The sequence below is a fragment of the Kitasatospora sp. NPDC101235 genome (assembly GCF_044767505.1).
Taxonomy (GTDB): Bacteria; Actinomycetota; Actinomycetes; order Streptomycetales; family Streptomycetaceae; genus Kitasatospora.
Genome location: NZ_JBIWNZ010000021.1, coordinates 1 through 112859 on the forward strand (window position 1 = coordinate 1; position 112859 = coordinate 112859).

Annotated in this window: 100 protein-coding genes and 3 pseudogenes (1 of these 103 running past the window's edge); 72 read left to right on the forward strand and 31 right to left on the reverse strand. The window is 72.7% G+C overall.

Features of this window, described 5'->3' with window-relative positions; all coding sequences use genetic code 11:
• Window positions 1–144: 144 nt before the first annotated feature.
• Entirely contained in the window at window positions 145–858 is a 714-nt protein-coding gene (locus tag ACIRRH_RS29255) for a TetR/AcrR family transcriptional regulator (RefSeq protein ID WP_403073367.1), read from the reverse strand.
• A gap of 121 nt (window positions 859–979) precedes the next feature.
• Between ACIRRH_RS29255 and ACIRRH_RS29260 the strand changes: the two genes are divergently transcribed.
• Window positions 980–1681 (forward strand): NAD(P)-dependent oxidoreductase, encoded by a 702-nt coding sequence (locus ACIRRH_RS29260; protein WP_403073369.1) that lies wholly within the window; start codon window positions 980–982, stop codon window positions 1679–1681.
• 234 nt (window positions 1682–1915) lie between these two features.
• Here ACIRRH_RS29260 and ACIRRH_RS29265 read toward each other — a convergent pair whose 3' ends face one another.
• The gene (locus ACIRRH_RS29265) at window positions 1916–3514 is read right to left on the reverse strand and encodes a serine protease (RefSeq protein ID WP_403073370.1); all 1599 of its coding nucleotides are present in this window, start codon (window positions 3512–3514) and stop codon (window positions 1916–1918) included.
• A gap of 147 nt (window positions 3515–3661) precedes the next feature.
• On the opposite strand from ACIRRH_RS29265, the gene ACIRRH_RS29270 reads away from it, so the two are divergent.
• The 4 genes from ACIRRH_RS29270 to ACIRRH_RS29285 all read left to right on the forward strand — a co-directional run bounded on the left by ACIRRH_RS29270 (window position 3662) and on the right by ACIRRH_RS29285 (window position 8564).
• Entirely contained in the window at window positions 3662–4444 is a 783-nt protein-coding gene (locus tag ACIRRH_RS29270) for an RNA polymerase sigma factor (protein ID WP_403073372.1), read from the forward strand.
• On the forward strand, window positions 4441–5535 hold the full coding sequence (locus tag ACIRRH_RS29275; RefSeq protein WP_403073374.1) for a CU044_5270 family protein: 1095 nt from the start codon (window positions 4441–4443) through the stop codon (window positions 5533–5535). The genes ACIRRH_RS29270 and ACIRRH_RS29275 overlap by 4 nt, the downstream gene beginning before the upstream one ends.
• A gap of 255 nt (window positions 5536–5790) precedes the next feature.
• Entirely contained in the window at window positions 5791–7224 is a 1434-nt protein-coding gene (locus ACIRRH_RS29280) for an MFS transporter (RefSeq protein ID WP_403073376.1), read from the forward strand.
• Window positions 7225–7400: 176 nt separating this feature from the next.
• Window positions 7401–8564 carry a permease gene (locus ACIRRH_RS29285; RefSeq protein WP_403073377.1) on the forward strand — a complete coding sequence of 388 codons (1164 nt, stop codon included), beginning with the start codon at window positions 7401–7403 and terminating at the stop codon, window positions 8562–8564.
• A gap of 49 nt (window positions 8565–8613) precedes the next feature.
• Here the strand turns inward: ACIRRH_RS29285 and ACIRRH_RS29290 are convergent, their stop codons facing one another.
• Together ACIRRH_RS29290 and ACIRRH_RS29295 are read right to left on the reverse strand one after the other, a co-directional pair.
• Window positions 8614–8826: a DUF397 domain-containing protein gene (locus ACIRRH_RS29290; protein WP_403073379.1), complete on the reverse strand. Its 213-nt coding sequence runs from the start codon at window positions 8824–8826 to the stop codon at window positions 8614–8616.
• Between the two features lie 28 nt (window positions 8827–8854).
• On the reverse strand, window positions 8855–9712 hold the full coding sequence (locus tag ACIRRH_RS29295; RefSeq protein WP_403073380.1) for a helix-turn-helix domain-containing protein: 858 nt from the start codon (window positions 9710–9712) through the stop codon (window positions 8855–8857).
• Window positions 9713–9950: 238 nt separating this feature from the next.
• On the opposite strand from ACIRRH_RS29295, the gene ACIRRH_RS29300 reads away from it, so the two are divergent.
• The 4 genes from ACIRRH_RS29300 to ACIRRH_RS29315 all read left to right on the forward strand — a co-directional run bounded on the left by ACIRRH_RS29300 (window position 9951) and on the right by ACIRRH_RS29315 (window position 11498).
• Window positions 9951–10385, forward strand: coding sequence for an ATP-binding protein (locus ACIRRH_RS29300; RefSeq protein ID WP_403073382.1), 435 nt, complete (start codon window positions 9951–9953; stop codon window positions 10383–10385).
• Complete coding sequence (locus ACIRRH_RS29305) at window positions 10382–10663, forward strand: hypothetical protein (RefSeq protein ID WP_403073383.1); 282 nt, start codon at window positions 10382–10384, stop codon at window positions 10661–10663. The genes ACIRRH_RS29300 and ACIRRH_RS29305 overlap by 4 nt, the downstream gene beginning before the upstream one ends.
• Window positions 10660–10857 (forward strand): hypothetical protein, encoded by a 198-nt coding sequence (locus ACIRRH_RS29310; protein ID WP_403073385.1) that lies wholly within the window; start codon window positions 10660–10662, stop codon window positions 10855–10857. Before ACIRRH_RS29305 ends, ACIRRH_RS29310 begins: the two co-directional genes overlap by 4 nt.
• A 275-nt stretch (window positions 10858–11132) precedes the next feature.
• Window positions 11133–11498: a hypothetical protein gene (locus ACIRRH_RS29315; RefSeq protein ID WP_403073386.1), complete on the forward strand. Its 366-nt coding sequence runs from the start codon at window positions 11133–11135 to the stop codon at window positions 11496–11498.
• Window positions 11499–11598: 100 nt separating this feature from the next.
• Here ACIRRH_RS29315 and ACIRRH_RS29320 read toward each other — a convergent pair whose 3' ends face one another.
• From ACIRRH_RS29320 to ACIRRH_RS29330, 3 genes are all read right to left on the reverse strand, one after another.
• Complete coding sequence (locus tag ACIRRH_RS29320) at window positions 11599–12369, reverse strand: hypothetical protein (RefSeq protein ID WP_403073388.1); 771 nt, start codon at window positions 12367–12369, stop codon at window positions 11599–11601.
• Window positions 12370–12574: 205 nt separating this feature from the next.
• A complete protein-coding gene (locus tag ACIRRH_RS29325) occupies window positions 12575–13492 on the reverse strand; it encodes a hypothetical protein (RefSeq protein WP_403073389.1) in 918 nt (305 codons plus the stop codon).
• A 44-nt stretch (window positions 13493–13536) separates the two neighbouring features.
• Window positions 13537–13914, reverse strand: a complete 378-nt coding sequence (locus ACIRRH_RS29330; RefSeq protein WP_403073390.1) for a metal-sensitive transcriptional regulator — start codon at window positions 13912–13914, stop codon at window positions 13537–13539.
• Window positions 13915–14081: 167 nt separating this feature from the next.
• Here ACIRRH_RS29330 and ACIRRH_RS29335 point away from each other — a divergent pair, with 167 nt between their 5' ends.
• Window positions 14082–16325, forward strand: coding sequence for a heavy metal translocating P-type ATPase (locus tag ACIRRH_RS29335; protein WP_403073392.1), 2244 nt, complete (start codon window positions 14082–14084; stop codon window positions 16323–16325).
• Window positions 16326–16449: 124 nt separating this feature from the next.
• Here ACIRRH_RS29335 and ACIRRH_RS29340 read toward each other — a convergent pair whose 3' ends face one another.
• Window positions 16450–18222, reverse strand: a complete 1773-nt coding sequence (locus tag ACIRRH_RS29340) for a serine/threonine protein kinase (protein WP_403073394.1) — start codon at window positions 18220–18222, stop codon at window positions 16450–16452.
• A gap of 226 nt (window positions 18223–18448) precedes the next feature.
• Between ACIRRH_RS29340 and ACIRRH_RS29345 the strand changes: the two genes are divergently transcribed.
• The 9 genes from ACIRRH_RS29345 to ACIRRH_RS29385 all read left to right on the forward strand — a co-directional run bounded on the left by ACIRRH_RS29345 (window position 18449) and on the right by ACIRRH_RS29385 (window position 30899).
• Entirely contained in the window at window positions 18449–22615 is a 4167-nt protein-coding gene (locus tag ACIRRH_RS29345) for a hypothetical protein (protein ID WP_403073396.1), read from the forward strand.
• 99 nt (window positions 22616–22714) lie between these two features.
• Window positions 22715–23137 carry a hypothetical protein gene (locus tag ACIRRH_RS29350; protein WP_403073397.1) on the forward strand — a complete coding sequence of 141 codons (423 nt, stop codon included), beginning with the start codon at window positions 22715–22717 and terminating at the stop codon, window positions 23135–23137.
• Entirely contained in the window at window positions 23134–23988 is an 855-nt protein-coding gene (locus tag ACIRRH_RS29355; RefSeq protein WP_403073399.1) for a nucleotide exchange factor GrpE, read from the forward strand. The genes ACIRRH_RS29350 and ACIRRH_RS29355 overlap by 4 nt, the downstream gene beginning before the upstream one ends.
• A gap of 31 nt (window positions 23989–24019) precedes the next feature.
• The gene (locus ACIRRH_RS29360; RefSeq protein WP_403073401.1) at window positions 24020–26587 is read left to right on the forward strand and encodes an Hsp70 family protein; all 2568 of its coding nucleotides are present in this window, start codon (window positions 24020–24022) and stop codon (window positions 26585–26587) included.
• On the forward strand, window positions 26584–26907 hold the full coding sequence (locus tag ACIRRH_RS29365) for a hypothetical protein (RefSeq protein ID WP_403073402.1): 324 nt from the start codon (window positions 26584–26586) through the stop codon (window positions 26905–26907). Before ACIRRH_RS29360 ends, ACIRRH_RS29365 begins: the two co-directional genes overlap by 4 nt.
• A 99-nt stretch (window positions 26908–27006) precedes the next feature.
• Window positions 27007–27246, forward strand: a complete 240-nt coding sequence (locus ACIRRH_RS29370) for a chaplin (protein WP_403073404.1) — start codon at window positions 27007–27009, stop codon at window positions 27244–27246.
• Window positions 27247–27388: 142 nt separating this feature from the next.
• Window positions 27389–29020 (forward strand): AMP-binding protein, encoded by a 1632-nt coding sequence (locus ACIRRH_RS29375; RefSeq protein WP_403073406.1) that lies wholly within the window; start codon window positions 27389–27391, stop codon window positions 29018–29020.
• 64 nt (window positions 29021–29084) lie between these two features.
• Entirely contained in the window at window positions 29085–29528 is a 444-nt protein-coding gene (locus ACIRRH_RS29380; RefSeq protein WP_403073407.1) for an SRPBCC family protein, read from the forward strand.
• 102 nt (window positions 29529–29630) lie between these two features.
• Window positions 29631–30899, forward strand: a complete 1269-nt coding sequence (locus ACIRRH_RS29385; protein WP_403073408.1) for an APC family permease — start codon at window positions 29631–29633, stop codon at window positions 30897–30899.
• Between the two features lie 66 nt (window positions 30900–30965).
• On the opposite strand, the gene ACIRRH_RS29390 is transcribed toward ACIRRH_RS29385, so the two are convergent.
• The gene (locus ACIRRH_RS29390; RefSeq protein ID WP_403073410.1) at window positions 30966–31448 is read right to left on the reverse strand and encodes a YccF domain-containing protein; all 483 of its coding nucleotides are present in this window, start codon (window positions 31446–31448) and stop codon (window positions 30966–30968) included.
• 33 nt (window positions 31449–31481) lie between these two features.
• On the opposite strand from ACIRRH_RS29390, the gene ACIRRH_RS29395 reads away from it, so the two are divergent.
• The 5 genes from ACIRRH_RS29395 to ACIRRH_RS29415 all read left to right on the forward strand — a co-directional run bounded on the left by ACIRRH_RS29395 (window position 31482) and on the right by ACIRRH_RS29415 (window position 37849).
• Window positions 31482–31979, forward strand: a complete 498-nt coding sequence (locus ACIRRH_RS29395) for an adenosine-specific kinase (protein ID WP_403073412.1) — start codon at window positions 31482–31484, stop codon at window positions 31977–31979.
• Window positions 31980–32283: 304 nt separating this feature from the next.
• Window positions 32284–33084, forward strand: a complete 801-nt coding sequence (locus ACIRRH_RS29400) for an ABC transporter ATP-binding protein (RefSeq protein WP_403073413.1) — start codon at window positions 32284–32286, stop codon at window positions 33082–33084.
• Window positions 33084–35597, forward strand: a complete 2514-nt coding sequence (locus ACIRRH_RS29405; RefSeq protein ID WP_403073415.1) for an ABC transporter permease — start codon at window positions 33084–33086, stop codon at window positions 35595–35597. The genes ACIRRH_RS29400 and ACIRRH_RS29405 overlap by 1 nt, the downstream gene beginning before the upstream one ends.
• 336 nt (window positions 35598–35933) lie before the next feature.
• The gene (locus ACIRRH_RS29410; protein WP_403073417.1) at window positions 35934–37241 is read left to right on the forward strand and encodes a sensor histidine kinase; all 1308 of its coding nucleotides are present in this window, start codon (window positions 35934–35936) and stop codon (window positions 37239–37241) included.
• Window positions 37205–37849, forward strand: coding sequence for a response regulator (locus ACIRRH_RS29415; RefSeq protein WP_403073418.1), 645 nt, complete (start codon window positions 37205–37207; stop codon window positions 37847–37849). The genes ACIRRH_RS29410 and ACIRRH_RS29415 overlap by 37 nt, the downstream gene beginning before the upstream one ends.
• Window positions 37850–38178: 329 nt before the next feature.
• Here the strand turns inward: ACIRRH_RS29415 and ACIRRH_RS29420 are convergent, their stop codons facing one another.
• Window positions 38179–38580: a YccF domain-containing protein gene (locus ACIRRH_RS29420; RefSeq protein WP_403073420.1), complete on the reverse strand. Its 402-nt coding sequence runs from the start codon at window positions 38578–38580 to the stop codon at window positions 38179–38181.
• A gap of 249 nt (window positions 38581–38829) precedes the next feature.
• Here ACIRRH_RS29420 and ACIRRH_RS29425 point away from each other — a divergent pair, with 249 nt between their 5' ends.
• Window positions 38830–39870, forward strand: a complete 1041-nt coding sequence (locus ACIRRH_RS29425; RefSeq protein ID WP_403073422.1) for a VanZ family protein — start codon at window positions 38830–38832, stop codon at window positions 39868–39870.
• A gap of 12 nt (window positions 39871–39882) precedes the next feature.
• On the opposite strand, the gene ACIRRH_RS29430 is transcribed toward ACIRRH_RS29425, so the two are convergent.
• Window positions 39883–40554, reverse strand: a complete 672-nt coding sequence (locus tag ACIRRH_RS29430) for a YncE family protein (protein ID WP_403073424.1) — start codon at window positions 40552–40554, stop codon at window positions 39883–39885.
• Between ACIRRH_RS29430 and ACIRRH_RS29435 the strand changes: the two genes are divergently transcribed.
• From ACIRRH_RS29435 to ACIRRH_RS29450, 4 genes are all read left to right on the forward strand, one after another.
• A complete protein-coding gene (locus ACIRRH_RS29435; RefSeq protein ID WP_403073425.1) occupies window positions 40489–41016 on the forward strand; it encodes a LysR substrate-binding domain-containing protein in 528 nt (175 codons plus the stop codon). The two genes, ACIRRH_RS29430 and ACIRRH_RS29435, sit on opposite strands and share 66 nt — an antisense overlap.
• A gap of 128 nt (window positions 41017–41144) precedes the next feature.
• A complete protein-coding gene (locus ACIRRH_RS29440) occupies window positions 41145–41651 on the forward strand; it encodes a hypothetical protein (protein WP_403073427.1) in 507 nt (168 codons plus the stop codon).
• A 147-nt stretch (window positions 41652–41798) separates the two neighbouring features.
• The gene (locus ACIRRH_RS29445) at window positions 41799–43430 is read left to right on the forward strand and encodes a multicopper oxidase family protein (protein ID WP_403073429.1); all 1632 of its coding nucleotides are present in this window, start codon (window positions 41799–41801) and stop codon (window positions 43428–43430) included.
• Between the two features lie 464 nt (window positions 43431–43894).
• Window positions 43895–45706, forward strand: coding sequence for an amino acid transporter (locus ACIRRH_RS29450; RefSeq protein ID WP_403073615.1), 1812 nt, complete (start codon window positions 43895–43897; stop codon window positions 45704–45706).
• 121 nt (window positions 45707–45827) lie between these two features.
• On the opposite strand, the gene ACIRRH_RS29455 is transcribed toward ACIRRH_RS29450, so the two are convergent.
• The gene (locus tag ACIRRH_RS29455; RefSeq protein WP_403073431.1) at window positions 45828–46475 is read right to left on the reverse strand and encodes a transglycosylase family protein; all 648 of its coding nucleotides are present in this window, start codon (window positions 46473–46475) and stop codon (window positions 45828–45830) included.
• A gap of 227 nt (window positions 46476–46702) precedes the next feature.
• On the opposite strand from ACIRRH_RS29455, the gene ACIRRH_RS29460 reads away from it, so the two are divergent.
• Window positions 46703–47557: an S-methyl-5'-thioadenosine phosphorylase gene (locus tag ACIRRH_RS29460; protein ID WP_403073432.1), complete on the forward strand. Its 855-nt coding sequence runs from the start codon at window positions 46703–46705 to the stop codon at window positions 47555–47557.
• 56 nt (window positions 47558–47613) lie between these two features.
• Here ACIRRH_RS29460 and ACIRRH_RS29465 read toward each other — a convergent pair whose 3' ends face one another.
• Complete coding sequence (locus ACIRRH_RS29465) at window positions 47614–48270, reverse strand: ArsR/SmtB family transcription factor (protein ID WP_403073434.1); 657 nt, start codon at window positions 48268–48270, stop codon at window positions 47614–47616.
• 187 nt (window positions 48271–48457) lie between these two features.
• Between ACIRRH_RS29465 and ACIRRH_RS29470 the strand changes: the two genes are divergently transcribed.
• Both ACIRRH_RS29470 and ACIRRH_RS29475 read left to right on the forward strand, forming a co-directional pair.
• Entirely contained in the window at window positions 48458–49759 is a 1302-nt protein-coding gene (locus ACIRRH_RS29470) for an MFS transporter (protein ID WP_403073436.1), read from the forward strand.
• Between the two features lie 117 nt (window positions 49760–49876).
• Window positions 49877–51478: a purple acid phosphatase family protein gene (locus tag ACIRRH_RS29475; protein WP_403073438.1), complete on the forward strand. Its 1602-nt coding sequence runs from the start codon at window positions 49877–49879 to the stop codon at window positions 51476–51478.
• 41 nt (window positions 51479–51519) lie between these two features.
• Here the strand turns inward: ACIRRH_RS29475 and ACIRRH_RS29480 are convergent, their stop codons facing one another.
• The gene (locus ACIRRH_RS29480; RefSeq protein ID WP_403073440.1) at window positions 51520–51651 is read right to left on the reverse strand and encodes a hypothetical protein; all 132 of its coding nucleotides are present in this window, start codon (window positions 51649–51651) and stop codon (window positions 51520–51522) included.
• A gap of 119 nt (window positions 51652–51770) precedes the next feature.
• Between ACIRRH_RS29480 and ACIRRH_RS29485 the strand changes: the two genes are divergently transcribed.
• From ACIRRH_RS29485 to ACIRRH_RS29505, 5 genes are all read left to right on the forward strand, one after another.
• On the forward strand, window positions 51771–52871 hold the full coding sequence (locus tag ACIRRH_RS29485; protein ID WP_403073442.1) for a tetratricopeptide repeat protein: 1101 nt from the start codon (window positions 51771–51773) through the stop codon (window positions 52869–52871).
• Window positions 52872–52939: 68 nt separating this feature from the next.
• On the forward strand, window positions 52940–53857 hold the full coding sequence (locus tag ACIRRH_RS29490) for a phosphorothioated DNA-binding restriction endonuclease (RefSeq protein ID WP_403073444.1): 918 nt from the start codon (window positions 52940–52942) through the stop codon (window positions 53855–53857).
• Between the two features lie 104 nt (window positions 53858–53961).
• Window positions 53962–55704, forward strand: a complete 1743-nt coding sequence (locus ACIRRH_RS29495) for a GMC oxidoreductase (protein WP_403073446.1) — start codon at window positions 53962–53964, stop codon at window positions 55702–55704.
• Between the two features lie 69 nt (window positions 55705–55773).
• Entirely contained in the window at window positions 55774–56322 is a 549-nt protein-coding gene (locus tag ACIRRH_RS29500) for a gluconate 2-dehydrogenase subunit 3 family protein (protein ID WP_403073448.1), read from the forward strand.
• A gap of 31 nt (window positions 56323–56353) precedes the next feature.
• Window positions 56354–57286: a ferritin-like protein gene (locus ACIRRH_RS29505; RefSeq protein WP_403073450.1), complete on the forward strand. Its 933-nt coding sequence runs from the start codon at window positions 56354–56356 to the stop codon at window positions 57284–57286.
• Between the two features lie 72 nt (window positions 57287–57358).
• On the opposite strand, the gene ACIRRH_RS29510 is transcribed toward ACIRRH_RS29505, so the two are convergent.
• Window positions 57359–57961, reverse strand: a complete 603-nt coding sequence (locus tag ACIRRH_RS29510) for a TetR/AcrR family transcriptional regulator (protein WP_403073452.1) — start codon at window positions 57959–57961, stop codon at window positions 57359–57361.
• A 57-nt stretch (window positions 57962–58018) separates the two neighbouring features.
• Between ACIRRH_RS29510 and ACIRRH_RS29515 the strand changes: the two genes are divergently transcribed.
• A complete protein-coding gene (locus ACIRRH_RS29515) occupies window positions 58019–58921 on the forward strand; it encodes an alpha/beta fold hydrolase (RefSeq protein ID WP_403073454.1) in 903 nt (300 codons plus the stop codon).
• Here ACIRRH_RS29515 and ACIRRH_RS29520 read toward each other — a convergent pair.
• Together ACIRRH_RS29520 and ACIRRH_RS29525 are read right to left on the reverse strand one after the other, a co-directional pair.
• Window positions 58839–59603 carry a sirohydrochlorin chelatase gene (locus ACIRRH_RS29520; RefSeq protein ID WP_403073456.1) on the reverse strand — a complete coding sequence of 255 codons (765 nt, stop codon included), beginning with the start codon at window positions 59601–59603 and terminating at the stop codon, window positions 58839–58841. The genes ACIRRH_RS29515 and ACIRRH_RS29520 overlap by 83 nt on opposite strands.
• Before the next feature lie 11 nt (window positions 59604–59614).
• Window positions 59615–60736 (reverse strand): annotated as a pseudogene (locus tag ACIRRH_RS29525) (uroporphyrinogen-III synthase).
• Between the two features lie 192 nt (window positions 60737–60928).
• Here ACIRRH_RS29525 and ACIRRH_RS29530 point away from each other — a divergent pair.
• The 5 genes and pseudogenes from ACIRRH_RS29530 to ACIRRH_RS29550 form a co-directional block, all read left to right on the forward strand.
• Window positions 60929–61102, forward strand: a pseudogene (locus tag ACIRRH_RS29530) (hypothetical protein); the annotation flags it as partial.
• A pseudogene (locus ACIRRH_RS29535) lies at window positions 61096–61955 on the forward strand (MFS transporter); the annotation flags it as partial. The pseudogenes ACIRRH_RS29530 and ACIRRH_RS29535, both read left to right, overlap by 7 nt.
• Window positions 61956–62061: 106 nt before the next feature.
• Window positions 62062–62508 (forward strand): hypothetical protein, encoded by a 447-nt coding sequence (locus ACIRRH_RS29540; protein WP_403073458.1) that lies wholly within the window; start codon window positions 62062–62064, stop codon window positions 62506–62508.
• Window positions 62508–62918, forward strand: a complete 411-nt coding sequence (locus ACIRRH_RS29545) for a cupredoxin domain-containing protein (protein ID WP_403073460.1) — start codon at window positions 62508–62510, stop codon at window positions 62916–62918. The genes ACIRRH_RS29540 and ACIRRH_RS29545 overlap by 1 nt, the downstream gene beginning before the upstream one ends.
• Window positions 62919–63085: 167 nt before the next feature.
• Window positions 63086–63715, forward strand: coding sequence for a hypothetical protein (locus ACIRRH_RS29550; protein ID WP_403073462.1), 630 nt, complete (start codon window positions 63086–63088; stop codon window positions 63713–63715).
• Window positions 63716–63734: 19 nt separating this feature from the next.
• Here ACIRRH_RS29550 and ACIRRH_RS29555 read toward each other — a convergent pair whose 3' ends face one another.
• Window positions 63735–64196 (reverse strand): hypothetical protein, encoded by a 462-nt coding sequence (locus ACIRRH_RS29555; RefSeq protein WP_403073464.1) that lies wholly within the window; start codon window positions 64194–64196, stop codon window positions 63735–63737.
• A gap of 440 nt (window positions 64197–64636) precedes the next feature.
• Between ACIRRH_RS29555 and ACIRRH_RS29560 the strand changes: the two genes are divergently transcribed.
• Window positions 64637–65770, forward strand: coding sequence for an alpha/beta hydrolase (locus tag ACIRRH_RS29560; RefSeq protein WP_403073466.1), 1134 nt, complete (start codon window positions 64637–64639; stop codon window positions 65768–65770).
• A gap of 75 nt (window positions 65771–65845) precedes the next feature.
• Here ACIRRH_RS29560 and ACIRRH_RS29565 read toward each other — a convergent pair whose 3' ends face one another.
• Complete coding sequence (locus ACIRRH_RS29565) at window positions 65846–66334, reverse strand: universal stress protein (RefSeq protein ID WP_403073468.1); 489 nt, start codon at window positions 66332–66334, stop codon at window positions 65846–65848.
• A 386-nt stretch (window positions 66335–66720) separates the two neighbouring features.
• On the opposite strand from ACIRRH_RS29565, the gene ACIRRH_RS29570 reads away from it, so the two are divergent.
• Complete coding sequence (locus ACIRRH_RS29570) at window positions 66721–66888, forward strand: hypothetical protein (RefSeq protein WP_403073470.1); 168 nt, start codon at window positions 66721–66723, stop codon at window positions 66886–66888.
• Window positions 66889–66904: 16 nt separating this feature from the next.
• Window positions 66905–68269, forward strand: a complete 1365-nt coding sequence (gene lysA, locus ACIRRH_RS29575; RefSeq protein WP_403073472.1) for a diaminopimelate decarboxylase — start codon at window positions 66905–66907, stop codon at window positions 68267–68269.
• 52 nt (window positions 68270–68321) lie between these two features.
• Here the strand turns inward: lysA and ACIRRH_RS29580 are convergent, their stop codons facing one another.
• A complete protein-coding gene (locus tag ACIRRH_RS29580) occupies window positions 68322–68957 on the reverse strand; it encodes a MerR family transcriptional regulator (protein WP_403073474.1) in 636 nt (211 codons plus the stop codon).
• 272 nt (window positions 68958–69229) lie between these two features.
• Here ACIRRH_RS29580 and ACIRRH_RS29585 point away from each other — a divergent pair, with 272 nt between their 5' ends.
• Window positions 69230–70609 (forward strand): DUF3533 domain-containing protein, encoded by a 1380-nt coding sequence (locus tag ACIRRH_RS29585; RefSeq protein ID WP_403073476.1) that lies wholly within the window; start codon window positions 69230–69232, stop codon window positions 70607–70609.
• A gap of 108 nt (window positions 70610–70717) precedes the next feature.
• A complete protein-coding gene (locus tag ACIRRH_RS29590) occupies window positions 70718–71170 on the forward strand; it encodes a MarR family winged helix-turn-helix transcriptional regulator (RefSeq protein WP_403073478.1) in 453 nt (150 codons plus the stop codon).
• On the opposite strand, the gene ACIRRH_RS29595 is transcribed toward ACIRRH_RS29590, so the two are convergent.
• Window positions 71103–71474: a DUF397 domain-containing protein gene (locus ACIRRH_RS29595; protein WP_403073480.1), complete on the reverse strand. Its 372-nt coding sequence runs from the start codon at window positions 71472–71474 to the stop codon at window positions 71103–71105. The genes ACIRRH_RS29590 and ACIRRH_RS29595 overlap by 68 nt on opposite strands.
• A gap of 157 nt (window positions 71475–71631) precedes the next feature.
• On the opposite strand from ACIRRH_RS29595, the gene ACIRRH_RS29600 reads away from it, so the two are divergent.
• Both ACIRRH_RS29600 and ACIRRH_RS29605 read left to right on the forward strand, forming a co-directional pair.
• On the forward strand, window positions 71632–72366 hold the full coding sequence (locus tag ACIRRH_RS29600) for a hypothetical protein (RefSeq protein ID WP_403073482.1): 735 nt from the start codon (window positions 71632–71634) through the stop codon (window positions 72364–72366).
• Between the two features lie 39 nt (window positions 72367–72405).
• Window positions 72406–73644: a radical SAM protein gene (locus tag ACIRRH_RS29605; RefSeq protein WP_403073484.1), complete on the forward strand. Its 1239-nt coding sequence runs from the start codon at window positions 72406–72408 to the stop codon at window positions 73642–73644.
• Window positions 73645–73798: 154 nt separating this feature from the next.
• Here the strand turns inward: ACIRRH_RS29605 and ACIRRH_RS29610 are convergent, their stop codons facing one another.
• Window positions 73799–74374, reverse strand: coding sequence for a hypothetical protein (locus ACIRRH_RS29610; protein WP_403073486.1), 576 nt, complete (start codon window positions 74372–74374; stop codon window positions 73799–73801).
• Between the two features lie 535 nt (window positions 74375–74909).
• Between ACIRRH_RS29610 and ACIRRH_RS29615 the strand changes: the two genes are divergently transcribed.
• The 5 genes from ACIRRH_RS29615 to ACIRRH_RS29635 all read left to right on the forward strand — a co-directional run bounded on the left by ACIRRH_RS29615 (window position 74910) and on the right by ACIRRH_RS29635 (window position 80995).
• Complete coding sequence (locus tag ACIRRH_RS29615; RefSeq protein WP_403073488.1) at window positions 74910–76256, forward strand: ABC transporter substrate-binding protein; 1347 nt, start codon at window positions 74910–74912, stop codon at window positions 76254–76256.
• Window positions 76253–77173, forward strand: coding sequence for a carbohydrate ABC transporter permease (locus ACIRRH_RS29620; RefSeq protein WP_403073490.1), 921 nt, complete (start codon window positions 76253–76255; stop codon window positions 77171–77173). The genes ACIRRH_RS29615 and ACIRRH_RS29620 overlap by 4 nt, the downstream gene beginning before the upstream one ends.
• A gap of 92 nt (window positions 77174–77265) precedes the next feature.
• The gene (locus tag ACIRRH_RS29625; protein ID WP_403073617.1) at window positions 77266–78078 is read left to right on the forward strand and encodes a carbohydrate ABC transporter permease; all 813 of its coding nucleotides are present in this window, start codon (window positions 77266–77268) and stop codon (window positions 78076–78078) included.
• A gap of 2 nt (window positions 78079–78080) precedes the next feature.
• Window positions 78081–79844, forward strand: a complete 1764-nt coding sequence (locus ACIRRH_RS29630; RefSeq protein ID WP_403073492.1) for a glycoside hydrolase family 36 protein — start codon at window positions 78081–78083, stop codon at window positions 79842–79844.
• Window positions 79845–79909: 65 nt separating this feature from the next.
• Complete coding sequence (locus ACIRRH_RS29635) at window positions 79910–80995, forward strand: LacI family DNA-binding transcriptional regulator (RefSeq protein ID WP_403073494.1); 1086 nt, start codon at window positions 79910–79912, stop codon at window positions 80993–80995.
• On the opposite strand, the gene ACIRRH_RS29640 is transcribed toward ACIRRH_RS29635, so the two are convergent.
• Window positions 80992–81819: a DeoR/GlpR family DNA-binding transcription regulator gene (locus ACIRRH_RS29640; RefSeq protein ID WP_403073496.1), complete on the reverse strand. Its 828-nt coding sequence runs from the start codon at window positions 81817–81819 to the stop codon at window positions 80992–80994. The two genes, ACIRRH_RS29635 and ACIRRH_RS29640, sit on opposite strands and share 4 nt — an antisense overlap.
• A 105-nt stretch (window positions 81820–81924) precedes the next feature.
• Here ACIRRH_RS29640 and galT point away from each other — a divergent pair, with 105 nt between their 5' ends.
• Entirely contained in the window at window positions 81925–83031 is a 1107-nt protein-coding gene (gene galT, locus ACIRRH_RS29645) for a galactose-1-phosphate uridylyltransferase (protein WP_403073498.1), read from the forward strand.
• Window positions 83028–84155, forward strand: coding sequence for a galactokinase (gene galK, locus ACIRRH_RS29650; RefSeq protein ID WP_403073500.1), 1128 nt, complete (start codon window positions 83028–83030; stop codon window positions 84153–84155). Before galT ends, galK begins: the two co-directional genes overlap by 4 nt.
• A gap of 1 nt (window position 84156) precedes the next feature.
• Here galK and ACIRRH_RS29655 read toward each other — a convergent pair whose 3' ends face one another.
• Window positions 84157–84819 carry an NADPH-dependent F420 reductase gene (locus tag ACIRRH_RS29655; protein WP_403073502.1) on the reverse strand — a complete coding sequence of 221 codons (663 nt, stop codon included), beginning with the start codon at window positions 84817–84819 and terminating at the stop codon, window positions 84157–84159.
• Window positions 84820–84973: 154 nt separating this feature from the next.
• Here ACIRRH_RS29655 and ACIRRH_RS29660 point away from each other — a divergent pair, with 154 nt between their 5' ends.
• Together ACIRRH_RS29660 and ACIRRH_RS29665 are read left to right on the forward strand one after the other, a co-directional pair.
• Window positions 84974–85744 carry an SDR family NAD(P)-dependent oxidoreductase gene (locus ACIRRH_RS29660; protein ID WP_403073504.1) on the forward strand — a complete coding sequence of 257 codons (771 nt, stop codon included), beginning with the start codon at window positions 84974–84976 and terminating at the stop codon, window positions 85742–85744.
• A 73-nt stretch (window positions 85745–85817) separates the two neighbouring features.
• A complete protein-coding gene (locus ACIRRH_RS29665) occupies window positions 85818–86654 on the forward strand; it encodes a helix-turn-helix domain-containing protein (RefSeq protein WP_403073506.1) in 837 nt (278 codons plus the stop codon).
• On the opposite strand, the gene ACIRRH_RS29670 is transcribed toward ACIRRH_RS29665, so the two are convergent.
• The 3 genes from ACIRRH_RS29670 to ACIRRH_RS29680 form a co-directional block, all read right to left on the reverse strand.
• Window positions 86582–88657 carry a tetratricopeptide repeat protein gene (locus ACIRRH_RS29670; protein ID WP_403073508.1) on the reverse strand — a complete coding sequence of 692 codons (2076 nt, stop codon included), beginning with the start codon at window positions 88655–88657 and terminating at the stop codon, window positions 86582–86584. The two genes, ACIRRH_RS29665 and ACIRRH_RS29670, sit on opposite strands and share 73 nt — an antisense overlap.
• Window positions 88658–88780: 123 nt before the next feature.
• Entirely contained in the window at window positions 88781–89401 is a 621-nt protein-coding gene (locus tag ACIRRH_RS29675; RefSeq protein WP_403073510.1) for an L-threonylcarbamoyladenylate synthase, read from the reverse strand.
• A 122-nt stretch (window positions 89402–89523) separates the two neighbouring features.
• Window positions 89524–90159 (reverse strand): tetratricopeptide repeat protein, encoded by a 636-nt coding sequence (locus tag ACIRRH_RS29680; protein WP_403073511.1) that lies wholly within the window; start codon window positions 90157–90159, stop codon window positions 89524–89526.
• Window positions 90160–90328: 169 nt separating this feature from the next.
• Here ACIRRH_RS29680 and ACIRRH_RS29685 point away from each other — a divergent pair, with 169 nt between their 5' ends.
• The 7 genes from ACIRRH_RS29685 (at window position 90329) to ACIRRH_RS29715 (ending at window position 99468) form a co-directional block, all read left to right on the forward strand.
• A complete protein-coding gene (locus ACIRRH_RS29685) occupies window positions 90329–90754 on the forward strand; it encodes an XRE family transcriptional regulator (RefSeq protein ID WP_403073513.1) in 426 nt (141 codons plus the stop codon).
• A gap of 70 nt (window positions 90755–90824) precedes the next feature.
• Window positions 90825–91334, forward strand: a complete 510-nt coding sequence (locus ACIRRH_RS29690; RefSeq protein WP_403073515.1) for a ParH-like protein — start codon at window positions 90825–90827, stop codon at window positions 91332–91334.
• A gap of 25 nt (window positions 91335–91359) precedes the next feature.
• Window positions 91360–92556 carry an MAB_1171c family putative transporter gene (locus ACIRRH_RS29695; RefSeq protein ID WP_403073619.1) on the forward strand — a complete coding sequence of 399 codons (1197 nt, stop codon included), beginning with the start codon at window positions 91360–91362 and terminating at the stop codon, window positions 92554–92556.
• Between the two features lie 270 nt (window positions 92557–92826).
• The gene (locus tag ACIRRH_RS29700; protein ID WP_403073517.1) at window positions 92827–96213 is read left to right on the forward strand and encodes a type 2 lanthipeptide synthetase LanM family protein; all 3387 of its coding nucleotides are present in this window, start codon (window positions 92827–92829) and stop codon (window positions 96211–96213) included.
• Window positions 96210–98492 carry a peptidase domain-containing ABC transporter gene (locus tag ACIRRH_RS29705; RefSeq protein ID WP_403073519.1) on the forward strand — a complete coding sequence of 761 codons (2283 nt, stop codon included), beginning with the start codon at window positions 96210–96212 and terminating at the stop codon, window positions 98490–98492. The genes ACIRRH_RS29700 and ACIRRH_RS29705 overlap by 4 nt, the downstream gene beginning before the upstream one ends.
• Window positions 98493–98586: 94 nt before the next feature.
• Complete coding sequence (locus ACIRRH_RS29710; RefSeq protein ID WP_403073521.1) at window positions 98587–98787, forward strand: hypothetical protein; 201 nt, start codon at window positions 98587–98589, stop codon at window positions 98785–98787.
• Between the two features lie 177 nt (window positions 98788–98964).
• The gene (locus tag ACIRRH_RS29715) at window positions 98965–99468 is read left to right on the forward strand and encodes a cytochrome P450 (RefSeq protein WP_403073523.1); all 504 of its coding nucleotides are present in this window, start codon (window positions 98965–98967) and stop codon (window positions 99466–99468) included.
• Between the two features lie 51 nt (window positions 99469–99519).
• On the opposite strand, the gene ACIRRH_RS29720 is transcribed toward ACIRRH_RS29715, so the two are convergent.
• The gene (locus ACIRRH_RS29720) at window positions 99520–100680 is read right to left on the reverse strand and encodes a PP2C family protein-serine/threonine phosphatase (protein ID WP_403073525.1); all 1161 of its coding nucleotides are present in this window, start codon (window positions 100678–100680) and stop codon (window positions 99520–99522) included.
• Between the two features lie 266 nt (window positions 100681–100946).
• Between ACIRRH_RS29720 and ACIRRH_RS29725 the strand changes: the two genes are divergently transcribed.
• Window positions 100947–101576: a hypothetical protein gene (locus tag ACIRRH_RS29725; protein ID WP_403073527.1), complete on the forward strand. Its 630-nt coding sequence runs from the start codon at window positions 100947–100949 to the stop codon at window positions 101574–101576.
• A gap of 55 nt (window positions 101577–101631) precedes the next feature.
• Here the strand turns inward: ACIRRH_RS29725 and ACIRRH_RS29730 are convergent, their stop codons facing one another.
• Window positions 101632–102540, reverse strand: a complete 909-nt coding sequence (locus tag ACIRRH_RS29730; RefSeq protein WP_403073529.1) for a cyclase family protein — start codon at window positions 102538–102540, stop codon at window positions 101632–101634.
• A gap of 171 nt (window positions 102541–102711) precedes the next feature.
• Between ACIRRH_RS29730 and ACIRRH_RS29735 the strand changes: the two genes are divergently transcribed.
• From ACIRRH_RS29735 to ACIRRH_RS29750, 4 genes are all read left to right on the forward strand, one after another.
• Window positions 102712–105558, forward strand: a complete 2847-nt coding sequence (locus tag ACIRRH_RS29735) for a SpoIIE family protein phosphatase (RefSeq protein ID WP_403073531.1) — start codon at window positions 102712–102714, stop codon at window positions 105556–105558.
• Window positions 105559–105637: 79 nt separating this feature from the next.
• A complete protein-coding gene (locus ACIRRH_RS29740) occupies window positions 105638–107200 on the forward strand; it encodes a sugar ABC transporter ATP-binding protein (RefSeq protein WP_403073533.1) in 1563 nt (520 codons plus the stop codon).
• Entirely contained in the window at window positions 107197–108261 is a 1065-nt protein-coding gene (locus tag ACIRRH_RS29745; protein ID WP_403073535.1) for an ABC transporter permease, read from the forward strand. Before ACIRRH_RS29740 ends, ACIRRH_RS29745 begins: the two co-directional genes overlap by 4 nt.
• A gap of 41 nt (window positions 108262–108302) precedes the next feature.
• Window positions 108303–109406, forward strand: a complete 1104-nt coding sequence (locus tag ACIRRH_RS29750) for a substrate-binding domain-containing protein (protein WP_403073537.1) — start codon at window positions 108303–108305, stop codon at window positions 109404–109406.
• Between the two features lie 81 nt (window positions 109407–109487).
• Here ACIRRH_RS29750 and ACIRRH_RS29755 read toward each other — a convergent pair whose 3' ends face one another.
• Complete coding sequence (locus tag ACIRRH_RS29755) at window positions 109488–110612, reverse strand: PP2C family protein-serine/threonine phosphatase (protein WP_403073539.1); 1125 nt, start codon at window positions 110610–110612, stop codon at window positions 109488–109490.
• A 185-nt stretch (window positions 110613–110797) separates the two neighbouring features.
• Window positions 110798–111211: a Fur family transcriptional regulator gene (locus ACIRRH_RS29760; RefSeq protein ID WP_224276918.1), complete on the reverse strand. Its 414-nt coding sequence runs from the start codon at window positions 111209–111211 to the stop codon at window positions 110798–110800.
• 290 nt (window positions 111212–111501) lie between these two features.
• Between ACIRRH_RS29760 and katG the strand changes: the two genes are divergently transcribed.
• Window positions 111502–112859, forward strand: the 5' portion of a protein-coding gene (katG, locus tag ACIRRH_RS29765; RefSeq protein ID WP_403073541.1) for a catalase/peroxidase HPI. 859 nt of this gene lie beyond the right edge of the window; the window shows 1358 of its 2217 coding nt (coding positions 1–1358); it begins with the start codon at window positions 111502–111504; its stop codon lies beyond the right edge, outside the window.

Genomic DNA, 112859 nt, shown 5'->3' on the forward strand with positions numbered 1-112859 from the left:
GAAAGCTACCTCGCCGGCCTCCACCTCCGCGGCGCGATGATCTGGATCAAGGACCTCACCCGGACCCATTGATCACAACCAAATACACGACCTAGGGCCTCTCTTGTGGATCATGCCGGGCCGACCTGATCCATAAGAGAGGCCCTAGCCGGCGTTGAGGCCCAAGGAGCGGACGAGCTGGGCCAGTTCGCTGCGGAAGAGCTTGTCCGGGGCCGGCGTCTGGGCGCGCAGGTGGCCGTAGATCTCCAGTGCGACCAGCCCGTGCAGGTGTCCCCAGATCCGCAGGGCCAGGGCCACGCCCGCCGGGGGAAGGCCGGGGAAGGCCGGGCGGACCTTGCCCAGCAGGCCGGGATCGAAGTCCGCCCAGCTGAAGTCGCCGCCCTCGTGCGGTGGTTCGGCGTTCTCCCAGGCTGTGGCCGCGAGGGCGGCGATGCCGACGCAGACCCGCCGGGCGGCGTCCGGCGCGGCACCGCCTTCGGGGGCCCGGTAGCCGGGTACCGGGTCGCCGTAGATCAGTCGGAAACCCTCGGGGTTGGCCAGCGCCCAGTCGCGGAAGGCGTGCGCCCAGGCCTGGACCCGGGCCGCCGGATCACCCTGTGGCGAGGCGGCCCAAGCGGCGTCAAGGGCGTTCGCGAGTGCGGTGTAGACGTCCGCGATGAGCGCGGTGACCAGGTCGTCGCGGGTGGCGAAGTAGCCGTAGATGGCGTTGGCGGTCATGCCCATCTCGCGGGCGATCGCCCGCAGGGTGATCGCGTCGGGGCCGCCCGAGCCCATCAACTCCAGGGCCGTGCTCTTGATTTCGGCGGTCGTCTCGGTCCGCAGTCGCTCACGTCGTCCGGTGCTTCGGGTGCCTGCCACGGGCTCACTCTACAGCGTCACTGTGCTGATTGCCGTGCAAAAACTTCACGCCGTATAGTTTTGGAACGGCGTGAAGGCGTGGGCCTTCATGGCGCCATCCGGCATGAACAAGGGGAGAACCATGCACATCGGCATCATCGGAGCCACCGGCATCATCGGCAGCCGGGTTGTCACCGAGGCCCTCGGCCGCGGGCACCGCGTCACGGCGTTCAGCCGCGATGCCTCCGCGATCGACGACCGGCGAGAGAACCTCGGCTGGGCGAGCGTCGACGTCCTCGACGCGGCGAGCATCGCCGCAGTTCTGCCTGGTCTGGACGTGCTCATCAGCGGGTTCCAGCCCGGCAACGCGGCGAACGACATCGCCGACGCCGTCCGGCGCGCGATCGCCGACCCGACCGTGTACGCCACCGCCGCCCGGGCCCTGCTCAAGGCCCTGGAGTGCCACCCCCGTACCCGACTCATCGTCATCGGCGGCGCCGGCAGCCTGGAGATCGAACCGGGGGTCGTCCGCACCGACCACGACGACCTGGTGTACGAGGCCCTCGACGCCCTCGGCCTGCCCCGGGAGTACATCGCCGCCGTCCGCGGCCACCGCGACGCGCTGAACGTCCTGCGCACCTCGAACCGGCTCTGGACCTACTTCAGCCCCGCCGAGCAGATCGCCCCCGGCGAGCGCACCGGCCGCTTCCGCATCGGCGGCGACCAGCCCGTCCTCGACGCCGACGGCCTCAGCCGGATCTCGGCCGAGGACGCCGCGGTCGCCCTCGTCGACGAGGCCGAGCTGCCCCGGTTCGTCCAGCGCAGGTTCACCATCGGCTACTGACCGACGGGCACGGCCGGTCGGGCCCACGGGCGGCACGTGCCGACCTCGTGCCCCCGGGCGTCGGAGAGCTGCCGGACGAGTCGGAGGCCGGTGACCGCAACGGGTGGCCGGACCGGGGAAGTGGTCCGGCCACCCGTGAACCATGCGCGATCCGCGCCGTGCGAGGCCGGCTCGGCCGGGCGGTTCCCGGCGGTTCCCGGCGGTTCCCGGAGGGGCCTCAGGCGGCCGACGGGGTCACTGGGTCTGGTAGGCGTCGGTGATGGTCTGGTCGAGGGTGTTGCCGTCGGCGTCGGTCAGCTCGGCGCGCAGGGAGACGCCGGTGCCGGCGGGCGGGTTCTGGACCGTCACGGCGCCCGCTTCGAGCGGGAGGCGGGTCCACGAGGCGCCGCCGTCGGTGGAGGCCGAGACGGTCAGCGAGCGGGTGCGCCCGTCCGCGGCGGCCCCCTGGACGGTGACGGGGATCCGGAGCGCACCGCCGGCCGCCGCGGTGCCGGCCGGGCTGAGCTCGGGGGAGAACCGCACGACGCTCACCGGGAGCGCGGTCGCCTTGGTCGTGGTGGCCGAGGCGAAGGTCCAGGACGCGTTCACGTGGGTGGTGGCGCCGGTCGCGGCCTTGCGGGTCAGCGTGCTGGCCAGGCGGTACGAGGCCTTGCCCGGGGGCACGGTGAACTCGCCGCGTCCGGGTGCGTCGGACGCGGCGCCGACCAGCACGCCGTCGCGGTACAGCGAGGTGTACGCGGTGTCGAACGACGGGCTCCACGGCGCGTGGCCGTCGCCGTCGGCGAGCAGCGCGACGTTCGCGGTGATCCGGTCGCCGTCGCGTGAGACGGCGGGACGGCCGGTGAGCGCGGGGCCGAAGACCGGACCGTCGAAGGTGTGGGTGGTGGTGGCCCCGGCCCGTACGGCGATGCGGTCGGCGGTGTAGTAGTTCGGCGCGGTGCCGTCGGCGCGGGGGGCGGTGAAGGCGATGTCCCAGGTGCCGCGCTCGGGTGCGACGAGGAAGGTGGCGGTGCCGGGCGTCGGCATGGACTGGGAGACGCCGAGGGACGTTCCGTCGGCCGGCAGGAGGCTGAAGTGCGTGGTCCCCGTGCTGCCCGGCCCGACGGCGCTACGGATGTTCAGGGTGGCCAGCTCCTGCGCGGAGTAGTGCCGGGTGAGCCCGGTCAGCGCACGGGTGCCGGTGAAGGTCCGGCCGAGCGCGTAGTTGACGGTGTCGGTCTTCCAGTTGACGTCGATCCACTGCTTCAGCGCCCCGGCTTCGGTCTCGGGCCCCAGGTGGGCCACGCGCAGGTTCGGCGACCCGTTGAAGACGTTGCCGCTCCTGGTGACACCCTTGTGCGTGACCTCGACGAACGTCGAACCGTACGCGAAGCTCGCGGAGCCGTCCGGGGGGCGGACGTCGACGGGGACGGTGGTCCGCGCGTCGACGGTGACGGTGGTGTCCCGGTCGAGGTCGAGGCGCGGCTGGACGATCCAGTCCGTCCCGATCGTGCCGCTCGTCCCCTGGGTCGAGCTCAGGGTGCTGTCCAGCAGGTACCGGCCCTTCGGCAGCCGCACGGTGGTGACACCGGAGGCGTCCTGCTGTTCGAGGAACTCCTCACCGCCGCCCTCGAAGACCCCGACGACATGGGTGCGGTACTTCCCGGCCGGTTGGCCGGCGCGGTCCAGGTGCTTGATGGTGAGGGTGTACGTCTGCGGCTCCGCGGCGAAGGCCGCGCTGCCGAAGGCGGGGGTGGAGGTGCCGACCAGGGCGACGGCGACGGCCAGGGCCCGGAGGGCGTTGCGGCGGAGAACGGAACGCGGGGCGGAGCGGGGTGCGGAAGTAGTGGTCATGCTCTGTACTGCTCGGACCGGCACCGGAGTTCCTGTGAGCCGGACCACATCCGGGGTGGGGTGGCCCCCGGGGCGCGGCCGGCGCCTGTGGCGCAGGTCACCGGAACCGGGGCGGCGGACCGGGCAGGGCAGAGTGTGGAAGCACTCATGAGAACGCGTCTTCGCCGCGGCGACCCCGACGTCCTGGGCGAGCTGTACGACGAGCACGCCCAGGTGTTGTACCGCTACGCCCTCCGCGTGACGGGCGACTGGGCGGAGGCCGAGGACGTCGTCTCGACGACCTTCCTGGAGGCGTGGCGGGGCCGGGAGAAACTGCACCCCGACGGTGACGGGCTGCGCCCGTGGCTGCTGGGGATCGCGACGAACGTCATGCGCCGCAACGCCAGGGCCCGCCGGCGCCGTGACATCGCGCTCGCCCGGCTCCCGGAACGCGGCTCGGTCCCGGACTTCGCCGACGACCTGGTCGCGCACCTCGCGGACGTCGAGCACCTGCGTGCCGCGCACCGTGCGCTCGCTCGGCTCCGGCGCCGCGACCGGGAGGTCTTCACCCTCGTCGTGTGGGCCGGGCTGGACTACGCGAGCGCGGCCGAGGCGCTCGGCACGCCGGTCGGCACCGTCCGCTCGCGGCTGTCCCGGGCCCGGGCCCGACTGCGCGAACTCACCGAGGCGGAAGCCAGGGCCGAAGCCAAGGTTGAAGCCAAGGCCAGGGCCAGGGCCGGGGCCCGCGTCACCTCGGCGCGGCACCGGCACACCGGAACCGGAAAGCCCCCCGCGGCGGAGGGCCGGACCCCTTCGACCGTCACCGTCCTGCCCGTACCGGGCCGCATCCCCGCGCTCCGGCCGTCGATCCCGTCGATCCCGTCGATCCCGTCGATCCAGCCGATCCCGTCGATCCAGCCGATCCCGTCGATCCAGGAGAGCCCCAGATGAACGCCACCCCACGGCGTGGTACGCAGCGCCCGTCCGAGGAGTCCGAGCGCCGCGAACTCGCCGAGCTGCTGCCCCCGCCGACGGTGCCCGGCCTGGACGCGGATCGTCAACTGCGGCTGAGAGAGGAGCTGTTGCGCAGAACCGCCACGGCCGCCGAACCTCAGGCCCGCCCCGCCCCGCGGGCCCCGTACCGGCGTCCGGCCCGGTTCCGGATCGCGGTGCCGGCGCTCGCCTGCGCCCTCGCGGTCGTCGGCGTCGTGACGGTGGACCTCGGAGGTCCGGCCGGGCACGACCGCGCGGCGGTGGCCGGAGGTGGCGTCGCCGGCACCTCCCACGCGGTACAGCTGCTCGACCGCATCGCGCTCGCCGCCGCCGGAGCGGAGCAGTCGACGGTCCGCGCCGACCAGTTCGTCTACGTCGAGAGCAGGGTCGCCTACGCGGCTCAGAGTGCGGCAGGCGGTCCCGTGACCATGGCTCCCGTACACACCCGGCAGGTCTGGCTGTCCGCCGACGGCAGTGGCCCCGGTCTGCTGCGCGAGGAGGGCGGGCCCGACACCCGGCTCGGCGAGAACGGACCGGTCCTCCAGCTCGACCGGCCGGGGGAGACCGCCGGGCCCGACACCCCCCGCGGGAACGGTCCGTCGATCAGTGCACCGACCCACGCGTACGTCGCCTCGCTGCCCACCGACCCGGACGCCCTGCTGAAGCTGATCAGGGAACAGACCCGCGGCGAGGGCCAGGACCCGGACCAGCGGGCGTTCACGGCGATCGGCGACCTGCTGGCCGAGACCTGGGCGCCGCCGCAGGTCAGCGCCGCGCTCTGCCGGGCCGCCGAGCGGATCCCGGGGGTCACGGTGGTCGCTTCGGCCGTCGACGCCGCCGGACGCGAAGGCGTCGCCGTGGCCCGTACGGCGCACGGGCAGCAGACGCAGTGGGTCTTCGACCGGACCACGTACGCGTTCCTCGGCGAGCGCACGGTCCTCGCCGAGGCGGGCGACGCGGGGCCGGCCGGGACGGTGGTCGGCACCTCGGCGGTTCTCGCCAAGGCCGCGGTCGACCGCGTCGGCGAACTCCCGCGGACGGCAGGGTGACGCGGGCGGCCGAGGGCCGGCCGGTGGAGTGACGGCCGGCGGTCTCGGCGGATACCCCCCACCCTCGTCTCCCTCGATCCCAGTGCCAGGCGACTGTTGACTAAACCTTACCCCCCTAGGGTATGTTCTGCTCGTCCTCATGGGGTCGTCGACCCTGCACTCCTTCCGTTTCTGTGGCGGAAGTTGACGGCCGCTGCCCATCGCCGTGGGCCCCCTCGCCCGCGGCCGATACCCCTCACGGGTAGGGAGTAAGAAATGGCAACCGACAGCACCGGGCCGAACCCCCGGAGGTGGCGCGCACTCGCGCTGATCGCCGCCGCGCAGTTCGTGGTGATCATGGACACCTCCATCATCGGGGTCGCCCTGCCCAAGATGAAGGACGCCCTCGGCTTCGGCCAGGAGGACCTGTCCTGGGTGTTCAACGCGTACGTGGTGGCCTTCGGCGGTCTGCTCCTGCTCGGCGGACGGCTTTCCGACCTGCTCGGGGCCCGTCGCCTGTTCAGCGCCGGCTGGGCGATCCTCGGCGCCGGCTCGCTGCTCGCCGGCCTCGCCGGGAACGTCCCGACCGAGCTGGCCGGCCGCGGCGTCCAGGGCCTCGGCGCCGCGCTGATCGCCCCCTCGGCGCTCACCCTGCTGATGATGCTCTTCGGCGGCAATCCGAAGGAGCTCACCAAGGCCTTCGCCCTGTACGGCGCGGCGGCCCCGGCCGGCGGCACCGCGGGCGTCTTCCTCGGCGGCCTGATCACCCAGTACATCAGCTGGCCCTGGGTGTTCTACATCAACATCCCGGTGGCCGTGGTCGCGCTGCTCGCCACCCCCGCACTGATGCCCTCCTCGCCCCGGCGCAGCGGCGGCATCGACATCATCGGCGCGCTCACCGTCACCGGCGGTCTGGCCGCCGCGGTGTACGCCATCGTCCGCGCCCCGGAGGCGGGTTGGGCCTCGGCGCCGACCCTGCTGACGCTGGCCGGCGCGGCCGTGCTGCTGATCGCCTTCCTGGTCATCCAGGGCAGGCGCCGCGAGCCGCTGATGCGGTTGAGCATCTTCAAGGTGCCGAACCTCGGCGCCGCCAACCTCGCCCAGTTCCTGCTGGCCGCGGCCTGGGTGCCGATGTGGTTCTTCCTGAACCTCTACCTCCAGCAGGTGCTCCACCTCGGCGCCTTCGCCAGCGGCGCGGCCCTGCTGCCCATGACCGTCGCCATCATGGGCATCATGATCACCCTGGCGCCCCGGCTGATCGCCCGCTTCGGCCCCAAGGCGCTGGTCGTCACCGGCATGGCGGCTCTCGGCGCCGGTCTGTTCGGGCTCTCGCTGGCCCGCCCGGACGGCACCTTCTGGACCGACGTGCTGCCCGCCTCGCTGCTCGCCGCGATCGGCATGGCGCTCGCCTTCATCCCCTCCCTCGGCACCGCGATCTCCAGCGCGCCCCCGGAGGACGGCGGCCTCGCCTCCGGCATCGTCAACACCGGCTACCAGGTCGGCTCGGCGCTCGGCCTGGCCGCGATGACCGCGCTGGCCGGTGCCCGGACCCCGGACACCACCGTCGAGGGACTGACCTCGGGCTTCTCCGCGGCCTTCGTCGGCTCCGCGGCGATCGCCGCGGCCGGCGCCCTGCTGGCGGTGGCCACCCTGCGCACCCCGCGCCCCGAGGGCGCGGCCGACGCGTCGAAGTCCGCGACGGCGGCGTGAGGCCGTTCACCGTCCCACCGACGGGCGGGCCCCGCCCCGCCCGTCCCTCCGGGGGCGTGCTCGTCGTACGGGCGGCGCAGCGCCGGGTGTCGGCGCGCCACGGTTCCTGAATACCCCGTACAGGTATATGGTGACCGGCGCCCACCGGGGGACTCGCTCTGCGGAAGGCGGACCACATGCACGCGATCCTGCACGCGCTGTCCATCGCCGGATCGATGACCTGGGAGATCACCTGGGCCCTCATCCTCGGCTTCCTGCTCTCCGCCGTCGTGCAGGCCGTCGTCCACAAGGCCACCGTCGTCCGGTTGCTCGGCGACGACCGCCCCCGGACCCTCGCCGTCGCCGCCGGCCTCGGGATGGCCTCGTCCTCCTGCTCGTACGCGGCCGTCGCCCTGGCCCGCTCGCTGTTCCGCAAGGGCGCGAACTTCACCTCGGCGATGGCCTTCGAGATCGCCTCGACCAACCTGGTGATCGAACTCGGCATCATCCTGGCCCTGCTACTGGGCTGGCAGTTCACCGCGGCGGAGTTCATCGGCGGACCGGTGATGATCCTGCTGCTCGCGCTGTTGTTCCGGCTGTTCCTGCGCGAACGGCTGATCCGGGAGGCCCGCGAACAGGCGTCGTACGGGCGGGCGGGCTCGATGGAGGGCCACGCGGCGATGGACATGTCGGTGACGGGGTCGGGTTCCTTTGTCCGACGGCTGCTCTCCGGGCGGGGCTTCACCTCGGTCTCGCACGTGTTCGTGATGGAGTGGGCCGCCATCCTCAAGGACCTGGTGATCGGCCTGCTCATCGCCGGCGCCATCGCCGCCTGGGTCCCTGATTCGTTCTGGCAGGCCTTCTTCTTCGCCGACCACCCGCTCGCCGGAAAGATCTGGGGCCCGCTGGTCGGCCCGCTGGTGGCGATCGCGTCCTTCGTCTGCTCGATCGGCAACGTGCCGCTGGCCGTGGTCCTGTGGAACGGCGGAATCAGCTTCGGCGGCGTGGTCGCGTTCGTCTTCGCCGACCTGCTGATCCTGCCGATCCTGAACATCTACCGGAAGTACTACGGCCGCCGGATGGCCCTCTTCCTGCTCGGCACCTTCTACCCGGCGATGGTGCTGGCGGGCTATGCGGTGGAGTTGCTGTTCGGAGGGCTCGGCCTGATCCCGGACCGGCGGGAGGCGGAGATCCCGATGTCGGGCGTGGAGTGGAACTACACCACCTGGCTCAACATCGCCTTCCTGCTGCTGGCGCTGGGACTGCTCATCCGCTTCTTCCGCACCGGCGGCGCCGCGATGCTACGGATGATGGGTGGCGCCCCGGCCGCGGGCGGGCCCGCGGTCCACGACCACCACTGATGAGACTTGCGCGAGAAGTCGGCCTGGCCGACTTCTCGCGCAATGCTGTTCAGGTGCTGGAGAGTTCGCCGGTCTTGATGGCAGTAATGAACGCCGTCCAGGCGTCAGTGGGGAAGGCCAGAGCCGGGCCCTGGGGATCCTTCGAGTCCCGAACGGCCACGCCCCCACTGCTGACGACGAGCCCGGTCTCTACGCAGTCGTTCGCCTGTGCGCTGTAGCTGCTCTTGTGCCAGCCACGAGCGGAGATCTCCGGCGTGGTCATCTGCTCACCCTCTTGTCTGATCTCGAACTCACGATTCCGTTGCGATGGCGGTGATCATATCGATCGACTGGGCTGGGTTCAGGGCCGATGAGCGCAGGTAGTCGAAGACGAGTCCATAGCCGTCGAGTTCTGCTTCTTGCTCCAGGTAGTGGCTGCTGGTCAGAGTCTCAAGAAACACTGTCCCTGGAGCCGGTGAATCCGTGAATCCGAACATCACGAACGCGCCGCATGCTCCGGCGAGGGCGCCGACGCTGAGCGGGACAACCTGCAATGTGACGTTTGGGCGCTGCGCAGCCTCGACCAGGTAGTTCAGCTGTGCCCGCCGTACGTCGAGCCCGCCTACCGGGCATCGGAGGGCAGGCTCCCAGATGATTGCCCAGAAGCGTGCGGGATCTGATTTGGCCAGGACGGCCTTGCGTTCCATCCGCACCTTGACCAGTTGGTCGATGCGCTCAGGGCGGACGGCAGCGGGGTTCGCCGCGAGCAGGGCTCGGGCATAGTCCTCGGTCTGCAAGAGGCCAGGCAGAACCAAAGGTTGCCACGTTTGGATGTACCTGGCGTCGCCTTCCAGGTAGAGGAAGTCCGCGTACTCGACTGGAATCGTGTCACCGTAGTCGTGCCACCAGCCGCGCTTCTTGCTCTCACGGGCGAGAGTTTCGAGAGCGTCTCTGTCGGACGGTTCGGTGACGCCGTAGAGATCCAGCAGGATCCCGAGATCCAAGCGCCGGATCCCCACTGAGCCGGTCTCTATCCGGCTGATCTTCGCGCGGGAGCACTTGAGGGATCCGGCTGCATCCTCCGTGGATTTGTTCGCGATCTCCCGGAGCCGTCGAAGCTCCGAGCCCAGCCGACGGCCGCGCACGGTCGGCCTTGGTCCGTCGTTCATGCTCGATCCTCTCTTGCCCTATCCAGCATGCATTGTGACGGAGTGTCGGGGCCAGGCGCGCCGAATTGCAAATTGCAGACTTCACGTTGCGGACCGCATCGGCGCGGTGCACACTTACGGAGTGTGGTGCACCGCACCACGCAGCGTGATCCTGGCGGATCGTCGCTCGGGCATTCCCATGCCTCTCGCCGCCCTTCGGATCGCGATCTTTCCCATCACCCCCGGAGGAGGCCCCGCCATGCCCGAAATGCTGGAGAAGCCGCCTGCCCCTGCGAGTGAGTGCTCGTGGTGGCTGCCCAGGAACCGCAAGTCCGCCGGCTACGCCCGGCGACTGCTCCGAGCCTTCCTCGACGAACAGCCCGATGGCGAACGGTTCCTCGACGCCGCCGAGTTGGTGCTCAGCGAGCTCGTCGCCAACGCGGTCCTCCACGCCAAGACCCCGCCGGGACGGTTGATCTACATCCGGTTCGACCTGTACCCCGACTCGCTCCGCATCGAGGTCCACGACACCGACGCCAACCGGCCGTCGCTGCCGCACCCCGCCGCCGAGCACGACGAGACCGGGCGCGGGCTCTGGCTCGTCTCCCAGCTGGCGTCCGGCTGGGGCTGCTGCCCGCGTGCGGGTGGCATCGGCAAGGTGATGTGGGTGCTGATCACCGGAGGCGCACAGTGAGCGTCGAACTCCCCTTCCCCGTCACCGTCGAGATCAAGGGCATCACGAACGTCGCCACCTTCGCCAAGCTCTCCGACGCCCTCGACGCCATCCGCACCAGCCTGGCCCGGCTCCCGCTGGACGACGACCAGGCCGGCTACCTCGCCGACCACTTCAGCGAGGCCTCCGCCGGGCGGATCGCCCACCAGCTGGTCGAGTTCGGCGAGGTGCGCGCGATCGCCTTCGTCGGCATCGAGTCCGCCCACCCGATCCACCTCTGCGCGGCGGCGCCCGAGTGATCCGTCGGCTCACCTGGGCCCGCATCGAGATGTGGTGGTGCCTCAGCGCCCAGTTCTCCCGTCCGATCCGCGCCACCAGCCCCCGCCGCCAGGCCGCCCACACCGAGATGCAGCTCTGGGCGGCCACCCCGGGCAACGCGGAAGCCCTTCTCCTCGCCGTGCTCCGGCAAGCCGCCCGACACCCGTCCGGGTGAACAGAGGTGCCGGGCGATCCCCCCGGATCGCCCGGCACCTTCCGTGCGGGCCTGCTCAGTGCTGGTGCGCGCGGGCCATGGCCGCCACGGCCACCACTGAGACTCGCCCGCTTCACGTGATGAAGTGGAACCCCTCGTGCTGCCAATCCAGTTCGCACCCGGGAGTGGGGCCAGGAAGCCGTGGGCTCCTGATCTTGCCGGACGCCCTTTCCTCCCACGGCATCTCGACTACGCTCGCCAGGGTCACGGCCAAGATCGAACGAGGGGGTACGCCCATGCCGTACGAGACCGGCGCGAAGGTGAGACTGACCAGGGATGTGCAGGTCACCGCAGACGGCACAGCGGCCAGGACTGGCTTTCCCGGTCCGCTGTTCCTGGCCGAGGGCTTGCAGGGCATCGTCACGGGCTCGGCGAAGGAAGCCGGCGGCGTTGCCCAGGACCACCTCGCGAGCTTCGACCAGCAGATCCGCGGCCGCCAGTTCGATCCCTTCGCGGCCGGCCTGATCGAGAACCTCCGTCAGCAGGTCATCCAGCACTCGGGGTACGACGGCGGAGCCGGTGCTCGGATCAGGTACAAGGTGCGCTTCGAGAACGGGTTCGTTCTCGACGGTCTTGAAGAAGACTGGCTGACCGGAGCCTGAGTACCCGCCCCCGCGGGCCTGCGGGGGAGCGGTAAAGCGGTGACGGACGGAAAGCCGGCGAAGGGGCCTCACCGGCCATGGTGCCGGTGCGGCGCTGCGATCAGCCCGGGTAGGTGATCGAGCCCAGCGGCGGGCAGGGGATGAGCATGGTGCCGACGCCGGGGCGTTCGACGAAAGCCCGGGCCGCGGCGGCCTGTTGGCGGCGGGATTCCAGGTCGTCGGCGTACCGGGCGTCGTGCCTGGCGCGGGTGTAGTCCCACGTGTCGTCGATGAGACTGAGGCTGGTGTTGCCGGAGCTGCGCTGGAACTCCGCCTTGAGGGCGGCCTGCTGGAGTGCGGTCTGGGTCGCGGCGAGATCGATGCGGGTGATCAGGACGCCGAGGGTGTTCGGTTCGCGGGTCGGCATGGGGGCCTGCGGGAGCAGGGACACCCCGGTGTCGAGGCGGCCGATGTTGTCGACGGTCGCTTGCTGGGCGTCCCTCATCATGATCTGCATTTCCTGGTGCAGCCAGAAGAACTCGTCGAGGTCGGCCGGGGTGACGCGCATCCGCCGGTACAGGGCCTGGAAGCGGGGATCGTGGTGCAGCGGGCGCACGAGGGCGATGTGGAGGGCCACGCAGTCGTTGTAGCCGGCTGCCACCGCGGCGTCGAGGTGGTGGATGGCCTGGTCCGTCTGTCCGTGTGCGCAGGCCAGGCCGGCGAGGCCCGAGTGGCCCGCAGCGGCGAGCCACGCGCCGTCGGGGCCGAGCGCCGTGGCACGCGCGACGACGTCGTGGAGGCCCCTGGTGCCCGCCACGGCGGGTCCCTTGGTCAGGTGCTCCACCAGCACTTCGTGAAGACGGGTGGCCAGTGAGTTGACGGTGTCGACCATGGATCTCCTCGGACCTCGGTGGTGAAGAGCTGCAGGGGCGTCGAGTCTGTGGCCCCCCTGTGGAGATGACGGGCGGACGGGGTGAGCGGTTCCTGTTCGTGCCCGGCCGTGATCACGAGAACTGCCGCCTCGGCCACCGGGTTTCGGGGACGGCAGCGGGCCGGGCGATCCGCGGTGGGATCGCCCGGCCCGTGCGGGGTGCTGCTCAGTGCTGGTGGTCGCCGGCCGGCTCCTCGGTGGTGGGGGCGGGGTCGGCGGTGCCGTCGGCCGTCACGGTGAAGGCCGCCGTGCGGACGGTGTCCTGGTGCTTGAAGTCCAGGAAGAGGCGGTAGCTGCCGGTGCTCGGGGCGGTGGTGGTGAAGCCGATCTCCGGACCCGGAGTGGTGGTGTCCGGGTGGACGTGCAGGTAGGCGAGGTCGCCGGCGCGCAGTGCGACCAGGTGGCCGTACGCGCCGAGGTAGGGCTGGAGGTCGGTGACGGGCTTGCCGTCCTTGCTGACGCTCAGGGTGAGCCGGCTGCTGCGCCCGGGCTTGAGGTCGCCGCCGAGGGTCACGGTGTAGCCGTCGACGGTGACGGTCCGTCCGGTCGCGGGTAGCGGGGCCGGGCGCAGGTCGCCCGCGGCGTGCAGGTCGGCGCCGAGGGTGAGGCCCCCGGCGGCGCCGGCGGGGGTGAAGTCCGCGAAGACCCGGTACTCCCCGGCGGCGGGGACGGCGGTCGGGGCGCTCCAGGTGCCGTCGGCGGACAGCGTCGGGTGCAGGTGCTGGAAGGTCGACAGGTCGCGCGGGGCGACGATCAGGTGCAGTTCCTTCTCGTGCTGCTGCTGGTAGGCGGTGACGGGCTTGCCGTCCGTGCCGAGGATGCGGAACCGCAGGTCGGTGGGGGAGCCGGCGGTCACGAAGGGGTTCTCGACGCTGAGGGTGTAGCCGCCTTCGGAGACCTGCAGCCCGCCGGGCAGGTGCTCGGCGGCGCCGCCGCCCGATTCCTCGGCGTGCTCCGCGTGCCCGGCCATGGCGGGCTTCGGGGAGGGGCCGCCGCTGCCGGTGGCGTGGCCGACGCCGAGGGCGAGGCCGAAGGCGGCGGCGAGGCCGGCTGTGAAGGCGGTGACACGCAGAGCGGTGTTCATGGCGGGGTTCCCCTCGGAAGGACGTACGGAGTGGTGGAGCGGGTTCAGGCCCGCATGAGCCGGGCGATGGCCTGCGAGGCTTCGGCGATCTTGGCGTCCGCCTCGTTGCCGCCGCCCGCGATGGCGTCGTGGACGCAGTGGGCGAGGTGGGAGTCGAGCAGGTGCAGCGCGACGGACTGGAGGGCCTTGGTGGCGGCCGAGACCTGGGTCAGCGTGTCGATGCAGTAGGTGTCGGTGTCGACCATGCGCTGGAGGCCGCGGATCTGGCCCTCGACGCGGCGCAGTCGGCGCAGGAGCTGGTCCTTGTCGGCGTGGTAGCCGGCCATGCGGCCCTCCTCAGGGTCTCCGGGTGGGCGGCCCGGCCGTGCGGGCGCGCCCTGTGGCTCGATGCCCCCTGAGTGAATACCCCGTGGGGGTATCAAGTCAAGCGGATCCCCGCCTCGAAAAATACCTGCCTGGGGTATTGCTCAAGGCTTGCGACCGATACCCCTCAGGGGTATAAATGAACCCGGCACCGCCCGATACCCCTCCTAGGTATGAAGGCCCGGCCGCCGAACGTACCGCACGACGACTGTCACGAGGAGCGACGATGACTACGCAGGCACCCGCCTCCGCGGAGGTGGAACTCTCGATCGGCGGAATGACGTGCGCCTCGTGCGCGGCCCGCATCGAGAAGAAGCTCAACCGGATGGACGGGGTCACGGCCAGCGTCAACTACGCCACCGAGAAGGCGAAGGTCTCCTTCGAGGGCGGCGTCGAGGTCGCCGACCTGATCGCCACCGTCGAGGCCACCGGCTACACGGCCGCGCTGCCCAAGCCTCCGGTCACCGAGGGCGCGGACGCCGGGCAGGCCGAGCCGGCCGACGAACTGGCCCCGCTGCGCGAGCGGCTGTTCACCGCGGTGGCGCTCGCGCTGCCGGTCATCGCGATGGCGATGGTGCCGGCCCTCCAGTTCGACAACTGGCAGTGGCTGTCGCTGACCCTCGCCGCCCCGGTCGTCACCTATGCCGCCTGGCCGTTCCACCGGGCCGCGTTCACCAACGCCCGGCACGGCGCCGCGACCATGGACACCCTGGTCTCGCTCGGCACCACCGCCGCGTTCCTCTGGTCGCTGTGGGCGCTGTTCTTCGGCGACGCCGGGATGCCGGGCATGCGGCACGGCTTCGAGTTCACCATCGCCCGCAGCGACGGCTCGTCCAACATCTACCTGGAGGCGGCGGCCGGCGTCACCGCCTTCATCCTGGCCGGCCGCTACTTCGAGGCGCGCTCCAAGCGCACCGCCGGGGCCGCCCTGAAGGCGCTGCTGGAACTGGGCGCCAAGGACGTGACGGTGCTGCGCGGCGGAGCCGAGGTGCGCATCCCGATCGCCGACCTCGCAGTGGGTGACCGCTTCGTGGTCCGGCCGGGCGAGAAGATCGCCACCGACGGCGTGGTGGTCGAGGGCGCCTCGGCGGTGGACGCCTCGATGCTCACCGGCGAGTCCGTCCCCGTCGAGGTCGGGGTCGGCGACAACGTCACCGGCGCCACCGTCAACGCGGGCGGACGCCTGGTGGTCGAGGCCACCCGGGTCGGCGCCGACACCCAGCTCTCCCGGATGGCCAAGCTGGTCGAGGACGCGCAGAACGGCAAGGCCGCCGCGCAGCGCCTCGCGGACCGGATCTCCGCGGTCTTCGTCCCGATCGTGATCACCCTGGCGGTCGCCACCCTCGGCTACTGGCTGGGCACCGGCGAGGGCTGGACCGCCGCCTTCACGGCAGCAGTGGCCGTGCTGATCATCGCCTGCCCGTGCGCCCTCGGCCTGGCCACCCCGACCGCCCTGCTGGTCGGCACCGGCCGCGGCGCCCAGCTGGGCGTCCTGATCAAGGGCCCGGAGGTCCTGGAATCCACCCGCAAGGTCGACACCATCGTCCTGGACAAGACCGGCACCGTCACCACCGGCCAGATGACCCTGCTCGCGGTGCACGCCGCCGAGGGCGTGGACCAGGCCGAGGTGCTGCGCCTGGCCGGCGCCCTGGAGCACGCCTCCGAGCACCCGATCGCCCGGGCGATCGCCAACGCCGCCGCCAAGGCCGGCGAGCTGCCCGCCGTCGAGGGCTTCGAGAACGTCCCGGGCCTGGGCGTCCAGGGCGTGGTGGACGGCCACGCCGTGGTGGCCGGCCGGGAGGCCCTGCTGAACGAGTGGTCGCAGTACCTGCCCGAGGCGCTGGCCGAGGCCAAGCGCACCGCCGAGGCGGCCGGCCGCACCGCGATCGCGGTCGGCTGGGACGGCGAGGCCCGGGCCGTGCTGGAGGTCGCCGACGCGGTCAAGCCGACCAGTGCCGAGGCCATCGGCAGGCTGCGCGCACTGGGCCTGACCCCGGTGCTGCTGACCGGTGACAACCGGCTGGTCGCCGAGGCCGTGGCGGCCGAGGTCGGCATCGGGCCGGAGCACGTGATCGCCGAGGTCATGCCGCAGGACAAGGTCGACACCGTCAAGCGACTGCAGGCCGAGGGCAAGGTCGTGGCGATGGTCGGCGACGGCGTCAACGACGCGGCCGCGCTCGCCCAGGCCGACCTGGGCCTGGCGATGGGCACCGGCACCGACGCCGCCATCGAGGCCGGCGACCTGACCCTGGTCCGCGGCGACCTGCTGGCCGCGGCGGACGCCATCCGGCTCTCCCGCAAGACCCTGGGCACCATCAAGAGCAACCTGTTCTGGGCCTTCGGCTACAACGTGGCCGCCCTCCCGCTGGCCGCGGCCGGCCTGCTCAACCCGATGATCGCGGGGGCCGCGATGGCCTTCTCCTCGGTCTTCGTGGTCGGCAACAGCCTCCGGCTGCGCCGCTTCCGCTGAGCCGCCGATGCCGAACCCCCGGCTGAAGAACCGAGCCACTCTCCACCGCCGGGCCGAGGCCCCGGAGCCCCGCCAGGGTTCCGGGGCCTCGGTGCGTCCGCCGCCGCCGACTTCCGCCGGCGGATCACACCCCCTCCGGCAGCTCCACCGCCTGCCAGCGGTACGCCGCGTCCTCCTGCCAGACCTGCAACTCGCCCTCCACCACCGCCGCCAGGCACAGCCGCCAGTCGTCGCCCATGGCCAGCGCGACCCGGGTGGCCGGGCGCAGCGTGGGCCGCCACCAGCGCGGCCGCCGGGAGGCGCCGCCGGCCGGAAGCCGCAGCCGTACGCCGCCCGCGCCGGCCAGCGCGACGGTCGGGCCGCCGCGGTGGCCCACCATGGCGATGCCGAGCGAGGGCTCGCCGTCGCCGATCTCGGTTCCCGCCCCGGCCGCGCCGAGGGTGTGCAGCTGGGCCGAGCCGTCCGGCCGCAGCGTGGCGGCCTGCGGCCCTGCGGAGGTACGGGCCAGCGCCCCGGCGCGCAGCGGGCCGGCCGGGCCGACCGGGGCGGGCGGTCCGGCGGCGCCGGGACGCCAGCTCAGCACTCGCTCGCGGTGCTCCACCAGCAGCAGCCAGGAGCCGGGCCGTTCCTCCTCGGCGGCGAGCACCCGGTCGGCCGGGCAGCCGGGGTGCTCCTGGCCGGTGAGGGTACGGCCGGGCGCCCAGCGGTAGGAGCGCAGTGCACCGCCGGCGGCCGTCCAGACCGTCATCTCCCCGGCCGAACCGACCGCGCCCGCCAGGCCGTTGACCCCGCGCGCCGCCTCCCACCAGCCGGCCGCCGTACCGGCCCACAGGGTGCCGCCGCGGTCCTCGGCCCAGACCACCAGCTCCTCCTGGCTCCCGGCCCAGCCGGCCGCCAACTCCCGTACGGCGGACGGGCCCTGGCCTGCCGGGAGCCTTCGGCCGAGCCGGCCCGGCCCGGCCAGCGCGGTGCCGTCCGCGCCGCCGGTGACCACCAGCGGCCGCCCGGCCGGGTCGGGCAGCACGGCCAGACCCGCGGTGCGGGCCACCGGCCGGTGGGCGCGCAGCAGTTCACGGCCCCGCTCGGCCCACGGGCCGAGAGGGGAGGGGCGGCGGTCCGGGTCGCGGGCCAGCGGCTCACAGGCCCAGCGCGCCAACTCCTCGCTGTAGCCCGCCGCCAGCAGCTCGGCGCGGGCCTGCTCGGCGGCCAGCCGGTGGTCCAGACGGCCGTGGTCGGGCAGCAGCAGGGTGCGGGCGAGGGTGCCGACCGCGAACAGGTCCTTGGCGGTGGTCGGGAAGCCGCCCACCTGCTCGGCCTCGGGCGGGACGTGCCCGGGGGTGAACACCGCGACGGTCAGGGTGTGGTCCAGCGGGGCGAGGAAGGTCAGGTCGATCAGCTTGACCTGCCCCTGGCCGTCCACCATGACGTTGGCGGGGGAGATGTCGCGGTGCACCCAGCGCTTGCGGTGCAGCTCGTCGACGATCCGGCAGAGCCGGGTCAGCACCTCGGCCACCGCCGACGGGCCGCCGCGCTGGCCGCGCGCCCACGTGTGCAGCGGCGCGCCCTCGACCCAGGGTGAGATCTGGTAGGCCAGCAGCGCGCCGCCGGGCGGGGTGCCGGGCCGGTGCGGGGAGGGGCCGAGCAGGAAGCTGGGCACCACCAGGTCGGTGACGCCGAGCCGGTGCGCGTTGTGCGAGACGTCGTCCCAGCGGCCGAGCCAGCGCCGCACCTCGGTCGGGTCGCGCTCCAGCATGATCTTCGCGGCGACCAGCTCCTTGCGCCCGTTGTGCCCGGTGCGAACCGCCCGCCACACCTCGGCCTCGCCGCCCCGGTGGTGGAACTCCAGGAGTTCGTACTGCTCGGGGTCGAACTCCGGCCCGAACCGGAGCCCGGGCACCCAACGCGACTCCGACACACGACCCCCGACGCTTCTGACCGCTGTTGATGTGCTGCCGTGCTGCTGCTGATGTGATGCCCAGGATAGTGCTCTTTCCTGTTCGTCTGTCCGATCGAGGGCCTATTCTGATGGCGTTCGATCAACATCACGACACAACGTCAACTCAGGATCTCCAGAAGCGAGTTGATCATGGAGTGGGCGGTTTCCGAACACAGGGGGACGGTGCATGGTGCTGTTAGCGGTGCTGCTGGTCGTGGTGGCGCTGACCGGTGCGGCCGCCGTCGTGTCGGCCCGCCGCCGACGGGCCCTGGACGCCGCAACGGTGGCGAAGGCACTGGCCGCGGCCGCCGAACGGCTCGCCGCCGGCCGGGCCGCCCAGGCCCGCCGCCGCTACGCCCGGCTGGCCCGCGAACTCGCCGACGGGCCCGAGGAACTGCGCCCGCAGCGCGGCCTCGCCCTGCTCGGCCAGGCCGAGGCCACCGTCCCCACCGGCGACCAGCAGGCCACCCTCGCCCTGCACCGCGAGGCCTACCCGCTGCTCGCCGACCCGTCCCGGCAACTGCCCCGGTGGAGCCTGCGCTGCCTCGCCGAGGAACGGATGCAGGCCCCCGACGGTGACCTCGGCCCGCTGCTCGCCTTCCTCCAGGCCACCGCCGCCGGCGCCGAGCCCGGCGAGGAGGCCGAGGCCGCCGCCCGCACCGTCGACTGGCTGCAGTACCACTGCCGCGAGGGCGCCCTCGACCAGCGCGAGCACGTCACCACCCTCGCCCTCGCCGCCCTGCCCGGCCGGGACTGGCCCGTGCTCGCCCGGGCCGCCCTGCTGCGTGCCACCGCCCGGGCCGCCGAGGCCGAGGCCCTGCTCGCCGCCGCGGCCCCCGCCGGCAGCGGCGAACTGTGGTTCCGCTGGGGAGCCCAGCTGTACACCCTGCACCGCGACGAACCCGCCGTCACCGCCTTCGACGAGGCGCTGCGCCGTGGCCCCGGCGAGCCCTCCCCGTGGGGGCGCGGCGCGGCCCTGCGCACCGACGGCCTGCTCTTCCGCGGCCTGGCCCGCCAGCGCCTCGGCGCCACCGAGGAGGCCTGGGCCGACCTCGCGGCCGCCGTCGTGGCGAGCCCGACCGACCCCCGCCCCCGTTACGCCCTCGGCCGGCTCGCCCTGCTGCTCGGCGCCGACGAGCCGGCCCGGGAGCAGTTCGCCGCCGCCCTGACCGTCCAACCCGACTTCGCCCCGGCCCGGTTCGGCCTCGCCCTGGTGCACGAACGGGCCGAACGCCCCGCCGAGGCCGCCGCCGACTACCGGGCCGGCCTCGGCCGGGCCCCCGACTGGCGCCCGGCCCGGGTCCGGCTCGGCGCCGCCCTGCTCGCCGCCGGGCAGGCCGAGGAGGCCGAACCGATCCTGCGCGCCGAGGCCGACACCGACCCGGGCACCCGCTGGACCGCCATCGCCGCCTTCCACCACGGCCTCGCCCTCGCCCGCACCGACGACCCGGCCGGCGCCCTCGCCCGCTGGGAGGCACTGGACGACGAGGAGCTGAACCCCCGCCGGGCCCTGGCCCGCGACCGGCTCGCCCGCACCCGGCTGGCCACCGACCCGACGGCCGCCCGCGAACTCTGGCAGCAGGCCACCGCCGAGCACCCCGCCGCCCCCGGCTACCGCGCCGCGCTGCGCGAAGCCGCCCTGCGCGAGGCCGCCCACCTCCTGGTCACCGGCCGCGACCACGCCGAACCACGCCGCCGCGCCGCCGCCGCGCTCGCCCTCGCCGACACCCTGCCCGGCGCCCTCACCCACCGCCAGGCCCGGCTGCGTGCCGCCCTCGCCCTGGCCGAAGGCACCCCGGAGCCGGTCACCGCCCTGCTCGACGCTGGCAGCGGCCGGCGCGACCGCTACCACCTGGCCGCCGTCGCCCTGCTGGCGGGCCGTCCGGCCCGGACGATCGCCCTGCTCGGCCCGCCCGACCCGGCCGGCGACCCGGCAACGGCCCGGCTGCGTGCCCTGCTCGCCGAACGAGCGGGCAACTGGGCCGCCGCCCTGGACTGGTACCGGAACTTCCTCCAGGCCGGCGCCGCCCCCACCGGGGCGCCGGCCGGCGACTGCGCGCTCTGCGACCGCCCCGCCACCGGCACCTGCGGCGGCTGCGGCCGTGAGGCCTGCACCGACCACCAGCACACCCCCGAAGCCGCCGCCTCGCCTCGCTGCGTGCGCTGCGCCGCCCCCGCACTGCGCGCCGTCCTCGACTGCGCCCGCTGGGCCGGCACCCCCGAGCAGGCCGAACCCGTGCTCGCCCGCTGGGCCGAGGCACTCGGCGACGGAGCCGCCGCCGCGCCCGTCCGGCTCGACCTCGCCCTGCTGCGCGCCGAACTCGGCCGGCTGGACGAGGCCCTGGCCGGCCTGCCCGCGGACGCCCGGACGGCCCGCGCCGCCGTCCTGGTCCGCCGGGCCGGCGCCGCCCTGGACGCCGGCCGGCCCGGCCCGGCCGCCGTCGACCTGCGCCAGGCCCTCGGGCTCGCCCCCGGTCACGCGAGCACCGGCCACGAGACACCCGGCCACGAGACACCCGGCCACGCGAGCACCGGCCACGAGCTCCCCGGCCACGAGCGGGTGGCCGGCGCGCTCGTCCTGCTCGCCGAGCACGAGGCGCACCAGGCCGCCGCCGACGGCCGCCACCGGGAGGCCTGGGAGGCCTACCGCGAACTGCTGCTCAAGGACCCGGCCCACCCCCGGCTGCTGCACGCGCTCGGCCTGGCCGGCTACCGGCTCGCCGCCGGCTCCGACACGCCCGACGAGGAGGTCTGGGCCTGGACGCTCGGCAGTCTCGTCGCAGCCGTGCACCAGCCCGAGCTGTGGGCCGAGTCCGCCCGGATCACCGGCCGCACCGCCGAGCCCCAGCGGCTCGCCGCCGCCCGCACCGGACTGCTCGACCGCCTCCGCGACGACCTGCGCGCCCTGGACCGGACCGCCGGGCGCAGCGGCGACGAGGTCACCGCCTGGACGCTGCGTCTCGGCCTGGAGGCGCACTGCGCGGACGCCTTCGCCCAGGAAGACGTCCGGATCACCCTGCCCGGCCGCCCGACCCGCCGCCTCGCACTCGGCCCGGCCCTCGACCGGCTGCTGCGTGCCGAGCCCGGACCCGCCGGCTGGGCCGAGGCCTTCGAGCAGGCCGTCCGGCCCTGGCGTCGGCCCGCCGGCCCCGACGCGCCCGCGCCCACCCGGGCCCTCGGCCTGTTCGGCGACCTCGGCGCGCAGCGCTACCTGCAACTCCAGGGCCGGCAGGCCGCCGCCGTCGCCGCCCTGGACGCGGTGCCCGAACAGCGGCGAGGCGAGGACTGGCAGGCCCTGCTCGGCGAGTCGCTGGTCAGCCAGGCCCGCGAGCACCACCGCAACCAGGACTGGCGCGAGGCCCTGGACAGCCTCACCCGCGCCCGGGCCGTCCCCGGCGCCCGGCTGCCCGCCGACGCTGCCGCGATCGCCGCCGAGTCCGGCGTCCGGGCCGCCCGCGCGCTGCTCAAGAACAGCCTGGACGACCAGGCCGGAGCCGCCGAACTCCTGGAGAAGGCACTGGTGTTGGCCCCCGACGACCCCGAGGTGCGGGGCGACCTCGGCGCCACCTACGCCCAGTGGGCACGCAAGATCAACAACGAGGACAAGGACTACCCCCGCGCCCTCGCCCTCCTGGAGAAGAGCCTGGAGCTGGTCCCCGGCGACCCGACCGCCCGGCACTTCCTGGAGGCAGCCCTCGGCAACCGGGCCGGCCAGCTCAGCCGCCCTGACGCCACCGACGCGGAGCTGGAGGAGGCCGCCGACGCCTGGCGGGCACTGATCGAACTCAACCCCGACCCGGACAACCGGCTCGGCCTCGCCTTCGTGCTGCGCCACCTCGCCCGCTCCGCCGCTTTCGCCGACGACCGCCGGCGCGCCGTCGAGTGGATGGCCGAGGCGCTGCGCGCCGACCCGGAATGGGAGGGCGAGGTCGACCACGAGGCCCCGCGCCGGGTCTCGGTGATGCTCGCCAACCACGTGGTGGACGACATGCAGGACCAGCCGTTCACCGCCCAGGCCGCGATGCTCCAGAAGGCCAAGTCCTACGACGACTCGGTCGACATCCGCCGGCTGATGGTCAGCGTCTGGCGCGGCGAGGCGATCGGCCACTACGAGGCCCGCCGCTACCCCGAGGCCATCCGGCTGCTGGAGGAGGCGCTCGGCCTGTCCCGCACCCCGGAGGACACCGCCAAGCTGCACCGCGAACTCGGCATCGTCCACGGCTCGTTCGCCGTCCAGCGGGCCAACGCCCGGCAGCTGCGCGAGGCCCGCGACCTGGCCCGCAAGGCCGTCGAGCACAACCCGGACGACGCCGAGCTGCGCGCCATGCAGCGGCGGATCAACTCGCTCTACTGACGGCAACCGCACGGCAGTTGGAGTCGTCTTGGACCGTACGCCGCAGCCGTGCCGGCACCCGCGCCGTCCCCGCCACCGTGAGGAGAGAGACCGCCCGCCATGCCACTGCACGAACCGTCGCCGTACGAGGTCCTGGGCATCCCGCTCACGGCCGGCGTGCGCGAGATCAACCTCGCCGTCGGACCGGCGATGCGGGCCGGCCGGTACAGCCGCCAGCAGATCCAGGAGGCCGCCGCGCTGCTGCGCAACCCGGACCGGCGCCTGGAGGCGGACCTCCAGCAGCCCCTCCCGCCGGAGCCGGTCGACCAGGCCGCCGAGCTGCTGGCCCCCGCGCTCGCCGAACCGCTGCTGGTGATCGAGCGCCCGCCGCTGCCGCCCGCCGCCCTGCCCGCCCTCCACCGCGCCGAGCTGGCCGCCGACTTCGCCGAGCCGGCCCCCGGCGGCGCAGACTCCGAACCGCCCGTCCCCGCCCGCTACGCGGCGGACCTGTCCGTGCTGCCGCAGATCGAGGTTCCGGAATGACCGACGTACCCACCGACGTACCCACCGCCTCCCTGCTCGACGGCCGTCGGCGGCTGGAGGTCCCGCCCGGCGTCGAGGACGTCGACCTGGAGCAGGCGTTCGGCCGGCTGCTCTTCCGGGCGTCCCTGCTGGGGAGCAAGCTGACGGAGCAGAAGCAGGCCGCCCGGGCCGAGCAGCGCGAACTGCTGGGCATCCTGGTCGAGGTGGACGACGCGCTCGCCGCGCTCCGCCTGAACCCCGAACTGGTGGCGCTCGGGCGCGGCGACGGCCTGGAGGCCACCCGGCGGCGGCTGCTCGGCCAGCTCGCCAAGGCCAAGGTGCGGCCGATGCGCCTGGAGGGCATGACGGCCGACCCGGACCTGACCGAGATCGTGGGCACCGAGGCCCGGTCCGGCGTGGCGCCGGAGACGGTGGTACGGACGGTGGTGACCGGGTTCTTCTGGGGGGACGAGGTGCTGCGCCGGGCCCAGGTGGTGGTCGCCGCACCGGAGCCGGACCCGGACCCCGAACCGCAGGACGGGCCGGCGGCGGCCTCGACGGAGGCGGTCCCGGCGCTCCCGGAGCCGGCGGGTGTCGAACCGGGGGCACCCGAGGTCACCGGGGCCGTCGAGCCCGTCGAGCCCGTCGAGCCCGTCGAGCCCGTCGAGCCCGAGATGTCCGAGGCCGTCGAGGCGGAGGCGCCCGAGACGCCCGAGACGCCCGCGACACCCGAGAAGCCCGAGGAAGTCGAAGCCGTCCCGCCCGCCACCGCCACCGCCGCGACGGTCACCCGCGCCCAGCCCAAGGCGGCCCCGCCCCGGGCCCACCGCCGGGGCAAGGCCGCGGCCAAGCACGCCAAGCGCAAGAAGTAGCCAGGACCACGAGGGGCAAGAGGGGAACGACATGTACCGCACACTCGGCATCGACCTGGGCACCACCAACTCCGTGGTCGCCCACCTGCGCCGGGGCGAGCCGGAGATCATCTTCAACCGGCAGAACCAGGAGGCCACGCCCTCCGTGGTCGGCAGCGGCCGCAAGGGCGAGCTGCTGGTGGGTTCCACCGCGCGCAGCCGGATCGCCATCGACGGCGCCAACGTGATCCGCTCGGTCAAGCGCTTCATGGGCCGCAAGTTCAAGGACCCGCAGGTCCAGGCGGCCCTGAAGGAGGTGGACTACAAGGTCACCGCGGGCACCGACGGCGACGTCAACGTCTGGTTCAACGGCCGCTCGTACACCCCGATCGAGATCTCCGCGATCATCCTGCACCGCCTCAGGGAGGACGCCGAGCAGCGCTTCGGCGAGCCCTTCCACCGGGCCGTGATCACCGTCCCCGCGTACTTCGGCGAGCGGCAGGTCGCGGCCACCCAGGAGGCGGGCCGGATGGCCGGCCTGCACGTGCTGCGGATCATCAACGAGCCGACCGCCGCCGCCCTCGCCTACGGCATCACCTCCGAGGCGGGCGACGAGGGCAGGACCGTCCTGGTCTACGACCTCGGCGGCGGCACCTTCGACATCTCCATCCTGCTGCTGGTGCCCGGATCGGTCTCGGTGCTCGGCATCGAGGGCGACAACCTGCTCGGCGGCGACGACTTCGACCGGGGGATCACCACCGCGCTGCTGGAGGACATCCGGGAGGAGTACGGCTCGGAGTACCAGCCCGACCTGCGCGACCGTCCGAAGATCGCCGCCACCGCCGAGACCATCAAGATCGAACTCTCCAACCAGGAGTCCTCCGAGGTCATCCTGCCGGGCCTGGGAGCCGGGCAGCTGGTGCTGGAGACGGAGTTCGAACGGGCCCGCTTCGAGGAGCTGATCGAGGCCCGGATCGAACGCACCATCGAGCTGACCCACAAGGCCATCATGCAGGCCAACCTGACCGTCGGGGACATCGACGAGGTGGTGCTGGTCGGCGGCTCGACCGCGATCCCGCTGGTCGCCCGCAGGCTCGGCGAAGTGTTCGGCCCCCGCCGGATCCGGCGCGGCGTCAACCCGATGCAGTGCGTGGCGCTCGGCGCGGCCGTGCAGTCCGCGCTGGTCGGCGAGGTGGAGTGCCCCGAGTGCCGGGCCCCCGGCGACCTGTCCGCCTCCAACTGCGCCAACTGCGCCACCACCCTGCTCGGCGGCTCCCGGGTCTCCTGCCCGACCTGCCACATCCCGGTCGACGCCGACGCCGCCGCCTGCCCCAAGTGCGAGCAGGCCCTGGACGGTTCGGGCGGCGGCGCGACGGTCCCGCAGCAGACCCGGGCCACCACCGTGGTGCACGGTGACAACTGCCCGCGCTGCGGCACCCCGGCCGCCCCCGGCGTCACCGCCTGCGAACTGTGCGGCGAGCCGCTCAACTCGGCCGCCCCCGGCCACACCAGGGTGGCCACCAGCGCCGCCGAGGACGTCGGCCTGCGCTGCGCCGCCTGCGGCGTGGTCAATCCGCCCGGCTGCGAGGTCTGCCCGGGCTGCGGCGAGCTGGCGCAGGTCACCAACCCGTTCGACATCACCCCGAAGAACCTCGGCATCGAGCTGAACGACGGCCGCCTCGCCGTCATCATCCCCAAGAACACCAGCTACCCGACGAGTTCGCCGGTCAGCCGGGAGTTCGTGGTCTCCGGCAGCGGCCGGCAGCGGCTGGAGGTGGCGGTCTACGAGGGCGAGCACGAGATCGCCCAGCAGAACGAGCTGATCGGCCACCTCACCCTGCGGCTGCCCGAGGGCCTGGGCGGCCGCACCCCGGTGGAGGTCTCCTTCGGCCTCGACCGGGACCGCACCATCACCCTGTCGGTGCGGATCCAGGGCGGCGCCGAGAAGACCGTCAAGCTGGAGCGGGTCACCCTCGACCCCGAGCTGAAGGTGCAGGTCGAGGAGCAGCAACGGCAGGTCGAGTCCTTCACCGACCGCTGGGGCGGCGAGCTGACCGAGGCCGAGATGCGCGAGACGCAGCGGCTGATGGACACCCTGGACGACCTGGCGGCCGGGCAGACCCGCGGCCAGTCGGTGGACGCGGCGCTGGAGCGGGCCCAGCAGCAGCTCAGGGCCCAGCGCTGGGTGCGCGGCTCCGAGGCGTACCTGAGCCTGTTCATCCACTACTGCGAGAAGCACCTCGACCCGAGCGACCTGGACCGGCTTCGGTCGGTGGCCGCCGAGCTGCGGCTGCGCCGCGAGGCCGCCGACTGGGAGGGCGCGATGCGCGCGGCCCGGAAGGCGGACGAGCTGTGCGACTCGCTCGGGCACACCATGCGGATGCTCACCATGTGCAACGTCTACGTGACCCAGAACATGGTCTCGCCCGCCCTGGCCCAGCTGATCATGGCCGAGCTGCGCGGGCTGGACGCGGCCGTGGAGGCGCCCAACATGGCGGACGTCAACCGGCACATGTCGAACCTGCTGGCCCTGTACGCGCAGGCGGAGCGGGAGCTGGGCAGCGAGCCGGCCCAGGAGTCGCTCGGCCCGGTCCGGCCGGAGGAGGCGGGGCCGCGATGAGCACCGTGGACGCCTTGTCGGGGGCCCCCGAGGTGCTGTGCCCGCTGTGCAGGGTACCGGCGGACCCACAGACCCTGCGCTGCACCTCCTGCCGGGAGGACCTGTCCGTGCTGTTCCGGCTGCGTTACGCCGGACGGATCGACTACAACCGGGCGCTGGACGCCCTGGCGGCCGGGGACCGGGCGCTCGCCCTCGGGCTGCTGCACCGTGCGGTGGCGGCCGAGCCGGGGCTGGACCCGGCCCGGGCGCTGCTGGAATCACTGAGCGTCGCCGCTCCCGTGGCCGCGGCGCCGGCGGGCCGGGAGGGCGACACGCCCTAGGCCGGGGCAATCCCGGCGTGCCGAGGAGCGGATCGCTTGTGATCGATGGCGGGTGTGATCGTCACACTCGAAATCGCCACCCTCACAAGGAGCGTCGCCATGCGCATGCGTACCACCCTCGCCGCCACCGTCCTCACCGCGGCGGCGGTCCTCGCCGGAACCGGGACCGCCGTCGCCGACGTCACCGCCAACGGTGTCGCCGCCAACTCGCCCGGCTTCCTGTCCGGCAACCAGTTCCTGATCCCGATCAACGCCCAGACCAACGTCTGCGGGAACGTGATCGGCGTCGTCGCGATCGCCAACCAGGCCTCCAGTGGCCCCTGCATCAACGTCAACTAGTGACCCCGCGCGCTGGGGCCGTCCGTCGAAGGCGACGGACGGCCCCAGCGCCGTGTCCGTACCCCCGTTCGGGGGTGGCGGCGCGAGGCGAGGGCCACGACCATGGTCCCTGTCCCGCACCGCCGTCCACAGGAGCCAGCCCGTGCCGACCACGCCGACCCCACGCAGCTACGCCTCGGGCACCTCGGACGTCCCGCTGCTCGGCGACACCATCGGGGAGAACCTCGACCGCGCGGTGCGCGCCTTCCCCGAGCGCGACGCCCTGGTCGACCGGGCCACCGTCCGCCGCTGGACCTACGCCCAACTCGCCGCCGACGTCGACGCGCTGGCCCTCGGCCTGCTGGAACTCGGGATCGCCAAGGGGGACCGGGTCGGCATCTGGGCCCCCAACTGCGCCGAGTGGACCCTCACCCAGTACGCCACCGCCAAGCTCGGCGCGATCCTGGTCACCGTCAACCCGGCCTACCGCGCCCACGAGTTGGAGTACGTGCTGAACCAGGCCGGCATCCGGCTGCTGGTCGCCGCCGAGCGCTTCAAGACCTCGGACTACGCCGGGATGATCGAGGAAGTCCGGCCCCGCTGCCCCGAGTTGGAGCGCGTCCTGCTGCTCGGCAGCCCCGCCTGGGACGCCGTGCTCGCCGCCGGGAGGTCGGCCGACCCCACCCGACTCACAGAGCGCCAGGGCGAGTTGGCCCCCGACGACCCGATCAACATCCAGTACACCTCCGGGACGACCGGCTTCCCCAAGGGCGCGACGCTCTCGCACCACAACATCCTCAACAACGGCTACTTCGTGGGCGAGCTGCTCGCCTACACCGAGCAGGACCGGATCTGCATCCCGGTGCCCTTCTACCACTGCTTCGGGATGGTGATGGGCAACCTGGCGGCCACCTCGCACGGCGCCTGCATGGTCATCCCGGCCCCCTCCTTCGAGCCCGGCGCCACCCTGGCCGCCGTCGCCGCCGAGCGCTGCACCTCGCTGTACGGCGTGCCGACCATGTTCATCGCCGAGCTGGCCGACCCGGACTTCGACCGCTACGACCTCGGCAGCCTGCGCACCGGCATCATGGCGGGCTCGCCCTGCCCGAGCGAGGTGATGAAGGAGGTCATCGGGCGGATGGGCATGACACAGGTCTCCATCTGCTACGGGATGACCGAGACCTCGCCGGTCTCCACCCAGACCCGGGTCGACGACCCGGTCGAGCGGAGGGTCACCACGGTGGGCCGGGTCGGTCCGCACCTGGAGGTCAAGGTGATCGACCCGGCCACCGGCCTCACCGTCCCGCGCGGCGAACCCGGCGAGCTGTGCACCCGCGGCTACTCCGTCATGCTCGGCTACTGGGGCGAGCCCGAGCGCACCGCCGAGGCCGTCGACGCCGCCCGCTGGATGCACACCGGGGACCTCGCGGTGATGGACGAGGACGGCTACCTCGCCATCACCGGCCGGATCAAGGACATGGTGATCCGCGGCGGCGAGAACCTCTACCCGCGCGAGATCGAGGAGTTCCTCCACACCCACCCGGACATCCTCGACGTCCAGGTGATCGGCGTCCCCGACACCAAGTACGGCGAGGAGCTGATGGCCTGGATCCGGATGCGGGAGGGCGCCGAGCGGCTCACCGCCGAGACCGTCCGCGCGTACTGCACCGGCCGGCTCGCGCACTTCAAGATCCCGCGCTACGTGCACGTGGTCGAGGAGTTCCCCATGACGGTCACCGGGAAGATCCGCAAGGTCGAGATGCGGGCGGAGGCCCGGCGCATCCTGGGACTCTGACCGGGGCCCTCCGGCCGGGTGTGTCCGGGGAGCGCGGTGGCCCGCCCGGCGGGAGAGTGTGATCATGCCCCTCGACGTCACAGTGGAACGCCTGATCCCCCTCCCGCCCGCCACCGTCGCCGCCTACGCGATGGACTGGCGCCACGACTCCGAGTGGACCGGGGCCATCCGCAGCGCCACGCTCACCCGGGAGGCCGACACCGGCGGCTTCGGGGTGGGCGCCGAGGTCACCCGGAGCGCGCACTTCCTGGGCCGGCCGACGAGGTACGTGCTGCGCGTGGCGGGCTACCACCCGCCGACGGTGCTCGACATGGTCCCTGTCGCCGGGCCCCTGGCGATGCGCGTCACCTACACCTTCGAGCCCACCCAGGCCGGCACCTTCGCCCGCATCCGCGTCCGCAGCTGCTCGGCCGGCCTCCAGTGCCTGGCCTGGCCCCTGCTCGCCCTCCCGGTCCGTGCCGACCTGGCCGAGGACCTCCGGGTGCTGGAGGCCCGACTGACCGGGTGACCGCCGTCCGGGTTCCGGCCGCCCTGCAAACCTGCGTCTTCCGTTCTCCCCGCTCGGATAGGGTGCGCCGACACCACAGCCGGATCGGGAGAGGTACAGCGCATGAGTTCGTCGCCGACGGCGGCCGGGCCGGGGGAGTTGCGGCGGCACCTGGGGGTGTCCGACGCCGTGGTGATCGGGCTGGGCTCGATGATCGGCGCGGGCGTCTTCGCCGCGCTCGCGCCCGCGGCCGGGGCCGCCGGCTCAGGGCTGCTGGTCGGGCTGGCGGTGGCCGGCGCGGTGGCGTACTGCAATGCGACCTCCTCGGCCCGGCTGGCCGCCCGCTACCCGCAGTCCGGCGGCACATACGTCTACGGCCGGGAGCGGCTCGGCGAGTTCTGGGGGTACCTGGCCGGCTGGGGCTTCGTGGTCGGCAAGACCGCCTCCTGCGCCGCGATGGCCCTCACCGTCGGCTCCTACGTCTGGCCCGCCCAGGCCCACGCCGTCGCGGTCGCGGCCGTGGTGGCGCTGACCGCCGTCAACTACGTCGGCGTGCAGAAGGCCGCCTGGCTGACCCGGGCGATCGTGGCCGTCGTCCTGGCGGTGCTCGCCGCCGTGGTCACCGCCTGTCTGACGAGCGGCGAGGCCGACACCGGCCACTGGGTCATCGGTGCGGACGCCGGCTTCCACGGTGTGCTCCAGGCCGCCGGCCTGCTGTTCTTCGCCTTCGCCGGGTACGCCCGGATCGCCACGCTGGGTGAGGAGGTCCGCGACCCGCAGCGCACCATCCCCCGGGCGATCCCGCTGGCCCTCGGCATCACCCTGGTCGTCTACGCCGCCGTCGCCCTCGCCGTCCTGGCCGTGCTCGGCCCCGAACGCCTCGCTCACTCCGCCGCGCCGCTTGCCGATGCGGTCCGGGCGGCCGGGGTGCCGGGGCTGGCCCCGGTGGTGCGGGCCGGTGCGGCGGTCGCCGCCCTCGGCTCGCTGCTCGCGCTGATCCTCGGCGTCTCGCGCACCACCCTGGCGATGGCCCGCGACCGTCACCTCCCGCACCCACTGGCTGCTGTCCACCCCCGCTTCGGCGTCCCGCACCGTGCTGAGCTGGCCGTCGGCGCGGTGGTCGCCCTCGCCGCGGCCCTCGGCGACGTCCGTGGCGCGATCGGCTTCTCCTCCTTCGGCGTCCTCGCGTACTACGCCGTCGCCAACGCCGCCGCCTGGACCCTCACCCCCGCCAAGGGCCGCCCCCCGCGTGCCGTCCCGCTCCTCGGCACGGCCGGCTGCCTCGTCCTCGCCTTCGCCCTCCCCGCCGCCTCCGTCCTCTGGGGCGCCGCCGTCCTCGCCCTCGGCGCCGCCGCCTACTTCGCGCGCAAGGCCCTCACCCGCCGGGCCTGAGCCCGGGAACGCCGACGGCCGGCGAGGGCTGCTGCCCTTCGCCGGCCGTCCGCGATTCCGTTCCGGTTACCGCGCGCCCCACTCCCGGTCGGTGGAGACGGTTTCGCGGCCGAGCGGCATCAGCGAGACCGGGATCATCTTCAGGTCGGCCCACCCGAAGGGGATGCCGATGATCGACAGGAACAGCGGAATGCTGGTGATCAGGTGCCCGAGCGCCAGCCACCACCCGGCGAACACCAGCCGGATGACGTTCCCCACGCCGGACGCCGGCCCGGCGTCCGGCCGCTCCACCGCCGTCCGCCCGAACGGCCACAGGATGAACCCGGCGATCCGGAAGGACGCGATGCCGAACGGAATCGTTGCCGGGCGCTCCGGTTCGCGCGGCGAGCGTGCTGCGGTTCCGGCTTCCGATCGGGGCGGTAGCGGTAGCCGGCGGTGGTGTCGGCGACGGTGATGGTCTGGCCGGTGCCGGCTGACTTGGCGACGCTTCGCCTGCGTGCCGTCCCGACGGCACGCAGGTCCGGCGGACATGATCGGGACGACGTACATCGTCCAATGACGAGCGAGAGCAGGAGGTTCCTGATGGCCGCTGCCGGATTGTCCTTCGATGTGGTGAGCATCGAGAAGCCCGATGACGTGAATGTGATCATCGGCCAGTCGCACTTCATCAAGACCGTGGAGGACGTGCACGAGGCAATGGCCGGGGTGGGCCCGCACCTGCGCTTCGGAATCGCCTTCTGCGAGGCGTCCGGCGCCTGCCTGGTCCGCCGGTCCGGCAACGACGACGAGTTGGTGCCGCTCGCGGTACGCAACGCGCAGGCGATCGGGGCCGGCCACTCCTTCGTGATCCTGCTGCGTGGCGGCTACCCGGTCAACGTCCTCAACGCCGTCAAGCTCGTGCCCGAGCTGTGCGGAATCTTCTGCGCGACCGCCAACCCGGTCGATGTCCTGCTGGCCGTCACCGATCGGGGCCGCGGCGTGATCGGCGTGATCGACGGCGTACCACCGGTCGGGGTCGAGACCGACGAGGACGCCGCGGACCGCCACAGCCTGCTGCGCCAGATCGGCTACAAGCTCTGAGCTCGACGTCCTGTCTCCTGCCCGGTCGCATGCCTTCGGCGGCTTTCGACCCTCGGAACCCTCGAAGCTGACCGCTACTCGCCGGCCCCGCCGTCAGGGGCCCGGTGACCAGGGGCGCGGGCCACCGGTTCCGCGCCCGTGGTGTTCCCGGAAGCGGCTTGCGGTGGTGGTGGAACATCCGCCACCGAGGGAGAGAAAGTTCTACCTCGGATACGCCAAACAATGCCAATGTGCCGAAACGCCGCCGCTTCTACCGTTGACACCAGTTCGCGTGAGGTGCGTGATCAACCGGGTGGGAGTTCCAGTGCAGACTCAGGAGAGCGATCAGCAGGCAGTGGCCGTCCGGCTGGAAGCGGTCGAGAAGATCTACGGCAAGGGCGACAACGAGGTGGCCGCGCTCAAGAGACTGAGCATGACCTTCGACACCGGCAGCTTCACGGCCGTGATGGGCCCCTCGGGATCGGGCAAGAGCACCTTCCTGCACTGCGCCGCCGGTCTGGTCCAGCCCACTTCGGGCAAGGTGCTGGTCGGTGACACCAACCTCGCGGACCTGGACGAGGTGCGGCTCACCAAGCTGCGCCGCGACCGGATCGGCTTCATCTTCCAGTCGTTCAACCTGCTTCCGGCCCTGACGGTGATGCAGAACATCGTGCTGCCGCTCCAGCTGGCCGGCAAGCGTCCGAACAAGAGCCAGATCCTGATGGTGGTCAACCGGGTCGGTCTGGCCGACCGGCTCGACCACCTGCCCGGCCAGCTCTCCGGCGGCCAGCAGCAGCGCGTGGCGATCGCGCGCGCCCTGGTGACCCGGCCCGCCGTGGTCTTCGCCGACGAGCCGACCGGCGCCCTGGACACCCGTACCGCCGCGGCCGTGCTCGGCCTGCTGCGCGAGTCGGTGACCGCCGGCGGGCAGACCCTGGTCATGGTCACCCACGACCCGGTGGCCGCCTCCTACGCCGACCGCGTGGTCTTCCTCGCGGACGGCCGCTTCGTCGGCGAGCTGTACCAGCCGACCGCCGAGGCCGTCGCCGCGCGGATGACCCGGCTCGGCGCCTGGGACGACGAGAACCTCGCGCCCTCCTCCGCCCTGTCGGGGGGTGGCCGGTGATGCTGCTACTGGCTCTGCGCACACTGAAGTTCCGTAAGGCCGGGTTCATCGCCACCTTCGTGGCGATGTTCCTGGGCGCCGCGATCGTGATGGCCTGCGGTGGCCTGATGGAGACCGGGGTCCGGATGGCGGCCCCGCCGCAGCGCCTGGTCGGGGTGCCGATCGTGGTGACCGGTCAGCAGACCTACGACGACACCGTGCTGACCGAGCGCAACCGGATCGACCCGAGTGTGCTCGACACGGTCAGGGCGGTTCCCGGCGTCGGCAGCGCGATCACCGACCTGTCCTTCCCCGCGACCGTGGTGGTGGGCGGCAAGGCGGTCGACGCCGGCTCGAAGGGCCACAACTGGTCCAGCGCCGGGCTCACCCCGTTCACGCTGACCCAGGGCGTGGCCCCGGGCAACGGCCAGGTGGTCCTCGACGCGAAGCTGTCGGCCGATTCGGGCGCCGGGGTCGGCTCCAGCGTGCAGCTGACCGTGCACGGCGCTGCCCGGACCTTCACGGTCTCCGGTATCGCCCACCAGACCACCGGCGAGACGATCCAGCCGAGCCTGTTCTTCTCCGACGCCCAGGCGCAGCAACTGGCGGGTTCCGAGGGCAAGTTCGACTCCATCGCGGTGCGGCCGGCGGCCGGTGTCGACGTTGCGACGCTGGAGCAGGCGGTGAGTTCGGCGGTCAGCGGCAAGGCGATGGTGCTGACCGGCGAGCGGCGCGGCCTGGCCGACCTGCCGGGTACGCTCTCCAGCCGGCAGACCGTGATCATCCTGGCGGCGATCTTCGGCAGTTGGGCGGTCCTGATCGTGATGTTCGGTGTCGCCTCCACGCTCGGGCTCTCGCTCCAGCAGCGGGCGCACGAGATGGCCCTGCTGCGGGCGATCGGCACCACCTCCCGGCAGGTGCGCCGGATGATCCTCGGTGAGACCGCCGTGCTGTCGGTGCTCGCCACCGCCCTGGCGGTCGCCCCCGGCCTCGTCGCCGGCAAGCTGCTGTACGGGCAGCTGACCGGCAACGGCGTGGTGTCCAAGGAGATCATCTTCCACGAGGGCTGGATCCCGATCACGGTCGGCGCCTTCGCGGCGATCGCGGCCGCCATGGGCGCGGCGCTGTTCGCGGGGCGCAAGGCCGCGAAGACCGAGCCGGTCGCGGCGCTGGCCGAGAGCACCCTGCAGACCAAGTGGCTCACCACCACCCGCCTGCTGCTGGCGCTGTTCTTCATGCTCAACGGCGTCACGCTGTCGGTCGTCACGGCCACGGTGATGACCGACGGTCCGACCCTGGCGAGCACCGCGGGACCGGCCTCGGTCCTGTTCGCGATCGGCGTGGCGCTGCTCGCCCCGGGGATCACCAAGGCGATCGTGGTGGCGCTCCGTCGGCCCGTCCGCGCGTTCTCCGGACTGTCCGGGTACATGGCGCTGCGCAACGCCACCACCAACAACGTCCGGATGGCGGGCGCGGTGGCCCCGATCATCCTGCTGATCGGCATCGCCAACGGCACCCTGTACATGCAGGCCACCGAGGACACCGTCTCCGCCAAGAGCTACGAGAACAACGTGCTGGCCGACTACGTGCTCGACTCCTCGACCGGCGGCTTCGCGCCGGGCGTGGTCGGCTCGGTCCGCTCCATCCCGGGCGTGTCCGGCGTCTCCGAACTGGTCAGCTCCATCGGCTTCGTGGACGCCGCAGGCAGCGGCAACACCATGGACCTGCGCGGCGTCTCGGCCAACGGCGTCCAGCAGACCATCGCGCTCGACTCGCTGAACGGGTCGATCGGCGACCTGAAGGGCAACACGGTTGCCCTGTCGGACAAGCAGGCGAAGGACTTCGGCGTCCGCATCGGGGACAACCTGAAGATCCACTTCGGTGACGGCACCGCCGCCGACCCCAAGGTCGTGGCCACCTACGCCGACAACCCCCAGGAGCAGTACCTGCTGCTGCCCTCCGACGTGCTGGCCCCGCACACCACCACCGGCCTGCCGACCAAGATCCTGGTCAAGGCGGACGGCAGCGCCGACCACACCCGGATCCAGTCCCACCTCGACGGCGTGGCGGCCACGGTGCCCGGCACCGCGATCGCCGACCGTTCCACGCTGACCAGCTCCAACAACCAGATCCAGCAGATCCTGGTCTCCTCGAACTACACCATCGTCGCCATGATCGTCGGCTACGCGGCGATCACCGTGATCAACAGCCTGGTGGCGGTGACCCGCAAGCGCCGGGGCGAGTTCGGCCTCCAGCGCCTGACCGGCTCCACCAAGGCCCAGGTGCTGGGCATGCTGAGCGTCGAAGGCGCCCTGGTCGCCGTCATCGCGACCATCCTGGGCACCATCTCCTCGGCGACCACGATCGTCCCGTACAGCCTGGTGAAGGCCGACTCGATCCTGCCGAAGGGCTCGATCGGCATCTACCTCGCGATCACCGGCGGCGCGCTCGCCCTGATCTTCGGCGCGACCCTGTTCCCCTCCTGGAGGGGCATGCGGACGCCGCCGATCGAAGCGGCCAGGTCACCCGCCTGACCGGCACGCCGGGGCCGCTCTTCCGTCACCCCGGACGGAGGGGCGGCCTCGCAGCCGTCTTCCGGCCGGCCGCCGACCGGTCAACTCGTCACGGCTCGTTGAGTTTTAGTAACGTCGCGCTGATCGGAAAACCCGCGAGCACGACCGACAGGTACGTCCTGCACGTACGTGTCGGACAGGCTCGCGGGATCGCTGCTGTCACGGATGGACGATCGCTCAGGTGTACTTCGCTTACCGCCCTTCCTTCGACCCATTCATCGACCGGGCCGCGGATCCGGTGGCTCTGCCCGTATCCCGCCGGGCCATATCCCTCTGCGCGGGCCCGAGCGAGACCTGGTGAACATCAGGAACGGTGTGCACGAGTTCCCCGCCCGACTCCGCCGGGCCGGCGCCGACCTGGTGGTCGGGGTGCTGATCGCGCTGGGCGCCATGCTCTCGGTCTGCCTGTTCCTGATCACCGCCTATTTCGTGATCCTCTTCGTCATCGGTATCGGCGCGGTGATGCTGCCGATCGTGACCAAGTGGGTCCGCTGGCTGTGCAACGCCAACCGGCGGGTGGCCGCCCGATCGGGAATCGAGATCGCCGTTCCCTACCGGCCGGAGCCCCAGGAGTTCGAGAAGGACATCGTCGGCTGGATCCGCCGCTGCAAATGGATTCTGACCGATCCGGCCAGCTGGCGGGACCTGCTCTGGCTGCTGCTCAACTCGGTCGTCGGCATGATCGGTTTCCTGCCCGCCGTGGTGCTCTACTACGTCCTCGAAGGTTTTGCGCTGGCCTGCGGCCTGTGGAGGCCCATCCTGCGGGCGCAGGGCACCGGGCGCGAGTACTTCTTCGTCCCGATCCAGAGCCAACCCACCGCCGCCCTGGGCGCGCTGGCGGCGGCGGCGCTCTTCGTCGTCTGGGTGTGGTACAGCCCGGCCTTCCTCACCGCGCACGCGTACTTCACCCGACTGCTGCTCGGCCCCACCGAGCGCTCCCAACTCACCGTCCGGGTCCAGCACCTGGCCGAGACCCGATCCGGTGCCCTGGACGCGGCCGCCGCCGAACTGCGCCGGATCGAACGCGACCTGCACGACGGTGCCCAGGCCAGGCTGGTCAGCCTCGGCATGACCCTCGGGGCGCTCGAACGCCACCTCGGCAGCGAATCGGACGAGGCCCGCAGGCTGCTGCGCGACGCCCGCACCTCCTCCATCTCGGCCCTGCGTGAGCTGCGCGACCTGGTGCGCGGCATCCACCCGCCGATCCTCGCCGAACGCGGCCTGGCCGACGCGCTGCGTGCCCTCGGCCTGGCCAGCCCGCTCCGGGTCGAGGTGACGGTGAGCATCCCGGGCGAGGTGCCGCCACCGCTCGAATCCGCCCTGTACTTCGCGGTGTCCGAGCTGCTGACCAACGCCCTGAAGTACTCCGGCGCCGAGCACGTCGAGGTCAGCGCCTGGCACGACGGCGCCGTGCTGCACGCCCGGGTCATCGACGACGGCCACGGCGGTGCCGACGCCACCAAGGGAACCGGCCTGCACGGCATCCGCCGGCGGCTGGCCACCTTCGACGGAACCCTCGACATCAGTAGCCCGCTGGGCGGTCCGACCGCAATCAAGATGGAGATACCGTGCGTGTTGTCCTCGCTGAAGACCTCTTCCTCCTGAGGCAGGGGCTGATCCAACTCCTGGACGCCTACGGCTTCGAGACCGTGGCGGCCGTCGACAACGGTCCCGACCTGCTCGAAGCCGCCGCCAGGCATCGTCCCGACATCCTGATCGTCGACGTCCGGCTGCCGCCGACCTTCACCACCGAAGGCCTCAAGGCCGCCCTGCAGGCCAGGCGTGAGATCCCCAAACTCCCGATCCTCGTGCTCTCCCAGCACGTCGAGCAGATGTACGCCAGGGAGCTGCTCGCCGACGGCACCGGCGGCATCGGCTACCTGCTCAAGGACAGCGTCTTCGACAACGAGCAGTTCATCGACGCGATCCGCCGGGTCGCCGCCGGCGGTACCGCCATGGACCCCTCCGTGGTCTCCCAACTGATGGTGAGCCACGCACGCGACGAGCCGCTCGCCGCACTCACGGCACGAGAGCGCAGCGTCCTGGAGCTGATGGCCGAGGGCTGCTCCAACACCGCCATCGCACAACGCCTCGTCATCACCGAGGGTGCGGCGGCCAAGCACATCTCGAACATCTTCGTCAAGCTCATGCTGCCCCCGGACAGCGACAGCAACCGGCGCGTCCTGGCGGTCCTCGCCTACCTCAACGCCTGAGTGGACGCACGAGGCCCTGTCCGGCCGGTCGCGCCGGGCGATCGTGCCGGACAGGCCCGGGTATCGACATGAACACCGGCTGTACGCAGGGGGGATACGTGGCCAAGCGCGGTTTTGTTGACCGGGATCCTGCTGCTCAAGGCCTTCGCCTCCGGGTGCGCGGCGCTCACCGGAGTGGAGGCGATCGCCAACGGGATCGCGTGCGGACGCTCAGCATGGCGCACTTTCGCCGCTCGGCTTCCGGCTGACACCGACGCGGGCCTGACCAGCGCAAACGCTGATGGCCGACGAGGATCTCTGCCCTCGTCGGCCATCAGCGTTCGTGGCGGCTAGTAGGTGCCCCACTCCCGGTCGGTGGAGACGATCTCGCGGCCGAGCGGCATCAGCGAGACCGGGATCATCTTCAGGTTGGCCCACCCGAAGGGGATGCCGATGATCGACAGGAACAGCGGGATGCTGGTGATCAGGTGCCCGAGCGCCAGCCACCACCCGGCGAACACCAGCCAGATGACGTTCCCCACGCAGGACGCCGGCCCGGCGTCCGGCCGCTCCACCGCCGTCCGCCCGAACGGCCACAGGATGAACCCGGCGATCCGGAAGGACGCGATGCCGAACGGAATCGTGATGATGAGCACGCAGCAGATAATTCCTGCGAGCGTGTAGGCAAGTGCCATCCAAATGCCGCAGAAAATCAGCCAGATGACATTGAGGATGAACTTTATCGCCTTCATGGGCGGTACCTTCTCACGACTGGTGGTCTTGCATCTACGACCTGGCCATGCCCGTCTCCGAACGTGTCTACGCCCCCTAGGGGTCGTTTCTCCGGGCTCCGTCCGGGGCGCTGCCCAGCCCACGGCCGGGACGACGCCCACCGCATGCGGACGACACCGGGCCCGGGAAGGGCAGTGCCGCGGCCGGGGTAGCGTTCCTCTGTCCACCAACCGGCCTGCCCTGCCGGGCCCTTGACCGGAAACGTCCTGATGATCGAAGCAAGCTTCTCGGCCGCTCCCGCCCTCTTGCCCGTGTTCGTCGTCCTCGCATTGCTGCTCTCCGCCGCAACCGCCTGGTGGGCCCGTCGGAAGGGCGTCGCGGTGCTGCCGGCCGTGCTGTGGGGGCTCAGCCTGGCGGGCGAGCTGGCGGTGACGCTGACGCCGACGGCCGCCGGGTACTCGGGGCCGCCGAGTTGCACGATCGGGCCCGGCATGTGGGTCGACGCGACGGCGCAGCAGGGGCTGATGAACGTCGCGCTCTACGTTCCGTTGGTGTTCTTCGGTGTGCTGCTGTTCCGCAGGCCGGCCACCGTGCTGGCGGGCTGTGTCGTGCTGTCCGGTGCCACCGAGGTCGTCCAGACCCTGCTCGGGACCGGACGCGCCTGCGACGGCGCGGACTTCGTCGACAACGCGGCCGGCGCGCTGCTGGGGGCGGCCCTCGCCGCCGGCTGGCTGCTCGTGCGGCGACGCGGCTTCCCCCGGGCGCGCCGGGACCTCGTGCACGGGCTGGTGCTGGGTGTCGTCGGGCTGGCCGTCGTCGGACTGGTGGTGCACTTCGGCGTCCGGACGTACCGGGATGCGCCGGGCTTCGCCGCTCGGCCGTCCGACGACATCGTGACGGCGCAGCGGGTGGCGGAGGGCCTGTTCGGCCCGCGCACCCTGGTGACCACCACCACGACCAGCGCCGACCCCGGGTTGCCCCAGCAGATCATGGACGTCATCACCGACCGTGGCGACTTCCGGATCGAGCAGCCCAGCGGCCGCCTGCTCGCCGCCACCGCCACCGCACCCCCCGCTGCCGACTCGCCCGCCCTCACCCCGGAGCAGGTCGTCGCGGCCGGCACGGCCTTCGCCGACACCTGGTTCGCCGACCGGATCGCGGGCCTGACCCCGACCGTCACCCCCGTCGGTCCGAACAGCTCCTCCCGAACGCTCAGTTACCGCCGGGACGGTGAGGCCTCGGGGCGGCCGCCGGTGCACGTCGACCTGACCGTGGCCGCCGACGGCCGCATCCTGACGGTCACGTCGTAGCCGTCCGGCGGCTCATGCCGGGCGGGGGAGGTAGACCAGGCCGTGGGCGCCCGGGGCGGCGAGCTTGGGGATGGTCAGGCGGGAGACGCGGGTGAGGGTGTCCAGGTCGATGATGTCGACGGTGGAGGAGACGACGCCGGCGACGTAGGCGAGGCCGCCGTCCGGGGAGGAGGTGATGGTGAGGGGGAAGAGGCCCACTTCCACGGATCCGAGCCGGCGGTGGTCTTCGGAGGCGAACACGGTGAGGCGGCCGGGGAGTTGGTGGCCCAGGGCGGAGCCGGGGTCGGGCGCCGACCGGACCTCGCCGACCAGGAGGCTGCCGGTCGAGGTGAGGTGGACCGGGAGGGCCGGGGACTCCGTGGGGAGGACGGCCGTGACGCTCGCGGTCGGAACGTCGATGACGCGGATGCCGGGGGCCGCGGCGGGGGCGGCGGAGGTGGAGAGGTACGGGCCGGCGGCGTAGACCCGGGTGCCGTCGGGGGAGACGGCCAGGCCCTCACTGCCGGGAACCTCGACCTTGGCGGTCAGAACCCCTCGTTCGAGGTCCACGACCGAGACGAAGGGAGCCTCCTTGTTGGTGGCGAAGCCCGTCCGGCCGTCCGGGGTGACGGCGAACCAGTGCGGGCCGGGGGCGTCGGTGTCGATCCGGCCGAGCGGGCGGCGGGTCTCGGTGTCGATGACCACGACCCGGAGGTCCGCACCCGCCGGCTGCTGAGCGTCCCGCTGGTCGGTCTCGCCCGCAGCGGCCATCCGCTGTTCGACGGCCGCCGGATCACCGCCCGGCGCTTCGCCGGCGCCGACCACATCGGCGTCTCCCGGCGCGGCAAGCGGCTCGGCCCGATCGACACCGCGCTGGCCGGGCTCGGGCTGCGGCGCCGGGTGGCGGTCGTCGTGCCCAGCCACACCGGTGCGATGCTGCTCGCCCGGGACAGCGACCTGATCACCCTCGTCCCGGCGGACTGGCTGCCGGACACCATCGCCGCGCTGGGCCTGCGCACCTTCCCGATCCCGCTCGACCTCGCCGCGCTGGAGCTGGGGATGGCCTGGCACCCGCGCAACTCGGCCGATCCGGGTCACCACTGGTTCCGCGAGCACGTGGCGGCCGCGGTGCTGGGCGGGGCGGTGGCCGGGGCGGCGGAGGACTGAGGCGCCCGCGGGCACCGGTGACACGGCAGGAGCCGAGAGGGTGAACGGGGCGGCCCCGGCTCGGCTCGCGGCGTAGGGCCGGGATACCCTGCCGGGGTACATGGAGGCGGCGCGGAGGGAGGCGGAGGATGGCGCGGTTGCGGCCGTTCGGTCCGCCGGTGCCGTGGGCGCCGCGTCTGCTGCTGTTCGCCGCGCTGCTGCTCGGCATCGTGACCATGCACACGCTCGGCCATCCGGGCGGCGGGCACGGCTCCGGCGGGCACGGCGGCTCCGATGGGCACGGGGGAGCGGGGACGCATGCCTCCGCGACGCACTCGGTGGAGCACTCCGCGATGCGGCCGGCGGACGCCGGGCAGCACGGCCCGGCCGTCGAACCCGTGCACGCCGACCGCCCGGCCGTCGCCGCCGACGCGGTGGCGGCCGACCCCACCGCCCCCGGCGGCATGGACCCGATGGCGGTCTGCCTCGCCGTCCTGGCCGGCTGGACCCTGTTGCTCCTCGCCGGCCCGCTGCTGCGCCGCAGCGGCGACGCCGCCGCCGAGGTGCGGGCCCGGCTGCTGCGGGCCGTCCGCGCGCTGCCCCCGCCCGGGGGCGGGCGGACACTCCTCACCCGGCTTTCGGTGCTGCGTCAATAGGCGCGCGCCCGCCGTTCCGCGCCCGCGCCCGCTCAGGGTCGCCCGCGCGCACATCCACGTGCCCCGATCGCGCCCCGCAGCGCCCGCGCACGGAACGGCCGACGCGACGTCCTGCACACCCACACACCGCACGAGGTGCACTCCGCCATGCGCACACCCACCCGTCGTACCGTCCTCGGCGCCGCGCTCGCCGCCGCCGGGACCGGCCTGCTCACCGCCTGCTCCTCCGACTCCATGAAGGGCATGGACCATGCGTCCATGAACCACGGCTCCACGAGCGGCCCGGCCGCCGCCCCGCCCGGCTACCTCGCCCCGAACGGCCCCGAGGTCGCTGCCGCCGAGGCCCGGCGCAATCCCGGCCCGGAGCGGAAGGTCGCGCTCACCGCCACCGAGACCACCCTCGACCTCGGCGGCCGCACCGTCCGCAGCTGGGCCTACGGCGACCGCCTGCCCGGCCAGGAGGTGCGTGCCACCGTCGGCGACACGCTCGCCGTCACCCTCGCCAACCACCTGCCGCAGTCCACCACACTGCACTGGCACGGCCTCGCGCTGCGCAACGACATGGACGGCGTGCCGGGCGTGACCCAGGCCGACGTCAGGCCCGGTGCCTCCTTCGAGTACCGCTTCGCACTCACCCACCCGGGCACGTACTGGTTCCACCCGCACTCCGGCGTCCAGCAGGACCGCGGCCTGTACGCCCCGCTCATCGTCGAGGACCCCAGGGAGCCGCTGGCCTACGACAAGGAGTGGGTCGTCGTCCTGGACGACTGGGTGGACGGCATCGACGGCAGCACCCCGGACGCCGTCCTCGCCGAACTCGCCAAGGGCATGGGCGGGATGGACCACTCGGGCGGCTCCGGGCACGACATGTCCGGGATGCCGGGCCACGACATGCCGGGGATGCCCGGGGCGGACACGGGCGGCACCCCGGGGGCCGGAGCCTCCGGCCCCGGCCGGATGCTGATGGGTGCCCGGAGCCCGCTGCTGGGCGGCGACGCCGGAGACGTCGCCTATCCGTTCCACCTGGTCAACGGCAGGCTCGCCGGCGCGCCCGAGACCTTCACCGCCAAGCCCGGCGACCGGATCCGCATCCGGCTGGTCAACGCGGGCGGCGACACCGCCTACCGGGTTGCCCTCGGCGGCCACGAGCTGACCGTCACCCACACCGACGGCTTCCCGGTCGAACCGGCCACCACCCAGGCGCTGCTGCTCGGCATGGGCGAGCGCTACGACGTGCTGGTCACCGCCCAGGACGGCGTCTTCCCGCTGACCGCACTGGCCGAGGGCAAGAACGCCACCGCCCTGGCCGTGCTGCGCACCGGCGGCGGCGGCGCCGCGCCGGACGCCGCCGTCCGCCCGGCCGAGCTGGACGGCCGGCTGGTCACCGCCGGGCAGCTCAAGGCCGCCCCGGGCGTCCGACTGCCCGCGAAGGCGCCCGACCGCACGGTGAAGCTGGAACTCACCGGCGGGATGGCGAAGGCCGACTGGGCGTTCAACGGCCGCCGGTACGACCCGGCGCAGCGCCACCCGGTGGCGGCGGGCGAGCGGGTGCGGCTGGAGTTCCGCAACAGCACCACCATGTGGCACCCCGTCCACCTGCACGGCCACAGCTTCGCGCTGCCCGGCGACGGCCCGCGCAAGGACACCGCGATCGTGCTGCCGGGCGCGACCCTGGCCGTCGACTTCGATGCCGACAACCCGGGTCTGTGGATGGTGCACTGCCACAACGTCTACCACGCGGAGACGGGCATGATGACCGTCCTCGGTTACCGGGCCTGACCTCGCGCTCCCCCCCCTCGCGAGGAAAGGGACACGGGTTTCACCCCCGGAAGGACCCCGAACCGATCCACCGGTTCGGGGTCGATCCGTTCCCGGCACCCGACCCGGGGCGTCGTGCCGCCGACGCCGACCTGTGCGGCCATGACGTTTTCTTAACGCGGGCCGGTAGCGGATTCTTAACGCCGGTCGCATAGCCTGTCGCATCTGCCGTCGCCCGACGGCGTTTTACGGGGTCTTTAAACAAGAGGTGCAAGGTGGTTTCGTCGGGTTCGACGGAGACGACGGAGTCGGACGCGCCGTCGGCGCGAATACGCCTCCGCAGCTGGCTGCTGGAGGACGTGACCGCGGAGAAGCCGGCGCAGCAGTCCGCTGCGGAGGGCGCCCCGGAGACGTCGCAGGAGGGCGCGGCGGCGGGGGACTCCGCCGCGCACGGTGCGCACGCCGGCCAGCGCTGGTGGCGGGTGATGTGCCTGACCGGCCTGGACTACTTCTCGACGCTCGGCTACCAGCCGGGCATCGCCGCCCTCGCCGCGGGCGTGCTGTCGCCGATCGCGACCATCGTGCTGGTGGTGGTGACCCTGCTGGGCGCACTGCCGGTCTACCGGCGGGTGGCCAAGGAGAGCCCGCACGGCGAGGGCTCGATCGCGATGCTGGAGCGGCTGCTGTCGTTCTGGAAGGGCAAGCTGTTCGTCCTCGCGCTGCTCGGCTTCGCGGCCACGGACTTCCTGATCACCATCACGCTGTCCGCCGCCGACGCGAGCGCGCACCTGGTGGAGAACCCGCACCTGACCGGCTTCCTCGGCGGCAAGCAGGTGCTGATCACGCTGATCCTGGTGGCCCTGCTCGGCGCGGTCTTCCTCAAGGGCTTCAGCGAGGCGATCGGCCTGGCGGTGTTCCTGGTCGGGACGTACCTGGTGCTGAACGTGGTCGTGGTGGCCGTCGGCCTCTGGAAGATCATCGAGGCGCCGCACGTGGTCACCGACTGGACGGACGCGCTGACCGTCCAGCACGGCAATCCGATCGTCATGGTCGGCGTGGCCCTGGTGACCTTCCCGAAGCTGGCGCTCGGCCTGTCCGGCTTCGAGACCGGCGTCGCCGTGATGCCGCACATCAAGGGCGACCCCGACGACACCGAGGCGAACCCGGCCGGCCGGATCCGCGGCACCCGCAAGCTGCTGACCACCGCCGCCGTGATCATGAGCGTCTTCCTGATCACCACCAGCTTCATCACCACGCTGCTCATCCCGGCCGACCAGTTCAAGGCCGGCGGCGACGCCAACGGCCGCGCCCTGGCCTACCTGGCGCACGAGTACCTGGGGGGCGCCTTCGGCAGTGTCTACGACCTCTCCACCATCGCGATCCTCTGGTTCGCCGGTGCCTCCGCCATGGCGGGCATGCTCAACCTGCTGCCCCGCTACCTGCCGCGCTACGGCATGGCCCCGCACTGGGCCCGCGCGGTGCGGCCGATGGTGATCGTGCTGACCCTGGTCGGCTTCCTGGTCACCTGGATCTTCGACGCCAACGTGGACGCCCAGGGCGGCGCGTACGCGACCGGTGTGCTGGTGCTGATCAGCTCCGCCGCCATCGCGGTGACCATCGCCGCGTACAAGAAGCGCGAGCGCGGCTGGACCGTCGCCTTCGCGGTCATCGCGGCGATCTTCCTCTACACCACCGTGCTGAACGTGGTGGAGCGGCCGGACGGTCTGAAGATCGGTGCCTGCTTCATCGCCGGGATCATCCTGGTCTCGCTGCTGTCCCGGCTGCGCCGCGCCTTCGAGCTGCGCGTCACCAGCGTGGCCCTGGACGATGTGGCGGAACGTTTCATCAGGGACTACGCGCACCGCCCGCTGCGGCTGATCGCCAACGAGCCGAGCCACCGCGACGTCGCCGAGTACCGCGACAAGATCCGCCAGATCCGCGCGGACAACGACATCCCCGGCGAGGACGACCTGGTCTTCGTCGAGGTGACCGTCCGCGACGCCTCCGACTTCGAGGCCGAGCTGACCGTGCGCGGCGAGGTGCTGCACGGCCGCTACCGGGTGCTCACCCTGGAGAGCTCCAGCATCCCGAACGCGCTCGCCGCGCTGGCGCTGAACATCCGGGACCGCACCGGGCAGCAGCCGCACCTCTACTTCGAGTGGACCGAGGGCAGCCCCTTCGCCCAGTTCCTGCGGTTCTTCCTGTTCGGGCAGGGCGAGGTCGCACCGGTCACCCGCGAGGTGCTGCGCGAGGCCGAGCCGGACCGCTCGCGCCGCCCGCGCGTCCACGTCGGCTGACCGCCGCCCGGCCGCCCACGGCCCGTCCGCTCCCCTTGAGCGGGCGGGCCGTCGGTGTGTCCGGCGGGAACGACGGAGCGCCGCCCGCGCCGGGGCGGGCGCGGGCGGCGGGTCGGTGGGGTCAGGAGGGGAGGTCGAGGACCAGGCCGGGCTGGATGAGGTCCGGGTCCTCGCCGACGGCGGCGCGGTTGAGGTCGTAGAGCGCGGGCCAGCCGCCGGGGACGTGCAGGCGCTCGGCGAGGTCGGAGAGGGTGTCGTTGTCGCGGACGGTCCAGGTGCCGGCCTCCGGCCCGGTCCGGGCCGGCTCGGAGGCCACGGGGGCGGCCCGAGCCGGCTCGGGGGCCACGGGGGCGGCCGCCGGGGGCGGCAGGACGGCCTCGCGGCCCTTGCCGCGGGCGGTGCGGGCGCCGCAGACCGGCCAGGGAGAGAGACCGCGGCGCTCGGCGAGGTGCTGGGCGACGGCGATCTGCTGCTCACGGGTGGCGAGGTCGGCGCGCGGGGCGTAGGCGAGGCCGCCGTTCGCCCGCCAGGTGGACTGGTCGAACTGGAGGCCGCCGTAGTAGCCGTTGCCGCTGTTGACGCGCCAGTTGCCGTTGCTCTCGCAGGCCGCCACGCGGTCCCAGTCGTACGAGCCGCCGCTCGCCCTTCCGGGGTCGGACCCGCTGCCGCGGCCCGGTGGCGCGGCGTGGGCCGCGGGGGCGGCGAGGGCCACGGAGAGGGCGCAGAGCGCGGTCGGGACGATGTGGCGCAGACGATCGGTGGCAGGCATCGGCGGCTCTCGGGCTGGGGGACAGGACGGGCGCCGCCCGTGGACGGCGCACTTCCACCGACGCACACCGGACGGCGAGTTCCGCGTCCGACACGTCCGACAGGTCACCCGCACGGCGGCCCGGGACCACCCCGGTGGCCCGCGGCCGATCGGCAGTACTCCTCGTGACCCGCCGCTGTCACCCGCTGCTCTACAGTGGCCACGTCTCTCGAAGAAGGGTGCGAACGATGACGGTCGATCAGGGCGTCGCACGGGCCGAGTTGGGCGTGATCGGCGGCTCGGGGCTCTACGCGCTGCTGGACGAGGTGACCGAGGTCCGGGTCGACACGCCATACGGGCCTCCGAGCGACGCGCTGTTCCTGGGCGAGGTGGCCGGCCGCCGGGTCGCCTTCCTGCCCCGGCACGGGCGTGGCCACGGTCTGCCGCCGCACCGGATCAACTACCGGGCCAACCTCTGGGCGTTGCACGCGCTGGGCGTGCGGCAGGTGTTCGGGCCGTGCGCGGTGGGCGGGCTGCGGCCGGAGTACGGGCCGGGCGCGCTGCTGGTGCCGGACCAGTTCGTGGACCGGACGTCGGGCCGGGAGCAGACCTTCTACGACGGGCGGCCGCGGCCGGACGGCTCCGTTCCCGGGGTGGTGCACGTCTCGATGGCCGACCCGTACTGCCCGGCCGGGCGGCGGGCGGCCCTGGCAGCGGCCCGCGACACGGCCTGGGAGCCGGTGGACGGCGGCACCCTGGTGGTGATCGAGGGGCCGCGCTTCTCGACCCGCGCCGAGTCCCGCTGGTTCTCCGCCAACGGCTGGTCGGCGGTCGGCATGACCGGGCACCCGGAGGCCGTGCTGGCGCGTGAACTCGGGCTCTGCTACACGTCGTTGGCGCTGGTGACGGACCACGACGCGGGGGTGGGGAACGGGGACGGGGTCACCCACGCGGAGGTGCTGGAGGTCTCCGCGGGGAACGTCGACCGGCTGCGCGCGGTGCTGTTCAAGGCGTTGGAGAGCCTGCCCGCCGAGCGGGACTGCGTCTGCTCGCACGTCCTGGACGGAGTCACCACCGGCCTGCCGGGCGTCCTCGGCGGCTGAGCCGCCGTCCGGCAGCGTGCCCGGTCGGCCTCAACGGGCCCGCCGGGCAAGGTGGTTCAGGCTCCGGTGGCCACCGGGAGGTCGGCCAGGCGCCACTCCAGCATGCCGTCGTCGAGCCGGACCGCCCGGCGTCCGTGGGCGGCGAGCAGGCGGACCGCGTCGTAGGCCAGCACGCAGTACTCGCCGCGGCAGTAGACGACCACCTCGGTGTCCGCGGGCAGCTCGTCCAGCCGCTCGGCCAGCTCGTCGATCGGGATGGAGAGCGCGCCGGGGATGTGTCCGGCCAGGTACTCCTCCACCGGGCGCACGTCCAGCACGAGCACCTCGCCGGCCTCGGCGCGGGCGCGCAGCTCCTCGTTGCCGACCTCCTGCGCGCCGTCCTCGCCCAGGTAGGCGTCCAGTGCGGGCGGTACCGCGGCCTGGTGACGCTCGGCGACCCTGCGTAGCAGGGCGAGCAACTCGCCGACGTCCGGGCCGGAGAGCCGGTAGTGGATGCGGACGCCCTCGCGCCGGGTGGCGACGAAGCCGGCCTGCTTGAGCGCTTGGAGGTGGGCCGAGGCGGTGGTCAGGTTCAGCCCGGCCGCCTTGGCCAGCGCGTCCACGGTGCGCTCGCCCTGGGCGAGCAGGTCGAGCAGCTCCAGGCGCTTTCCGCTGGCCAGGGCCTTGCCGCTGGCCGCGAACGCGTCGTACAGCTGCGCCTTCGCTTCGCTCATGGCCATTGCGTCCTCCTGCCCGATGCTCCGGAGCCCTTTGTCCAAGGTTCCATGGAATAGCGTACCGGACCTGCCTCGACGGGCATCCTCCGAGCTCAGAGCCATCTTCCATAAATCCATGGAATATTGTTGAACGTGTCGGCCGCTGCAACCGGGCGAGACCGTACCCGTCATCACAGGAGGACCGATGAGCACCACGCCCCCCGGCGCACCCGCCCGCGAGCTCAAGGGCGAGGCGGCGCGCGAGGCCGCCCGCCCGGTGCGGCTCGGCCTGCGGGAGAACCGGCTCCAGTTCTCCCTGCTGGTCGTGGTCACCGCCACCGTCGGCGGCCTGGTCGGGCTGGAGCGCACCACCGTGCCGCTGATCGGCTCCGAGGCCTTCCACCTCACCAGCGACCTCGCCGTCTTCTCCTTCATCATTGCCTTCGGCGTCACCAAGGCCCTCACCAACATCGCCGCCGGCGCGCTGACCGCCCGCTTCCGCCGCAAGCAGCTGCTCGTCGCGGGCTGGCTACTCGGCATCCCGGTCCCGTTCGCCCTGGCCTGGGCGCCCTCCTGGGGCTGGATCGTGGCCGCCAACGTGCTGCTCGGCATCAACCAGGGCCTCACCTGGTCGATGACCGTCAACATGAAGATCGACCTGGTCGGCCCGGCCCGGCGCGGGCTCGCCACCGGCCTCAACGAGGCGGCCGGCTACGCCTCGCTCGGCGTGACCGCGCTGCTCACCGGCTACCTCGCCACCTCGTACGGGCTGCGGCCGGCGCCCGAGCTGATCGGCGTCGTCTTCGTCGTCGCCGGACTCGCGCTCTCCCTCGCCGTCCGCGACACGGCGGCGCACGTCGCGCTGGAGCTCGCCCAGCACCCCGGGGCCGCTGCGGCCCCCGCGACCGGGCCCGGCCTGTGGCAGACCTTCGCGCACACCTCCTGGCGGGACCGCTCGCTGCGCGGCGCCAGCCAGGCCGGCCTGGTGAACAACCTCAACGACGGCCTCACCTGGGGCGTCTTCCCGCTGCTGTTCACCGACCACGGGCTCGGCCTCGCCGCGATCGGCCTGATCAAGGGGTTGTACCCGCTGCTGTGGGGCCTCGGCCAGATCCCCACCGGCCACCTGGCCGATCGGATCGGGCGCAAGCCGCTGATCGTCACCGGCATGCTGGTCCAGGCCGCCGGCCTCGGCCTGGCCCTGGTACTGCTCGACCGGCCGCTGCCGGCCGGCATCGTCTCGGCGGTGCTGCTCGGGCTCGGCACCGCGATGGTCTACCCGGCGCTGATCGCCGCCGTCTCCGACCACGCCCACCCGAGCCGGCGGGCCAACGCGCTCGGCACCTACCGGTTCTGGCGCGACATCGGCTACGCGGCCGGCGCCCTGCTCGCCGGAGTCCTCGCCGACGCACTCGGCCTGAACGCCACCATCGTGGCGGCGGCCGTGCTCACCGCGGCCTCCGGGCTGCTCGCCGCCCGGCTGATCAGCGACAAGGTCGTGCACTGAGGGTTCCCGGCAATCCGGCGTTCACCTTCCGTTCGTCCTCCGCACGGTCGGACGTGATCCGGCCGTGCGGTTCGGCTGGGAGCCTCCTGGGCGTTTCCCCGAGCCCAGGAGGCGGCAGTGGCGGCACATCCCTCACGCAGAACGGTCCTTCGGACGGCTACGACGGCCGGTGCGCTCGCCGCACTGCCCGCCTCGACCCTGCTGTGGACGCAGCCGGCGGTGGCCGGCGCCCCCGGCCCGGAACAGATCCACCTCCAGTGGGGCGACGAGCCGTCCCGCGAGATGACGCTCTCCTGGGCGACGGCCGCCTCGGTCAACCGCCCCCGGGTGCGGATCGGCACCCCGCGCGAGGGCGCCGGCCGCACCGTGGCCGCCCGCAGCCGCAGCTACGTGGACGGCCTCAACAAGGTCGAGACGTTCACCCACCACGCCCGCCTGGGCGGCCTGCGGCCCGACACCACGTACGTCTACGAGGTGCTGCACGACGGCGCCCAGCCGGTCCGCGGTACCTTCCGCACCGCCCCGGCGCCCGGCCGGGCGGCGTTCCGCTTCACCAGCTTCGGCGACCTCGGCACCGGCGACAACGTGTTCAGCAAGTCCTCGATCCACGGCGCGGCGGCGGTCCGTCAGGTCGAGCGGTTCAACCCGCTGTTCCACCTGCTCAACGGCGACCTCGCGTACGCCAACAACAACCCGCAGCGCCAGCCGCAGGCCTGGAACGCGTTCATGAACAACATGGCCGGGTCGGCCGCCAGCCGGCCGTGGATGCCCACGCCCGGCAACCACGAGGTCGAGGCCGGCGGCGGGGACCTCGGCTACGCCTCCTACCTGACCCGCTTCGAGCTGCCGGACAACGGCACCCGCGACCACTGCGGCAACTGGTACGGCTTCCAGGTCGGCTCGGTGCTCTTCGTCAGCCTGGACGGCAACGAGATCTCGGTCGAGGACGACGCCAGCATCGACCCGGCCACCGGGCAGTCCATCTACATCAGCGGCTACAGCGAGGGAGCCCAACTCCGCTGGCTGGAGCGGCTGCTGTCGCGTGCCCGGGGCGGGCGCTCGGTGGACTGGATCGTGGTCCACCTGCACCAGTTCGCGATGTCCTCCTCGGCCGCCAGCCACGGCGGGGACATGGGTATCCGGGAGAAGCTGCTGCCGCTGCTCGACCGCCACTGCGTCGACCTCGTCCTGGCCGGCCACGACCACGACTACGAGCGCACCCACCCGGTGCGCGGCACCGCCCCGGGCGGCCTGCTCACCCCGGCCGTCGCCGACGACGACCTGCGGCAGATCGACACCTCGCAGGGCACCGTCCACCTCATCCTGGGCGGCGGCGGCACCGCCGGCCACGACGACGTCTACCTGCCCGCCGGCGCCGACGGCGTCCGCGAGGCCTCCGTCCGCACCCAGCGCCTCACGTACAAGGCCGACCCGGACGCCAGGGAGAAGGCCCACTGGTCCGCTGTCACCGACCCGGACACCAACTACCCCTACGGCGTCGCGGTGTTCGACGTCGACCCGGGCCTGCTGCCCGGCGGCCGCACCACCATCACGGTCAGCTACTACCACTCCGTCCCGGCCACCGCCGCCGATCCGCTCCCGGTGCCGGTGCTGTACGACCGCTTCACCCTCTACCGCGACCGCAGCGACGGCCGGGCCGACGAAGACCAGGGCGAGGACGAGAACACCCGGGACCAGGTGGCCGCCGGTAGCCGGTAGTACGTCGTTCCCCTGAGGGCCCGCCGCCTTGGCGGGCCCTTTCACATGCCGGTGGCCCGGACGTAGACGTCGGTGCCGCCGCCTTGGCCGAAGAGCCGCTTCACCACGAAGATCTGCCGCCCGGCCTGCCCCTCCGCTATCAGTTCGCCCTCGGCCGGCTCGTCGCCCGGCAACCCGGCCCGCAGGTCGTCCGGGAGCGGGGCGGGGCGCCGGGCGGAGCGGTTGTCAGTGCGGGGTGAGACGGTACGGGCCTGGGTACCACGCAGGGGAACAGGCGGCCGGGGAGGCGAATGTGAGCGGGGAACCGACCATCGATTGGGAGCCGCAGTACCAAGGCGCCGACTCGAATCCCCAGGCCGTCGAGTGCTACGAGCGGTTCGTCACCACCTTGGACGCGGAGTGGTTGGCCACCCTGAAGGGGCCGGCCCAGCTCGAGAGCACGCAGGCGGGGGACCTGCACGCGCTGGCGTCGGCCTACCTGGTCGCGGGGCGGCCCGCGGAGGCGGTCCCGCTGCTGGAGTTCCTGGTGTTCCTGGAGCCGGAGGAACCGGGCGTGCGGTGCGACCTCGCCTACGCCTACGCCCGGATCGGCAGTGCGGACCGGGCGTCACGGGAACTGGAGCGCGTCCTCGCGGCCCACCCCGGGTGGCCCGCGGCCGTCCGGCAACTCGCCGACGTCCGGGCCTGGTTGCTGTGGCACGAGGACACCGTGGACCTCCTGCGGCAGCAGGCCGACGTCTTCACCCTGCTGACCTCCGACGGGGCCGCCGACACGACCCAGTACCTCGCCCTGGCGAAGGTGCTGTACCAGCTGGCCACGGTCCCGCGCAGCGGCGTGGACTGGCCGGACGTCGTGAGCGTCCTGGAGCGGGCCCACCACCTCGACGGCGATCACGAGCAGGTGCTGGAACTCCTCGCGGCGGCGAGCCACCACGCGGGAGCCGAGGCGCAGTGGCACGCCGCGCTGTCGGCGCTGGAGCGGGTCGCCCCCGGATCCGAACACCTGGACCACTGGCGGTCGGTCCCGCCCGCCGTCGCTCCGAACCCGGACCGGCTGCTCGCGATCGCCTCCTCCGAGACAGCTGACGCCCACGGCGCCCTCCGGGACCTCCGGTCGGACTACCGGACGGCTCCGAACAACCCGGACATCCAGCGCTGCCTGGTGCAGGCGGAGGCCGGTCTCGGAAACGTGGCCGAGGCGCTGTGGCTGGCCGAAGGCCTCGCCGCCACCGACGGGCTCGACTTCTACGCGCACGGCGCCCTGATGACGGCCTACGGGATCATCGGGGACGGACGGGCACGGCGGCACCTCGCGGCGGCCCTGGAGCTCGCGCCGGACCAGGCCGAGAGGGCCGAACTCCTGGCCCAGTACGACGCGCTGAGCGAGGGCTGACGGCGACTCGGGGCGGTTCGGCCGTCGGGGGCGATCCCGGCGCCGTCCCGCGAACTACGCTGGCCGGCATGGACTGGCTCGATCGGGTGGCGCGGCTGAGGCGCTGGACGAACAACGGCGTTCGCGCGCCCCACAAGCCGCTGCTGCTGCTCTACGCCCTCGGCAGCTACCAGCAGGACGCGGACCGCGAACTGCCGTACAGCGCAGTCGAGAAGGAGCTGAAGGGGCTGCTCGCCGAGTACGGGCCGTCGCACGCCACGACTCCCGCGTACCCGTTCCACCACCTGGTCAGCGACGGGGTGTGGGAGGTCCGGACGAAGGAGGGGCCGGGGAGTCCGGGCAGCGGGGTCGGGCTTCTCCGGTCGAGCGGGGCCACCGGCAGGCTCGCGCCCGAGCTGCGGACGGCGCTCTTCGAGGAGCCGGCGCTGCTGGGGCGGATGGCCAGGGTCCTGCTGGACGCACACTTCCCGACGTCCCTGCACGCCGACCTCTGCGAGGCGGTCGGCCTCGACCTGGAGCAGGCCGAGGCCGGCATCGTGCGAGGGGCCGACACCGCGGCCCGGCGGCAGCGGGACCGGCGGATGCGTGAACTGATACTCACCGCCTACGAGTTCCGGTGCGCGTTCTGCGGCTACGACGGAGCGCTCGGGGCGAGCACGGTCGGACTGGAGGCCGCGCACGTGCGCTGGTGGTCGCACGACGGGCCGGACGAGGTCGACAACGGCCTGTGCCTGTGCTCGCTGCACCACAAGCTCTTCGACAAGGGCGTGCTGGGGCTGGGGGAGGGCCGCCGCATCCTGGTCTCCGACCGCTTCGTCGGCCGTAGCGAAGCCAGCCGCCGGCACGTGCTCGCGCTGTCCGGACGCCCGGTCATCGGCCCGCAGCCGGGCCGGCCGCCGGTCGCGAACCGGCACCGGGAGTGGCATGCGCGGCAGGTGTTCCACGGCGTTCCCCGCGAACCGGCGCACCAGTCACAGTTCGCGTAGGCGGGCTCTTCCGGTCGGTCGACGATCACTCCTGGATCCACCGGTCGCGGTTCGTCGCAGCCTCTGCGAGACTTGTCACGATCTGATCACTGACAGTGACGGTTGTGTATCGCGCGGCGATATCCGGTGAAAAGAGTGGGATCTTGTCCGATATCCAGGCGTTCGACGTCATCATCGTCGGCTCCGGGGCTGCCGGTGGAATGGCGGCGCACGAGCTCTGTGCGGCGGGCGCTCGCGTCCTGATGCTGGAAGCAGGCCGGGACTACGATCCCGGGACCGAGACGCCGATGTTCAACACGCCGCAGGACGCTCCGCTGCGGGCGGCCTCGACGCCGGACAAGCCGCAGGGCTTCTACGACGCCACCGTCGACGGGGGCTCGCAGATCGCGGGCGAGCCCTACAGTCAGGCGGACCCCCCGAATCCGGACAAGTCGAACCAGTTCAGCTGGTGGCGGCCGCGGATGCTGGGCGGCCGCACCAATCACTGGGGCCGGGTGGCGCTGCGCTTCGGACCGTACGACTTCAAGCCGAAGACCCGTGACGGACTGGGCTTCGACTGGCCGATCGAGTACGCCGACCTGGCGCCGTGGTACGACAAGGCCGAACGCCTCATCGGCGTCACCGGCCTTCCCCACGGGATCGAGAACGCCCCCGATTCCCCGCCCGGCGTCCAGCTCCCACCGCCGTCCCCGCGCGCCTTCGAGATCGTCCTCGGCCGGGCGTTCGATCACCTGGGCATGAAGGTGGCGGCGATCCGGGCGGCCGTGCTCACCCGCCCGTTGAACGGCCGCGCGGCGTGCCTGTACTCGACCCAGTGCACCCGCGGCTGCGCCAGCCGCTCCAATTTCCAGAGCACGACCGTCCTCATTCCCCCCGCCCACGCCACCGGCAATCTCACCGTCGTGTGCAACGCCATGGTGTCCCGGGTCGACGTCGACGCGACCGGGCGGGCCACCGGGGTCACCTACAACGACCGGGTGACCGGGTCCGAGTTCTCGGTCACGGGCCGGGTGGTGGTGCTGGCGGCGGGAACCTGCTCGTCGGTGCGCATCCTGCTCAATTCGCGAAGCGCCGCGTCCCCCAACGGGATCGGAAACGGCCACGGGCTGGTCGGCAAGTACCTGATGGACTCGGTCGAGTTCTCGCGCTCGTCGCAGATTCCGATGCTCGAAAAACTCCCCGTGCTGAACGACGACGGCATCTTCACCCCGCACATCTACGTGCCGTGGTGGCTGCTGCCCGAGCAGGCCGCCGGGCAGCTCGGGTTCCCACGCGGGTACCACATCGAGCCGCGCGGGGGTCGCAGGATGCCGACCACCGGCATCGGAAGCCTGATCGACGACGGCAGCGCGACCTACGGCGACGCCCTGCGGGCGGAGGTCCGGCGGAAATACGGCACGGCCGTCACTCTCATCGGCGAAGGCGAGATGATCCCGAACGAGGACTCGTTCTGCGAGCTCGATCCGACGGTCAAGGACAAGTGGGGAGTTCCGGCCCTGCGGTTCCACTGGAAATGGGGAGATCCGGAAGTCCGGCAGGTCACGCACATGCACGACACCTTCAACAAGGTCTTCACCCTGCTCGGCGGCGCGCCGGACAACAGTCCCGTCGCGATGCCGCAGGGCGGCGGAGCGGTCCACGAGGTCGGCGGCGCGCGGATGGGGACCTCGCCGCAGAACTCCGTGCTCGACGCCAACAACCAGTGCTGGGACGTGAGGAACCTGTTCGTCGTCGACGGCGCCGCGTTCGCGTCGAGCCCGGACAAGAACCCCACGCTCACCATCCTGGCCCTGGCCGCGCGCAGTTCGGCCCGCATCCTCGAACTGCTGAGGAGCGGCGGGACCTGACCGCACCGGGCGCCCGACAGCCGATCGAGCGCCACCGGATGACGGGTACATCGGAAGCGAGAGGAAGAGATGGACCAGCACAGTGCCGCCGGGGTCGGAACCGCACCGCAGGGCTACGGCACCGATCCCAACCTCGTGACGCCGCACACGCCTTGGCCGCGCACGCTCTCGGAGCGCGAGCGCGCACTCGTCGCGGGCCTCGCCGACATCGTTCTGCCGGGCACCGCCGAGTACCCGGCGCCGAGTGCGATGGGGATCGCCGACTTCTTCGACGACTGGGTGAGCGCTCCCTACAAGACGCAGCAGGGTCACAGGACCGTCATCACGACCGGCCTCGCCACGGTCGACGCGGAGGCGCGGCGCCAGTTCGGGACGGGGTTCGTCGAGCTGGACGGCACTCGGCAGCGCACGATCGTCGACCAGATCGCGTCGACCACCGCGACGGACCGGAGCTTCTTCACGAGGTTCCGGTCCCTGCTGCTCGCCGGCTACTTCACCTCCGACATCGGCTTCGAGGCGATCGGTTACCCCGGGAACGTGCCGCTGCTCGCCTTTCCGGGCGTCCCGCCGGAGGCGCAGCGCATCATCGACGACGAACTCAGGAAGTTGGGGCTGTAGCGTGAATCCGGTGACCGCGGGCACTCCGCGCATGAAGACCATCAGGGAGTACGTCGAGGCGGGAGTTCTCCCGCTGGACGACCTCAAAGGCGCCCTGCACCTCGCGATGCGGCTGGAATTCGCCACCATCCCGCCGTATCTGTGTGCGCAGTGGTCGGTCAAGGAGGACCCGGACCGCACCGAGGGTGTGCTGCACAGGATCGTCAGCCAGGAGATGAACCACTTCGCGCTGGCCGGAAACCTGCTGGCCGCGATCGGCGGCCGGCCGTCGATCGCGCACCCGGACTTCCTGCCGGCCTATCCGGCCGACGAGCTGCCCGGCGGCATTCCGCAGGAGCTTCCGGTCGATCTGAAGCCGCTGGTCAAGGACCAGCTCGCGGTGTTCATGCAGATCGAGTACCCGGAGTTCCCCCCGGTCGCCCTCCTGGCCGGGCGGCCGCCTGCCACGATCGGCGCCTTCTACGACACGATCATCCAGACGTTCCAGAAGCTGGAGCCGGCGATCGACCCGAAGGCCCACGCGGTGGAGGTGCCCTTCGCGAAGCCGATCAGAACCGTCGCCGACGCGGTCGACACGATCGACCGGATCAAGAGCGAGGGGGAGGGGACGCAGGGCTCACCCGATCAGCCGCCGGGGGAGGGGGAGGGCGGCCACGCGCACTACTACCTGTTCAAGGAGCTCTACGTCCAGAAGCGGCTGGTCAAGACCGGCGACAAGTGGAGCTTCAGCGGAGATCCCGTCAACCTGCCAAAGGTGTACGACTTCGCGCCCTCCCAGGCCCGGCCGAACCCCTCGACCGAGTTCAACCGCACCCTGTCGAAGCTGCTGGTCGACCTGGAGACGTGCTGGACGTCCGGCGCGCCGCCGAACGTGGCGGCCATGTTCCGGCTCCAGATCCTCGGACGGGACCTGATCACTCGGGGAATCCGTCCGGAGTTCCGGTGGGATGACGGAGCGGCCTGAGCGAGCCCCCGCCGCAACGGTCGAAGATCAAGTCAGCGCCTTCCTTCGGACCGCAGGAGTCCGGTCGTAGCGTCAGCCGGGGAAGATCCGGCCCAGGTGGTAGTGCAGGACGGCGGTGGCCTCCTCCGCCGCCCGTTGCCCGAGCAGCACGCTCAGGCCCAGGCCGGCGGAGACGGCCAGCAGGACGACGGCCTCCTGTCGGGCGTCGAGCTGCGGATCGGCGTCCCCGGCCTGCTGGGCGGCGGCGAGCTGGGCGACCAGGAAGGCCTCCATCTCGTTGGGTGCCGCCAGGAACGGCTGCCCGGCGAGCGCCGGGTCGGTGACGGAGAGCACCGCGTACTCGGTGTAGATGAGGTGGAAGGCCCGGCTCTCCTCGTCGGTGGGGACGGCCTCCAGCAGCACCGCCTCGATGATGCCGCGCGGGTCGGTGGTGGCGCCGGTCGCGCGCACGCGCCGCTGGACCCGTTCGCCCATGCGGGTGGCCAGGCGGGTCATGGCGGCGAGCAGCAACTGTTCCTTGGTGTCGAAGTAGTACTGCACGAGGCGCACCGAGACGCCGGCCTCGATCGCCACGGAACGCATGGTGACGGAGTGCAGGCCGCTGCTCGCCGCCGAGCGGAGCAGGGCGTCGATGATGTGGGCCCGCCGCTCCTCGTGATCCACCAGCTTCGGCATCGGGTTCCTTCCGGATGTTTTTGTGGTACAACCATACCATCAAAGTCGGGAGGGATCATGACCAGGACCAGCGTCGGGCACTTCGTCAGCGAGGAAGCCCGTACGAAGTTCCTTGCGGCGTACGACCGGGCGATGGAGCTCTGGCCGAGTCCGCGCCAGGAGCTCGATGTCGAGACCACGTACGGGACCGTGCACGTGCACCGCTACGGTGCGACGACCGGCGAACCGATCGTCCTGCTGCACGGCCACGCCGGGCACCCGTCCAACTGGTACCCGCAGATCGCCGCCCTCGGCGAGCGGCATCCGGTCTACGCGATCGACACCCTGGACGACCCCGGCCGCAGCGTGCAGCGCGCCGTCGCGGCCGGGTCGGAGGAGAACGCGGCCTGGCTGGGGGAGGTGCTGGCCGGCCTCGGAGTGGAGCGGGTGCACCTGGTCGGGGTCTCGTACGGTGGCTGGCTGGCCCTCAACCAGGCCGTCCACGCGCCCGAGCGGCTCGCCTCGGTGGCGTCGCTCGACCCGGGCGGGATCGAGAAGGTCCCCGCGCGGTTCTACGTCCACATGATCGGCGGCCTGTTCGGGATGCTCGCCCCGCGCCCGCTCCGCCCCGCGGCCGGGCGGCTGCTGGCCAACCCGGCGCTGAGTGCGCCGCGCGAGATGATCGCGCCGCTGATGCTCGCGATGCGGAGCTACAAGCCGAGCAGTCGCCCGCCGGCCCGGCCCTTCACGGACGAGGAGTTGGCGTCGATCCGGCTGCCCGCGCTCGTCCTGGTGGGCCGGCGCAGCGCGCTGCTGCGGCCGCGCCAGGTGGTGGAGCGGGTCACGCGGCTGATCCCGGGTGTGCGGGCGGAGATCGTCGAGAAGGCCGGGCACGGACTCAACCTGGAGCGGCCGGAGGTGGTGAACGAGCGGTTGCTGGGCTTCGTCGGCGATGCCGGGCAGGAGCGGCGGGTGGCGTAGGCGAGCTGCGTGCGAACCCTGACGCCTGCCGGGCCTCGTCGTAGCGGTGGAGCACCAGCCGGGCGACGGCCGGGTGGGGGCCCAGCGGGGCGCCGGCCCAGGTGGCCGGGGTGGCGGCCGTGCGGCGGGCGAAGAAGCCGGGGGAGAGGAGGTAGGTGGCGAGGGCGATCCCGGGGTGGCCGGCGGCCCGGAGGCCGGCGACCGCCTGGTGCGGAGTGGGTGCGGCGGCGGACAGGTGGGCAGGGGTGACCGGGCGGCCGAGGCGGGTGGCGAGGAGGCGGGCCATCCGGGCGGTGTCGGCGAGCGCCGCAGGGTCGGAGGAGCCGGCGCCGGCCAGCACCACGGGGGCGTGCGGCGGGGCGCCGCTCTCGGCGAGGCGGTCGGCGAGGGCTTCGGCGAGCAGGGGGTGCGGCCCGAGGGCGGGCGCGAGGTGGGCGAGCGGGATGCCGGCGGCGGCAAGGGCGGCGGGGAGGTCGACGCGCAGGTGATAGCCGGTGCCGAGGAACAGCGGCACCAGGACCGGGCGCTGGTCGGCGAACCGGTGGAGCGCGTGGGCGAGCGACGGGCGGGTGAAGTCCAGGAAACAGCAGCTGACAGGATGTTCGGGCCGCAGCAGGCGGACGGCCCTCACCAGGGCGCGAATCGACGTGCTCGCCGCTTCGTCGCGGCTCCCGTGTGCCACGGCGAGCAGCATCAGCCCGCCGCCAGTCGGTAGCCGCGCTTGGGGACGGTCCGGATCAGCCCCGCGTGCGGCCCCAGCGCGGCCCGCAGCCGGCCGACCGCCGCCTCCACCGCGTGTTCGTCGGCGCTCGCGTCCGGCCAGGCGGCGCGCAGGAGTTCGGCGCGGCTGAGCACCCGGCCGGGCCGTTCGGCGAGCGCCCGCAGGACGGCGGCGCCGCGCGGGCTGAGCCGGTGGCTCTCGCCGTCCACCAGGGCGACGTTCCCCTGGAGGGTCAACAGCAGTCCCGGCAAGGGGACTTCGCGCCGCGAGCGGCCCGGCAGGGTGTCCGCGAGCAGCCGGACGAGGGCACCGAGCCGGCCCGCGCTCGGGGTGGACGGCGGGCAGGCCGAGTTCGGTGAGCGGGCGTGCGCAGAGCGCGCCGACGCAGACCGGCAGGACGTCCGCGCGCAGGGCGTCGAGCAGCGCCTCGCGCAGGCCCTCGCGCTCCGCGGTGGCGAGCAGGGCGGTGATCGCGGGGGCGCTGGTGAAGGTGAGTGCGTGCACCTGGCGCCGTACGGTCCGGTCGAGCAGGCGGTGCACGGCTCCCGGATCCTCCGGCGGCGCCCAGCGGTACACCGGGACGGAGATCACCTCGGCTCCCCGTTCGCGCAGCGCCACCGCGAAGGCGTCCAGCCGGACCCCGTGCTCCTGGACGGCGATCCGCCGCCCGGCCAGCGGGCGGGCGAGCAGCCAGGTGAGCAGTTCGTCGGTGGCCTCGGTGGCGGGGACCAGCCCTCGTCCAGTCCGCTGGCCCGCACCGCCCCGGTCGCCTTGGGGCCGCGGCTGAGCACCACCGCGCCGCGGCAGGCCTGCGCGAGTGCGGCGCCCCGGCCCCAGCCCTCGGCGGCGCTCATCCAGCCGCGCCAGCCGACCCCGGTGGTGGCCACCACGTAGTCGAGCGGGGCGGCCAGGCAGCGGTCGGTGGCCTCCCGCAGGGCGAGGTCGTCGGCGAGCGGCAGGATGCGCAGCACCGGGGCCTCGACCACCTCGGCGCCGCGCCGGGCGAGCAGTGCGGTCAGCTCCTCGCGGCGGCGCGCGGCGGTGACGCCGACGGTGTAGCCGGTGAGCGGCCCCGGCTGGGTGAGGGTTGCCATGCCGGCCAGCCTCCGCCGCGCGTGTTACGGGAGCATTGCCCGGCCGTCACCTGCCGGTTAGCGAAAGTGCCGCTGCGGTTACGGCAGATGTCCGGCCGTGCACGGTGCGGCGCGGGCGGTGTGAGCGAGGTGTACCGCGCACGCAACATCGGCGACCCGCTCGTGAAACAGCGGGCGGCGAGCGTTCAGGGCATGACGCCGATCAGCCCCAGTGCCGCCCTGGCCGCCACCGACACGCACTGCCCGTACTGTGCGCTGCAGTGCGGGATGCGGCTGGCGCCGGGGGTGGACCTGCCCGCCGAGGTGCTGGAGCGCCCCGACTTCCCGGTGAACCGCGGCGCCCTGTGCGGCAAGGGCCGCTCGGCGTCAACGCGGGCGGCGGCAACCTGGGCGTGCCCGCGGTGCAGCTGCTCGGCCTGCTGGTGCCGGCCACCGCCGGCGCCGCCCACCCCCGGCTGATCCGCTGTTCTACCTGCCGCTGATCCTGCTGGCGGCGGCAGGGGCGTGGTGGCGGATGGACAACCTGCCGCTGCGGTCCGGAAGTTCGGCGGGTTCGGGGGAGGGGCGGGCGCTGCGCGACGTCGCCGGCGATCCGTACGGCTGGGCCGTCTCCACCCTCTACATCGGCACCTTCGGCTCCTTCATCGGCTTCGGCTTCGCCTTCGGGCAGGTGCTCCAGGTGCAGTTCCACGAGCGCTTCGACACCCCGGTCAAGGCGGCCGCGCTCACCTTCCTCGGGCCGCTGCTCGGCTCGCTGCTGCGGCCGGTCGGCGGACGGCTCGCCGACCGGTACGGCGGTGCGCGGGTGACCCTGGGCACCTTCGCCGCCATGGGCGCCGGCACGGCGGTGGTGCTCGCCGCCTCGCGGGCGGGCTCACTGCCGCTGTTCCTGGCCGGGTTCGTCGCCCTGTTCGTGCTCAGCGGGATCGGCAACGGCTCGACATACAAGATGATCCCGGCGCACTACCAGGCCGTGGCCCGGGCGGCCGTCGCGGCGGGGGCCGACCCGGCTGCCACCGAGGCCGACTCCCGTCGCCGGTCCTCGGCGCTGATCGGGCTCGCGGGCGCGGTCGGGGCGTTCGGCGGGGTGCTGGTGAACCTGGCTTTCCGGCAGTCCTTCCTGGCCGGCGGGAACGGGGACGCGGCGTACGCGGGGTTCCTGCTGGCGTACGCGGGCTGCTCGGCGCTGACCTGGGCGGTCTGGCTCCGGCGGCGGTGACGGGGGCGCTGGGCTGTCGGCGTGACGGTCGCGACGGTCCGGCGCGCGGGTCCCCGGCCGGGCGGCTAGCGTCGGCCGCAACACGTCCTCGGACCAGGAGGTTGCAGTGCAGCGGTGGATCATCCTGCCGGTACTCACATCGGCCCTCACCGGTCTCACCGGCGCCGCCATACCCGCCCGGGCCGACGACTCGGACCCCACCGCCACCAGCGTCACCCTCGGTGCCGCGGTCATCGACCCCAAGCTCCCCGGCCGGGTGCGGGTACAGGTCGACTACGTCTGCTCGGTCGCGGACGAGGCACGCTCGCTCACCGTCTCGGTGGAGCAGAAGGACCCCGAGGACACCTCCTCCATCGCCTTCGGCTCCAACCGGACCGCGGAGGCGGACGTGATCTGCGACGGGACGCCGCAGCAGCGGCAGATCGTCGTCCAGTCCAAGACCACCAACTGGCTCCCGGGCGTCGACGCCGTTCTCACCGCCACCGTCTCCAACATCGGCGCCACCCCGCCCGCCGCCGCCGACGCCAAGCGGGTCGCGCTCACCACCGCCTGATGCGCCCGCTCCTTCGCGCCGCCGCCCTCCTGCTGCTCGCAGCCGCTCCCGTCCTGACCGGCTGCGTCAGCTCGTTCGTGGCGCCGGGCCCGGAGGAGACCACCAGCCCCGTCGTGGCGCCGTCCGAACCGTCCTATCCGGCCCCGTCGCCCAGCCCCTTCACCGGGACCGTGACGATCCGCAACTTCTCCTTCGAACCGGGCGACTTCACCGCCGCCCCGGGCGCCGTCGTGACCGTGACCAACACCGGTACCACCGCCCACAGCCTCACCGCCCAGGACGGCGGCTTCGACACCGGCCCGGTCGCCCCCGGCGCCACCGCCACCCTCACCGCCCCCACCCAGCCCGGCGCGTACTCCTACCTCTGCACCTTCCACCACTTCATGCGCGGCATCCTGACCGTGGCCTGAACCGCGATTGCCCCACGCTCGTGCCCCGCACGCGGGGGCGCCCTCGCCCGGGTCCCCGTGGCCGGCCCCTCCTGACCGCCGAATCCACCCGTGAACAGGGCTGCTGCAACCCGCCTCCTTGTTCTACAGTTCTGTAGAACTAAACGGGGCGACGATCGGGGACGAGCATGGACAGGCCGCTTCGGCTGCCGCAGCAGGATCGGGCGGACTTCGAGACGGAGCTCGGGCGGGCGCTGGCGGCCCCGCAGGTGCGGGCGGCGTTGCGGGCGAGCGGGGAGGAGGCCCGGGGCGTGGAGCGGTTGCGGCGGACGGCGCGGGAGAACGCGGAGTTCGTGCTGGCCGCGGCGGCGCCGGAGTACGAGCGGTACGCGGCGCTACGGGCGGACGCGGACGCGGACGCGGTGGCGCGGCTGCCGGTGGACGTGCCGGCCCGGGAGCGGGCGTCGGGATGGTGGGGCGTGCTGGGGGTGGTCGTGCCGATCATCGCGGTGACGGCGGCGGTGATCTTCCTGCTGCTGGGCTCCCTGTTGGGGCTGGTCGAGGACCTGGAGGTGCTGGCGCACGCGCTGGTGGAGGCCGGGTGGGTGTCGGCCGGGGTGGGCGCGGTGAGTCTGCTGGTGGGTGGGCTGGGGCTGCTGGGGGCGGCCCGGTCGAGGGGGTCGGAGGCCGGGGGAGCGGCGGACGGGCCGGGGGAGTTGCCGCTGGCGCGGGACGCCTGGCGGTCGGCGCTGGCGGAGCGCGGGCTGGTGCCGTACCTGGTGTCGCAGGCGAACACGGTGCCCGGTCAGCGGCGCTGATCCGGTCGGCCGGCGCTGATCAGGCCCGATCGAGTCTTGCCGAGCGGGCGGCGTCGACCAGGAGCTGGGCGGCGTCCGGGGGGATGGCCAGGCGGCGGGCGATCCAGGGGGCCGGGCGGCCGGTCCGGGCGAGCATCCAGGCGGAGTACAGGTGGCCGAGCTGGGGTGCGTTCTCGGCGAGCAGCAGGGGGCGGACGGCCTCCATCGGGAAGCCTTCGAGGGCGCGGGCGCTGTACTCGCGGCCGTTCGGGCCGAGCGGGGGGAGCGGGAGCGGTCGGCGGAGGTCGATCCAGCGGCTGAGCAGTACCGCGCCGACCGCCAGCAGGCCGGCGCCGGAGGCGCCGATCAGGATGCCGCCGATGACGGGGCGGTCCTCCTCCTCGGCCATGCCGAGGGCGATCTCCTCCAGGACGAGCAGGCCGAGCACGGTGAGCAGCACCGCGGCCTCGGCGGGGCGCGGGTGGGTCCGGGACGTCGTCATGCGGAACCTCTTCCTCGGCGGGGTGGCCGGGGGTTTCGGGCGGGCGCGGCGATTCACCTTCCGTACAACGGCGGTGAGCGGCCCGGGGCACGCGTCGCGGCTCAGGCGGTGAAATCGCGGATCGGAATTGACGAACCGTCAAGAAAGCGATGTGGAAGGCCGGTTGGCCGCCTGTTGGAGGTTCGGACCGCACCTCCTTCCGGTCGGTCGCACCTGTGCGGTGTGATCGTCGACGGGGTGGGGCCCGGCCGCGGGCGGGCTTCGGGTCAGCATAGCTCGGGCATGCCAACTTCGACAGGATTGTCGAAGTTGCGGAACCCCGGCTTGCCGTGGCGCGTCAAGGGGTGCCGGCCTGGCCACTCTGAGTGCCGGGCTCCGATTGCGTGCGCCGGAGGTCCACAGTGGTAGAGGGGCCACAGTGGTACGGGAGGCCGGGGCCGATGGGACTCACCAGTCACAAGCTGCTGGCGCTGGTGGCACTGCTCGCGGTGCTCACGGTGCTCGGCACGCTCTGGGTCTGGCCCCGGCTCGCCGTCCGGAGCTGGCCGGCGATGTTCCTGCGGCTCGGCACCATCGCCGTCACGCAACTGGCCCTGCTGGCCCTGCTGGGGCTCGCCGTCAACGACTACTTCGTCTTCTACAGCAGCTGGTCCGACCTGCTCGGGCACGAGCACGGTGCGGGCGTGATCCACACGACGGGCGCAGGCGCCGGCGCGGGTCCGGTCGGCGTACAGGTCCTGGGCAGGGCGGACATCACCGGTGCGGGGGCGGTCAACCGCGATCCGGCCCGGATCGGCCGGCTGGAGCAGGTCCGGCTGCCCGGCAGCACGACCGGGCTCAGCACCGACGGCTACGTCTACCTGCCGCCGCAGTACTTCCAACCAGGCGGCGGGGCAAGGCACTTCCCGGCCGCGCTGGTGATGACCGGCTTCCCCGGCGACGCCACGAACCTGGTCACCAAGCTCCGCTACCCGGCCACCGAACTCGACCTGCTGCGCACGGGGGCGATGAAGCCGACCGTCCTGGTGCTGATGCGTCCCTCGCCGACCATGCCCCGGGACAGCGAGTGCGAGGACATCCCCAACGGGCCGCAGGCGCAGCGCTACTTCACCACCGACGTGCCCGCCGACCTGCGGGCCTCCTACCGGGTGCTGGACGGAACGGGCAGCCTGGGCATCGTCGGCGACTCGACCGGCGGCTACTGCGCGGTCAAGCTGGGCATGGAGCACCCGGAGACCTTCTCGGTCGCGGTCTCGCTCTCCGGCTACTTCAAGGCGGCGGAGGACGTCACGACGGGTGACCTCTTCGGCGGCAGCGCACAGCGCCGCGCCGAGGCGGACCTCGACTGGCGCCTGGCCCACCTGCCGATGCCGCCCCTCGCGGTGCTGCTCGCGGGCAGCAAGCAGGACGGCAGCACCTACGCCGACTCCAGTGCCTTCGCCGCCGCTGCCCGCCCGCCGCTCGTGGTCGTTCAGGAGACGGTCGACACGGGTGGCCACAACTTCACCACCTGGGACCGGCTGATCCCGCCTGCCCTCGGCTGGTTCAGCGCCCACCTGCGCGACCCGGCGTAGCGTCCGGGGCGCGAGGGGCGCCGGCGGCGAAACGGTGGGCCGGCGTAGCGTTCTCAGCGGGCCGGCGGGGTGACTTCAGCGGGCCAGGAGGGGCAGCGGCGCGCCGGTGCGGGCCGGGAGTTCGAGGCGGGTGAGGAGGGCCGAGGGCGAGACCTCGACCACCCGGCAGCCGGCCCGGTGGCGGCAGTGGCGGGCGACCGAGCCGTGCCGCAGACGGTCCAGACGGCGGCGGGTGGCGGCGCCGAGCACGAGCAGGTCCTCCGGGCAGGTGACGGCGCCGACCAGGGCGGGGCCGGGCTCGGCGTTGACCACCAGGGGGTGGACGACCAGGCCGGACGGGTAGCCGCCGTAGGCCTGCTCGAAGGCGACGTCGAGGCGCCGGCGGGCGGCGTGCTCCGGTTCGGAGATCGGGCGCCGCTCGTCCCGCTCGTTCGCGGCGGTCCAGGCGGCGACGGGCACCAGCACCGCCTGGCTCCGGGCCGCCTCACCGACGGCGTGGTAGAGGGCGGCCAGACTGCTCAGCGATCCGCTCAGGCCGACGATCACTCGGGTGGTCCCGGTCATGGCCGTTCGCCTCCGTCTCTCCGGCAGGCTCTCCATCGGGCGCTGCCGGGTCGGTGCTCCTCGCTTCGGACGACACCAGTGAACCCCGGAACGGACCGGTCCGTACCGCCTCTGACGCCACCATGACGCAGGTCGCACACATCTTGACGGCCTTCTGACAGGCCCGTCGGGGGTCTCTCGGCCCAGGCCCGGCGCGAACTGCGTCAGCAGGTCGATCGCCTCGATGCCGAGGAACCCGCTGTCAGAAGGGCGTCAAGGACGGCGGCCGGGACGTACGCCATGCGTCAAGGACGGGTGCGGTCGGTCTGCGGAGGGTCTCCACTGGAGGGGTACGGCCGGACGGCACGCGTCCGGCCGTACGGCCCACGACCCGAAGGGACCCCGCCATGACCGACACCGCCCTTGCCGTCGAACAGCCGCTGCGACCCGTGGTGCCGCTGGTCGATCGCCGGGCCGCCGCCCCGGAGCCGCCGGGGCGGACCCCGGAGCCCGCCCCCGCCCACGACCGAAGCCGCCCGACGCACTGCCGCATCGCGATGCAGTTCGAAGACTGATCCGAGGAGCCCCGCCATGACCCAGCTCATCGCCCGACCCGCCCCCAACGCCCCCAACGCCCCCACCGCCCCCGCCGATGCCCTCGGCGGACCCTGGCCGGCCTCGGCGCGGCCCGGCCGCGGCGGCGAGGCCGTGGTCGGCGGGGTGGGGCTGGCCGAGGCCGCCGAACGGTTCGGTACCCCGCTGTACGTGCTGGACGAGGCCGAGGTCCGGGGGCGAGCCCGGGCGTACCGGCGGGCGCTGCCGCACACCGAGGTGCTGTACGCGGCCAAGGCCTTCCTGTGCAGCGCGATGGCCGACTGGGTGGAACAGGAGGGGCTGGGGCTGGACGTCTGCTCGTCGGGCGAGCTGTGGCTGGCGGTCTCGGCCGGCTTCCCGGCGCAGCGGATCCTGCTGCACGGCAACGCGAAGTCCCCGGAGGAGCTGCGGCTGGCCCGGAGGCTGCGGGTCGGGCGGATCGTCATCGACGGCTCGGCGGAGATCGCGAGGCTGGCCGCGCTGGTGGCCGCGGACACGCCGCAGAAGGTGCTGGTCCGGGTGGTCCCGGGGATCGCCGCCGGGCATCATGCGGCGGTCCGGACCGGGGCCGGCGGGCAGAAGTTCGGCTTCCCGATCCAGGGCGGCGATGCCGCCGACGCCATCGCCCGGGTGCTCGACCAGCCGGGGCTCGAACTGGCGGGCTTGCACTGCCACTTGGGCTCCCAGATCACGTCGCCTGAGCCCTACCTGCTCGCGGTGGACGCGCTGGTACGGCTGCTTGCCGAGGCGCGGGAGCGGCACGGCGTGGAACTGCCGGAGCTGGACCTCGGCGGTGGTCACGGCATCCGCTACCTGCCCGTAGGGGACGAGGAGTTGGACCTCGCGGAGTTCGCGGTGCGGGTGACCGACCGGCTGGCGGTGCGCTGCGCCGAGGCCGGGTTGGAGGTGCCCCGGCTGATCGTCGAACCCGGCCGCGCGATCGCCGGACCGGCGGCGGTCGCGGTGTACCGGGTGCTGTCCGTCAAGCACACCGCGGACGGCCGCTGCTTCGCCGCGGTGGACGGCGGCATGAGCGACAACCCGCGTCCGGCGCTGTACGGATCGCCGTACACCGTACGGCTGGTCGGCCGCCACTCGGAGGCGGGGGAGGCGAGGGTGGACGTGGTCGGCCGCCACTGCGAGGCCGGGGACGTGCTGGTCCGGGATGCCGCGCTGCCCGCCGACCTGCGCCCGGGCGACCTGCTGGCGGTGCCGGCGGCCGGCGCGTACCAGCTGTCGATGGCGTCGGGCTACAACCTGGTCGGCCGCCCGGCGGTGGTGGCGGTGAAGGACGGCCGGGCCCGGTTGCTGATCAGGAGGGAGACGGTCGAGGACTTCCGTCTGCGCGAAGTCGGCCGCTGAGGGGGGCGGTTGCGCGAGAAGCCGGCCCGGCCGACTTCTCGCGCGCACGCGTTCAGCCGCTGCGGGCCCAGGCCGTACGGCGGTGGGACTCGTCCTCCTGGGCGAGGCGCCGCAGGACCGCCAGAACGGGTTCGAGGAGCAGGACGACGATCGCGGCGTGCTCGGCGAGCCGGAGGCGGTCCTCGATGCCCTCGATCCGGCCGAAGTCCAGCCGGGCCGCGGCGGCGGCCAGTTCGGCATAGGGCAGCAGTTCCTCGGTGCTGTACTCCATGCCGAGGCGGCTGAGGTCCATCAGGCTCGCGGCGAGTGCCCTGCGGTGCGGCGACTCCTCGGAGATGTCCCATCCCATGGCGTCCAGCAGCCGGTCGACCTGCGGAGCGTGCTCGTCGACCGCGTCGGTCTCGGCGGCATCGACCGGGGTGGGCAGGGCGTAGTGGACGACGCGGAGCGTGTCCAGCGGTTCGAGCGGCTGGTCGATCGCGGTGAGGACGTCGCGGGTGGCGGCGATGGACAGGCCGCCGCGGGCGGTCATGGCGCGGATCAGACGCAGGCGCTGAACGTGTTCGTCGCCGTACAGGGTCAGGGTGGCGCCGAGGGATCGGCCGGGCGGCAGCAGGCCTTCCCGCAGGTAGTACTTGATGGTCCCGACCGGTGTTCCGGTCAGGCGGCTCAGGTCGGAGATCCTCATGCGCTCACTCGTTCGGACGGTTCGGTGTGTGACCAGTCTCCCAGGCTCCCGAATGGACGCACGCATTCGGTAGTGTCACTATCGAGCTAGAAAGTGAAGGTTTCCAATAGTCGGCTGACCAGACACGACGCCGGAAACCCCCTTCGCTGCCGAACCCTGAGCGCCGTCCTCGGCGCCACCTCGCAACTGGAGCACCATGCCAGCCCCACGCCCCATCGGAACCAGGTGCCACGAGCAGGCCCCTGTCGCGCCGCGCCACCGAGGGGGGCGGAATGTCTGAGCCGACCCACGCCCCCAGGGCGAGCGCCCGTGGGCTGCTGCGCGGAAAGGGCCTCTGGCTGCGGTCGGCGCTGACCCTCGGCCTGCTGTCGTTCGTCCTGTCGCTGCTGTACACGGGTGCCAACAACGATCCGGCCGGCTCGATGAAGGACCTGCCGATCGCGGTGGTCAACGCGGACCAGGGCACCCGGATCGCGGGGCAGCAGGTCAACCTGGGCGAGCAGATCACCCCGCAGATCACCCAAGCGGCCGACCTGAAGGGCAAGGTGGCCTGGAAAGAGGTCGACCGCCGGACCGCCGACGAGCTCCTGGCCAAGGACAAGGTGTTCGGCGCACTCGTCATCCCGGAGGACTTCTCCGCCTCCGTGGCCGCCCTCGCCGGCCCGCTCCAGCACGAGCCGCACCCGCCGACCATGACCGTGCTGACCAACCCCGGCGCCGGAAGCTTCGGCTCCTCCATGGCTTCCGAGATCAACCGCAAGGTCGTCCAGACCACCTCGGCCCAGGTGGGCCGGCAGCTCGCCCAGCAGCTGAGTCACCAGGCCGAACACCAGGCCGCGCCCGGCACTGCTGCCAGGTCCGCCGCACCGGGCGCCGCTGCCAAGCCCGCCGCGCCCGGCGCCGCCGCGCAGCTGATGATCGCCGACCCCGTCAGGGCCACGGTCCAGGAGGGCCACCCGCTCGGGCAGCACAGCGGCCTCGGGCTGAGCGCGTTCTTCTACACCCTCGTCCTCGTCCTGGGCGGCATGCTCGGCGCCAACGTCATCCACACCCAGCTGGACACCGCACTCGGCTACATGGCCAGCGACAAGGGCCCGGTCCGCACCGCCAAACCGCTCCGGCACCTCAGCCGGGTACGCCACTTCGCCGTCGGCTCGGTCCTCATGGTCGTCCTGTCGATGGCGACCTCCGCACTGGCCATGGCCGCCGCGGTCGGCGTCATCGGCATCGACGCCTCCCACCTGCTGCAGCTGTGGATCTTCGGCAGCTGCGCCACGGCCGCGATGGGCGTCACCGCTCTCGCCCTGCTCGCCGCCTTCGGCACCCCGGGCCCCATCGTCTCCATGCTCGTGCTGATCGGCCTGGCCATCCCGTCCGCGGGTGCCACCATCCCGCTCCAGGCACTGCCCGACTTCTACCGGTTCCTGGCCGACTTCGAGCCCTTCCGCCAGGTCGTCGACGGCGTCCGGTCCATCCTCTACTTCGACGCGCAGGCCGACGCCGGACTCGGCCGCGCCTGGACCATGGTCGGCATCGGCTTCGCGGTCTCCCTCGCCGTCGGCCTCGCGGTCACCCACCTCTACGACCGCAAGGGCCTGCACCGCGCTGCCGCGCCCCACCCGCCGGCACCGGAGCTCGCCCCGGCCGGCTGACCACTTCGTGGACCGGTCCGACGCCGGCAGGGATCGCCGGCGTCGGACCCGCAGGCCGCAGGCAGCCCTGCCTGCGCACCCGGCAAAACGACCAACTGGAAGGCCCCCGTGCCACCCCTGCGACCGCTCGGCCGCCTCTACCGGATCGCCGTGCTCTGGAAGGCCCGGCTGGAGCCCGCCCTCAAGGAGCACGGGCTCACCGCCGCCAACTTCCACGTGCTCGTCACCCTGCGCCAGGCCGGCCCCTCCCACCGGCTGACCACCGGTCAACTGGCCGCCCTCGACATGGTCACCTGCTCAGGGATGACCGTCCGCGCGGACAGGCTGGAGAAGGAGGGGCTGATCACCAGGGAGCGCGACGACCGCGACCGCCGCATCATCCACCTCAGGCTCACCGATCGCGGCGTCGACCTCGTCGACCGCCTCCTCGCCCACTACTACGCGGTCGAAGAGCAGTTGACGGCGACGCTCGACGCCGACGAACACCGGGTCCTCACGAAGCTGGCCGACAGTCTGGAGCGCTCACTGGAGCACCCGGCCGACGCACCAGAGGCGCTCTGACAAGGCTGCGCGAGAAGTCGGGTGGGCCGACTTCTCGCGCAGGTGTGTTCAGGCGTTGGAGTTCGCCGGCCTTGATCGCGGTGACGAACGCCGTCCATGCGTCGGGGGAGACGACGAGTGCCGGGCCGCTTGTGTCCTTCGAGTCCCGCACGGCCATGCCGCTGTTGACGGTGAGCCCGGTCTCCACGCAGTCGTTCGCCCGCTCGTTGTAGCTGCTCTTGTACCAGCCGCGAGCGGAGATCTCCGGCCAGGTCGTGTGCTCACCCTCTTGTCTGAGCTCGTACTCACGTTTCTGTCGGGCCATCAGTCATGACACGTGGGGTGGTCGGTGCGAACTCGACCGTTTGTGGCGGGCCGCTGTTAGGCTGCCCGCCTGAATGCGAACTCTCCACGATGTAACCGGACTTGGAAGAGAGGGTGAAGGATCTCACCTTCGCCGCCGCCGACACCCGAGGAGCCACGTGAGACCCGAAGACGTCCCCCTGTTGTTCCAGGAGCTGGCCCGCGAGTTCGCCGACGTGACCGACATGTCGGTGGCGGCGACCGGCTCGTTGGCCCGTGGAGACCATCGCACGGGGGCGAGCGGCGACATCGTCTCCAATCTCGACCTGGTCCACGTCGTGGCCGAGGACGCGGACGTGCCGGAAACCCGTGCCGTGGTGGGACGGAAGATGCGGCGGATCTCCGACGCCTTCCGGATCGAGACGACGTCCGTCATCGCCAGGCTTCCGGCGTTCCGGCAGGCCGGCCACGCCCACTACCGGATCAGCATGCGGCCCGAGTGGTTCTGCGACGGCCTCGGGCTCGGGCCGGACGCCTTCTCCTGCCCCGGCCACGACGAGGACGACCCGCGCACGGCGTTGGCCTGGATGATGCAGCCCGTCCCGTACTACCTGGCGAAGGCGACGATCCTGGACCCGGCGACCAACCTCGCCAAGGCCCGCAGGGCCGCGCTGCGGCTGGCCGACCGGTTCGACCTGGCGCAGATGCGCGACGACCTCGACAACCTCCCGCGCGCGCTGCGCACCCTGATCGCCGAACGCGGCGTCACCCCGCTCGAATCCACCGCCCGCTACCTCGACGCCCCCACGCATCCCGCCATCGCGCAGCTCGTCCGCGACGCGGTCTTCGTCGAGGGCATGGGACTGTCTTCCGCCGACTCGATGGTCATCCTGCTGCCGTCCGTGCCGAACTGACCGGCACCTCCCGAACTGACCGACCCTGGAGCGCACCCCATGTCCACCCGGCAGCACGTGGAGATCCTGCCCCCGCACCCGTTGCGGGCCGGCTACGACAGGTCGTTGGAGCGTGGGTCGATAGCCGACGAATTCCAACGCCGCCTGGAGCCGGCCAACTTCAACCCGGTCTACCTCGGCGCCCTGACCGAGCGGGCCGAACAGGCCCTGCGTGAAGGCCCGGCGGACGAGACCATGCGGTGGCGCCTGGCGTTCCTGCTGCTCCAGAACAACGCCACCGCGGCCGCCGTCGAACGGGCCGGGGAGCTGCTCACCGGCGCCACCCTCCCGCAGGCCCGGCGCCTGGCCCACCTGGTGGCCGGGATCCGCAGCCGGGCCGACCGGTCGCGTACGGGCCGTCGCGTCCGGCGGGTCAACTGGTCGATCAACAACCGTTGCCCGATGTCCTGCCAGGGCTGCTACAACCCGTTCGCCGCGGAGCAGATCGACCTCGCCCAGGCCCGGCGGATCGTCGGGAAGCTGGCTGCGCACGGGACCACCGACCTGGTCCTGGCCGGCGGGGACCCGCTGCTGTGGCCGCCGATCTTCGACGTGGTCGACCACGCCATCGAGGCCGGCCTCAAGGTCGGCCTGGACACCACCGGCTACACGCTCACCGCCGGGAAGCTCGCCCGGTTGCGGGGGCTGTCCTCGCTGCGGCTGCCGCTGGACGCCGTCACCGCGGACGTGCAGCGGGCCTTCCGCCGCAGCCCGGACGCCGACCTCCTCCGAGTGCTCCTGGACTCCCTCGCCCTGTGCGATGCCGAGGGCTTCGACCGGGTGCGGGTGCACACCGTGGCGAGCGCCGAGAACCTCCACCAGCTGCCCGAGCTCGCCGCCGAGATCATGTCCCACCCCTCGGTCGCCCAATGGGTGATCTTCCAGTGGTGGGGCCGACGGGCGTCGCCGGCCACGGTCCGCAGGCTCGGGGTGGCGGTGGAGGACGTCCGCGCGGTCGTGGAGGGGATCCGGCGCGACCACCCCGGCCGGGAGATCCACCTCGCGGAGAGCAGCGAACGGGAGCTGCTGAACTGGATGATCCAGTCGAGCGGGCAGGTCGTCACCTTCGGGTCGGGCGCGGAGGAGGAGTTCATCCTGGGCAACCTCCTGACCGACGAGGTCGAGGAGATCCTGACCCACCCGATCCTGGACTTCGAGGCGATGTCCCGCGGGATTCCGGTCACCCCGGGGACGGTCTTCCCCCGTGCCGACGGGGCTGCTCTGCCTGCGGAGGACTGAACCCGCTCCTTCGCTCTCCTCCGGCGGCGCCCGACCGGCGGTGCGCCGGTGCGGCGGTGCGTGGACCGCCGTGACGCGCGACAGTGGATTCTCGGAACAGGTGCGCCGCCGGCAGGCACCCCGTGCTGTGCGGTGCCTGCCGGCGGCGATCGGATCAGGCGGCGAGCAGGTACCAGCCCCCGAGGCCGCTGCACATGCTCGCGTTGTAGGCGCCGGCGCGGAAGCCGGCCGGAACGGGCTGGTAGGGGCACATGTACTCGCCGACGCGGGCCAGTTGCTGGAACCACGAGCCGATGTTGCCGCAGCCGGAGTTCATGTGGCCGGTGAGCACGTAGCCGGGCGGGATCGGCGAACCGGCACAGGTGTACTGGCCGTCGCGGGCCAGCTCCAGGAACCAGTAGTCGATGCCGCTGCAGCCGGTGGCGTTGTGGAGGGTGATCACGTAGCCGGGGGGAATCGGCGAGGTGGCGCAGGTCCAGATGCCGTTCTGCACAGGCTGGATGTACCAGGCACCGGCGTTGTTGCACCCGCTCGGCTGGCGCTGGGTGATCACGTAGCCGGCAGGGATGGGCGTACCGGGACAGACCCACCCGGGCGACGCCTGGACGGCGGCGACCGGTGCCGCCGCCGGCGCCGCACCGGCCGTGCCGGCAGCTGCGCCGGTGAGGACGGCCACCAGCAGGGTGACCACCCCCGCCGCGGCGGCGAGCCGGCCCCGGACTGCCGCCATCCATGAACGACCGAGCACGTGGCGATACTTGATGTTCACTTCTCACCGGTCCAATCGACGGGTCCGCGACGCGCCGCGCGAGGGCCGTGCGGCGCCGTGCTGCGGAGCTGGACCGACCCTAGTCGGGCAAACGGTGGGTCGGTCGGTGCCGGAGGGATACATGACAAACCTGGCCGGAAACCGCTCCGGGATCCACCGGCCACCGTCCGTCCTCGCGGGAGGGCGCAAGGGCGGGCCGCCAGGACCGGGCCGCCGGCCGGTTTGCCGGCAGGCTCCGCGCCGGTCCGGCTGACGAAGCCGAGCTCCCGGCTGATAACAGAACGGTTGCGGAGCCCGCCCTTCCCGTATCCGGGGCTTGACGGCATGGGGAGGGCGGGCGTTTGCTGTGTCCGCTCGTTGGAACCTGTTTGGTTCTGGTTTGTTTTGTGTGTTTGAACGTTCAAACCGTGTCGAGTCACCCCCGTCCCACCCGCCACACCCACCCCACCCCCTTCGCATCACAGCCTTCCGGCGCCACCCCACCGAGAGGAATGCAATGTCACACCTTTCCCGTCGCGACCTTCTCCGCGCATCCGGAGCCGGCCTGCTGGCCGTCGCCGCCGGCGGCACCCTCGCGGCCTGCGGCAGCGGCTCCGGCTCGGGAGGCGCCTCCGGTGGGGACGCCGACACCGGCACGATCACCGTCTGGTCCTGGGCCACCGCCGCCGACGCCCTGCGCGGGATCGTCCCGGCCTTCGAGAAGGACAACCCGGGGATCAAGGTCGACGTCCAGGACATCGGTGAGCCCGCCATCTGGGACAAGATCACCGTCGGCATGGCGGCCGGCGGCCAGGGCCTCGGCGACGTCCTGCACATCGGCTGTGACTACCTGCCCGGCTACATGGAGAAGTTCCCCGGCGGCCTGGCCGACCTCTCCTCGTTCGGTGCCGACGCGCACAGGGACAAGTTCGCCAAGGGGCTGTGGCCGGTCGTCTCCGGCAAGGACGGCCACGCCTACGCGCTGCCCTGGGAGGTCAACCCGCTCGGCTTCTTCTACCGCAAGGACTACTTCGACAAGGCGGGCATCGACCCCGAGGCCCTCGCCACCTGGGACGACCTGCTGGCCGTCGCCGACCGCTTCAAGGCCGCCAACCCCGGCATCGCCCTGATCGGTCTCAACCGGGCCGCCAACCCCACCCCCGACCTGGACTTCCTCCAGTCCCTGATGCAGCTCCAGGGTGCCTTCTACTTCGACCTCCAGGGCAAGATCACCGTCGCCTCGGAGCCGGCCGTCCGCGCCCTGACCATCGTCAAGCGGCTGGACGAGGCCGGGCTGATCGGCGACACCCCCGGTGTCCAGAGCTGGCCGCCCGTGATGAAGACCGGCAAGCTCGCGGTGGCCGCGATGCCCGCCTGGGTCGCGCACTACCTGGAGAAGAAGTTCCCCGACCAGAGCGGCAACTGGCGGCTCACCAAGCCCCCGGCGGTCACCCCCGGCGGAAAGCGCACCGCCCTGGTCAACTCCACCCACCTGGCCGTCGCCTCCTCCAGCCCGCGCCGCCGCGCCGCCTGGAAGTTCGTCGAGTACGCCGTCACCCGCCCCGCCTCGGTGAACGCCATGTTCAACGCGGGCGGCGTCTTCCCGGCCCTCACCGAGGCCTACACCGACCCGCTGTACGCCGCGCCGAGCGCCTACTACGGCGGCCAGCCGGTGCTCAGGACCTTCGCCGACCTCGCCACCGACGGCGGCGACCCCACCAACTACTCCGGCGACTACGCCCGCGCCCTCAAGCTCGTCAGCGACGCCCAGGTCAAGGTCCTCCTCAAGGGCGCCGACCCGGCCGCGGTCCTCCAGGACGCCGCCAAGCAGCTCGCCCAGCAGACCGGGCGCGGGATCGCATGAGTGCCGCCAGCCCGCCCGCCGCCTCCGCGAGAGCATCCGCAGGCCTCCGTTGGGCCCGGCGGCGCCGCGCCGCCGTGCCGTACCTGCTGCTCGCCCCCGCCCTGATCACCTTCGGGGTGTTCAAGGCCTACCCGATCATCGACTCGCTGCTGCTGTCCTTCACCACCGGCTCCGGCTCCGCGACCCGCAACGCCGGTATCGCCAACTACCGGCGCCTGCTGGACGATCCGCTGTTCTGGACGGCCCTGCGCAACACCGGCGAGATCCTCATCGTGCAGGTCCCGCTGATGCTCGGACTGGCCCTGCTGATGGCCGTCGGCATCAACTCCGCACTGGTGCGCTGGCGTACGGTGTGGCGGCTCGGCGTCTTCATGCCCTCGGTCACCGGCCTCGTCGCCACCGGCGTGATGTTCGCCTACCTGCTCAAGGGCGACGACGGCGCGGTCAACTGGCTGCTGAACGCCGTCGGCCTGCCCTCCGTCGACTGGCTGGGCCAGCCCGTCTGGGCCCGGATGGCCGTCGTCCTGGTGCTCACCTGGCACTACACCGGCTACAACGCCGTCATCTACCTCGCCGGACTCCAGTCCATCCCGAGGGAGTTGTACGAGGCCGCGATGGTCGACGGCGCCGGACCGATCCGCCGCTTCACCTCCATCACCGTCCCCGCGCTGCGCCCGGTGCTGCTGTTCACGGTCGTGCTCTCGACCATCGGCACGCTCCAGCTCTTCGACGAGCCGTACGTGCTGACCGGCGGTGGGCCGGACAACGCCACCCTGACCGTCTCCATGTACCTGTACCAGAACGGCTTCCGGTACTTCGACTTCGGCTACGCCTCCGCCATCGCCTACGCGCTCACCCTGCTCGTGTCGGTGCTCGGCGCCGTCCAGATGCGCCTGATGGGAGAGCGCGAGAAGTGACCTCCAAGACCGTGACCCCCGAGACCGTGACCTCCCAGGGCGCGCCCGTCAGGAACAGCGCGCCCCGCAAGAAGAACGCGACCCTCAAGAAGCTGCGCGGCTGGCCGCTGACCTTCTTCCTCGCCGGCATCACCGGGCTGTCGATCGCCCCCTTCTACTGGCTGGTGGTCTCCTCCACCCGCAAGGACACCGAGGTGTTCGACTGGCCGCCGAAGCTGCTGCCCGGCGGCGCCCTCGGCGAGAACCTGAGCCATCTGGAGCAGAAGATCGGCCTGTTCCGGGTGCTCGGAAACTCCCTGCTGGTGGCCGGAGTCCAGACGCTGGGTGCCCTCGTCGTGGCGCTGCTCGCGGGCTACGCCTTCGCCAAGTTCCGCTTCCGCGGCCGCACCCTGCTCTTCGCCCTGCTGCTCTCCACCCTCGTGGTGCCCGAACAGGTCCTGCTGGTACCGCTGTTCAAGATGATGATGGACTTCGGCCTGCTGGACACCTACCAGGCGCTGATCCTGCCCGGCCTGTGCGTGCCCTTCGCGATCTTCCTGATGCGGCAGTCGCTGAGCAGCCTGCCGGACGAACTCCTGGACGCCGCCCGGGTCGACGGCGCGGGCGAACTCCGGGTGCTGTTCAGCGTGGTGGTGCCGGTCATGCGGCCGGTGCTGGCGGCGCTGTCGATCTTCCTCTTCCTGGGCTCCTGGAACCAGTTCGTCTGGCCGCTGATCGCCCTGCGCAGCCCCGAGATGCACACCCTGCCGGTCGCCCTGGCGACGCTGCACGGGAACAAGTCCAACACCGACTACGGCGCGATCCTCTCCGGCACCGCGCTGTCCACCCTGCCGATGATGGTCCTCTTCCTGGTCCTCCAGCGGCAGTTCATCTCCGGCCTGCTGGCCGGCGCCACGAAGGGCTGAGCATGACCGAGAGCACGAGCGACACGACGAGCACCGCCACGGCCGGCACGAGCACGGCCGAGGTCTGGGAGCCGCACGCCCCCACCGCCGCCGGCGGCCTGCGCCCGCTGTACGCCGAGGGCCTGGACCTGCGGGTGAGCGGGACGGGCACGGCCCAGGGCGTCGCCGACGGGGTCGTGGAGGTGACCGCCGAGGGCGCGGGCGAGGTGCGGATCGAATGGCGGGTGCCCTGCGTCGACGCCACCGCCCTGTGGACCCCCGAACCGCGCGGCACCGGCTGGCTGCCCGCCGCCTGGAGCGCCCCGCGCCGCACCTCGCTGGCCAACGGCGCGCCGATCGCCGCGCTGGTCGGCACCGGGGACGTCGCCCTGTGCGCCTTCGCCGCCGGGCGCCCGGACGTGCTGGCCGGGGCCGGGGTGGTCGAGGAGACCGGCGAGTTCCGGTTCTGGGCCCAGGCCACCGACCGGCTCACCGTCCGGATCGACACCTCCCGCCGGCACTTCGGCCGCGCCCTGGCCGACCTCGCCGCCTGGTGGGGCGAGGGCCGCACGGCCGACATCCCGGAGGCCGCCCGCCGCCCCGCGTACTCCACCTGGTACTCGATGCACCAGGACATCACGCCCAAGGGCGTCGAGACCCAGGCCGCGCTCGGCAAGGAGCTGGGCCTGGACGTGATCATCGTGGACGACGGCTGGATGACCGCCGACCGTACCCGCGGCTACGCCCACTGCGGCGACTGGGAGCCGGTCTCGCTGCCCGACACCGCCGCCCACGTCCAGCGGGTGCACGACCTGGGCGTGCGCTACATGCTCTGGTACGCGCTGCCGTTCATCGGCAAGGACAGCGCCGCGTACCGGCAGATCGGCCACCACGTGCTGGCCGACGCCGCCCACATGGGCGCGATCGTCGCCGACCCGCGCCAGCCCGAGGTCCGGGCCTTCCTCACCGACCGGCTCGCCCGGGCCGTCGAGGAGTGGGGAATGGACGGCCTCAAGGTGGACTTCGTCGACTGGTTCGCCCGCGTCGACGCCCCGCCGGCCGGCCCCGGCGCGGACTGCGAGAGCGTGGACGAGGGCGTGGAGCGGCTGCTCGCCGAGATCCGCCGCCGGATCACCGCCGCCGACCCGGAGGCGATGATCGAGCACCGCCAGCCGTACGTCAGCCCCGGCCTGTGGCCGTACGCCACCATGATCCGCGCCACCGACTGCCCGCTCAGCCCGCAGGAGAACCGCCAGCGGACCATCGACGTGCGGCTGGCCGCCGGGCCCGTCCCGGTCCACGCAGACATGCTGATGTGGCACCGGGGCGAGCCGGCCGAGCAGGTCGCCTGCCACCTGATCAACGTGCTGTTCTCGGTGCCGCAGGTCTCCGTCGACCTCGCCACCCAGACCGAGGCCCAGCGCGAGGCCATCGCCTTCTGGCTCGGCGTCTTCCGTGAGCACACCGCCACCCTCCAGCTCGGCGAACTGCTCCCGGCCCGCCCGGACCTCGGCTACCCGATGGTCACCGCGCGTGGCACCGGCACCGTGGCCGTCGCCCGCTACGCCGCGCTGCCGGTCGACGCCTCCGGCGACGACTGGCGCACCCTGCTGGTGGCCAACGCCGACGCCGACCCGGACGTCCGGCTCACCGGCGGCCGCGGGCAGGCGGCGGTGACCGTGCAGGACGCCCGGGGGCGTATCGTCCGGCAGGGCGAGGTCGAGCTGGACCGGGCGGACACCATCGCCGTGCCGCGCGGCGGGCTGCTGACCCTGCGCCGAGCCTGACCCGCTCGGGGCGCCGGACCGGCGCCGGCACCCGTCCTGAGCCCCGACCACCCCTGGAGAACCGCATGCCCGAGGGACCGCGCCGGCCGCGCCGCGGCGCCACCACGATCGAGGAGGTCGCCCGGGCGGCCGGGGTCTCCCGGCAGACCGTCTCCAACGCGCTCAACGCACCGCAGCGGGTGCGCCCGCAGACGCTGGAACGGGTGAACGCGGCGATCCGTGAACTCGGCTACCAGCCCGACCAGTCGGCCCGCTCGCTGCGCAGCGGCGCCCGGCGCACCATCGGCTACCTCGCCCCGGTGGACGACCCGCTCGACCCCAACCCGCTGATGGCCGGCTTCCTGGAGGCGCTGGTCGACGCGGCCGGGGCGGCCGGGCAGCGGGTGCTGCTGTTCCGGCCGGGGCAGGGCACGGCCGACCCGGTGGCCGCGATCGACGAGCTGGTGGCGGCCCGCCAGGTGGACGGGCTGGTGCTGGCGGACGTGCTGCACGAGGACGTCCGGATCGCCCATGTGGCCCGGCTCGGCGTCCCGTTCGTCAGCTTCGGGCGGACCGGGCCGGGGGCGCCGCAGCACTGGGTGGACATCGGCAACGAGGCGGCGATGGCCGAGGTGGTGAGGCACCTCGCCTCACTCGGCCACCGCCGGATCGGTTACCTCGGGGCCGCCGAGGAGCTGCCCTGGATGGCGGCGCGGCGGGCCGGCTTCCTGGCCGAGGCACAGCGCCTGGGCCTGTCCGCGGTGGCGACGGGCGGTGCGCAGACGGCTGCGGCGGGCTCCGTGGTGGCGTCCGTGAGGACGCTGCTGCGCGGGCCCGACCGGCCGACCGCCTTCGCGGCCGGCAGCGACCTGCTGGCGCTGGACCTGTCCGAGGCCGTCCGGGCGGAGGGGCTGGTGGTCGGGCCCGGCGGGGTGGCCGTCACCGGGTTCCACGACACGCCGCTCTGCCGCCACCTCCACCCCGCGCTGACCTCGGTCCGGCTGCCGCTGCGGACGATCGCCGCGGCGCTGGTCGGCCGGCTGCTGGACCAGGTGCGCGGGGAAGCGGCGCCGGCGCAGGGGCTGGAGCTGCCCACCGAGCTGGTGGTGCGGGGGAGTTCGGGCCGGTCCGGCGGGGCGCGGCGATCCGGCTGGTCGGGCTGGTTCGGTTAGCCGGGCCGGTTCGCGGGGTCCGTCGTCGGTGCCACGATCAGCTCGCCGACCAGCCGGGCGGCCGCCGCCCGCTGTTCGGCGGGCAGGGCGTCGTCGGTGACCAGGACGTCCAGCTGGTCCAGGTCGGCGAAGGAGGCCAGGCCGACCGCGTTCCACTTGGTGTGGTCGGCCACCACGACCACCCGGTGGGCCGACCGGAGGAAGGTGCGGTTGGTCTCCGCCTCGGCCAGGTTCGGGGTGGTCAGCCCGGCCTCGGGGGAGAGCCCGTGGCAGCCCAGGATCAGCAGGTTGACGTGCAGGGAACGGATCGCCTGGTCGGCCACCGGGCCGACCAGGGCATCCGAAGGGGTCCGTACGCCACCGGTGCGGATCACCGTGGCGGTGGCGGGGGTGCCGTCCTCGGCGGGCTGTTCCAGCAGCTCGGCGATCCGCAGCGAGTTGGTCACCACGGTGAGTCCCTCGACCCCGCGCAGGTGCCGGGCCACCGCGAAGGTGGTCGTCCCGCCGGCCAGCCCGACCGCCGAACCCGGCGGCACGAGCGCGGCGGCGGCCAGGGCGATCGCGTCCTTGGCGGGCAGCTCCCAGTTCGCCTTGGTCTCGAAGCCGGGCTCGCCGGTGGCGGGAGCATCGACCCGCACCGCGCCGCCGTGCACCTTGTGCACCAGGCCGCGGCGGGCCAGTGCGTCCAGGTCGCGCCGGACCGTCATGTCGGAGACCCCGAGGTCGCGGACCAGTTCGGTGACCCGGACCCCGCCGCGCGCGCGGATCTGCTCCAGGATCAGCACGCGACGCTGTCCGGCGAGCGGTTGGGCGCTGTCAGCCATCGGGAGGCCCTCCTTCGACCACTTCCGTGAGTGGCCCTGGTGGATAATGTTTGAGATTGTAGCTTTCTGTTGATTCCAATGGCTTCACTCAGAGGAAGAAGGGCCATGCCCGGGACGTCCCTGACCCAGCCCACCGTCAGGACCGTGAACACCCTCGCGGACGGTCGGCAGCTGATCTACTACGACAGCGGTGCCGCCGCCCCCCGGTGCGCGGTGGACGAACGGCCGCTCGACCCGCAGACCCCCGGGTCCGAGGTCCGGCTGGACCCGGCCACCGGCGACTGGGTCACCATCGCGGCCCACCGCCAGGCGCGCACCTACCAGCCGCCGGCCGAGGAGTGCCCGCTCTGCCCGTCCCGGGACGGGCGGCTCAGCGAGATCCCGGCCGAGGACTACCAGGTGGCCGTCTTCGAGAACCGCTTCCCCTCACTGGCCGGCCCGCCCGCCGAGCCCCTCCGGGAGGCCGAGGGCCTGTGGACCAGCGGCCCCGGCGCCGGGCGCTGCGAGGTGGTCTGCTTCACCGCCGACCACGAGGCCTCCTTCGCCGACCTCACCCCCGAACGCGCCCGGCTGGTCCTGGACGCCTGGACCGACCGCACCGCCGAACTCACCGCGCAGCCCGGCGTGCGGCAGGTCTACTGCTTCGAGAACCGCGGCGCCGAGATCGGCGTCACCCTCGCCCACCCGCACGGTCAGATCTACGCCCTGCCCTTCACCACCCCTCGCACCGCCCGGATGGCCGCCCGCGCCGCCGAACACCGCGCCACCACCGGCCGCAACCTCTTCGACGACCTGCTCGCCGCCGAACGCGCCCACGGCGACCGCGTCGTCCTCGCCGGGACGCACTGGACCGCCTTCGTCCCGTTCGCCGCCCGCTGGCCGTACGAGGTGCACCTGTACCCGCACCGCCGGGTGCCCGACCTGACCGCCCTGGACGCCGAGCAGCGGGACGAATTCCCCTCCCTCTACCTGGAGTTGCTGCGCCGCTTCGACCGGCTCTTCGGCGCCGGCCGCACCCCGTACATCTCCGCCTGGCACCAGGCCCCCGCCGGACAGCGGGACGAACTCGCCCTGCACCTGGAGCTGTTCACCATCCGCCGCACCGCCGACAAGCTCAAGTACCTGGCCGGGGTGGAGTCCGGCATGGACGCCTTCGTCAACGACGTCACCCCCGAGGACGCGGCCCGCCGGCTGCGGGAGGTCGCCGCATGAACACGTTCGCGCAGCTGTACGGCCGGCCGGCCGAGGGGGAGTGGGCCGCCCCCGGCCGGGTGAACCTGATCGGCGAACACACCGACTACAACCTCGGGTTCGTCCTCCCGATCGCCCTGCCGCAGACCGTCCGCGCCGAGGCCGCCCGCCGGACGGACGGGCTGCTGCGGCTCTGGTCCGCCCAGGGCGGTGAGCTCGTGGCGCTCCGGGTCGAGGACCTCGCCCCGGGCTCGGTGCCCGGCTGGGCCGGCTACCCGGCCGGGGTGGTGTGGGCGCTGCGCGAGGCCGGGCACCAGGTCGGCGGGGCGGACCTCCGCCTGGACAGCGACGTGCCCAGCGGCGCCGGGCTCTCCTCCTCGGCCGCACTGGAGTGCGTCGTCGCCGCCGCGTACAACGACCTGTACGGGCTGGGGCTCCCGGCCGCGGAGCTGGCGGTGCTGGCGCAGCGGGCCGAGAACGCCTTCGTCGGCGTGCCCTGCGGGATCATGGACCAGATGGCCTCGATGTGCTGCCGCCCCGGGGCCGCGCTGTTCCTGGACAGCAGGGACCTGGCGATGCGTCAGGTGCCGGTCGACCTCGCGGGCGCGGGCCTCGCCCTGCTGGTCCTGGACACCCGGGTGAAGCACGACCTCGGGGACGGCGCCTACGCCGCGCTGCGGGCCGGCTGCGAACGTGCAGCCGCCCTGCTCGGGCTGCCCGCGCTGCGCTCGCTCCAGCCGTCCGGGCTGGATGACGCGCTCGCCCGACTCCCTTCGGAACTGGTCCCGCTGGTGCGGCACGTGGTCACCGAGAACGCCCGGGTGGAGGCCGCCGTCGCCCGACTGGACGCCGGCGACCCCGCCGCGCTCGGCCCGATCCTCACGGCCGGGCACGCCTCGCTGCGCGACGACTACCGGGTCTCCTGCCCGGAGACCGACCTCGCCGTCGAGGCCGCCCTGGCCGCCGGCGCCCACGGCGCGCGGATGACCGGCGGCGGCTTCGGCGGCTCGGTCATCGCCCTGGTGGACGCCGATGCGGCCGAGCACGTCGCCGCCGAGGTCACCGCCGCGTTCCGCACGGCCGGGTACGCCGAGCCGCGCACCCTCACCGCCGTCCCGGCGGAGGGGGCGCGCCGACTCCGGTGACTCAGGCCCGGTGGGCGGCCGGGCGCTCCGGGGAGGCCTCCGCGAGCGCCCGGGTCACCGCCTCGGTGCCGGCGCGCAGCCCGTACACCGGGGTGGCCGGCTGCTGGCGCCAGGACTCGTCGATCCCGCCCGCGTCCACGGTGTCGAAGCCCAGCTCGTCCACCAGCGCCCGGACCACCCGCTTGGCCGCCTCGTCGTCCGACGCGACCGGCACGGCGATCCGCTCAGGGTCGCCCGCCGGGCGCGGGCGCTCCAACAGGTCCTGCGCGTAGGTGCCGTTGAACACCTTCACCACCCTGTGCCCGAGGTGCTGCTCCGTCCACCGGCTCTCGGTGAGACCGCCGTCCTCGATCGCGTCGATCCGGCCGTCGCGCTCCTTCGGGTAGTAGTTGCCGGTGTCGATCACCGCGACGCCCTCGGCGGCGCCGTCCAGCAGCCCGGCGGGCAGGTCCGGCACGTTCTTCAGCGGCACCGTCACCACCACGACCTGCGCCCCCCGGGCGGCCTCGGCGACCGTCACCGCCTTCGCCCCGGTCTCGTCGACCAGCGCCGTGAGCGTCTCCGGGCCACGGGAGTTGGCCACCGATACCTCGTGCCCCAGCGCCGTCAGCCGACGCGTCAGGTTGCCGCCGATGTTGCCCGCGCCGATGATGCCGATCTTCATGTGAAGTCCCTCTTCGCGAGTACCGTATTGGACCGTCGCCTTGGCCCAACCACCCGTTGGCCGCCCCGATTCCCGGTCGGCAGGGTGGTTTTCCCGGACCTACGGTCGAAGCGGGTCTGGTTCCGCCCCGGCACCCGCCACGAGGGTGGACGTCATGAACAGCACTCCGTCCCACTCCACCGTCCTCGTCACCGGCGGCACCAGCGGCATGGGCCTCGCCACCGCCCGCCACCTCCTCACCGCCGGCGCCACCGTCGTCATCACCGGCCGCGACGACGCCCGCCTCGCCCGCGCCGCCGCGCAGCTCGACGCCGGCGACCGGCTGCTCACCGTCCGCGCCGACGCCTCCGTACCGGCGGACCTCGCCCGGCTGGCCGACACCGTACGGGAGCGGTACGGCCGCCTCGACGGCGTCTTCGCCAACGCGGGCGTGGCCGGCTTCCAGCCGGTCGGGGACGTGACGGAGGCCGAGTTCGACCGGATCGTCGCCACCAACCTCAAGGGCGTGTTCTTCACCGTCCAGCACGCCCTGCCGCTGCTGGACGCCGCCGGCGGCGGCTCGGTCGTCCTCAACGCCTCCTGGACCCCGCACCGCGGTCTGCCCGGCGCTGCCGTCTACGCTGCCAGCAAGGCCGCCGTCCTCAGCCTCGCCCGTACCCTCGCCGCCGAACTGGCCGGGCGCGGCATCCGGGTCAACTCGGTCAGCCCCGGCTACATCGTCACCGAGATGTTCCACGCGGCCGTCCCGGACCCGGCCGACCACGAGCCGATCCGCGGCCACGTCCCGCTCGGGCGGCTGGGCACCGCCGAGGACGTCGCGGAGACCGTCGCCTTCCTGCTCTCCGACCGCTCCTCGTACATCACCGGGCAGGACATCGTGATCGACGGCGGGCTCGTCCCGAGCTTCCCGTCCCTCACCGGCTGACCGCCCGGCTCCGCCGTGCCTGGTCCTGACAGGGCCAGGCACGGCGGCACCCGTCCGGGTGAGAATCCATGGCGTGAACCCGAGCAGCGCCCTGAGCGAATTCCTCCGCACCCGCCGCGCCGGCCTGCGGCCCGAGGACGTCGACCTCCCCGACTACGGCGGCCGGCGCCGGGTCACCGGGCTGCGCCGCGAGGAACTCGCCCACCTCGCCGGGGTCAGCGTCGACTACTACACCCGTCTCGAACAGGGCCGCGTCGGCAACCCGTCCGACGCCGTCCTCGACGCCGTCGCCCGCGCCCTGCGCCTGGCCCCCGACGAGTCCGGCCACCTCCACCGCCTCGCCCGCCCCGCGGCCCGGGCCCGCCGCCCCGTCGCACGCCAGCAGCCGCGCCCCTCCCTGCTGCACCTGCTGGAGCAGCTCGACCACACCCCGGCGGTGGTGATGGGCCACCGGATGGACGTCCTGGCCTGGAACCGTGCCGCCGTGGCGCTGTTCGGCGACTACGGCGCCCTGCCCGTCGAGGACCGCAACATCGCCCGGATCACCTTCCTGGACCCGGCCTCCCGCGAGCTCTACGCGGACTGGGCGGGCTGCGCCCGGGAGAACGTCGCCTTCCTCCACCTGGAAGCCGGCCGCCGCCCCGACGACCCGCTGCTCGCCGAGCTGGTCGGTCGACTCTGCCTGGGCAGTGAGGAGTTCCGGCACATGTGGGCGGACCACCCGGTCGCCGACAAGACCTCGGGCCGGAAGTCCTTCCGCCACCCCCTGGCCGGCACCCTCGACCTCGCCTACGACACCCTCCGCCCGGCCGACGACCCCGGCCAGGCCCTGGTCACCTACACCGCCGACCCGGGCTCGCCCTCGGACGACGGGCTGCGGCTGCTGCTGGCCTGGGCGGCGTCGAACTGAGGGTTCTGGGCAATGACGAGCAGGTTCTCCCTGGCCAGCTCGGTGTCCGGATGATCAGGTCCAAGGACACGGTCGAAATCCGCTATCGCCTGGCGGAGCATCTCCATCGCTCTGTCAGGCTCCCCGGCACACCAATAGGAAACAGCGAGGTTGTTGCTCGCCATGAGGGTGTGGGGGTGGTCAGCACCGAGGATTCGCCGGCGGTCGGTCAGGACCTGTTCCTTGAGGCTGATGGCATCGTCGATGCGTCCGGCGTCCGTATAAGTGGTACCGAGGTTGTGGCGGGCTATGAGGGTGTGGGGGTGGTCAGCACCGAGGATTCGCCGGCAGTCCGCGAGGATCTGCTCCTGGAGGCTCGTCGCGTCGTCGGTGCGCCCGGCACGCCAGTAGGTGGCGGCGAGGTTATTGCGGGCGATGAAGATCTGGGGGTGATCGGTGTCGAGGATGCGTTCCCGGTCGGCGAGGATCTGCTCCTGGAGCACGACGGCCTGGTCGGTGTCCCCGGTTTCCGAGTACGAGTGTGCGAGGTTGTTCCGGGCACTGAGGGTGTCGACGTGGTCGGTGCCCAGGAGGTGTTCGCTCATGGTGGAGAGATTGCGCCAGTACTGAAGACTGGTGGTGTACAGGCCGGCATCCGAAAGGCTGAGCCCACACCGGAACAGGAGCGGGTGGAGCCCCAGCGACGGCTGGATCAGGTCGGCGGTACTGTGCCCGGCAAGTACGTCGGTGTTGGCCCGGAGCGTCGCGGCCAAGCCCTGCACGCTGTAGTCCGCACTCGGCCACAGTTCGAGAAGGGCATCAGCAGCCGCGTGGCTGGACTGCGGTGAACCGGGATCGATGTCGAGCGCAGCCCGGGCGGTGAGCGCGTGCAGGGTCACCTCGCGGTCGGCGGTCTCCGTGACGGTGACGAGACTGTAGTTGTGCAGCAAGGCGAGCGCGTCCAGCGCGTCGTCGGCCGTGACCGGCGTGCCGCGGACGTTGCCGAGATGCTCCAGCACCGCCTCCGTGCTCCACAGTCCCTGCGGATGCCCGGTTGGGTCGAGCAGCGCCGCCAACCCGAGGACCGGCCCCGCGAGCCCGACCGGTTCCTCCTGCATCGCCGCGTCGAGGGCCAGCAGCAGCGCTGCCGTCACCGGGCCGCGGTAGCCGTCGGCGCCGGAGCGGGCGGGGAGGACGGCGTCCAGGTTGCGGGAGCGGTCGCGGAGGAGTTCCAGGTAGCGGCCGCAACTGCGCCGGGTGTTGATCATGTAGGCGGCCGCGTGGGCCAGTGCGAGCGGGAGGTGGCCCAGCTCTTCGGCGAGGTCGTCGGAGCGCTCGTCGAGGAAGTGGGCGCACGTCGCGCGCTCCAACCGCTGGCGTAGATAGGCAGCCGACTCGGCGGCGGAGTACGTGGTGACGTCGACGAGCATGCGGTCACCGCCCGTGCTCGCGGCTCCCCGGTGGCGGGTGGTGGCGATGACCCGCCCCCGTCCGCCCCGGCTCGTGACGGGCCACAGCTGCTCGGGCGTGTGCTCGGTGGTGTTGTCGAGGACGATCAGCCAGCTGCGCTCGGTCGTAGCCAGCCAGGCCAGGAAGCGCTCGGCGTCCTGCTCGGCCTCACCGTGCGCCCCGGGCACCCGAAGCTCCACGGCGGCGCGGGCGTAGAGGTCGGTCACGGCGGAAGGCTCGGCGGCGTCGGCCCACAGGACCAGATCGGTACCCGCATCGATGGCCTCGCGCGCGTAGTGCGCCGCGAGCTGCGACTTCCCGACGCCGCCACCGCCTGCCAGCACCTGGCTCAGCACGACCGTCCCGTACTCCCCACGGGCCTCGTCGATGGTTCGCCGCAGCTCCGCCCGGGGCTGGAAGGCGGTCGCCCTGGGCGGAATCCGACCGATCACCATCGGCCACCGCACCTCGGCAGCCGGCGCGGCGTACTGGTTGACGGTCAGCTCGCGCGCCTGGAACGTGCTGCCGTTGACCGTGCTGTTGTCGATGCCGTTCCTGACCTGCCAGCCCTGCACCTGCTCGCCCCCACCGCCCGGCGTGTCGAATGGCCTCCATTATGGAAGGTCAGCCGACCTCGTTTCGGCGGCCGGCCCGTCGATCCGCCGCGCGGTCGCCGCTCCGCGGGTGTGCCCGGTCCGTCACTCGAAGCGGGCGGGGTCGCCCGCCCCGCGCCGGACGATCTCCGGTCCGCCGCCTGAGAAGTCGACGACCGTCGTCGGTTCCGTGCCACAGTCGCCCGAATCCACCACGGCGTCCAGCACGTGGTCGAGCCGCTCCTTGATCTCCCACCCCTGGGTCATCGGTTCGTCCTCGCCGGGGAGGACCAGGGTGCTGGAGACCAGGGGCTCACCGAGTTCGGTGAGCAGGGCCCTGGTGACGGCGTGGTCGGGGATCCTGACGCCCACCGTCTTCTTCTTCGGGTGCATCAGACGGCGCGGAACCTCCTTGGTGGCAGGGAGGATGAAGGTGTAGCTGCCCGGTGTCGCGGCCTTGACGGCGCGGAAGACGTTGTTGTCGAGTTGGACGAACTGCCCCAGCTGCGCGAAGTCCACGCACATCAGAGTGAAGTGGTGGCGCTCGTCGAGGCGCCGGATCGACCGGATCCGTTCGAGGCCGTCGCGGTTGTCCAACCGGCAGCCCAGGGCGAAACAGGAGTCGGTCGGGTACGCGATGAGGGCCCCGGACCGGAGACTGGCCGCCACGGTGCTGATGGTGCGCGGCTGGGGGGACTCTGGGTGCACGTCGAAGTACTTCGCCATTGGCCGACCCTACGGGATCCCGGCCACCGATCGGCGCAGCCGCGGCATCCCGCTCCGCAAGCGCCCGCGAAAAACCGGACCGGTACGACACGATGGAGGAAAGCTGACTGGCATCCAGTTATTCAATCTGTCGACCAAGGAGGCGTAGGCGAGCCGTCAGCGTCCAGACCGAGCGGCCACCTCAACTTGCCTTCTTCTCCGTCAAGTTCGCCGGAATCAGCGGCTTGCTGGTAGAAGGTCTCAGCGCCCTTCTGGTCCCCGGCCTCATCTCGCATCCGTGCCAGGTGAATCAGGGTGTCGGGGTCGCCGGTGGCTGCGGCTCGCTGGTAGAACCTCTCAGCGCTCTTCTGGTCCCCGGCCCGTTCCCGTAGCTCTGCCAGGCGTACGAGAGCGCCAGCGTGCCCTGCGTCTGCGGCTCGCTGGTAGAGGGCCTCGGCCCCTTCCATGTCCCCGGCTTGTTCCCGCACCCGCGCCGCTGTTCCCAGAGCGATGGGGTTGGTGGCAGCCTGCTGGTAGAGGGCTTCGGCACCGTCGACATCTCCGGCTTCCTCCCTCAGCTCGGCCAGGTGAACCACGATGAGGGTGTCGTCGGTGGCTGCGGCCTGCTGGTAGAACCTCTCAGCGCTCTTCTGGTCCCCGGCCCGTTCCCGTAGCTCTGCCAGGCGTACGAGAGCGCCAGCGTGCCCTGCGTCTGCGGCTCGCCGGTACAGGGCCTCGGCACCGTCGACGTCTTCGGCCTCCTCCCTCAGCTGGGCCAAGCGATCGGCGGCTGGACGCCGGAAGGGCCGGCACGTACCCCCGGGCCGGCCCCTTCGTCGCTGTGTGCGGGGGCGGGGACGCCCTTGAGTGGCGGGCGGTTTGCTACCGTGAGCCACTCGCTGGGGCGCATCCGCGCGTGGCCGCAGGGGATGGGAAACGAGGTGGACGATGGCCGAGGAGGCCGGCACCTGGACACTGGCAGATCGAATCGACAGGCTGTTCCTGACTGTGTGTCGCCCCGATGGTGAGCAGTACACCCATGAGGAGGTCGCTCGGGCATGCCGGGAGGCGACCGGGGAGACCTTCTCCGCGACCTATCTGTGGCAGCTGCGGCACGGGCGCCGGGACAATCCTACGAAGCGTCACCTTGAGGCGCTCGCCAAGTTCTTCCAAGTGCCGGTGACGTACTTCTTCGACGATGCACGGGGCGACGAGATTGCCAAGGAGATCGCGTTCCTCGGGGCGCTGCGGAACGCCGGTGTGCGGAACGTGGCCCTGAGGGCCGTCAACCTCTCGCCCGACGGGCTGGACACCGTGAGCGACATCATCGACACCATCGCTCGGCGCGAACAGCTTCGATCGCAAGGCCGCTGAGGTGCTCGGGGCGTTCGGGGGGAGGCGATACCGCGACCAGTTACGCCGGTGCCGGCGGATCGACGCGGAGTTGGAGCTGCCTGATCCGTTCGACGCCGAGGCACTCGTGCACCGGGTGGCCGAGCAGCGGGGGCGGCGGATCGAGCTGCTGCCGACGCCCTGGCGGCCAGGAGTGCCGTGCGGGCTGGTCGTCACCACCGACGAGGCCGACTACATCGTCTACTCCTCCGACACGTCGCCCCTCCACCGGCAGCACATCCTCCTCCACGAGGTCGCCCATCTGCTGTGCGGGCACCTCGGGCCGCTCGGTGAGAGCCCGTTCGACGGCGCCTCGGCGGGCGAGGAGTCGCCGGGTGTCCGGGCGTTGGTGCCGAGCCTCTCCCCGGCGCTGGTGCACCGGGTGCTCGGCCGCACCGTCTACTCGGAGCCGCAGGAGCAGGAGGCCGAGCTCCTGGCTTCGATGGTCCTGAACAGGGCGGTCCGGTGTCCGTCGGGAGTGGCGGACGCGGTGGGGGAGACGCACTCCCGGCTGCTGGAGCCGTTCTTTGGGCCGTCGACAGGGAAGCGCCGAGGTGTCTGACCTCGCGCTCCATGTCGTGGCGGCGGTGCTTGTCGCGCTCGGGCTCTGTCGGTGGTTCGCCCTCCGGGGCGGGCGGTCCACGGCGGCGCTCCGCTCCGGGTACCGCTTCGTCCTCTGTCTCGGTGCGGCCATGGCTGTACTGGCTCCAGGGAGCGTCGGGCGGATCGAGCGGTGGTCCGGGGTGCCGGGGTTGGCGACGCTGGTCGGCGACTGCCTGCGGCTGGGCGCCGGCTGCTTCCTCGGGTTGCTGAGCCTGGAACTGCGGCAGCCGCCGGTGCCGGCCGCGTCGGTGCGGCGCCACACGCTGGTTGCCGCGGCCGTCGCCGTCGCCGCCGTCGTACTCTTCCGGGCCGCCGACCCGCGCTATGCCGCGGGCGACATCCACGTGGCCGGAGTACACCGCCTGGCCCTGGCCGGCTACGACGCGCTCATCACGGTGTACGTCGCCTGCTGTCTGGGGTCGCTCAGCAGGCAGATCCAAGCCAGGGCCGGCCGGACCGAGGGCGCTGGGCAGCGCCTGGGGATGCGGCTGATCGCCTGGGGAACCAGGGTGGGGGTGGCGTGGACGGCCTGGGGTCTGGACGACGTCCGGCAGGCCCTCGGCACCGGTCGGCAGGCCGGTGCCGAGGACGGTGTCTCGGTGGTCCTCGGTGTGGTCTGCACCGCTCTGGTCGTCGCCGGCGCCACCGTCGGCAGATGGGGCAGAGGGCTCCCCGCCCTGCGGCGGTGGCTGTGGGCGCACCTCACGTATCGGGAACTGGCCCGGCTCTGGCACTCCCTGTACGAGGTCTTCCCGGAGATCGCCCTGCGGCCGCCGGGGCGTCGCGGTCCGGGTCGGCCCCCCGGCGACATCCAGTTCGCTCTCTACCGGCGGATCATCGAGATCAACGACGGCCTGCTGGCGCTCCGGCCGTTCCTCGAACCCGCGTCCGAAGGCCCGGGCGTGTCCACGCCGCCCGACCGGCCCGATCTCCCCGCCGAACCGGATGCACAGGCGGCGGCGATCGTCCGAGCACTGGGACGGGCGGGCGCAGGCCCGGTCAGCGCGGTGCCGCCGCCGTTCCGGCGGCCCCTGAGCGCGGCCGTGCTGGCCTGCCTGGCGGCGCGCGCCTCCAGCGCCCCGGCCGGCTCCGACCGGCCCGGCCTGGGGATCGAGCGGGAGGCTGCCCACCTCGCCGCCGTCTCCCGGGCGTTCGGCGCATCCCGCCCGCTGGCACCGTAGTCCGGCCCTCGGCATCGGTGTTCGACCAGCGAGGCAAGGAGCAAGTCGCGTCCAACAGTTGACGTGCCGTCGGAGCCTCGGCAGACTCCTGACTGTTAGCTGAGATGCATGGCCATGGGCTTGTCCCCATCTCCGCTCATCGCATGACGGCACTTCCCCCGGCGGTCCGCCCCGGGCCGGCAGCCCGACCGGATCCCGACTCGATGGTCCGGCCGACCGTCGGCCCAGTTGTCGCGCCACTGCCACGCCCGCTAGGTCAGGAGCACCTGCATGCCCGCTGAGACGCCGAATGCCGGCCCGGTTGCCGCTCCCCCATGGCAGCACTCGGATGCCGCGCCGCTGACCGGTAGTTGGTGGGCGCGCGGGCTGTGGCTGGGGGAGCGGCTGGCGGCCGCCGGGGCGCCGCCCGAACTCGCGGACGGTACGCCGGCGGAGGGTAGTCCCGGCTGGCGGGCGGCTCGCCGCCTGGCGCGTTGGCGATCGGCGTTCCCGGACCACGCCGACGACACCGCTGCCGCGCAGGCGCAGGCGTTCGGCACCGACCCGGAGTTGCTGCACCGGCTGCTCGCCGAGCCTCCGGACAGCCTTGCGGCGCGAGCGACCAAGCCCGCCTGGGCGGTGTTCGTGGAGGAGGTCATGGCCCGCGCCGCACAGCCCGTCGGCGCCGCTGCCGACGGACGTCACCGGCCCCACGCCCACCTGCACGCCCGCCACGACGATACCGAGGGGGGCTGGTTCCAGGGCTTCGCAGCTGTCGTCGAGCCGTTCCTCGCCGAGGCGCGCCAGTTGTTACGCAGCTCGCCCGCCCTGGCCGACCCTGCCGTCCGCACCGTTCTCGACATCGAAACGGTCGTCCGTTCACTGACCGGCGTGCTGCGCGGCCAGCTGGTCCAACTGCTCGGGCGGGCACTGGTGCTGGAGCTCCATGTGGCCCGGCTGTCGGAGCAGCTGTCCGGCGCGACGGCCGAGGAGCGGTTCCGTTCGTTCGTGGCCCTGCAGTGTGAACCGGGCCGACTCGCAGCACTGCTCGACGAGTACGCCGTGCTGGCCCGGCTGGTCGCCAGCGCCACCGTCAACACCGCCCAGGCGTATGCCGAGTTCGTCGCCCGTTTCGTCGAGGACCGCCCGTTGCTGGTGGACAGGATGTTCGGCGGGGCCGACCCGGGGGTGCTCACCGAGGTGCGGACGGGCGGTGGTGACTCCCACGAGGCGAGCCGCTCGGTCGGCCTGCTGCGCTTCGCCTCCGGTGTCCGACTGGTGTACAAGCCAAGGCCGTTGGCCATCCATGAGCACTTCAACGAGGTGGTGGGCTGGTTCAATGCGGCGCTGCCTGGGCTCGGCCTGCGCACGATCGGCGTGCTGGACCGGGGAGGGCACGGCTGGACCGAGTTCGTCGAGCCGGCCGCCTGCGCGGACCAGGCGGCGGCCGAGCGGTTCTACCACCGCCAGGGGGCGCTGCTTGCGCTGCTGTACGCGCTGGCCGCGACCGACTTCCACTTCGAGAACGTGATCGCGGTCGGCGACCAGCCGGTTGCCGTGGACCTGGAGTCCGTCCTCCACGCCGACGTGCTGCGGCTGACCGGTAGCCCGCTGGTCGACGGCGATCCCGCGCAGCGGATGCTCGGGCAGTCGGTGCAGCGGGTCGGCCTGCTGCCGCTCCTGCTGGTGGGTGAGGGCGGCGTGGCGCTGGACGTGGGCGGGATGGGTGCCGACAAGGGGGCGGTGCTGCCGTTCAAGTCGGTGGCCTGGGAGGGGCGAGGCACGGACGAGATGCGCCTGGCCCGGGTGCGGCAGACCTTCGCCGGAAGTCAGAACCGGCCCACCCTGGACGGGCGCGACCTCGACCCGGCGAGCCACCTGGACGCGCTGCGGGCCGGGTTCCGGGCCGGCTACCGGGCGATCGCGGACGGCCGGGAGGAACTGCTCGCGGCGGGGGGTCCGCTGGACAGGTTCGCGGACGACACCGCCCGGACCATCGTCCGCGCCACCCGCACCTATGCGCAGTTACTGAGTGAGAGCACCCATCCGGACGCCACCCGGGACGCGCTCGACCGCGACCGGCTGCTCGGGCTGCTCTTCGCGCAGTCCGTGGACAACCCGGCCCACTGGCCACTGCTCCGGGAGGAGGCCGAGGACCTGTGGGCCGGGGACGTGCCGTTGTTCCGCTCGACGGTCGGCTCGCGGGACCTGCGGACGCACCGGGGCACCGTGCTGCCGGCGGTGCTGCCGGAATCCGGCCTGGAGCGGGCCCGGCGGATCGTGAGCGGGCTGGGCGAGCGTGACCTCGCCACCCAGGACTGGATCATCACGGCGGCCTTCGCCGCCCGGGCGGTGGAGCAGTGGCCTAGTGGCGCCCCCGGTGCCTCTTCCGCCACCGGACGGCCGTCGGTCGGCTCGGGGGCGGCCGGCGGTGACGGTTCCGTCGCCGATCGGGCCCTGCGGCAGGCGCGACTGGTCGCCGACCGGCTGGCCGACAGCGCCTGGCGTGACGGCGAGCGAGTCGGCTGGCTGGGGCTCGATCTGGCGCGGGACCAGTGGCGGGTGGTCGGGCTGCGTGACGACCTCTACAACGGCTACCCCGGTATCGCGCTGTTCTTCGCGCAGCTGGCTCGGGTGACCGGCGACGACACGTACGCGACCTGGGCCCGGCGGGTCCTCGTGCCCTTCCCCGCGCACCTGGCGCGGCGGCATGGCTCGGGGCGCACCTGGGGCGCGTTCAACGGCCTGGCCGGCCTGGCCTACGCACTGGACTGCGCTGCCGAACTGCTGGGGGAACGCGCGATCGCGGCACCGGTGCCGGAGCTGCTCGCGGCCGCCGGCCGGGCTGCCGGTGCGGACGAGCAGCTCGACGTGATCGGTGGCGCCGCCGGGGGCCTGGCGGTGGCCGAGGCTCTGGTGAGCCGGTACGGAAGCGTCGCCGAGCACCTCGCCGCCTCGTGCGCGGCCGTACTGCTCCGGCAGGCCGAGACCCAGCCGGACGGCCTGCCGGGCGCGGTAGCCTGGCGCACCCCGATGGCTGCCGGGCGGCCGCTGCTGGGGATGTCGCACGGCGCCGGCGGGATCGGCTGGGCGCTGCTGCGGCACGCCGCGCGGACCGGGGCCGCTGCGGCGCTGTGCACGGGCCGGAGCGCGCTCGCGTACGAGAACGCCGGCTTCGACGACAGCATCGGCAACTGGCCGGACCTCCGGGAGCAGGTGCCACGCCCGTGGCAGCCGGCCCGGGACTCGCGGGCGGTCCGCCACATGCATGCCTGGTGCCATGGTGCGCCCGGGATCGGACTGCTGCGGGCCGGCCTGCCCGCCGAGCTGCGTACGCCCGAGGACGACCATGCGCTTCGCCGTGCCGTGAGGTCCGCGGCCGCTGCGGGAGGGGTCGGCAACGACAGCCTGTGCCACGGTGACCTCGGCAATCTGGAGCTGTTCGCGGCGGCAGCCGGTGCCGGGATCACGGAGGCCGGCGCGGCCCACCGGCGGGCCGGCGCGGCGATCGTGGGCAGGATCGAGGAGCGCGGCCCGGTCTGCGGCACTCCGGGCGGGATCGCCACGCCGGGGCTGATGGCCGGGCTGGCCGGGATCGGGCACGGGTTGCTGCGGATCGCGGCCCCCGAGCTGGTCGCGCCGGTCCTGCTGCTCGCGCCGCAGGGGGCCGGGCGATGACCGTCCCCGAGGTGGCCGTTCCACCGCCAACTGCCGGGCGGGCACCCGTAGCGCCGAGCCCGCGCCGCCGTCCGCGCGGCTACCGGGTCCCGCCCCGGCTGCAGTTCACCCGCACCGAGTGCGCCGCTGCCTGCCTGGCGATGGTGCTCAGCCACCACGGCCGGGACACCTCGGTGGCACAGTGCCGTCCGATGCTCGGCACCGGGCGGGACGGCGCCTCGGTGGCGGCGCTGATGGCGGCGGCCGGGCGCTGTGGCTTGACGGCGGAGGTCGAGCACGGACCCTCGGCGCTCGCCCGGCCGCTGGACGGTCCGGCGATCGCCTACCTGACGAAGCAACACTTCGTGGTGGTCGAGCGGGTGGACGAGCACCGCGTGCGGTTCGTCGATCCGGCCGGCGGTCGGCGGCAGGTGACCCGGGCCGACTTCGACGAGGTCTTCGGCGACCTGGTGCTGCACCTGCGTCCGACCGAGGGTTTCGAGCAGCGACGGACCGCGCTCCGGGAGCGGCCGATGGTGCGGTACCTGCGCGAGTTCGTCGCGGCTCCCGGCGGTCGGGCGCTGCTCGGGCTCACCGTGCTGATCGCCGCGCTGCTCCAAGTGCTGGGCCTGGCCGTTCCGTTGATCACGCGATCGGTGGTGGACTCGGTGCTGCCGGGGCGCCGCACGGACCTGCTCGGGGTGTTCGGCGCGGGTGCGCTGGGGGTCAGCCTGCTCACCGGGACGTTGACCGCGCTGCGCGCCCTGGCACTGCTGGTACTGCGCCGGCGCGGGGACATGGCACTGACCCGGAACTTCGTCGCCCATCTGTTCCGGTTACCGTTGGACTTCTTCCTGGAGCGCGGCCGCGGCGACCTGCTGATGCGGCTGTCCAGCGTCTCCAGCACACGTGAGACGCTCACCCAGCAGCTGATGACGCTTGCGCTGGACGGCGCCCTGATGGTCGGCTACCTGGTCGCGGTAGTGGCACTGCAGCCGCTCTACCTGCTCGCCGTCACGCCGCTGTGCCTGGTGCAGCTGCTGCTCGTGGTCCGCACCCACAGCCGGCTGCGCAACCTCGCCCAACTCGAGCTCGTCACCAGGTCCGACGAGCAGAGCTACCTGGTGGAGGCGCTGGAGGCGATCGTCCCGCTCAAGGCGAACGGGTTCGAGCAGCGCGCGGTGGAGCACTGGGAGCAGCTGTTCACCCGCTACCAGAGCGCGACGGTGCGGCGCGGACGGGCGGCTGCCTGGTTCGGCGGGGCGCAGCGCGGCTTGCTGGCACTCGGGCCGCTGCTGCTGCTCGGCGCCGGTGCGGGCATGGTGATGAGCGGCCGGATGACACTCGGCACGATGCTGGCCGCGAACAGCCTGGCGCTGTCCGTGCTGGCACCGTTGGAGACCTTCGGCGTCGGCGGGCAGCTCTTCCTCGCGGTGAACGCGCAGGTGGAACGGCTCTTCGACGTCGCTGACACACCGACGGAGACCGGTGGTACGGTCCGGCTCTCCGCCGCCCGTCCGACCGCGGTCACGGTCACCGACCTGGCCTTCCGGTACCAGCGGAGCGGCCCGCCGGTGCTGAGCGGCATCGATCTGGACCTGCCTGCCGGGGGGAAGCTCGCCCTGGTGGGGCGGACCGGCTCGGGCAAGAGCACGCTGGCGCTGCTACTGCTCGGTCTGCTACGCGCCTCCGAGGGTTCGGTGCACCACGACGGGGTGCCCATCGAGCAACTGGACCTCGCCGACCTGCGCTCGCACTGCGGCGCCGTGCTGCAGGAGTTGAGCCTGTTCAGTGGCAGCATCAGGGAGAACCTGACGCTCGGCCGGCCGGATGCGACGGACGACGAGGTGGCCCGCGCGGCGCGGATCGCCGGTCTGCACGAGGACGTGATGGCTCTGCCGCGGCGCTACGGGACACCGGTCGGCGAGTCGGGCTCGGCCCTGTCGGCGGGCCAGCGGCAGCGGGTGGCGCTGGCCCGGGCGCTGGTGCACCGGCCGAGGCTGCTGCTCCTGGACGAGGCGACCAGCCATCTCGATCCGCAGACCGAGCGTGAGGTGGACCGCGCCCTGGGCGAGTTGGCGGTCACCCGGATCGTGGTGTCGCACCGGCTGAACGCCGTGCGCAGCGCGGACCAGATCCTGGTCCTGGAGCGGGGCCGGATCGTCCAGCGCGGCCGGCACCAGGAGCTGATCGGAACGGAGGGCGTCTACCGCCGACTGTTCGGACCGGCCGAGGCTGCCGCCCTGCCCGCCGAGGCGACTGTGCCCGCCGACGCCGCCCTGCCCGCCCCGCGTCCCTGACGCCGAGGGCCGGCCCCTGCGGAGGCGCATCACCGCCCCGCCCCTGAACCCGGTCCGGCCGCCCCGGCCGGCCGCTATCCGAAGGGACACGCAGATGAGCGACCACGAGATCGTCCGCGCCTGGAAGGACCCGGAGGCGGACCGCTCCGCCACCGGATACCCGCTCGGCGACCCGGATCTGACCGCGATCTTCGGCGGCGAGCAGGAAATCACCGGCCTGGAGGACGCCGGCTGCGGCACCCTCGCGAGCTACTGCGTCGGCTGCGGGAGCAACTCCTTCGTCGGCCTCTGCTGACTCAGGATCAGGTGTCCCCGGCCGCCGTGGCCGGGGGCACCTGTCCGTGCGGGCCATGGACCGCCCGTGCATCAGGCGGCTGCCGTCTTGTGGCGAACCTCGTGCTCTGTTGATCTGCTCGTTCTCCCCGGCGCAAGCTAACTGGCTAGCGTTCAGTCGCCAACTCCGTCAATATCCTTGGGTTCAGTCGTCGCCGGGAACGAGACGCTGCGCAACGGCCTGCCCGGCGGTCTGTATTCCCTGCTCACCCACGCCGACCAGTACGACCGGTTGTCCCGACGGCCTGATCTGCTCCCTTCGGCGGTGGAGGAGTTGCTTCGGTTCTGGCCGCCGGTGCTGGAGTTCCGGCGCACCGCCACTCGGGACGTGGTGTTGGCCGGGAGACCGATCCGCCGTGGAGACAAGGTGGTCGTCTATCACGCCTCCGCCAACCGGGATGAATCGGTCTTCCCCGACCCGGACCGCCTGGACATCACCCGCACGCCGAACGACCACGTCAGCTTCGGGTTCGGCCCGCACTTCTGCGTGGGAGCGCGGCTCGCGAGGATACAGATGTCGGCCTTGATCCGCCGGATCGTCGCCGACCTGCCCGGACTGGAACTCGCTTCGGACGCGCCACCGAAGCGACTGGTCTCCAACTTCCAGAACGGGTTGAAGGACCTGAGCATCCGCTGGCGGTAGGCACGTGCCGTCGCCGGCCGCTGTTCGGCGGCCGTCCGGCCCGGCGTTGGATCACCCTCGCGGAGGGGGCGGGTTTCGACCGGGCTCGACGGGGTGGGCGGCGGTGGGTTCGGCGCGCCGGATGGCGATGACGGCGGCGTCGTCGTCGAGGCGGTGGCCGACGTGAGCGAGGAGGTCGCGGCGGATGTGGTTGACGAGTGCCTCGGGGGAGCACTTGGTCCAGTGGGCGGCGCGATCGGCGAGCGGGTAGAACTCGCCGGTGTCGTCGCGTGCCTCGGTGACCCCGTCGGTGTACAGGAGCAGGGTGTCGCCTCTTTCGAACGGGAAGTTGTCGCTCGGGTACTTGCCGTCACCGAGGTCGTTCACGCCGAGGGGTGGAGCGGCCGGCACGGAGTCGACGGGCAGTGCGCGGCCGTCGCGCAGCAGGAGGGGCGGCGGGTGTCCGCAGTTGGTCATGTGGGCGACGGGCTCGTCGTCGGGCAGGTCGACGAGAACCGCGGTGATGAAGTGCTCGACGATGTCGCCGCTCTCCTGGGCGAAGTCGGTGAGGTAGCGCCCCACGTTGTGGTCGAGCGTGGCCGCCAGGTCCGCCAGGGTGTCGTGCTGTGCGGCGATGAGGCGGAAGGCGCCGACCAGCAGGGCCGACTCGCCGACGGCGGCCAGGCCCTTGCCCCGGACGTCTCCGATGACCATGCGGGTTCCGCCCGCCGTGCGGGTGGCGGTGTAGAGGTCGCCGCCGATCTGTGCCTCCTTCTCGGCGGCGAGGTACATCGTGGCGATCCGGAGCGGCCCGATCTGTTCGGGCAGCGGGCGCAGCAGGGCGCGCTGGGCGGCTTCGGCGACCGACTGGGCGCGGGCGAGCTGTCCGGCCCAGTGTTCGCGGACGGCGGTGAAGATGACGATCAGGACACACAGGACGGTCAGCGCGACGACCTGCGCGATGTGGTTGCTGGTGGTGAAGCCGCCGTGGAGGAAGGCGATGAGGACCTGAGCGGCGACGGCCAGGGCTCCGACGAGGGCGGTCGGGCGGAGGCCGGCGATCGAGGGGGTGAGGGCAGGGGCGATCACCAGGAGCGGGCCGAGGTGGATGGTGGTGGGGGAGTGGAGATCGACCACGGTGATCACCGAGATGAGGGCGAACGGAATCAGCAGCAGCGCCCAGCTCCGTTGTCCGCGCTGCTGGTGGCGGGCCGCGCGTGCTCGGACTTCCATGTCCCCACTGTGCTCCTGGGCGTCGGCGAGCGCAGATGTGCTGCCCGATGCGTGGTGACTGGCTCACCAGCCGTAGCCGCTCCGGGTCGCTTGAGCTGCGGGAATTTCACCGGCATGCAGTACGTGCCGCATTTTCACCTGGCTGGACTCATGGTGTCACACCTCGGACATGTCCGAAATGACAGTCATAAGGGCCGTCGTTACGTTCGTCGCAGGTCGGTCACCCGGCCGACATCCGTGAGGCAGAGAGACAGAGAGACAGTGACATGCGCACGCGCACATTGGTTGTGGCCGCTGCGGGAGTAGGCGCGGCGGCCCTGGCAACCACCGGTATCACCTACACCCTGACCGCCGGATCCGCCTCGGCGCCCCCGTCTGTCCAGCGGGCGGCCCAGCCCGTCCAGCAAGCCGCCCCGGCGCCCCCGGCCGTCCAGCCGGCGCCCCCGGCCGTCCAGCCGGCGGCCCAGCCCGTCCAGCAGGCCGCCCCGGCCGAGGCTGTCGAGGGCGGCGGCAGCGAGGACGGGGAGAAGCACGAGGGCCACGACGGCCATGAGGAAGGCGGACGCGGCCACGACCATGAGGAAGGCGGGCGCGGCCACGGCCATGAGGAAGTGGGAAGGATCTACTTCAACGAACGTACGTACTCCGCTTCCACCGAGGGATGCGTCACCGCGGCCAGCGGACTGGGCTCCAGCAGCTTCAGTATTTTCAATGACAGCCGGAAGTTCGTCGCGGTCTTCCGCGGCTTTTCCTGTGACAACGGCGCTCCGGTCGCCACCGTGGGCCCCCACGGCGCCACCAATGGCGTCGTGACCCGTACCGGCCACTGGGGCGTGTTCGGTGGCGACGCCGCCGTGGGCAGCTTTCTGGTGATGGGCGACCTCGACGAGTGGTGACAGCGCCGCCCGGAGCGCGGCTGGCTCCCGGCCCTGCCGAGACGACCGCGAGCGCTCAGAAGACCGCGAGCGGATTGACCGGGGAGCCGGTGCCGCGGGGGATGTTCAGGGGCGCGGCGACGAAGAGGAACTCCCATCGTGAGGTGCGCGCGCACGCCTCGGCCAGTGGTTCCAGGTCCAGGTTGTCGATCAGCGGCAGGCCCAGGGCGGTGATGGCGAGCACGTGGACCGGCGAGTGGACGCCGTCGACGGGGCTCGGGCGTACGTCGCTGTCGCCGTCGCTGCCCAGTGCCGAGGCCTGTGACTCGCTCGGCACGCGCATCGCGCCGGGATGCAGTCCGGCGCTGAGGTCGTCCGGGTCCCACGCGCCCAGCCGCCGCCGTCGGGCGAGGCGGCCCGTGCGGACCAGGAGGATGTCCTGGGGGCGGAGCGGGCTGCCCTGTTCCTCGGCGCAGGCCGACAACTCCGGGCCGCCGATCGGCTCTCCCGGCTCCAGCCAGGCACGGCCACGCAGGCGCGGCACGTCCAGCAGGACTCCTCGCCCCACCAGCCCGGGCAGCAGGTCGGTCACCGCGCCGTAGGCGGCACCTTGCGAGGAGAACACCTCCCGCGCACGCACTCCCGCGAAGAGCAGTCCGCCGTACGCGATGTGGCAGAGCGCGTCCAGGTGCGTCTGCGCCTTGCCGTGGTAGTCGGAGGCGATGAAGTCCCGGTGCACGGTCGGCTCGGGGGCCGTGACGTCCGCCAGTTCGGTCATCTGGTGCAGTGCCGGCCTGCGGTTGTCGGGCCCCGGCACGCTGTCCCAGGGCCGCCCCATGGCGACGACCTCACCCGTGCGTACGAGTCCGGCGGCCGCCACCCGCCACCTCCCTTCGACCGGCCCGGGGAGACGGTCGCGGCGCAGCTGCCGGAAAAGCACGTCGAACTCGTCGCGGGTCATCGCCGGCCCGTTGGCACTGGTCATGGCACTCCTCAACCCGTCCCCCGCTCTGCCGATGATGCGGTGATGGCCGCACTGCCGCCACCGTGCTCGGGGAGTGTGCGCGATCCGGTGACAAGCACCGCAAAACGGGCAAAGTCCTAATATTGCATCGAAGGGTGCAGGTCTGCGGAAATGTGAGCGCTGTGGGCGGTCATGACGGCTTCGGATGAGGCAGGGATCGGCCCCGTGCGGGCCCGCGAGCGGTTCATGCTCGGTGAACCGGTCGAGGGCGGCGTGCGGAACCTGATCCTGGACTCGTGGCAGCGCTGCCAGTCGTTGGGGATCTCCCCGGACGGGTCCGAGCTCCCGTACCGGCCGGACATCGATCTGGACGGCCGGCTGGTCCGCGCGGCCCGGCCCGTGCTGGACCGGCTGGCATCCAGGTTCGCCGGCAGCCGGATGAACGTGGCCCTGGCCGACGCGGACGGGGCGGTGTTGGAGCGCCGTTTCGGCGAAGCGTCCATGGTCAGGCAGCTGCCCGCGATCCAGAGCGTCCCGGGCTTCGTGTTCGCCGAGCAGTACGGCGGGACCAACGGCATCGGACTGGCGCTCACGGAACGGCGGCTCATCCAGGTCTCCGGCGCCGAGCACTTCTCCGAGCGCGGCCAGTCGAACGCCTGTACGGCGATTCCCGTCCGCGACCCCCTGAGCGGACGGATCGAGGGTGTCCTCTGCTTCGCCTATCCGCCCGCCTACGCGGACCCGCAGATGGAGGACCTGATCCGCAAGGCCGCCACCGCCATCGAGCGGCGCCTGCTGGCGCAGAGCTCGGCGCGAGAGCGCACCCTGCTGCGCGCGTACCTCGACTCCAGGCGTCGCGCCCAGAGCGACCAGGCGGCCGGGGAAGGGCGCCTGGTCGGTCTGGACGAGCTGCCCCGAAGCGGACTGGACCGGCACGACCGGATACTGCTCGAACAGATGGCCACCGAGCTGATCTCCTCGGCCCGCCGCACCGCGGTCGAGGTGACCCTCTCCCAGGGGCGGCGGGCCACCCTGCTGAGCCGTCCGGTGGTCAGCCCGTCCGGGGTGGAGGGCTACGTCATCGAGGCGGTCCTGTACGGCGACTCGCTGCCCCGGCTCGTCACCCCCGACCAGGCCGGTCGGCCGGTCGGCCTCCCGGCGCCCGCCACGACCACCGCCGTCCCACCGCTCTCCGTGGCGGCGACGGATCAAGGGGCCGGGGCGCCGTCCGCCCCCACGCGCGGCGCAGCCACCAGGCTGCTGCTGCTGGGCGAGCCGGGCGTGGGACAGTACGCCGTCGCGGCCCGCCGCCGCCTGGAGCTGCTGTCCGAGGCCAGCACCCGCATCGGCACCACCCTGAACGTGACCCGCACCGCCCGGGAACTCGCCGAGATGGCCGTTCCGCGGCTGGCCGACTACGTCACCATCGACCTGCCCGAGAGCGTCCTGCGCGGTGAGGAGCCCACCGATCCCGGCAGCGAGCTGCACCGCACGGTGGTCCACGGCATCGGCGCCGCCCGCCCCTTCTACCAGGTCGGCGACCGGGTCGACCTCAGCCCCACCACGCCCCACCGCCGCTGCCTGGCCGGCGGGCAGGCGGTGCTGGAACCCGACCTGAGCCAGGCCGCCGGCTGGATCTCGCAGGACCCCGAGGCGGCCGAGCGCCTCTTCGAGCACCACATCCACTCCCTCATCGCCGTCCCGCTGCTGGCCCGCGGCGTCGTGCTGGGCATCGCCGCCTTCTACCGCGCCCGGAACCCCGCCCGCTACGGGGACGACGACCGCTCGCTGGCCCAGGAGCTGGCCACCCGCGCCGCCATCTGCATCGACAACGCCCGCCGCTACACCCGCGAACACGCCATGGTCCTGGCCCTGCAGCGCAGCCTGCTCCCGCGCAGCCTGCCCGAGCAGAGCGCCATCGAGGTCGCCCACCGCTATCTGCCCGCCGAGTCCGGGGTGCGCGGGGACTGGTTCGACGTCATCCCCCTCTCCGGTGCCCGGGTCGCCCTGGTCGTCGGCGATGTGGTCGGCCACGGGCTGCACGCCGCCGCCACCATGGGCCGCCTGCGCACCGCCGTGCACAACTTCGCCGAACTGGACCTCGCCCCCGACGAGCTGCTCACCCACCTGGACAACCTCGTGGGGCGCCTGGACCGGGACGAGGACGGCGCGGAGCCCGCCGCCGGCAATGACGGCATCGTCGGCGCGTCCTGCCTGTACGCCGTCTACGACCCGACCTCGCAGCGCTGCACGCTGGCCCGCGCCGGTCACCCGCCACCCGCCGTGGTCCACCCGGACGGCACCGTCACCCTCCCCGACCTCCCCGCCGGGCCCCCGCTCGGCCTGGGCGGCCTGCCGTTCGAAACCGCCGAGCTGCACCTGCCCGAAGGCAGCCAGCTGGTCCTCTACTCCGACGGACTCCTCGAAGACCACCGCCGCGACCCCGACGCGGCCCTCGACCGTCTGCGCACCGCCCTGGCCCGCCCGAACCGCTCACCCGAGGACACCTGTCGCACGGTCATGGAGGCCGTGGTGCCCGAGCACCCGGCCGACGACGTCACGCTGCTCGTCGCCCGCACCCACGCCCTCGACCCCGGCCGGATCGCCACCTGGGACCTGCCCGCCGACCCGGCCCGCGTCGCCGACATCCGCGCCGCCGCCGCCCGCCGCCTGGGCGACTGGGGGCTGGACGAGGTCGCCTTCGTCACCGAACTGCTGCTCAGCGAGCTGGTCACCAACGCCATCCGGTACGGCACCGAGCCCATCCGGATCCGTCTGATCCACGACCGCGCCCTGATCTGCGAGGTCTCCGACGGCAGCAGCACCGCCCCCCACCTGCGCCACGCGGCCACCACCGACGAGGGCGGCCGCGGCCTGTTCCTCGTCGCCCAGCTCACCCAGGCCTGGGGCACCCGCTACACGGCCAGGGGCAAGGTCATCTGGGCCGAATGCGCCCTGGAGGCGTCCGACGGCATCCCTGACCTCTTCGAGAGCCACTTCTTCGAGAACCAGTTCGCCGACATTCCCGAGATCGAATGACCAGCCCTCCCGGCATCAACGGCCGCCGTGGCGTGTCACCACCACGGCGGCCGGGCCGAGCTGGTAGGAACGGTGGTCCATGCACGACACCCCCGACCCCCCGGCGGGCCCACCCGCGCGCCGCGGCCCGCTCGTCCGCATCCGCGGTCTCGGCAAGCGGTTCGGCGGCATTCCCGCGCTGGCCGGGATCGACCTCGACGTCCATCGCGGCAGCGTCCTGGCCCTGCTCGGCCCGAACGGCGCCGGCAAGTCCACCCTCATCCGGACACTCGCCGGGATCCACCACGCGGACCAGGGCGAGGTGACGGTGGCCGGGCACCCGCTCGGCACCGAGGCCGCCGCCCGCCGCATGGCCTTCATCCACCAGGACCTCGGTCTCGTCGAGTGGATGACGGTCGCCGAGAACATCGCCCTGATCACCGGCTACCCGCGCCGTCACGGGCTGATCTCCTGGCGGCGGACCCGGGAGCGCTGCGCCGACGCCCTCGCCCTGATCGCCGGGCACCTCGACGCCGACGCGCGAATCGCCGACCTCGCCGCCGCCGAGCGCTCGCTGGTCGCCATCGCCCGCGCGCTGGCGACGCGGGCGGAGCTCCTCGTCCTGGACGAGCCGACCGCCAGCCTCCCCGCCGCGGACTGCGCCCGGCTCTTCACCGTGCTGCGCACCCTGCGCGACCGAGGGCACGGCATCGTCTACGTCACCCACCGGCTCGACGAGGTCTACCAGGTCGCCGACACCTTCGCCGTCCTGCGCGACGGCCGTCTGATCAGCTCCGGCCCGCTCGCCGGCCACAGCCGCCGGCGCCTGGTCCACGACATCGTGGGCCGCGAACCGGTCAGCCACCGGGCCGCCCCGGTCGCCCCCGCCGAGGGCCCGGTGGTGCTGAGCCTCGACGCGGTGCGGACCACGAACGCCGGGCCCGTCAGCCTCAAGCTGCGCGCCGGCGAGATCCTCGGCATGGTGGGCCTCACCGGCGCCGGCCACCTCGACCTGGGCCGCGCCCTCGCCGGATCCCGTCCGATCCTCGGCGGGCGGGCCCTGCTCGACGGCCGACCGTACGCCCCGCACACGGTGGCCGGTGCCGTCGACTCCGGCGTCGGCCTGGTCACCGGCAACCGTCAGGAGGAGGGCTGCGCCGAGGAACTGACGGTGCGTGAGAACTTTCTGGCAAACCCCCGGGCGGGCAGCCGGTCGGCGCTGCACTGGATCAGCCCCCGGCGCGAGCGGGCCCAGGCCGCCGCCCTGATCGAGCGGTTCTCGGTGCACCCCCGCGACAGCGAGGCGCCGATCGCCACGCTGTCCGGCGGGAACCAGCAGAAGATCATGGTCGGCCGCTGGCTCCGGGTGCACAGGCGGCTGTTGATCCTCGAAGAGCCGACCGCCGGCGTCGACGTCGGCGCCAAGGCCGAGCTCTACCGCCTGCTCGGCCAGGCGCTCGCCGACGGCCTCGCGGTCCTGCTCGTCTCCACCGACTTCGAGGAGGTCGCCACCGTGTGCCACCGTGCCCTGGTGTTCGTCCGCGGGACGGTGACCGCCGAGCTGACCGGTGCGGCCCTCACCGTCACCGAACTCACCTCAGCCGCCTCGGCCATGCCTCCCGTCACCGACGGTGACGGCAACGGGCGTGCGACAGGCCGATGACCGTGCCGTCCTTCCGCCGATCCCCGCACGGCCGCCGGCACGGGCACCTGGTCGGCAGCTACGGCCTGCCGGCCCTCGCCGTCCTGCTGTTCCTGATCTTCTCCGTCGCGCTGCCGAACACCTTCCCCACCCTCGACAACGTCTCCTCGATCCTGTCCAACCAGTCGATCCCCGCCATCCTCGCGCTCGGTGCGACGATCCCCGTCGCCACCGGCAAGTTCGACCTGTCCATCGGCTACGGCCTCGGCCTCGCGCACGTCGCGGTGCTGCGGCTCATCGTCGACGGCAACTGGCCCTGGCCGCTCGCCTGCCTGGCCGTGATCCTGGGCGGAGCGGCCTTCGGGGCCCTCAACGGTGTCATCGTCGAGTTCGGGCGGATCGACTCCTTCATCGCCACACTCGGCACCGGCAGCATCCTGTACGCCTTCACCGGCTGGATCACGGGTGGCGCCCGGGTCCTGCCCGGCACAGGCGGTCTGCCGGTCGCCTTCACCGACCTCTACGACTCCACGTTCCTCGGACTGCCGGTGTCCGCCTCCTACGTGCTCGCGCTCGCGGCCGTCCTGTGGCTGCTACAGGAGCGGCTGCCGCTCGGCCGGTACCTGTACGTCATCGGCTCCAACCCGCGCGCCGCCGAACTCGTCGGAATCCCCACCCGCCGCTACAGTGTCTACGCCTTCGCCGGATCGGGCCTGGTCGTCGGTTTCGCGGGGGTCCTGCTCGCCGCGCAGCAGCAGATCGGCAACCCGAGCGTCGGCCTGGAGTACCTGTTGCCCGCGTTCGTCGGCGCGCTGCTCGGCTCCACCGCCATCAAACCCGGACGCGCCAACAGCCTGGGCACCGTGGTCGCCGTCGCCGTCCTCGCCATCGGCCTGGCCGGTATCGGCCAGCTCGGCGCCGACTTCTGGGCCGTGCCGCTGTTCAACGGCGCGACACTGCTCCTCGCCGTCGGCCTGGCCGGCTACTCCGCACGCCGCCGGCTGCGCGCCGGTGGCGCCGAGACCCGTGGTTCGCTCACGCCGCCGTCGACGGACGTGGCCTCCTCCCGGGACACGCCGTGAAGCGCCGTGCCGCGACTGTGCTGGCGGCAGTCGTGCTGGTCATGGCAGGCAGCGCCCTGGACGGATGCGAGCGCGGCGTGTCGACCGGGACCGGGGCCCCTGTCGCAGGGCCGTCGGGGGCCGGCTGCCCGGCCACCCTCGCCCGGGCGAAGGCGGACGTCCAGCAGGCCGAGCAGGCCGACGCCCCGTGGAACGGCCCCACCAGCGGCCCCGGGGCGGTTCCCGGCAGGACCATCGTCTACGTCGCCCAGACCATGACCAACCCCGGTGTGGCGGGCGTCGCCAGGGGCGTCATCGAAGCCGCGACGGTCATCGGCTGGAGCGTGCGGGTGATCGACGGACAGGGCACGCCCGCCGGCATCCAGGCGGCGCTCGGCCAGGCGGTGAACCTCCAGCCCTCGGGCATCGTCATCGGTGGCTTCGACCCGGGCCTGACCTCGCAACAGGTCGCGCAGGCCGACACGGCACACATCCCGCTCATCGGCTGGCACGCGGTCGAGGCCCCCGGGCCGAGCACGAACCCCCCGCTCTTCAGCAACATCACCACCAGCGTCGGGGACGTCGCGCGGCTCAGCGCGGACTGGGTCATCGCGGAGTCCAACGGCAACGCCGGAGTCGTCGTCTTCACCGACGACTCGATCCCGTTCGCCAAGAACAAGTCCCAACTGATCAAGGGCGAACTCGCCACCTGCCCCGGCGTGAGCCTTCTGGCCTCCGAGAACATCCCCATCCCGGACGCAACCGTCCGCACCCCCCAGGAGGTCTCCGCCCTCCTCGCCCGCTTCCAGGGCCGGTGGACGCACTCCGTCGCCATCAACGACCTGTACTTCGCCGATGCCGCGCCCGCCCTGCGCGCGGCCGGCCGGCCCGGCAGCGGCGCCCCGTACAACATCGGCGCGGGCGACGGCGACCCCTCGGCCTTCCAGCGCATCGACAGCAGGCAGTTCCAGGCCGCCACCGTCCCCGAGCCCCTCACCGAGCAGGGCTGGCAGATCGTCGACGAGTTCAACCGTGCCTTCTCCCACCAGCCCGCCAGCGGCTACGTCGGCCCGGTCCACATCACCACGGCCGCCAACAGCGGCGGAGCAACCTCCTGGGACCCGTCGGGCTACCGCCAGGCGTACCGGACGATCTGGGGCAGGTAGCGAGGGCGGTGCCGACGGAGCCCATGTGATCATTGCGCGTCAGTGCGGTCGTCGGTGAGGGGCTGCCGCCGGGCCTGCCCTTCAACTCGCCCCGGGCGGGCCCGGTGTGTGGGCCGGCTCCTCCCCGTCGGGGAGCCGTTGCGCGACGAGCACGGCGATGTCGTCGTCGAGGGCGGCGTCGCTGTACGCGATCAGGTCCCGGTGCAGGCGGTTCAAGAGCTCGCGTGGCGGCAGGGCGGTCCATCCGCGGACACGCTGGGTGAGCGGGTAGAAGGCTCCGGTGCGGTCGCGGGTCTCGGTCACGCCGTCGGTGTACAGCAGCAGTTGGTCGCCCGGGCGGAACGGCTCCACGTCGACGTGGTAGTCGCCGCCGAGCAGCACACCGAGGTTGAGAGGCGGAGACGGATCACGCGGGGCCAGTTCGCTGACCCGGCCCTGGTCGATGAGCAGGGGCGGGGGGTGACCGCAGTTGACGATGCGGACCACGGGCTCGTCGCCGGGAATCTCGGCGAGCACGGTGGTGATGAAGCGTTCCTCGCTGCCGGGGAGCTGGGCGGCTCGGCGGCTCATGCTCCTCTCCAGTCTGCGCGCTATCGCGGGCAGATCGGGCTCGTCGTAGGCGGCCTCGCGGAAGGCGGCCAGCATCGCCGCGGCCGTCTCCACCGCGAGCAGGCCCTTGCCCCGGACGTCGCCTATCAGCAGGCGCACACCGTGCGCGGTGCTCATCGCCTCGAAGAGGTCGCCGCCGATCCGGGCCTCCGCAGCTGCCGACAGGTACAAGGTTTCGATGCTGATGCGGCCCAGGAGGTGGGGGACCGGACGCAGCAGCACGCGCTGCGCCGTCTCGGCCACCGAGCGCACGGTGGCCAGGGTGCGCTCCCGGCGCGTTCGGTGGGCGGCCAGAAGGGCGCCCAGCACCCCGACCAGTGCCGTGGAGAAGTAGGTGGCCACGTAGTGGCGGTCCCACAGATAGCCCACGGCGCGGCCCGCACAGCACGGAGTGCCCGCCAGGATGCCTTCGAAGATCACGGCGAAGACCGTGATGGCGGCGACGAAGGCGGGACCGTGGGCGTAGGCGGCGACGACGGGCAGGGCGATGAGCAGAAAGCTCACCGGCCACTGCACGGGAGTGATCGGTTCCAGCGCGAGGATGACCGCGACGTAGATGGCCGGCAGCCAGCGTATCCATGCCGGCGGGGCGGGCACCCGCGGCTCCGTCCCGCCCGGCTCCGTCGCACGGGGCCGGGCGGCCCCGCCACGGCCCGGGAGCCTCACCGCACGCTCCGGTGGCGGGCGTCATCCGGTCCGTGATCCGCCTGTACCCACATACGTCAATCATCACGGCATACCAGCCACTGCCGCCCGCCGACGGAGTCGAGCCCGCGACGCGATCAGCCCGTGCAGTCCGGGCACAGCCCCCGGTAGGTGACCTCCGCCTGCGACACGGCGAACCCGAAGCGCTGCTCGGCCGGGAGGTCGGCGAGCGGGTTGCCCTGCGGGTGGACGTCGCGAATGGCGCCGCAGCCGGTGCAGATCAGGTGCTGGTGCGGGCGGTGCGCATTCGGGTCGTAACGCTTGGCGCGCCCGTCGGTGGACACCTCGACCACCTCGCCCAGGGTGACCAGTTCGCCGAGGGTGTTGTAGACCGTCGCCCGGGAGATCTCCGGAAGGCGCTCGGCCGCCCGGGCGTGCACCTCGTCGGCGGTCAGGTGCACGTGCTCGCCGTCCAGGACCTCGGCCACGACACGCCGCTGGGACGTGAGGCGCCAGCCGCGCCCGCGCAGCCGCTCCAGCAGGTCACTCATATCGGTTCACCTATTCAGGTCAAGGGGAGGATCGGAGTTTACCAATTCGCCTCCGGCGTCCTCCGGATCCCGATCGGATATGGCCTTGGTGTCTTTCTTGACTTGGATTCCGTCCATCGTAGGATCGGCTCCGGCGCTAGCCTGGGTAGCAGCAGCACGTGACTCCCGTCGCTGCCGTACGCAGCGGCGAGCAATGGCAACACGTGGCGCGCTAGGACCAGACAGCAGCAGTAGGTGCCGTAGGTAGCAGAAGAAGACACCGTGATCCGCCTTGTGAGGGAAGGATTCCCATGTCTGACATCCACGATGCAACCGGCGTAGAGGCGAAGGCGGAGGGCTGCCCGGTGAACCACGGGCGTGCGCCGCACCCCACCCAGGGCGGCGGAAACCGCCAGTGGTGGCCGGAACGGCTCAATCTCAAGATCCTTGCGAAGAACCCGGCCGTCGCCAATCCGCTCGGTGCGGATTTCGACTACGCCGCGGCCTTCAGGGCCCTCGACCTCCCGGCCGTCAAGCGGGACATCCAGGAGGTCCTCTCGACCTCGAAGGAATGGTGGCCGGCCGACTTCGGCTACTACGGCCCCTTCATCATCCGGATGGCCTGGCACAGCGCCGGCACCTACCGGATCAGCGACGGCCGCGGCGGCGCCGGCGGCGGCCAGCAGCGCTTCGCCCCGCTGAACAGCTGGCCCGACAACGCCAGCCTGGACAAGGCCCGCCGCCTGCTGTGGCCGGTGAAGAAGAAGTACGGGCGCGCCCTGTCCTGGGCCGACCTGATCATCCTGTCCGGCAACGTGGCCCTGGAGGGCATGGGCTTCCGGACCTTCGGCTTCGGCGGCGGCCGGGTCGACGAATGGGAGCCGGACGAGGACGTCTACTGGGGCCCCGAGACCACCTGGCTCGGCGACGAGCGCTACACCGGCGACCGCGAGCTGGAGAACCCGCTGGCCGCCGTCCAGATGGGCCTGATCTACGTCAACCCCGAGGGCCCCAACGGCAACCCGGACCCGATCGCCGCCGCCCGCGACATCCGCGAGACCTTCTACCGGATGGCGATGAACGACGAGGAGACCGTCGCGCTGATCGCCGGCGGCCACACCTTCGGCAAGACCCACGGCGCCGGCCCGGCCGACAACGTCGGCCCGGCCCCCGAGGACGCCCCGATCGAACAGCAGGGCCTCGGCTGGAGGAGCGCCTTCGGCACCGGCGTCGGCGGCGACGCGATCACCAGCGGTCTGGAGGGCACCTGGACGCCCACCCCGATCACCTGGGACAACAGCTTCTTCGAGACGCTGTTCGGCTACGAGTGGGAGCTCACCAAGAGCCCGGCCGGCGCGTGGCAGTACAAGCCCAAGGACGGCGCCGGCGAGGGCACCGTGCCGGACGCGCACGACGCGGGCAAGCGGCACGTGCCGATCATGCTCACCACCGACCTGTCGCTGCGCTTCGACCCGGTCTACGAGCCGATCTCCCGGCGCTTCCTGGAGAACCCGGAGGAGTTCGCCGACGCCTTCGCCCGCGCCTGGTACAAGCTGACCCACCGTGACATGGGCCCGGTGGTCCGCTACCTCGGCCCCGAGGTCCCCGGCGAGCACCTGCTCTGGCAGGACCCGCTGCCTGCGGTCACGTACCAGCAGATCGGCGCGGC

Excerpts from the sequence above, each read along its gene's own strand:
- ACIRRH_RS29510 (WP_403073452.1), bottom strand. The coding sequence starts at position 57,961 with ATGCCGAAGCTGGTGGATCACGAGGAGCGGCGGGCCCACATCATCGAC.
- ACIRRH_RS29640 (WP_403073496.1), bottom strand. The coding sequence starts at position 81,819 with ATGGCTGACAGCGCCCAACCGCTCGCCGGACAGCGTCGCGTGCTGATC.
- ACIRRH_RS29720 (WP_403073525.1), bottom strand. The coding sequence starts at position 100,680 with ATGGAAGTCCGAGCACGCGCGGCCCGCCACCAGCAGCGCGGACAACGG.
- ACIRRH_RS29425 (WP_403073422.1), top strand. The coding sequence starts at position 38,830 with ATGATCGAAGCAAGCTTCTCGGCCGCTCCCGCCCTCTTGCCCGTGTTC.
- ACIRRH_RS29595 (WP_403073480.1), bottom strand. The coding sequence starts at position 71,474 with ATGGCCCGACAGAAACGTGAGTACGAGCTCAGACAAGAGGGTGAGCAC.
- ACIRRH_RS29710 (WP_403073521.1), top strand. The coding sequence starts at position 98,587 with ATGAGCGACCACGAGATCGTCCGCGCCTGGAAGGACCCGGAGGCGGAC.
- ACIRRH_RS29295 (WP_403073380.1), bottom strand. The coding sequence starts at position 9,712 with ATGAACGACGGACCAAGGCCGACCGTGCGCGGCCGTCGGCTGGGCTCG.
- ACIRRH_RS29505 (WP_403073450.1), top strand. The coding sequence starts at position 56,354 with ATGAAGACCATCAGGGAGTACGTCGAGGCGGGAGTTCTCCCGCTGGAC.
- ACIRRH_RS29745 (WP_403073535.1), top strand. The coding sequence starts at position 107,197 with ATGACCGTGCCGTCCTTCCGCCGATCCCCGCACGGCCGCCGGCACGGG.
- ACIRRH_RS29565 (WP_403073468.1), bottom strand. The coding sequence starts at position 66,334 with ATGACCGGGACCACCCGAGTGATCGTCGGCCTGAGCGGATCGCTGAGC.
- ACIRRH_RS29675 (WP_403073510.1), bottom strand. The coding sequence starts at position 89,401 with ATGGCGAAGTACTTCGACGTGCACCCAGAGTCCCCCCAGCCGCGCACC.
- ACIRRH_RS29705 (WP_403073519.1), top strand. The coding sequence starts at position 96,210 with ATGACCGTCCCCGAGGTGGCCGTTCCACCGCCAACTGCCGGGCGGGCA.
- ACIRRH_RS29260 (WP_403073369.1), top strand. The coding sequence starts at position 980 with ATGCACATCGGCATCATCGGAGCCACCGGCATCATCGGCAGCCGGGTT.
- ACIRRH_RS29730 (WP_403073529.1), bottom strand. The coding sequence starts at position 102,540 with ATGACCAGTGCCAACGGGCCGGCGATGACCCGCGACGAGTTCGACGTG.
- ACIRRH_RS29655 (WP_403073502.1), bottom strand. The coding sequence starts at position 84,819 with ATGAAGATCGGCATCATCGGCGCGGGCAACATCGGCGGCAACCTGACG.
- ACIRRH_RS29280 (WP_403073376.1), top strand. The coding sequence starts at position 5,791 with ATGGCAACCGACAGCACCGGGCCGAACCCCCGGAGGTGGCGCGCACTC.
- ACIRRH_RS29395 (WP_403073412.1), top strand. The coding sequence starts at position 31,482 with ATGGCCGCTGCCGGATTGTCCTTCGATGTGGTGAGCATCGAGAAGCCC.
- ACIRRH_RS29335 (WP_403073392.1), top strand. The coding sequence starts at position 14,082 with ATGACTACGCAGGCACCCGCCTCCGCGGAGGTGGAACTCTCGATCGGC.
- ACIRRH_RS29555 (WP_403073464.1), bottom strand. The coding sequence starts at position 64,196 with ATGACGACGTCCCGGACCCACCCGCGCCCCGCCGAGGCCGCGGTGCTG.
- ACIRRH_RS29300 (WP_403073382.1), top strand. The coding sequence starts at position 9,951 with ATGCCCGAAATGCTGGAGAAGCCGCCTGCCCCTGCGAGTGAGTGCTCG.
- ACIRRH_RS29470 (WP_403073436.1), top strand. The coding sequence starts at position 48,458 with ATGAGCACCACGCCCCCCGGCGCACCCGCCCGCGAGCTCAAGGGCGAG.
- ACIRRH_RS29735 (WP_403073531.1), top strand. The coding sequence starts at position 102,712 with ATGACGGCTTCGGATGAGGCAGGGATCGGCCCCGTGCGGGCCCGCGAG.
- ACIRRH_RS29500 (WP_403073448.1), top strand. The coding sequence starts at position 55,774 with ATGGACCAGCACAGTGCCGCCGGGGTCGGAACCGCACCGCAGGGCTAC.
- ACIRRH_RS29365 (WP_403073402.1), top strand. The coding sequence starts at position 26,584 with ATGAGCACCGTGGACGCCTTGTCGGGGGCCCCCGAGGTGCTGTGCCCG.
- ACIRRH_RS29445 (WP_403073429.1), top strand. The coding sequence starts at position 41,799 with ATGCGCACACCCACCCGTCGTACCGTCCTCGGCGCCGCGCTCGCCGCC.
- ACIRRH_RS29455 (WP_403073431.1), bottom strand. The coding sequence starts at position 46,475 with ATGCCTGCCACCGATCGTCTGCGCCACATCGTCCCGACCGCGCTCTGC.
- ACIRRH_RS29265 (WP_403073370.1), bottom strand. The coding sequence starts at position 3,514 with ATGACCACTACTTCCGCACCCCGCTCCGCCCCGCGTTCCGTTCTCCGC.
- ACIRRH_RS29620 (WP_403073490.1), top strand. The coding sequence starts at position 76,253 with ATGAGTGCCGCCAGCCCGCCCGCCGCCTCCGCGAGAGCATCCGCAGGC.
- ACIRRH_RS29350 (WP_403073397.1), top strand. The coding sequence starts at position 22,715 with ATGCCACTGCACGAACCGTCGCCGTACGAGGTCCTGGGCATCCCGCTC.
- ACIRRH_RS29760 (WP_224276918.1), bottom strand. The coding sequence starts at position 111,211 with ATGAGTGACCTGCTGGAGCGGCTGCGCGGGCGCGGCTGGCGCCTCACG.
- ACIRRH_RS29275 (WP_403073374.1), top strand. The coding sequence starts at position 4,441 with ATGAACGCCACCCCACGGCGTGGTACGCAGCGCCCGTCCGAGGAGTCC.
- ACIRRH_RS29740 (WP_403073533.1), top strand. The coding sequence starts at position 105,638 with ATGCACGACACCCCCGACCCCCCGGCGGGCCCACCCGCGCGCCGCGGC.
- ACIRRH_RS29700 (WP_403073517.1), top strand. The coding sequence starts at position 92,827 with ATGCCCGCTGAGACGCCGAATGCCGGCCCGGTTGCCGCTCCCCCATGG.
- ACIRRH_RS29460 (WP_403073432.1), top strand. The coding sequence starts at position 46,703 with ATGACGGTCGATCAGGGCGTCGCACGGGCCGAGTTGGGCGTGATCGGC.
- ACIRRH_RS29545 (WP_403073460.1), top strand. The coding sequence starts at position 62,508 with ATGCGCCCGCTCCTTCGCGCCGCCGCCCTCCTGCTGCTCGCAGCCGCT.
- ACIRRH_RS29325 (WP_403073389.1), bottom strand. The coding sequence starts at position 13,492 with ATGAACACCGCTCTGCGTGTCACCGCCTTCACAGCCGGCCTCGCCGCC.
- ACIRRH_RS29560 (WP_403073466.1), top strand. The coding sequence starts at position 64,637 with ATGGGACTCACCAGTCACAAGCTGCTGGCGCTGGTGGCACTGCTCGCG.
- ACIRRH_RS29725 (WP_403073527.1), top strand. The coding sequence starts at position 100,947 with ATGCGCACGCGCACATTGGTTGTGGCCGCTGCGGGAGTAGGCGCGGCG.
- ACIRRH_RS29610 (WP_403073486.1), bottom strand. The coding sequence starts at position 74,374 with ATGGCGGCAGTCCGGGGCCGGCTCGCCGCCGCGGCGGGGGTGGTCACC.
- ACIRRH_RS29390 (WP_403073410.1), bottom strand. The coding sequence starts at position 31,448 with ATGTACGTCGTCCCGATCATGTCCGCCGGACCTGCGTGCCGTCGGGAC.
- ACIRRH_RS29570 (WP_403073470.1), top strand. The coding sequence starts at position 66,721 with ATGACCGACACCGCCCTTGCCGTCGAACAGCCGCTGCGACCCGTGGTG.
- ACIRRH_RS29450 (WP_403073615.1), top strand. The coding sequence starts at position 43,895 with ATGTGCCTGACCGGCCTGGACTACTTCTCGACGCTCGGCTACCAGCCG.
- ACIRRH_RS29370 (WP_403073404.1), top strand. The coding sequence starts at position 27,007 with ATGCGCATGCGTACCACCCTCGCCGCCACCGTCCTCACCGCGGCGGCG.
- ACIRRH_RS29290 (WP_403073379.1), bottom strand. The coding sequence starts at position 8,826 with ATGACCACGCCGGAGATCTCCGCTCGTGGCTGGCACAAGAGCAGCTAC.
- ACIRRH_RS29360 (WP_403073401.1), top strand. The coding sequence starts at position 24,020 with ATGTACCGCACACTCGGCATCGACCTGGGCACCACCAACTCCGTGGTC.
- ACIRRH_RS29320 (WP_403073388.1), bottom strand. The coding sequence starts at position 12,369 with ATGGTCGACACCGTCAACTCACTGGCCACCCGTCTTCACGAAGTGCTG.
- ACIRRH_RS29405 (WP_403073415.1), top strand. The coding sequence starts at position 33,084 with ATGCTGCTACTGGCTCTGCGCACACTGAAGTTCCGTAAGGCCGGGTTC.
- galK (WP_403073500.1), top strand. The coding sequence starts at position 83,028 with ATGAACACGTTCGCGCAGCTGTACGGCCGGCCGGCCGAGGGGGAGTGG.
- ACIRRH_RS29345 (WP_403073396.1), top strand. The coding sequence starts at position 18,449 with ATGGTGCTGTTAGCGGTGCTGCTGGTCGTGGTGGCGCTGACCGGTGCG.
- ACIRRH_RS29585 (WP_403073476.1), top strand. The coding sequence starts at position 69,230 with ATGTCTGAGCCGACCCACGCCCCCAGGGCGAGCGCCCGTGGGCTGCTG.
- ACIRRH_RS29465 (WP_403073434.1), bottom strand. The coding sequence starts at position 48,270 with ATGAGCGAAGCGAAGGCGCAGCTGTACGACGCGTTCGCGGCCAGCGGC.
- ACIRRH_RS29490 (WP_403073444.1), top strand. The coding sequence starts at position 52,940 with ATGGACTGGCTCGATCGGGTGGCGCGGCTGAGGCGCTGGACGAACAAC.
- ACIRRH_RS29515 (WP_403073454.1), top strand. The coding sequence starts at position 58,019 with ATGACCAGGACCAGCGTCGGGCACTTCGTCAGCGAGGAAGCCCGTACG.
- ACIRRH_RS29270 (WP_403073372.1), top strand. The coding sequence starts at position 3,662 with ATGAGAACGCGTCTTCGCCGCGGCGACCCCGACGTCCTGGGCGAGCTG.
- lysA (WP_403073472.1), top strand. The coding sequence starts at position 66,905 with ATGACCCAGCTCATCGCCCGACCCGCCCCCAACGCCCCCAACGCCCCC.
- ACIRRH_RS29605 (WP_403073484.1), top strand. The coding sequence starts at position 72,406 with ATGTCCACCCGGCAGCACGTGGAGATCCTGCCCCCGCACCCGTTGCGG.
- ACIRRH_RS29580 (WP_403073474.1), bottom strand. The coding sequence starts at position 68,957 with ATGAGGATCTCCGACCTGAGCCGCCTGACCGGAACACCGGTCGGGACC.
- ACIRRH_RS29660 (WP_403073504.1), top strand. The coding sequence starts at position 84,974 with ATGAACAGCACTCCGTCCCACTCCACCGTCCTCGTCACCGGCGGCACC.
- galT (WP_403073498.1), top strand. The coding sequence starts at position 81,925 with ATGCCCGGGACGTCCCTGACCCAGCCCACCGTCAGGACCGTGAACACC.
- ACIRRH_RS29685 (WP_403073513.1), top strand. The coding sequence starts at position 90,329 with ATGGCCGAGGAGGCCGGCACCTGGACACTGGCAGATCGAATCGACAGG.
- ACIRRH_RS29440 (WP_403073427.1), top strand. The coding sequence starts at position 41,145 with ATGGCGCGGTTGCGGCCGTTCGGTCCGCCGGTGCCGTGGGCGCCGCGT.
- ACIRRH_RS29380 (WP_403073407.1), top strand. The coding sequence starts at position 29,085 with ATGCCCCTCGACGTCACAGTGGAACGCCTGATCCCCCTCCCGCCCGCC.
- ACIRRH_RS29355 (WP_403073399.1), top strand. The coding sequence starts at position 23,134 with ATGACCGACGTACCCACCGACGTACCCACCGCCTCCCTGCTCGACGGC.
- ACIRRH_RS29420 (WP_403073420.1), bottom strand. The coding sequence starts at position 38,580 with ATGAAGGCGATAAAGTTCATCCTCAATGTCATCTGGCTGATTTTCTGC.
- ACIRRH_RS29750 (WP_403073537.1), top strand. The coding sequence starts at position 108,303 with ATGGCAGGCAGCGCCCTGGACGGATGCGAGCGCGGCGTGTCGACCGGG.
- ACIRRH_RS29615 (WP_403073488.1), top strand. The coding sequence starts at position 74,910 with ATGTCACACCTTTCCCGTCGCGACCTTCTCCGCGCATCCGGAGCCGGC.
- ACIRRH_RS29285 (WP_403073377.1), top strand. The coding sequence starts at position 7,401 with ATGCACGCGATCCTGCACGCGCTGTCCATCGCCGGATCGATGACCTGG.
- ACIRRH_RS29385 (WP_403073408.1), top strand. The coding sequence starts at position 29,631 with ATGAGTTCGTCGCCGACGGCGGCCGGGCCGGGGGAGTTGCGGCGGCAC.
- ACIRRH_RS29630 (WP_403073492.1), top strand. The coding sequence starts at position 78,081 with ATGACCGAGAGCACGAGCGACACGACGAGCACCGCCACGGCCGGCACG.
- ACIRRH_RS29550 (WP_403073462.1), top strand. The coding sequence starts at position 63,086 with ATGGACAGGCCGCTTCGGCTGCCGCAGCAGGATCGGGCGGACTTCGAG.
- ACIRRH_RS29315 (WP_403073386.1), top strand. The coding sequence starts at position 11,133 with ATGCCGTACGAGACCGGCGCGAAGGTGAGACTGACCAGGGATGTGCAG.
- ACIRRH_RS29635 (WP_403073494.1), top strand. The coding sequence starts at position 79,910 with ATGCCCGAGGGACCGCGCCGGCCGCGCCGCGGCGCCACCACGATCGAG.